This is a genomic window from Sphingomonas sp. P2_B6, from assembly GCF_056404755.1.
In genome coordinates this window covers 109,967-218,360 of the sequence record NZ_JBFUDK010000003.1, presented here as the reverse complement: position 1 = coordinate 218,360, position 108,394 = coordinate 109,967, and the positions used below count along the sequence as shown (strand labels likewise).

Here is a 108,394-nt window from a genome sequence, read left to right as displayed (position 1 = left end):
TCCCATGACTCCGAGTCGGCCGATGGGTAGAACAATATGAGAACAAACCGCCCGTGTCGAGTCACCCTTGCGCCCACCGATCGCGCGCGCCACCTTGTCGGCATGTGCAACCGCGCCCGCCTCGATCACGATCCAGAAACCCTCCGGGAGCGCTTCGGCGCGAAGTGGCTGGCCCCGCGGCCCTTGGAAAACACGTTCGACTGGAAGGACCTGGCGCCCAACAAGCGCGCCTATGTCGTGCGCGAGGATGAACGCGGCCGCGGCATCGACCTGATGCCTTGGGACGTGCTGCGCGGGCAGGCAAGCTGGGCGATGACCAACGTACGGGACCTCGACAAGCCGCAATGGCGGGCCTTGGCGTCCGATCCTGCGAACCGATGCCTCGTGCCGCTCACCGAGTTCTGCGAGTGGACGAAAGACAAGATCGACCTCGGCGACGGCAAGCCGCCGCTCAAGGGCGAAATGTGGTTCCAGGCGGCCGATCAGCATATCTTCGCCGTCGCCGGCTTCTGGCAGCGCACGATCAAGGGCAACGGCTTTGCGATGATGACGTGCGATCCGAACGAGTTGGTCGCGCCGATCCACCCGAAATCCATGGTTACGATTCTGCGCAACGCCGATTGGGATCGCTGGATGACCTGCGACTATGCCGGCGTCGTGGAGCTGCAGCGCCCCTATCCGGCCCGGAAGATGACGGTGCGCGGGCCTGAGTTCCCGACCCGCATGCCTGCGGCCGAGGAAGCGGTCACCGGCGACGCGCCCGACCCGGCACCTTGACGTTCAACGCCACATGCTCGCTCACGTCGCTCAACCCCTCTGGACCAATGGCACGACCCATTCCGGCAGCGGCGGTGGGTTGGGGCGCCTGTCGCGGCCCTCTCCGGTCCCCCAGTCCCGCTTAACCAGCAGCGCCGGCCTTTCCTTACAGGTCCGGCAAATCAGGCGCTCGGCGGCAATGTGCAGCGTCACCTTGAGGCCCATCTGATAGATCAGGCTCTCGGGCGTGAAAACAACGACGCGCGAGCATTTGCAGCGTGTCGCGATTTCGAGGTGGTGACCGACCAGCTGGGCTAGCGGGCGGTTCTCCGGGGCGTTCGGATCGGCTGCGACTCGGGGTGACATCGGCGGAACATTGCCGGAACATCGGCGGGGTGCAATACGTGGCGCGCGTCTCACGCGCTCGCCGCGATCGAGCGCGCGGCACCCTCGGAATGCACGACGCGCGGGTCGCGCGTAACGCCATAGACGTAATATTCGCCGTCGATCAGCCAGCACTCGACGCCACGGCCCAGGGTGAAAATCAGCCGCATATCACGCCTCCCCAATCGAGCCGTCGCACTCGCGGACCGGACAGCCGAGGCCGTCCGGGTGCGCGTCGAGCTGCGACCGGGTGGTGCGGAACGAGAAGCCGCAGCAGTCGCAAACGCACTTGAGCATGCGGGTGGTCTGCTTCGGCTTGCCGGAGTGGAACTCGGTCAGCGGAGCGCCCGGCATCGGCCCCAGCTCAGCGAGGATCGGGAGGGCCCATTCCCGCCAGCGTGCGCCGGCAACGGTGGCGGTCATCTTGCCTTCAAGGCCGAGGGCGACGGCGCAGCGTTTAAACGCCCCGCCATGCTTGGCAGCGAGGCCGACAGCGGCATGCACGGCCTCATGGGTCAGCACGTCGGCAACGCGGGTATCGGCGTTCAGCGACGGCCGCAGGAAGATCTCGAAATGACCGTCGCCTGACGAGGTGGTGCCCCAGCACTCGCCGATGGCCCGGCCGCGCATCCCGGCGGACGGGAAGCCGATCGAGGCCCGGACCTTCTTCGGGAGCGGGTAGCCGACCCGCTCGAAGTGGGGGCGGGCGGCGTCGAGAAAGGCGTTCAACCATTCTTCGCGGGTGGCGTAGCGGCTGCTGGTCTGGGTCTTAGTGAGCATCGGTCGTTCCTCATTTCCGTTGCTCATTGTGTAGAGCATCGCTCAACACTCTGCAACAAGAAAATGTAGAGCGGCGCTCAACTATTTTCCTTGACCCGCACCTCCATATCTGTAGAGTGATGCTCAACAGCAACGGAGGCAATCAGATGGAAATCACTTCGGTTCGGGATCGTCGGGTCAAGGCTCTGGTGGAGGATCAGGAACTGACGTCGGTCGCAGGCCTGACGGCCATCGAAGTTCGCAAGATCGCGGAAATGCTGACCGCCATCCGCGTGATGACTGACCCGGTCCAGCTGCACGTTGTTCCCCAGTGGCGCGCCCATGAATTGAAGGGCGCCCGCAAGGGGACGTGGAGCCTGACCGTCACCCGGAATTACCGCCTGACCTTCTTCGTCGATATCAAGGAGCAGACGGTGTCGGTGCTGGATTACGAGGACTACCACTGAGGGGCCTAGCGCCCCTCAACTTTTTGTTGAGTGTCGCTCAACTTTATGTTGCCATGTGTAGAGCGGCGCTCTATATCTGCTAGGGTAGAGGAGTGCTCCCATGACTAAGCGCGATACGAGCCAATACAAGATTACCGATCCGGTCGAGATGCTCGTTCGGACTCAGCCGCCGATCGACAAGCATCCGGGCATCTTCATCAAGGAAACGCTGCTGCCCGCCTACGGGCTGAGCGTCTCCGAAGCGGCCCGCCGCCTCGGCGTCGATCGCGCCGGGTTCCATGTGACCTTGAGCGGGAAATACGATGTGAGCCGCGATCTGGCGTACAAGCTGGGGGCGCTGATGCGCGACGAGGTCGCCGACTTCCTGATCGCGTACCAGACCGCCTATGACAAACAGCGGGAGGCCGAAAAGCGCGAGGCATACAAAAAATGGATTCCGCGTGCCGAACCAGTCGCCGCCGATGGCTGACACCATGATTGAACGCATCGCCCGCGTCCTGTGCGCTCGCGAGGGGCGCGACCCGGACGAGGTCTGTATCGGCGAGGGCGCCGCCACCGGCCGGACATGGACCCGCTGGCAGGCCTTCGCGACCGAGGCCGACGATGTCCTCGCGGCGATGCGCGAGCCGACGTTCGAAATGATCGCCGCCTGTGGCGACCTGATCGGCTCGCAACAGGAGCACTGGAAGCGCTCGATCGACGCGGCGCGGGCTGGCGCCTGATCTGCGACGGACAAAAAAATAGCGTCCGGAGCCAAGCCCCGGACGCCATCACCGTTCATCGTCGCCTGTGAACCAGTCAGGGCGCGGCTGAGAGCACGATAGGCGGGCAGGCGTCGGCAAGTGCCAGCGTCGTGTTGGCCGTGTCGATCGCAGCCTGGCGTGCGACAGGATCCTTGATCGACGCAGCCGCGCGGATCGCGGTCTCGGCCGAAGCGCGCACGCTGATCTGGTGCGAGCACACATAGTCGGAGATCTGGCGATCGGTCGCGCATCCGGACAGGAGTGCGACAGCCGCGAGAATGGGAAGCACGAAAAGAGCGCTCATATAACGTTTCCTTTATGGGGCGGTTGCCGCGAGGGCGCGCGGCACGCTTCCGGCTAGGCCGGAACTATTTGGCCTCGTCGTCGCCGATCGGCGGGCTGGCCTCGGCCTGCCGGCGCACGAGATCCGCATTTTGCGTTGCCAGCTCGCCTCCACTCTTCGTTGCCTGGAATGCCCAGCCGACCGGGCCATTGAGCCACGCCGTGATGATCAGCGCCGTGGCGATCGTCTTGAAGAAGTCGTCGCGTAGCAGCGACCGATCCGCCCACATCATGAGCAGGATGATCAGGACGAGGGCGAAGCACGCGAGGCTGATCCAGCCGCGACCATCAGGCTTGGCGATGCTCAGACGGATGACGATAGGAAGCTTCATGCGTAATATCCCCAGTTGATCGGCGTGCCGGCCGCGCCGGGCTGATGCCCGCGCATGCCCCGTGCGCGAGGGTCGAAGCTGACGTGAACGACCTTTCGCCCGCTCTCCAGGATGAGCTGGTCAATCTTCAACTTGCGGGCCTTCATCGCCGCGGCGATCGTCCGCGCGAGATCCTCGGCCGTCATGCCGTCGACCACGATATCGGCGGCGAAACCCATTGGGTGCGCCGAGGTGGGCGTTCCCCCGACCCGTCGGTTGACCTCGGGGTTCCGGTACGCCGAATTGACGTGCACCGGCTTTTTGACGAGGGCGCGGACCGCTTCCAACCCGGGGGCCAGATAAACCCTCATGTTCGTCAGGTGGACTGCGATCGGCGTGTTCGGGATACCGAGCTTCCGGGCCGTGTCCGACACGGTCAGCTCCTCGAGCGTGAAGTTGGGCGAGAGGTTCATTGTGGTTCCTTTCCGTCATCGCTGCGGAGCTTGCTGGCCGACGTCGGGGCATCCATGCCCAGCATCGCCCGGCCGAGCGTCGATGCCTGCGAATCGAGCCTCCGTTTCAGGCCGGTGATTTCATCCTCGAGCCCGCGGACTTCGGCGCGGAGCTGGTCGGTCTCGCGCTGGCAGGCGTGCCGATATTCGGTGTGGCGCTCTTCCTGGTCGGCCAGATCACCGCGCAGCTTGCGGTTCTCGACCTGAAGGCTCTCCACCTGTTTCGCGTATCCCTCGCGCCGCGCGAGGCGATCGTCCGCGCTGAGCTTGCGCGTCTCTCTCCACTCTCGAAGTAGCCAGCCGCCGAACATCATCACGCCGGTCCACGTCCCCGCGCCTGTGATCGTAAGGCCGTTGATGCCGAACAGGTTGCCCGGTGCTGGCGGTGCCGCCGCCGTGAGGAGGAGCAGCGCGGCGGCGGCAATTGCGATGCGCGCGCGATCACGGCCGGCAGCGCCGGAGAAGCTGGACAGGTTTATCAAGGCTGGGCTCCCGGTGTTCTGGGGATTGCTGGAGATCGATCGACGCGCCTACGGCGCGCTGTCCCCCGTCACCGCCTCGACCAGCGCGGCCGCGATCTCCGGAGGCAGGCTCAACGCCGCCGGCACATCCGGCGCGGGCGCCTGGCCGGCGTCGACCAGCTGCGTCTCGAACGTCGTCGCGCGCAGCGACTGGTTGCCCGCCGCCGTGCTGGCGATGATCGCTGCCTGGCGCAGCTGCGCATTCTCCTCGGACAGGGCGATGACCTGCGCGGCGAGCTGGTCGATCGCGGCGCCCGCGCTCTCCAGTGCCATCTCGGCGAGGCTCAGTGTCTCTTCGGTGGTCAGTTCCTCGGGCATCGCGATATCCTCAGGCAAGGGTGAGCAGGTCGTTGGCGGTCATCTGGGTGAGGATGATCCGGGGATTGTCGCCGCCGAACATCACGTCGGCCGGATAGCCCTGGATCACCATCTTCGCGGCGTGGCTGTTGAGGGTGGCGGTCGTGCTGGCGATCGTTGCGTTGAACGTCGCGTCGAACAGCTCGCGTCGCCGCGCCTGCACTGCCCAGTCGTGATAGTCCGTCCAGATCGCGCCGAACCCGAAGCCGCCGATCAACGTCCCGACGCCGGTCCGGTTGAGCCCGCGCGGCTCCTGCGTCGTCAGGAACAGGGGCGACATGTCGGAAAAGGGCACCGTCCCCGCCACATGCGTATAGGCCGAGCCGGTGCCCGAAAAGCTGAGCGGCGTGTCATTGAAGTAGCCAACAATCGTTCCGTTGGTCTGGTCATAGGCGCCACAGACCCATGTCCACTGCCCTTGAACAAGTGCGGTACCACCGAACGCTACGGCCTTGCTGGTCGCGTTGAGCACAAGCTGGTTGGCCGCGTCATTGGCGGTCATCTTCAACAGCCCGCCGGCGCTGATCTGGATGGTCATCTTTGCCTGAGAGCCGGTCTTCCCGACCGTCCAGCTGGCGAGATACGGCGCCGATGCGAGGTTATCGACCTTGACCCAGAAGGCGAACGACAGGACGTCGCTGTCCGGCACGCCGTGATCTTCCATGCCGTACATCGAGAAGCCGGTCGCACCGATGTTCATCTTGACCGGCGTCGTCTGGGTCGACGGACGTCCGATATAGATGTCCACCGCCTCGATCCGCGAGAAGCCGTTCGCCGCCGTCAGCTTGACGTAGAGCGTATAGATCAGCGGCGCGAGCGCCCCGGTGTTGGACCGGTAGATGTTGCCGCTCGGGTCGATCGTGAAGACGCCGTCCCAATTGCCGGCGACGATCGCCGCCCTGATCGCGGTGCCGCGCATGCCGAGGGTGCCGACCAGGCCGCCAGCGGCGATGTCCAGCGCTGCCCGGAATTTATAGCCGGGCGGCGTGAACGGGGCGCCCGTCCCTTCCACGGCATGCGCCCAGTCGCGGCCCAGCTCGGCGATGTCGCCATAGCCCGATTGCGAGGGATGCTTGGGATCGGCAGTGAGCGTGCTGCCGGCGCCATTCGCGCCGTGATGGCGATACCAGGTGCGGTTGACGCTGTCCCACACGATTCGCCCGTCGTCATAGGTCAGAATACCGGTCGGCGCTCCGGCATTGGTGAGCGGAGGGGCATTGTTCTGGATCACGTCAGACACGGCGTTCGAGCCGAACCGGGTGAGCGGTCGCTGGCGCAGCACGCGAGTCTGGTACAGGTCCGGGCCGTTCCGCGTGCCGCCCTTGGTGATCATGTAACGGCGATAGTCGATGACGTCGGCGCCGAAGGCGGCCCGCATCTCGCGGGCATAATATTCGGCGTCGGCCGCGTAGCGCGAGCCTTCGGCGCCGGCCACGTCGACCGGGCCGGGGAGAAAGATCGCGCATTTGGCGCCGCCCGTCTGAAGCGCCTTGATCGCCGTGACATTGGCCTTTGTCGTGACGGTCGCCCACTGCCGATCATTGAGCACGCCCAGATCGTTCAGGCCGGTGAAGAGGAACAGGTTCTGCCCCTTCACCGTCGCGGACGCGGCGCCGTATGTCGTCAGCGTCTGGGCACTGGTGGTGCCGCCGACGCCCGAATTGACGATCGTTCCGCCCGAGGTGACCATCGCGGTGAGCTGCGCCGGGAAGGACAGCGGCGAGCCGACGCCGAATGCGGTGCTGTCGCCGTAGCAATGGTAATTGGCCGACAGCACCAGGTTCGGGCGCGTGATCAGCGACTGCTCGCGGTCATAGGTGACGATGTCGAGATCGCGGCGCATCGGCGCGGCGAGAATGTTCGCCATCGCCGCGTATCCTTGCGCGAGCGCCGAGGCCGTCGTGGCGGTCACCTTGGCCTCGGTGGCGCCGGTCGCGCCGTCCGCCGCCACCGCTGCGGCATTGACCGTCTGGGTCTTGAGGTCGTTGACGACGGTCAGGGCACTGCCCAGGCCCGACGCCGAGGCTGCGGCGCTATTGACCATCGCCGCCATCTGGATGAGGTAATCTGCTGCTGTGGGCATATCCGATCCTTCAGGCGATGCGGGCGCGGACGAGCGGCGCGAAGTTGGCAGCAGCGCCGAGGGCGATCGCGCCTGGCGACGCGGGCAACGCGCCAAAAGCCTGCGCGGAGGTTTTGAACGTAAGGCTAAACATCGAACCGGCGGCCGAACCCATGTGTGCCATGGCGGGGAGCGCTGCCGCGCGGACGTTGAAGGCGTCGCTGCACAGGCACGCAAACCAGTAGGTTGTGCCCCTCGACATCGTAAGGCTGACCGCCGCATTCTTGATAGCAGCGGTCGACGCGTCGACCGGCGCGGCCGACGAGACAAGCAGGCTCGTCGGCACGCCGCCGCTGTCGGAATAAATTCCGAGCGACATCGCCGCTGCGGCAAGGCCTCCGACAACCTCGCACTCCAGCCGGTCGATCGTTACGTCGCGACATGGACGGAACGGAACGAAATAGACCTGGTTGGCGACGGCGGCGATCGTATTGAGGCCCCCGGCATTGATCACGGGCTGGACATAGTCGCCGCTCGCGACGGGAAAGGGGGCATGCACGCCGTGAAGGCCCGTCAGCACGCCGCCCGACAGCCGGAGCAGCCCGGCGAGCGTCAACTGCTCGATCGCGCCGTTGCCCGCCGTGGAACGTCCAAGCAGCACACCCGCCGCCGCCGTGAGCAGCGAGGCGCCGACATCGCCCGAATAACCCACCTGTGTAAGGGCGGTGTAGAACGGGGTCGTTGCCGTGCGCTGATAGACGATCAGGGCGCCGCCCTCGTTCGAGGTGAACAACTCGCCCGATGGGATCGCTGCAACGCCGGCCGCCCGCGTCGCATAATAGCGGCCCATCGAAATCAGCACCGCCGCCACGAACGCGACAATCTCCGCAGCCACCTCCGCAGACGCTGCGGCCAAGGTCGCCCCCGCCTCGGTCGCCCCGACGGCGGTATCCTGCGCTTGACCGATCGTCGTCAGGGCATCGGCAATTGCCGATCCGACCGTTCCGTCGACGCTGTCGCCCTGGGCCTTCGCATAGTCGCCCTGATTGTGCGCATAATCGCCTTCGGTATGGGCGTAGGTCGCAGCGCCTCCGATATAATCCGCCAGCGCCTCGGCAGTCGCCTCTGGGATAAGGCCCGCATCGAACGCCAGCTGGGCTGCCGAAAACCCCGGCGCGCCTTTCGCCGAGATGATCGTGCGGCGCGGAAATCGTTGGTCGAACAGGAAGCGGGTCGATGGCGCTGCGCTGTCGCCGGCCGCCGGCGTGACGTTCCCCGGCGACCGGTCGACGGCGAACTTACCCGCGATCCATATGTCGCGCCCGGAGCCGGTCAGTTCGGCGACCTCGTGTGCCAGGCGCAGCCGGTCTGCGCCCCAAAGGCTTTCCGTCTGTTCCCCATCGATCACGAAGCGCACGAAATGGCCGTCGCCATCGGTCAGGATATCGCCCGCGACGCTGACCAGTTGCTCGCGGTCCGTCGTCCGGTAGATGGTGAAGGCAAAGGACCGGCCCGACAGGTCGATCGTGCCGCCGGCGCCGTCGTCGAACGCCAGCTCGACGGTCACGGCCTCGCCCGCATAGCAGCGGCAGTCCCCGTTGACCGAGAAACGCGACGCAAGCGCGCTCATCGCCGAAACTCCAGCGTCATCAGCATAAACATTCTCCGGTGAGAGATTCTAGACGGGCAGGCCCCGCGCGATCCGACGCGCAACGATGCGCTGGACTTCCGCAGCGGCGGTTTCGGCGGCCCGGTCGATCACGACCTGGGCCAGTTCTTCCCTGGTGCAGCCGATGGCGTCGGCCTCGAGCTCGATCGCCGTCGGCAGGCCGAGGATCATGCGCGCCTCGATCAGCTTCACAGCGTGCGCGACTGCGCGGGCATAAGGACCGTGCGTCGAGATATGCTCCAGGTTGACGCGCTCCGCCGCCCGCTCCGCCGGTGTGACGAACGCCCCGCTCGCGAAATCCCAGTCTTCGTCGGGTCCTGGGAGCCGCGGTATCTCGACCCGGTTCGTGCCCCGCGCGCGGCCATTGCCGCGGTTGCTGTCAGAGCGATAGGTCGGCTCTTCCGCATGATATTCGGTGGTGCCATCTTGCATCTTCACTGCCCAGGGCATGCCTTGCTCCTAAGATGGCGTTGCGGTCGCCGAGCCGTACACCGCGTTGATTCCCTGCGATGATCCGGACGCGACGCCCTTGATCCTGACGCCAACCGTCGTCCCGGTGCCCAGGCCGGTGATCGACCTTGTCGCGCTGGTCGATCCCGGCACCGTGACGGCCCCCTTGGGCACCACGATCTGGTAATATTTCTGACCGCCTGTCTGGTAATCCGGTCCGCCGCTCGCGGTCGACCATGAGCTGCCGCCGTTCGTGGTGTATTCGACGAGCAGATCGAGGAACGTGTCGACCGGGTCCGTGGAACTCGGGTCGATGCTGCCCTGAGAGTTCTGGACGTTGAAGTTGACCGGGGCCGATACGTCCACCGTCCCGCCGGTGCCCGTCGTGACATCCGGGATCGTCGCGAGCAAAACATAGGACCCGCTGAGCCCGGGTGCCGCAAAGGAGTTGGTGCTGGCGGGCGGTCCCGCGCCCCCTCCACCGCCTCCGCCGCCTCCGCCCCCGGCCGGTGGCGGGGCATCATCGCGCAGGATCTTGAACACCTTGGTAAGCGGCACGCCGAAATAGTCGGTAAGCACGGTCACGGTAGTTTCGCCGGGCAGCGGCTGAGAGGCGATCTCGAACGTGCCGGGGAAGGGATCGCCCGTGCTGTCGATCGTGATCGTCACCCCGCCTGTCGCGGAAATGGAATAGGTCGTCAGGTCGCTGACATCGGTCGCGCCGAGCAGTCGCGCGATGCTGCCCTGCCGCGGCAACTGGCCCGCATCGATCGTGCCGGCATTGCTGGCGGTCACATGCACGTCGGGCGCATCGCCAAGCGCGTGCTGATTGAGCGAGGTGATATCGGAGATCGGCTCCCATGCCACGCCGCCCCACCGGAGCACGGCGCCGGTGACCGGATTTGTCCAAAGATCGTCGATGGCGTTGGCGACGGGCGCCGTGGTCGAGGTGAACAGGGTGATGCTGCCGCTGCTCAGGAATCTCCAATAGGTGCTGCCGATCACCGGATCATTGCCGGCGGTCGGCGTCGGCCAGATATAAAGCCAGCGCGACTTGTCGGGCATCTCGACGATATTGCCGTCGCGATAGGTCAGGGTGTCGTCATAGGGGCCGAGCTCGACAATCGGCGCGGTGTACGCGATGTCGCTGAAGCTATGCACCGCCCAGGTGCGCTCGGCGCCGATCGCCAGCTTCCGGAACGGCGCGGCAACACCGATCTGCTCGACCTTGCTGACCATCGGCAGGCTGGTGCCGTCGGCCGCCAACGTGACCGAGGGAGAAGACGGCGCGTCGATCGGCACCACGAACAGTTTGCCGAGCCAGGAGACGCCGGCGACGGCGTTGACGCTCGCCGCCAGCCCCTGGATCAACTGCCGCGCCGTCGTCTGCTGGTCGAGATAGAGCGACAGGTTGTAGGGCCGCGAGATGTCGAGCGCGTCGAGCGAAGCGTCGTCGATCTTGCCGGCGCCGCCCGACAGCAGCGCCAGGCGCCGGATGATCTCCCCGGGCTTCCTGATCCAGCCGTCGGCGGTGCCGTCGTCGCCTTCCATCAGGAAACTGACCAGGCCGTAGGGCGGCGCGCCGAACCGCGCCATGCCGACTGCCTTCGCGGTCGCCCAGCTGCCGGCCGGGATGGTCGCCGCGACCAGTGCCGCATAGCTCGGATAATCGGCGACCGCCGCGGAAAACCGCACCAGCTTGTCCAGCGCCACGTTGATCGCGTGAACGCTGCCATAGCCCGAGACCTGATACACCGAATTGACGCTGTCGATCAGCTTGCCCGGCACATAGCGCGGCGCGCCGATTGCGAGCGGCTTGGGCTGGCCCTTCAGGTCGGCGCCGCCCTCGGCGCCGGTGGTGCCGGCATAGAGGGTGAGCAGCGCGGTATCGAGCCACTTGTCGTCGACGCCGAACGGCGTGTCGGCCTCGCCTTCGGCAATCTTCGGCTGCTCGGTCACCCGGCCGTCCAGCCGCAGCGTCCACGCGCCGCCCGGCGCGTCGGGCCCACCAGTCCAAAGCTGCAGGCGGGCGTCGGCCATCGAATAGCGGCCGATATTGGGCCATGGCTCGGTGCGCAGCGACAGGTTCGATGTCGGCGCCGATATCTGCGCCTCGAAACTCCCGTCGAACAGGTCGTATCGCAGCGTCGGCAGCTTCGCCAGCGCGGGCCACCAGGTCTGGCCGCCGACATGGCAGACGGCGGGGTCGTCGGCGCTGCCGGCGCGGAGCGTGACCGCAGCGGCGGCGACAGGGTCCCACGCGTCGATCTGGCACCGCACCGCCATCAGAAGTTGCTCACGATATTCGCCTTCGACTCCCAGGCGGCGGCGTTGCGCCAGACCATCGAGAGGTCGCCGACCAATGGGCCGAAATACATGCGGTTCTGGCGCTGCGCGTCGGCCGCAGGGTCGGTGACGAGCGCGACCATCTCGGTATTGCCGATCTGCTCGAGCAAGGGCTTCACCGCCGCTTCGACTTCGTCCTTGCGGATGTTGGAGAAGGTGAGGCCGACAGTGCGCAGCTTCTTGCCGCGATTCCTGATCAGGACGGCGCGGCGGGAGAAATCGAGCGAGCCCAGATCGCGGACACCGAAGGCGGCGCCGAAGCTGAAGTTGCGCTCCAGCACGAGGCGCTGGCCGATGACGATCCTGCTCACCGTCAGGTCGAACTGCGCTGCGCCCTGCCAGAACAGCCGGTAATAGCGCGCGGCGGGCAGCGAGCCGGGATAGCTCCACAGGCCACAGCCCGGGCGGCCCTGGCCGAAGATGCTCCCGGCATAGAGCGGCGCCGTGGGGCTGAACGTCACGCCGGTACTGAAACTGGGGTCGTTGCTTCCCGCGACGAAGAACACGGCGGTTGAGGAGATGTTCGTGGGAAGGCCGAATACGGCGATCGTGTCGATCGTGACGGCCGCCCCCATGTCGAACCCGAGATAGTGCGAATAGGGACCGCTCCCGCCCATCGTGCCGCCCGCAGCGCCCCAGATGACCCCGGCGTAATCGTTGAGGACGTAAGACTTGTCGCCAATGCTGGTGGCGCCCGCGTCGGTCGCAACAGCAGCCATCGGGTTGATGATCCACGCATTTGCCATCGATCACCCGAACAGTTCGTAAGTGGTGGTGCCGTCGTCGAGGTTCAGCTCCAGGCGCGCTGTGAGGCATGCGAGGTTGGCGCTCTGCTCGGCGTCGACCAATTGGGCCTGCGGCGTACCGGCCGAGAGGTCGGGCCACACCTCGTCCATGGCGGTCGCCGTGAACCGCCGCCGCTCGGTGCCGATCAGCGCGCCGCGCGCGTTGATGACCGTCTGCGCATCGGCGACGCTGTCGAAATAGCCGACGGCTGGCGTCGTGGAGCCGTCGCGCGAGCTCGGGTAGCGCGCGGCGATCGTCGCGTCCGACCAGGTCGCTTTCACGCTGTCGCGGATGGCGGGGCCGATATCGGCGGGATCGGCGGGCATCAGCCGGTCTTCAACACGAAGCCGCGGTCGCTGCTGTACCCGATATCGTTCGCGATACGCGCGTTCATCACGTCGACCAGGCGCTGCAAAAGGTCGTTGGTCTGGGCGCCGATCTCGGCCGTCGCCTGCGTGTTCGCGGCGGTCTGTGCCGCGCTCGCCGCGGTAGCCTTGGCGAAGGGGCTTTCGACCGGCGTCCCGATCGGGGCGATGTTGTCGAATGCGGCGATGGCCTTGTTGGTGGCCGCCTGGACCGTATCGAGGACCTCGAAATATTTGGAGGTCGATCCGTACATCTGCCGCTCGACGTCGAGATAGGACTGCGCGGCTTCCTGATATTTGCTCTGGTCGATCGCCTGGCCGGCGCCGATCTGCTCGAGGAACGGCTTCAGCGCGGCGAAGGCGGTCGATTCCTGATCGCGCAGCGAATAGGGCGAATTGCTGCCCAGCATCAGCGATTTCTGGAAGTCCTTCAGCGTCTGCGTCGCCGAGGTCGTGCTGTTCTTCGTCTGCGCGAGCTGGAGGTTGTACAACTGCTCGGCCTGGGCGAGCTGCTCGGCCGTGGCGCCGCCCTCCTCCATCGCGTCCTTGATATGCTGGAACTTCATGTTGAGGGCGTCGATCGCCGCGCCCACCGGGTCGTAATATTCCTTCAGCGATTTGGGCACGCTCTCGATCAGCAGCGCCTTGTTGATCGCCGACTGCAGATCCTGGCCGGATGCGAGGATGTTCTGGCTGGCCTTGCTGATCCCGGTTACCACCGCGTGCGAGATCGAATAGCGCACGGCATATTCGATCGCGGCCTGCTGATCGCCGCCGAAATCCTTCAGCACGTCCGGCCCGAAATTGTTGGAATGCAGCGGCTTCGTCGTCGCGGTCAGCGCGACGCGATATTTGTCGTTCCACGTGCCCAGCGTCAGCGCCGGCAGGCCCTTGATCGTCGCGCCGAGCTGATCGGCGATCGTGTTGATGCCCGACGATACGGACGACGCGACGCCCGTTGCGGCCTGGATGGCGTCGCCGCCCTTGCCGGCGCCCTGACCGCCCGATACGTCTCCCCATTGGTTGAGGGAGATCGACGCGTTCGACCAGTTCGGCTTGTTGAACAGGCCGCCGACCAGCGAGCCAAGGACGCCGCCGGCGATGGCGCCGAGCGGACCTGCCGCCCCGCCCAGCGTTTTCAGGAGGCCAGTCGCGCTCTTGCCGATCGTATCGCCGAGCTTGCTCCCGAGCTTATCGCCCAGAATGCCGCCGATGCCGGATGCGAGCTTGTTGTCCTTGCTGCCGGAGATCGACGAGAAGACGGACCCGCCGAGTTGGCCGAAGCTGGCCCCCTGCAGCACCTTGCCGAGGTTGTCGCCGAGGGCCTTTGTCAGCTGCGGGGGAAGGCCCAGCAACTTGCCCGCACTCTCGGCGATGCGCCCGCCGGCATAGTCGAACAGGTTGGCAGCAGAGAGCATCTTCTGCGCTGCCGTGTCCGCGAGCCGTCGGCCGGTCACCGTCACCTCGTCAGCATAGGCAACGGGCACGGACGATGTCACAGCATTACCACGCTTCAGCGCTTCGATTAGCTGCGGGGGCGACATGCCGTTGTCGTTCGCGGCGCTGGGCGACAAGGACGCTGTGGCGCTGCGGACCATCTTCGCGAAATCGCCGAGGGCGAGACCGGAGTCCGACACCGCCTCTTTCAGGGCGACGCCGGCGCCCTTGGCCTGGTCCTGCAGGATTTCCGCCGGCGTTTTGCGACCGGTCACCTCGCGCACATATTTTTCGATATCGCGATTGAGCCCGCCGAAGATCTGCTCGGAAAGGATGCTGGTTTGCAGGTGGTTGAAATCGGCGACTAAGCTCGATGCCAGATTGCCGATAGCCGACGCTGGCCGAGTTTGCAGATCGTTCAGGAACGCGTTGAAGCTCTGCTGCATCTCGCCGACGGTGCCGACATACATGCCGATGATCCGGCGCTGATCCTCGAGCGCAATCGAGATCGCTTCCTGTTTTGTGGCGAGCTGGAGGACGGTCGCGAGACGTCGTTCGTCTAGCGGCCCCATTTGCTGGGTCAGGCGAATCGCTGCCTGCAAGGCAGTTGCCTCTGCCGTGCGTCCGTCGAGGATGAGCCGCTGGACAAGCAGGCCCTGTTGCTGCGTTTCGATGAACTGCCGATACGGCTCGTCCATGCCCTCACGGATGCGATCGCGGACCTTGGTGATAGTGGCAAGCAGCTGCTCGACCTCGGGGGTAAGTTTCCGCTTGCTGAGGACGCCGTAGAGGTTGTCGAGCTTCAGCGTGGCGATATTCGCCTTTTCGATCAGCGTCGGCGCGCGCTCCCACTGAGCGTTCATCTCAGCGAGTTGCACCGCGGCGCTGTTATCCGCCTGGGTATAGTCCTTGGGCTTCGGCCCCTTCTTGGGCTTCGGGTCCTTGTGATAAGGCTTGAGATCGCCGGGGATGGGCCCACCGTTGAGCACATCGAGCACCTGCTGATTGGCGATCTGGTCCTGACGGTTGGTCGCGAGCGCCAGCAGGGCGAGCTTCACGTCGGTGACGTTCTTTTTCGCGACGGAACCGGACGCCGCCAGCTTGTCGACGGCCTTTACGGCGTCGTCCACCGCTGTCGCGAAGGTCTTCGGGCTGGCGTTCGGGTTGTTGGCGATCGTCGCGAAGTCCGCCAGGACCTGGCGCAACGGCGCGGTGGCGGCGGCGGCGCGCTGCGCTTCGGCGGCGCCGGCTTCCACCTCGCCGAACCCGCCATAGAGCGCGCCGAGACCCGTCGCGCCGGGCGCGCCAAGCTTGGCGAGCGCCTCGGTGTTCTTTTTCGCCTCCTTCTGCGCGTTGAGAATGCCGACCTGTGCCTGAAGCCTGATCATCTGGATCAGAACCTCATTCTGGGTCTTCATCTTGCCGGTGGTGAGGTCGATCACCTTGCCGAGCAGCGACTGCGCATTGCCAAAGGAGTCTGCGGCGGTGGCGGCCTGCGTGAGACGCTTCGCCGATTCGGCGGCGGCGGTGCTGCTTTCCCAGAGCTTCGACACCAGCGGACCGAAGGCGAGCAGCGCTGCCGTTGCCGCGAGGCCCCACGGCCCGATCAATACGCGCGCGACCGCGCCGGCCTTGCCCTCGACATTCGCGAACGCGCCCGCCGCCTGCCCGCCCTGGATCGCCAGGACCTGGAAGACATTCGCGCCCATAGATAGCTGGGTAAACGTATCCTGGGCCTGGTAGGACAGTCCCTGCATCGCGAAGCGCATCGCGTTCGCGTTGCCGGTGGCGCCCTTGGTCGCGTCTGTATGGTCGATGGTCGCCGTCGTGGTGCGGGCAAGATTGGACTGCACATGGCCGAGCACATCGGCGCGCTCGCGCAGCGCGTCGGCTTCCAGATCGTGCGCCCGCGCCGCCAGCATCGCGGCGTCCGCCTCCCGGAGCAGGGCCTCGGTATCGCCCTTGCCCGCAGCGGCGGTGGCGAGCAGCGCCTGTTGCAATTCCCGCGCGGCAATCGCGTTCTGTTCGAACGCCACGGCGCGGCTATTCAGCGCCGTGATCTCGGGTCCGAGGTTGAGCGCACCGCCTTCCGTGCGGGGTACGATCAGCGCGGTTTGCGCGAGCTTCTGCACCTCGGCCATGTTGGCCGAAAAGGACTGGCGCAGCTCTCGGCCCGCCTTGTCCAGCTTGCCGGTGAAATCGGCAATAGCTCGGCCGCCCTCGGACGAGAACTGCGACGCTTCGAGCTTGAGGCGCGCGACAATATCCATTGTGACACCTCCCAAGTTCGGAAAATTTGCGTTAGGAAAGCCACCCTCCAGGGGAGGGAAGAATGAAATTACTTATCGTCTTAGTGGCGGCCGTTTCCGGAGCACTCGCCGGTCAGGAGGCGATGACGTTCCATCGCGTGTCGGGAACGAACTGGGCCACATGGGCAGGCAAGGATGCGATGACTGACCGACCCAACGCGGAAGCGCGCCTGTGGTCCAATGACCGTTCGGTTCAGATGTCTTTTCAATGCGACAATTCGGGCGATCAGCCGCAATTTAGTGCCGGATTTTTGGTGCGATATGACGTGGGCGACAGTCTTTCGCGTGTCTCGCTGCGATATGATGGCGGCGCGCCGGAAAGCTCACTCTGGCAGGCCAGGAATGACTTGGTGCGGTCGCTAACGCCCGAAGATCTCGCAAAAAAGGTCGTTTGGGCTAAGTCGATAGTTGTCCGCATTGAAGACCATCAACTCCAGCCTCACGACGCCACGTTCAATTCGGTCGGCGGGGCAGATGCTCTGAAGACCGTCTCGGAAACTTGCAGCCGAGGCTAATATTACCTCGACGCGCCGACCCTCGCTGCCGCGGCGCGGTAGGCGCCCGGCAATTCCTGGACAGCGGCTGCGACGAGTGGCTCGACAGCCACGGCGTTTCGAAACCGGACCATTGGGAGAAGCACGAAGATCGGAATCACTACGTCGGCCTGTGGGTTGGGCCCGCCGCGCCCTTTCGCAGCCCGGCCTCGAGAACCGCCTGTGAGCGGGCGATAGGCGCCAGACCTGCCGTTGGTGGTGCCGATCGCAGCCAAGAGGCTCGGCTTGCCCTGGCGATAGATGAAAACCAACTTCTGTCCGTTCGCCCGTTCCCACTCGCCTGGTGTCAGGTCGCGGCGCCGGCCGCGCGAGCCCGCCGACGGCAGCGGGATCGCGAGATATTGCCCACCCTTGCCCCTGATCTGGCCGGGCTGGGTCCAGAACGTCATAGCGCCCTTGGTGCGGGTGCCACCGTTCAGGAAAACCGTCCCTACCGGGTCGCGCGCTGGGCCGGATTTAGGGAATACGGACGACGTCCACGCGCGCCAGAGGCGCCCGGGCACTGCACGCTGCGTCGCCGCCTCGAGCGAGCGTTCGAGACGCTTTGTCGTCGTCCCTACCGCTTCGGTGCCGGCCGCCAGATAGGCCCGGACGAGCAGGTCCATATCCTTTTCCAGCTTGGCACCATCGAGTGTGATGTCGACACCATCGGTCATGGCTTGGGGGCCTCCAGGCCATCAATGAAGGCGAAAGCGTCGAGGAGCGCGGCGGGCTGTTCCCCGGGACTGCCTGGGCATGGCAGCGGCTGCCCCCCCATAGGCGAGGCGAAGCGGCGACAGGTGAAATACAGGTCAACCACCGGCCAGACCCATGCCGGCAATGCTAGCCGCGGGTTTTCTTCCCAGATGGCTTTGCCGATCTGCCACCCGCCTTCGATGTAACGCCCGAACCGGAAGTCGCCCGGCCGTCGTCGGACTGCGACGGCTGCGGCAAGTTTCCCTCCGTACGCTCGGTCACATACTGGAGCGAATAGGCCTCGTTGCCCGCCGCGCTCATGTCGAGCGGCGCTAGGCCGGCTAGCGCGGCCTCGGTCACTAGGCCATCGTGTCCGCGCGCGAATACGGCGACCTGACCCTCGTTGTTCCGGCAATTTTCCCACCCGACACAATAGCGGCGAAGGGCGACGATCGGCACCATTTGCCGGCGCCGCTCCATCTGGGCGATCAGCTCGCGGAACGGCGGCCAATGTTCGGCGAGGGCACTCTGCACGCCAAGCAGCTGCTTGGTCTCTGCCTCGTCGAACTCGACATCCTCGTCGCCCTGACTCTCGATCAGCGCCAGCAGTCCGTCGAGTTCGGGGTCACCGGGAATCAGCGCTTGGACACCCTCACGCATCGCCTGCTTGAGTTCAAACCCCTGAACGGTGTGGGCACGATAGTAGCCTGAAAGCTCGGCCTCCATCATGCCACGCTCGATGACGCCCGCAGCACGCAGTTTAAACACGGGCAGGATTTCGGCCACCTGGCGCGCCTGCTCGGCCTTCAGGGCGGCCGCGTCGAACGCCGCCTGATCCTTTGTCTTTTCTAGCTGCTTGCGCAGCCGGGCCATTTTCTCCTCGTAGCGGGCCGGCGCAGCTGCGGCGATGTCGGGGTACCAAGGCGGCGTATAGGGCACGGACACCGTCGTGCTGGTGAGGACCGAGGTCATGGTGCGCTCCGATCAGGCGAAACAGAGAACGGCGTCGCCGTCGCGGTTGGAATTATCCTTACCCGGCGACAAGGCCTGATAGACGGTGGTCTCGGCGCGCAGCTTGCTCCGCATCGCCGGGGTGACCATGAGGGGCTGCGCGAGCGGCAGCAGCAGCGACCAGCTATTGCCGGCCACCGCGCCGAACTGAAGCGCCGCGGTATACTGCGAAAACGCCGCGATATCGGCGAGCACGTTGCGGGTAGCGACGTGCGTCGCGAGCGGATCGACCTCGAGCTGATGGCGGCGACCGGCGATCTGTCCGCCGCCGAAGCCGATGGGCGTATTCGGATCCTGCGGGGTCTCGATCTGGCCGCCGTTCTTCAGCGACCACTTGCTGATAGGCAGGCCGCGGCGCGCGATCTGCGCTGCCGGCGCCGTCCCGGTGCCCTGGACGAGCAGCGGCGCAGAGTGCGACGGATAGACGCCGTTGGTCGGTACCGCGACGTCGGTCTTGCTGACGAACACGCCGGTGAAGCTGAACGCACCGAAGCCAGGCCGCGCGGTGTCGCCGTCGAGGTCGAGCGTGCCGCGGCAATCCATCCACTGATAGAGGACGCCATCCTCGTACCAGAAGATGGTCGCGCAAGGGTGCATCGTCGCGCGCGAAGCTGCGTCCGGCGGCGTCGTGGGCGCATAGGTCCAGTTCGCCGGAATCGCTCCGGTGTTGCTGGCGGAGAGCGGCGACCCGTAGAGATCGGTCAGCGTGGCGACCTTGCCAGCGGTGTAGTCGGAGATCAGTGGGCGGCGCCCCGTTGCCGGCGCGCCGGTCAGCACAAGCGGCATGCCGCGGTAAACCTGCGCGGTCGCCGCGCCGCCGGCGCCGAGCGTGCCCGAGGTGGTCGTGCCGGCAGCGAGCGCCGCTGCGGCGACCGCCGCCTGAAAGACGCCGAGCCAGCCGCACGACGAAAGGGCCGCGTGGAGCGGGGGCTTCACGCTGGCGGTGTACGTCACGCCCGGGCCCGCGCCCTTGATGCGGCTGCGGAAGCTGATGGTCGCCGGCTGGCCGACGACGAGCGGGGCGCCGGCGGCGAAAGAACCGTTCGCCTCGTCCGTGTCCTCGCTGGTGTACGGGCCGTTATACGTCATGCTGTCGGTTTCGCAGGGGACGATATCCGTTACGGCCGACGGGCTCGCGATGGTGCCTTCGGCGGACTGCAGCGCGATCAGCAGCAGCCCGTTCCCCGGGCGGATGACGGGATCGGTCATTGATTATCTCCTTGGGGGACTAGGCCGGCAGCGCCGGGTTGGTGCGGTTGGTGACGAACTGAATGAGGAAATCCTGCGAGAACATGAGCCGCTCGACGCTGGCGAACGGCGCGGGCGTGAACTGGGTATCGCCAGGCTCGATCAGCTCGACGACGCCGCCGAGCGTCTCGTCCTCCATGATCGCGCGGACGGTCTCGGCGTGGAGCGCGTTGCGCTCGGCGCGGGCTTCGCGCCCGTCGCCGCGCTCGATCGTGCCTTCGACGCGCAGGATCATCTCGCGGCGCTGAAGGCCGGCCTCGCGCTCGAGCAATCGGTTAGAGCCCTGAAAAATCGCCAGATTGGGGAAGGTGTCCGGCTCACCCGACGGCTCGATATCGACCATGTCGATACCGCCGATCGTCAGCAGTGCCGCCTCGACGCCATCGTCGATCATGTCGAGGACGGTCGTCATGCCTCGCCCCCGTCAGATACGTCGAGGTGCCATTTGCCGATATCGTCGCGGCGGGTGGCCATCTTGACCTCCCACTTGCGCCCGGCATGGACGAAGAAATCCCGGTTGCTCGCGTCGCCCGGAAGGTCCGATTGCTCGATTTCCCAGGTGACGCGGCGAAGGTTGCGGCCCTGCGAATTATATTCGTCGGCCTGCTCGTCGATCTTGATGCCGGAGAAGGTGAACTCGCCGAGCTTCGCCGAGCTATATTCCAGCTGCTGCGGATCGGTGAATGCCGCCGTGATGACGGGGCCCGCCATCGCGGCGGCATCGGCCCAGGACATCAGTCTGCAGGCTTCAGATCGGCCGCGTCGATGCGCTCGCCGACCGGGCCGCCTGCGCCTTCCGCGAGCATCTCACCCGGCTTGAGCGTGCGCGGCTTGATCTTTGGCGGCGCGGTCTTCGCGCGGGTCGACTTCGGCTTCTTCGGCTTGTCGGCCGCTGCCTTGGCGTGATGCCCGACGGCGCCGTGACTGTCGACGATCTCGCGCGCGCGATCGGCGGTGATGACGCCTGCCTTCGCCTCGTCGCCGACGACCAGGTCGTTACCGGAATCGACGAACAGGCCCAGATTGTCGCTCGCGGCGCGATGGAGGGTAATGCTCTTGAGGGTCATAGCGACCTCCTGAAAAGGGAACGGACGGCCGAGACGCAACAGGGCCGCCCGCTCAGTTTCACGCTGGGCGGGAGGGTTACGCGACCCAGCGCAGCTTGACGGCGACCGTGGCGTCGCCCGACTGGGCGGCCTTCTGAAACACGCCGATCTGGGTGTTGCTCGCGGAGACGTTCGTCACCAGGCGCGCAGTATTGTCCCAATAGGCCTTCGTCTTGCGGGTGATTGCGACCGCGGCCTTGGGAAGCGTCCAGACGCCGCTGGTGACGCCAACCACCGAGGCGCCGCTAAGCGCGTCGTTGGAGGCGACGGCGAACTCGACGCCATCGAGGAAACCTTGACCGCTGGTCAGGTTGTACGGGGCGACCATGTCACTGTCATTGACGCCCGGGGCGAGATAATTCTTCATGGCGGTGGCTCCTTATTCCGCCGCGCGGTGAGCGCGGATTGCGGCGATCATGTCCGGGGCGGCCTTGGCATCGCCAAGGTCGACACCCTCTTCGGCGGCGATCTTCTTCAGTTCGGCCGGCTTCTTCCCGTCGAGATCCTCCTCGGCGTCCTGGTCATCGACCAGTTCGGCCGCCTTCTCCTCGATGAGGGTGTCGGCGACGGCGTCGGGTACGGGGATTGCGCCCTCGGCCGGCTGGCGAACGACCCCGTCGATGACGCGGGGCACGATCAGCTGAATGCTCTTCATGTGGTTTCTCCTGCTGCGCAGGGGGCGGCACCGCCGCCCCCGCTAGGGCGATCAGTTGCCGGGATTCTTGTAGAAGCCGCGGTAGTCGATGACGGCCCCGCCGACGTCGAGACGCGCTTTGTTCTCGACGCCGTCGACGTCGAAACCGACCCGCGTATCGGTGAACAGCTCTTCCTGACCGAGCAGATGCGCCAGTACGATCGTGTCGAACGCGTCGGGCGATGCCGCGAGGAACCACTGATTGCCGGTGATGCGCGGCTCGACGATCAGCTGCAGGTTGCCCGGGTACGGGTTGACGTTGCTGGTCTGGGTCGCGGCCACTGCAGTCAGGAACTGCTGCGCCTCGACCTTCTTGGCCGCGCCGACGATCAGGAACTCGGGGCGAATCGTGAGGTAGCCGCCCTCCGCACTCGTCTGCATCAGCATGGACTGTTCGCCGGCCGCGACCGCCGCGACGGTGATCGCCGTGCCGGCGCCGGCAAGGTTCCCGTGGCTGGCGTGGAACAGCGTAATGCCGTCCGCCATCACAGGATTGGCGAGCAGCAGACCCCAGACGAGATCGCTCTCAAGATCCGCCGCCTTGCGCCCGAACTGAGTCGGGATGCGCCCGAACAAGCCCTGATCGTCATTGACGATCGCTTGGCGCGTGATCGCGATGATGCGGCCATAGGTGGTGAGCTTGTAGAACATGCCGGTGTCGGTCAGCGCCCCGCGCTGGAACTCGCCGTTCTCCGGCACGACCAACAGCGCCGGCGCGTCGCCGATGCCGATGATGTTCGCCGGCTTGAAATCCGGCAGCGTGTCGGTCGAGATCAGCGACCGGAACGTCTGCGGTGCCGCCGTGAACGCCGCCCGGACGCGCTTATTCGACGCGGTGGAGAGCGCATTGGCGAAATCGCTCGTCGTCATGGCGCCGTAGCGCAAGCCGAGGGCGGCGCCGGCCACTTCAAGGCGTCCCGCCGGCACGTTGATGCCGGTACGCTGCAGATAGTCGCGCGCCTGTTCCATCAGGGTCAGGCCGCGGAACTCGCGAGCAGCGGCGAGGCGCTGGGCGATGATCTGGCGGTCATCGATCGCCACGCCCTGTTCGTCGGTGAGCGTGGCGCCGGGATTCGACCGCAGGGTAACGGCATCTTCCAGCGCCTGGCGATAGCCCTCCGATTCCGTACCGCTGGCGCCCGCGCGAGCGTCGACGTTGCGCGGCTGGGCACCGATGAGACGTTCGTTCACGCGGCCGAGCAGGTCGGCCTCGCTGAGCGGCGTGGTCTCGTTGGCGCGGATCAGCTCGGCCGCGAACTCGTTGCCGAGGGCGGTCGACCGGCCGCACATATCGAGTATCCGCGAGGCGGTGACACCGGCCGCGCGCTGCTCGGGCGGGGTCGGCGCAGGCGCAGGCGTAGCCGCCTGGCGGGGCGCTGCGCCGTTCGGTTCGGTGCGGGTGGTGCCGTCCGGCTCGACAACAACGGTCGTGCCGGCGGCGGGAGCGGCAGCGCCGCGGTTGGCGTTGGGATGGGCGACACCGCCGCCCGGAGCGTTCCGGTTCATTTCTTCTTCCTCTTCGGTGGTGCCGTGATGCGAAGTTCCATTTGCGGACCGAACCACGGCGTTCGGGTCAGCGGGAACGGGGACGAAACTGGCTTCGAGAAGCTCCCAGGCGACGGCGCGCCAGGTTTCGATATCGTTGGAGTCGGTGGCGGTGATCGTCCACTTGGTGACGCGGTATCCGACCGAGATTGCCCGGATTTCGCGGCGCGCGACGCGACCCTCGATCTCCTGGCCGGCTGCCGTCTGGTCGAACTGGACGACGCCGATAAGCTCACCGCCCTCGACCCGCGCGCTGATGATGCGCCCGATCTGGGCGGCCAACTCATATTGATTGTGCGTGTCGAGGCAGGGGCAGACCCCGCCCAGCACCCGCCCGAGATCGATCGCGGTTTCGCTGATCTCGAGTTCTTCGACGAAATAATAGCGCTGCACCGCGGCGCCGGTGGACAGCACGACCTCGACGGTATGATTCTCAGCATCGTAGCTATCCGGCGCGATGCTCATCGCGCGGGTACCGCGACCGCCCGATTGCGGCTGACGCCGCTCCATCGGATCGGGCGCCGGACGATCACCGGGAGTGTTCCGGGTCATGATACCCGGCAGCGGACCGTCGATCATGCGAGCGTGCGGCGGCTTGCGCTTCTTCGGTACCGTGCCGTCGGCAGTGAGCAGAACGGAGGCGCGCTCCGGGTCCTCCGCAGTGTCCTGCGGAGCCAGTTGAGGCTTCTTCATGAGGGGCTCCTATTGGGCCGCAGGCGCGGCAACGGGGGCGGCGAACTGGGTGGGCGGTGCGTCGCCGGCAAAGACCAGCTCATCCACCTTGTTCTGATCGCGATCGGCCTTGATGTCGGCGCGCAGCTGATCAGGATCGTATCCCCGCGCCGTGACGAGGTTCGGACGGCTTTCGAGCCCTGCCGACATTTCAAGAATGTCCGCCTCGGCATCGCCCTTGCGATCGATGCTCTGGAACGGCGGAGGCGACCAGTTCAGTTCATAGACACGGTTCGGCATGAGACCCGCGAGGAAGGCCTCGGCCTGAAATCGGTCGGCGATCTTGTCGAGCGCGATCGGGATGATCGTGTTGTACTGGATCATGCCGGTGGCACGTTCGAACTGCAGGTTCCCCGCCTTGTAGCTGGAGAAATTGACGTGCGAGAGGTCGCCGAAATGCTCGTACGTGATGCCGGCCCCGGCCGCGGCGGAGAGAAGCGCCAGGTGCAGGATGTCTGCGAGCCCGCCTGAGGCTTTCGGATCGCCGAATTTCACGCTTTCGCCCGGCGCCAGGCGGTTGATCATGCCCGGCGTCAGCCCCTCCGACTGAATCCCGACCGGGCTGCTTTCGGCATCGCCCATGAGCTGGCCGAACGGCCGGCCGTCATCGTCGACGCCTTGGGTAATGAACGCTGCGAAGCACGCCTCGATGTTCTTGCGGACTAGCTCGGCCTCGACCCCTTCGTCGATATCTCCGAGCCGCTTGATGATCGTGTTGAACACGCTGTCGCCGTGCCGCTGGCCGATATACTCCTGATGGAACAGGTGGACGACGTCCGCAGCGACGAACCGGACCGTCTTGTAAGACATCCAGCGCTGACCCGGCCGGCCCTCGTAAAAGTGATAGGCGACGACGCGGCGCCCGTCATATTCGACGCCGTTGACGACGTCCCGCCCCTCAAACGAGGTGATGCTGGTCGCAAGCATGCCGCCATCGAGCAATTGCAGGCGCAGCGGGACGGTTTCGCCCGCATCGGCGAGCGGGATCGTCCGCATGACGATGAACGATTCGCCTTCGCGAAACATCGTCCGGACTGCTAGTTCCTGGATTGCATAGAAGCCGAGGCGGCCATTCCAATCGCAGACCTTCAGCCATTTGGCCCAGAGCTTCCGGAACGTGGCCGGGGCCTTTTTCGGAGCCCCGGTGATCCCCCATCCGACCGTGTTGTTGACCAGGATCGCCAGCGCTCGCCGAGCGAACGGGTCGGCGGCGACCATGTTGAGGACTCGGCGCCGATCCACAATGCGCGCGGGTCGCGCATCGTTCGGGTCACCCGTGTTCCGATCCCAGTCAGCCGGCTTGGCCGCGTAGCGCTTCGACTGCGCCATGACATTCAAGGCGCGACGGGCGGCGGCGCGCTTCATGCCCCAAACCGGCGAGAAGCTCTCGATGGCGCGATCAAGGACGCTCATCAGCGAACGACCCGGCCGATGGTTGTCCGGAGCGGCGGCGTGACCTTTGCGGCGCCGGCGGCGACCTCGCCTTTCATTTCACGACGAAGCGCCAGCATGTCGGCGACCGTCTGATATTCGACCTTGCGTCCATCGGCATAGGTGACGGCCTTCACGCCGGCGGTGATTGCCGCGCTGAGGGCGTCGAGGTCGGTCTGTGTCCAGGCCATCAGCGGGTGATCACTTCCGGTGCCGGAACGTTGATCTGTCGGCGCCCAGCGCGGGCAAGAACCATGTCCTGCGCCGAATGAATGGCGTGGCGAAACTCGCTGATGTCATCCGCATGCTCAATCGGGAGGGCCAGGAACGCATTCCACGCCTCGCTGAGAAAATTCACCACATCGATTTCTGCGGAGGTGATCATGAAGGGGTCGCGATATCCAGCCATCAGCGTCCTCGTCGGTTGAGCCAGCCTGGCGCCACCTTCGGAGCCGCGCGAGGCGGCGTCGGGGGCGCCTTTTTCGGCGGCGGTTTCTTCGGTTTGGCGGCGGCCTTCTTGACCGGCGGCGCCTGCAATTTGGTCAGCTGCGCCCACTGATTGTCGGACCAGCGATCGACACCGATCGAGATCGCGATTGCGCGGGCATAGACGGCGTTATCCAGCGCCTCGTTACGATCGCGCAGCTTCTGCCACTCGCGCCGAACCCGGCCGTTGCGCTGCTTGATCATCGCCATTTGCTCGGCGCAGAGCTGCTTGACCCATTCGTCCGACGTGCCGTCGGGCAGGTAAATGAAGCCGTCCGGATATTCCTCGCCGTCGACCGGCTTCGGCAATTGGAGCTGACCGTAAAGCTCGAGCTTCAGCATCGATGTGCCGACCGTCCAGAGCCGAACCCCTTTCAGGATCTTCCGCCCGCCGATCGTGACATCCTGCCAGGTCGGCCCGGCGATCGGCTGCATGGCGTCGAGCGCCTCGCGGCCTTTCAGCGCCATCACGAATCCGGTTCGGCGGCGGGCCCAAGCGTAGATCGGCATGGTGTTGACACCGTCGCCGGAGTCGATGCCGACGCGCGCGAGGCGCATTTCCCGGCCGTCCGCGCTGGTCCAAGACCGCTCTACTTCGCGGTCCATTTTCTCCCAGGTCTTCTTGTCCGCGATCGAGCCTTCGACGTCGATGTGCTCGACGAAAGCCCGCCGACGCTTCGAGCCGAACGCCCAAATGTCCATTTCGAGACGGCCTTCGCCGGCGCGCTGCGCGTCGATCGAGCCGACCAGTACCCCGGCCCATGCCGGCGGCGTGCCGAGAGCCATGGCCTTCTCCCGGCGCTCGTAGAGGCGCTCCCATTCGGGCGCCTCGCCCTTCTCCTGCCAGGCCTCACCGAGCACCTGATTGACGAAAGTTCGCAACAGGTTCGGGTCCTTGCGGACCTCCATGAACTCGCGCGCGATTTCCAGCCAGGCGGCGCCCGGGTGCTGACTGTAGGCGGCCCAGATATGGAAGGAACGGTGGCGGGGAAACGCGCCCGGATTGTGCGCGCGCCATTCGCCGTTTTCATCCATCCAAGGCTTTTCGGCCTCGTCGATCTCGCATCCGTTTTCGCACTGATACCAAGCCCGCGTCGGGTCCTTGGTGGGCGACCACCGAATGCCTGCCCCGGTGCCGTCGCCGAAAACCAGCGTCTGCATGTGCCCGCATCCGGGGCAAGGGACGTAACGGTACTCCTGGCTCCCCTGCTCGAACAGGTTGTCGATTCGGCTGAAGCCTTTGACCTTGGGCGTCGAGCCAGCCCCGCTGAACCGTCGCAGCGATGTCAGGTTACGTTTAAACGCCAGCCTGGCCGGGTCACCCTCTTCCTTGGTGGCCCATGGGTACCCGTCGCACTCCTCGAGCCACACGTCGTCCGAGGTGACGCGCCGAAACTCCTTCGGGCTGTTCGCGCCCTTGATCTGAATCCAGCCGCCTTTGTAGCGCTTCGCCCGAATCTGGTTATCGGCATGCCGCGGCTTGAAGATGGCAACGTCGCGGACGACCTTCCATTGCAGGATGGGGTCGAGATCGTCCCGGCTGAACTTTTCGGCGTCGTCGATCGTCGGCTGATAGATCAGCGTTCGCCGGGGATCGTGCTTGATGCAATATGCGACGCGGCACTGCATGATCGTCGACCAGCCGATTCGGCTGCTCTTCCGACAGGTTACCTGAGCCGTCTCCGGCGAAACGGTCGCATCTGCCATGTCCGCCTGGAACGGAAACGGCCGGATGCGCATGCCGGTGTCGTCGCGGGCGTGATCGCGCATGAACTGCGACAGCGGCGGCTTGATGCGCGGCTTGAATATCGACAGCCATTCGCGAACTGCGGCGACAATTTCCTCGCCGCCCGCGATCATCAATTCCGGCAAGGGCCGGCGAGCTGGCGCCCTACTCTTCTTCGGGGGGCTCTTCCTCATTAAAGCCCCCGCCTCTCGCCTCCTCGACCCGGGCCACACTCAGCTCTTCAAGGGCGTCGTTGATCGCGGCCTCGATCCGATCGCGAAGCTTGTGGTCGCCCTTGGCGACAATCAGCCCGACCTGCTGCAGCCGGCCAACCGCGAGCGCGATAACGCTGACGACGGCGCCGCTCATGTCCGGCAGGGAAGCCAGCTCCTTGCGTCGCTCGGCGTTGTCCATGGCCTTCGAGTCGGCCTGTTCCTTCTTGAGCCGAGCGCTTTCGGCATCGAGGTCGAGCGCATCCTGCGCCCCATCAATCCCGTATTTTTCGGCCGCCCAGGCTTCGAGGTTTTCCATCAGCGAAGCGCCGTCGGCCGGGAGCGTCCCTTTCGCGCGCAGCTCGCCGATCCAGCGGCTGGAAACGCCGAGAACGGCTGCGATCTGCGTCCGGGTCGGCTCTTCGAGGTTGATCTCCATTACTTCCCCCCGGAGACCCCTAAAGTTCCTACCCAAAAGCCAGAAAAATGGCCGTTTTCGGCCGTTTCTGCTGCCTTGAGGGAGGAAGAACTATGCAAAAACCTCGTGGCTAGACCGAAGTTGCGCCTTTGGCCCCCGCATACGGTCTGGGCCAGGAAGGACCCAAAGGGTGGGGTGCGGTCGTTGCCGGTCGACACCGTCAATACCTTGCCGCTAAGCTGGGGAGGCTCGTGCGCTCAAAGTGCCGTGCGTTGCAAAGAGGCTGTAAATGTCGATCCTTACTTCCGACTGTCCGCACTGTCGTTTCAACGCGATGACCTTTGACGTGATTGGAGCGTCTGTGCCAGCGAAGGCATTTGATGGAGGCCGCCCATTCGCAGCTATCTCCGCAACCTGCAGAAACTGCGGCTTGCCAATCGCATTGCGGTATTGGGCAGCGCACACGAATAGTGCGCGAGAACTGAATAATGGGATCGACGCACTGCTTCGGTCGAAGGCCTCGTTTAGCGTTCCGTGGCTCGCACTAGGAGAGACATGGCCGCAGCGTGAACCGGCAGCAATCCCGGCCGACCTACCCCCCGAAGTTGAGCGGGCGTTCCTTCAGGCCGAGACAAATTTCGCTGCTCCCGGTTGCGAGGAAGCCGCAGCAATGATGTATCGGCGCGCTCTGGAGGTCGGTCTGAAGGTGGCGTATCCAGCGATGTCAGGCACCCTCGCTGCGCGCATTAGGAAGCTGGTGACCGATAACCACCTACCTGCACCGATTGGGGAGTGGCTGGATCAGGTACGTTTAATCGGGAACGATGGGGCCCACGAACTTGACGGCGTGACGCGCGAGGACCTTGAAGCGGAGCGAGGGTTCGTCGACACGGCCTTGCGCTATATCTTCACTCTCCCTGCGGAGATTGCTCGGCGTCGCGGTCTCCCAGTTCAGGTTGCTTAATGCGGTCTTGCGATTTCCCATGCCTTCGGACTTCGCCGGAAGCGGGTGCTTCTGCGTTGGGGGTGAGGGCAGTAAGGCCATGTGGCCAGCCGGTCCTACTCACCGCGGGTCGCTCAGGCGACGGTTGCCATGTCGGCGTGCCGATTAGATAACGCGGGCTCAGGGAGAAGCCAAGAGTCGATCTTGACCCGCATAGTGCCGCCGAAGCTGACCAGGGCGAACCGCCCATGGCTCTCCTCGATGACGCCGGTCATGCCCGAAAAGCAGCCTCCGTCCATGGTGACGGCTTGCCCGATCGAGAAGCTGCGCCGCTGGGTCTTCATCACCTTGAGCTTCTCCCGATCCTCGGCTGCGCGCAGGCCGCTGATCTCGGCATCGGACACCAACGGCACGCGCCCGCCATGGCTGAACACCGAGAAGCCAGGGTGCGGGCTGACGGGCAGCAAGCGAACCCGCGACAGCTCGCCGATGTGGCATGCCTTCGCGAAGACGAACGTTGGGGCGATCGGCATTTCGCGCTCGACCACCACCTTGCTGCGGGAGCGGCGCCGGCTGGTCATGTGCGTGGGCGTCCAGACCTTGAAACCTGCCTCGGTCAGCGAGCGGGCGAGCGGGATGGTCCGGGCACCGGTGGTGCGCAGAATACACCAGCGATCACCCGCTGCCTCACCGCCTGAGATACCCTGCCGCCTCATCACTAAAACCCTTCATTCCAAGCGGAACATAATAGAAACAGGCCGCAAACGCTAACCGGGGGTCAGGGCGGCAACCCTCGACCGGAGAATGCCCGCCTGCTCCCGCTGCTGCGCGGCATCCTCAGGGCGGCCCATCTTGTCGAAAAGCTCCGCGGTCCGGTCGAAGCGGGCGGCTCGTTCCTCGTCGCTCAGGTCGCCCTTGCCCGGCGCTACGGGGGCGAAGCTCACCCCGGCCCTGACCGCCCGGGCCACCGCCGTGCACTCCCGCATCAGCCAGTTGTGCCAGGTCTTGGCCCAATCGCGCTTGGCGCCGATCGCCCGCCCTTCCGCCGCCCAGTGGTTGCGGAACCCTTCGGCGGTGACCTCGTAGGCTCCCGCCGGCCAACCGTGGATCATCGCCTGAACGGTCTGGGGCAGGTCGGCGATGGCGGGCGGTTGCCAGTCCGGGGCAAGCCGCGACGATGCCGAGCGAGCCGTCGCCCGCCGCTTTGCTCGTTTCCCAATTTGCTCATTCCCGCCCTGTTCGGCCCCCGCCGGGGGCATCGAAGCGTCAGCTTCGATGGGGGTAAGGGGGGGATTAATTCTTTTAGGGGTCTGGGGATTTTTCTTATCAAGGGGGGCGCTGTCACTGGTGACGTTCGGTGACGTTTGTGCGTCACTACCGTCACATGTGACGCTTTGTGACGATGTGTGACGCTCGCGATAGGCCCGCATGCGTAGGGCGCCTTTCGACGGGCCCGCCGGGGCGACCACCGGAACAGGTGCATTCGCCTCCATCTCGGCGATCGCCTGCACCAATGCGTCGCCCGTCACGCCAGCGGCGAGCAGGTGCTTCACGGCGGTGGCGATGATGCTCACGCCGCCTCTCTCAAAATATACCCTTCAAGGTCGCGCTGCACGAACGCCTGATCGACGCAGCGAAGGCAGTCCTCGAACATACCGGGCCCTGAGCCGTCGAAACCATCGACGCCGGCGATATCGCACAAGCGTGCGCGCTTCGCCGAATTGACCCGGCCGACGTGGCAGATGGTCCGGTGTGCGTGTGCGAGCGCCGCCCACGACTTCATGGTCTGCAGCTTCCAGTCGGTGTCGCCGCCGACAAAAATCCCGAGACGCTTGGAGACGAGCCGCTTTACCCGTCGGAACATTGCCCCAGCTTCCATCCCGTTCTGAACGGCCAGCATGAAGCGGATTCCGCGCAAGCCACGACGGCGGCGCAACCGCTTAAGCCAGCGCATAGACAGATCGAGGGAGGCTTTTCCGCCCATCACGATATCGGGAAGCACGATCCAATCGGGCGGGTTTCCGGCGCGAGCCTGCGTCTCGATGAAGCGAATGAACCGGAAGAACAGTTCTTCATGGAACGGCGTGCCGCGCTGGAAACAGGTCCAGGCGCCGTTATCGGCGGCCCACCGGAATCCCTCCGTGCGCCAGACGCCCGCGGCCGAAACGAGCAAACGCCACCGCGCCTTACGCAGCGCATTGAGATTGCGCCGCGTGCCGGTCCGGACGGTGTACGGGATCATGCCCACCACTCCGCCGCGATGCCCTCAGGATCGCGCACCAGCCTGACGCGGTCGCAGCCGTCCAGTTCTTCACAGATCGCCCGGGCTAGTGCCTCGCCGGACCAGAATTCATCCGGGATCTGCTTTTCGTGCCAGCGCACGAGAACGCCCCGCAGACGCGATTGCAGTCGCTCGGCGTCATCGCCCGCCGGCCAACGCGCCCAAACGGTCCAAGTATGGCCGTGGAAATAGCCGTTCCGCCGGCGATGCGATGCGCTAAAATAGGCCCTGACATCGGTGAAAGCGCCGCTCATGCTGCCAGCCTGAATTCAGGCGCCAACCCGAGGATATGGCGCCCCCACTGGTCGGCGCAGGCCGCCGACATACCTGGGAAGAAACGAGCGCGCTCCGCCGCGCGGTTGGCGCCCGGCGACATGCGATGCACGCGCGACCACCGCTTGTGTTCGTCTGAGCCTTTCGGCGGTAGGGCGAGCTTGTTGGTCGGGTGCAGCTTCGGCAGGCGGCGCAGATACCATCCGGTCGCCTTGAACTCGGGGTCGCCGAACCAGTGCGGCTGCACGATCTGCGCCGCCGGCTCATAGTTCACGATCCGCTCGCGGGCGTATCGATGCATGACGGGGTTCTCGGCCGCCACGAATTCGGCGTCGGCGTTCCACACCTCGGAGAACAGGCCGGCGCCCTCGTCCAACTCGATCCACATTTCTTCGATGGTGCGGCCCGGCGGCGGGACGTGCAGCCACCGGACGCCGCTGTTGCAGAGCCGCGTGCAGGGAGGGTGCGCCACGAAGATCAGGCACCACCGGCCGCTGTTGAGCTGGTCGCGGATGTCGCCGCGGATATGGCGATTGCTGCCGGCGCGATCGGGCTTGATATCGCACGACCACGCATCGAACCCGCGCGCGATGAAAGCATCGCGCACGGTCCCGGTTTCCTCGCAGCCGATCAGGACAGGGACGTTGGCGGCGCCGGGGAGGATCAAGCCGCACCTCGCACTGTCGAGGCCTTCACTAGCGCGTCGCGCTCGACCCTGTTGTGCAGCCGCGACGCCGCCGCGAGGCGGGCAATCCGCTGCCGCTCAGCACGACCAGCGCGACGCTCCGCCAGCGCGCGGGCCAGCTGCAGCGAGAGCCGCCATCGCTCCACGCGGGCGACGAGAAGCCGCCAGGCGCTCACCGGGGCATGCCAGTCGTCAGCGCGGCCAAGCGGGAGCGCATGGTGGCAATCTCGGCCGTCATGGTCGCCTGGTGCTCTCGGTTGAGCGTTTCGAGCGAATTCAGGTCGGCGCGCAGCGCGGCGATTGCCGGCGGCTCCTTGATCTCCCCAAAGCCGGCCCGACGATATTCGATGACGACCTCGACCGAGAGGCCGGTGACCGTCGCGATGCGCTGGTCGTTCCAATCGACGTCATAGGCGCCGCTGTCGGTGTCGAAGTGATCCGACAGCAGGCGGATCATGTTGGTCTGCGCCTTCATGGCGGCCTGCGAGGGTTTCGCCGTCACGGGCTTCTCCTGTTTGCTGGATTGGATGCAGCCAGGGCAGCGGTGCGGGTCGAGGGACCAGCCGGCCTGGATGAACTTCTTGTCGATCTGCTCGGGCGGCATCAGCTGCACGAGGTTGCGGTCCCCGACGTTTCCGCAGCCCGAGCAGGTCAAATGCGCGACCATCGACACGCCACCGACGCCGGGGCGGGTCGTGAGTGACCTGCCCCGGACGCCGTTGCGATAATAATGGCCGTCGCGCCTCACGCTTCGGGCGCGCCGTAGAAGACGGTGGCTGGGGTCTCGTCGTCGACCCGCTGCACCGCCTCGCTGAACGCGTGATCAAACGAGAGGTCGCAGCGGTACAGGTCGTACCAGAACTTCACGCCCTCGCCGGTCTTCCGGTACCGCAGGCGCGCGCCGATGCGATAGAACGCGCCCTTGCTGAAGATCGGAATGGAGATGAAGAACACCCGCGGGACCTTCACCGCGCCCCCGCTCCGCCCGCGCGTCTCATGGTCGACCGAGAAGCTGATCTTGCCTTCGCCGGAGGCGAGGTTCGTCGTCTCCTCGACGTTGGCCGTCTCATAGACCTTCAGGCCAGTCGCCAGTTCGACGAGGGTAGCGAAGTCCGCGATGCTGTCGACGCCACCGTTCGAATTCACGAAGCGCTCGACATGTTCCGGGAATGCGTCGCCGGCGTTGGCAATGTCGCCGATACGATCCTCGAGAAAGAGCGAGAAGTCGGCCATCGACATCACGACGCCGTTGCTCTTCAGCCAGGCTTTCCACTCGTCGGACAGCGGGAAGTTGAAGGTCGTGCGGTGCTTGCCGTGGCGATACTCGCCGTGTTTGCCCTCGGCATCGGCCCGGTGATAGTCGAGCACCGCCGTCAATTTGGGTGCGCTCTTGTTGTCGTCGGCAAACACTGCCGTATCGCTGTCACCGAACCGAACGACGTGGCTGATGAAGCTGTCGAGCGAGGTCAGGGCCGCCGTGCCACGACGGAACCGGGGATTGTCGCGGACGGCGTCGAAGAAAGTGGCCGGCAGCGGCTCGATCGAACCGCCGTCGATCTTCGCCAGCACCGTGAGCCCCGATTCCGGGTCGCTGACCGGCGTTAAGGTCGGCTTCACGGTCTCTTCGATGAATTCACGGGTCTGCTTGAAGAGATCGCCGACACCTTCGGCGGTGGTGAGGCAGGCAGCGCTCAGCGCGGTCCCGGTCACCAGCTCGTTATTATCGTCCATTGTCAGTCCTCCTGTTGAGAATCAGACCGACCGCACGTCGCGGCCGGCGTCGGAGACCACACGGGCCCCGAAGAACACGCCCTGGTCGGGGCGATTGCGGGAAAGGCGGCCGTCATCGTCCGAGAACAGCAGCGTGCCGGGCTGGTCGGGCGTCGGGGCCGTGACCTTCAGCGTCGGCGTGACGACGTGGGCGCCGTTCATCATCTTGATTTCGAGCTTGATCGTGATCGAGCCCTTGGCGGCGCCCTTGGCGTTATCCGCGTGCTCGTCGATCTTGCGGACCAGCTCGCGCAGCTCGGCGGACGCGTCCAGGTCGAACTGGCCGTCGTTCAGCAGGCGGATGGTATCGGCCAGCGTCGCGGCAGGCGGTGGCAGGCGCGCCCCGTCCGCCGCCCGGGTCGAGAGGATCTCGCCGGTGCTGGGGTCAAATTCTTCGTCGGGCATATTGGTCTCCATCGGCGCTGGGTGAAGGGTGGAGGCGGGCGCCGGCCGGCCTCCGGAAAGGGTGGCAAGGCGGGCCGTCATGCGGCCTCCATTCCGTCGAGCAGGCCGCCGCGGTCGCCGTCGATGCGGCGCCGAGCGAGGGCGGCGTATTCAGGGTTCAGCTCGATCCCGATGCAGTTGCGCTGCAGGCGGTCGGCTACGAGGCCGGTCGTGCCGGCGCCGAAAAAGGGATCGAGGACAACCCCACCCGCCGGGCAACCCGCCAACAGGCATGGGACAACAAGGGCGGGCGGGAACGTCGCGAAATGCGCGTCGGAAAACGAGGCTGTGGCGATCTGCCAAACCTCGATCGGCACGAGCGGGGACAGGTCCGGCTCGTAATTGCGGAGAAGACGAGTGCTGCGAAGCTCGCCGGCATCGTCGATCGCGACTTGCTTCCCGCCGACAGCCTTCATCGGGCCGTTCGTTTTAGCGCCGGCGTTCGCCCGATCTGAACCGGCCTGGGCTTCGACGTTCTGCGCCAGGCGCGCTACCGACGCATCGGCGACCGGCATCTTCACGGCGTCATCGTCGTAATAGGACTTCGCTGATTTCGTGAGCAGCCACACCTTTTCGTGCGCGCTCGAAGGGCGATATCGACCCGACGAGTCCGGCATCGGATTGGGCTTTCCCCAGACGATCTCGCTCCGGACCCACCAGCCGGCATCCTGCAGCGCGATGGCCAGCCGGTTCGGGATCATGCACAGGTCCTTCGGCTTCAACATGCCGATGCCGACCACGCGCGGACCCGACTGCGCGCCAAGGTTGCCCATGTTCTGGGTCTTCCCTGCGCGCGGCGTCTTCTCGTAGTCGCGATCAAGGTGGCCGTAGATCGCGCCCGCCGGAGCATTGCCCCCGCCCCGGCGCTTCGTCCCGTTCAGCGGCGTCGTTGGGTCGCCTGGGACGGCACCGTAGATCGGCCCCACCGTGGAAAACGGCTTATCGCGGAATGTCCTGTCGTCGTTGCCCGCCGCCTTAGTGGCTTCCGCGCTGCGCCCGTTGGGCTTCGTGGCGTAGCAGTCGCCATAATTGATCCAGCAGGTGCCCTCGGGCTTGAGGACACGGCGCACATGCTCGAACACCTCGACCATGACGGCCAGGTGTTCTCCGAGAGTCGGCTCCATGCCGATCTGCCCATCGACGCCGTAGTCGCGCAGGCCCCAGTAAGGCGGCGAGGTAACGCAGCAGTCCACCGACTCGTCGGGCAGCGCAGCCAGCTGCTCGCGCACGTCGCCGATGAGGATCGACACCGTCACGCCGCGCACCGCTTCCAGGCATGCTCATCCCAGCCCAGCCGCTCGGCGCGCTCGATGATCTCGGCATCGGTCAGGACGAAGCTGCCCCGCCGCCAGAAGGCGCCTTCCTTGTCGGGCCCACCCTTCGCGTCGCAGCGATAGACAAAGCTGATGCGCTGCAGGAATTCGGCGGCCCGGCCGGCGCGGCTCATGTCGCGCTTGCTTTCGATGCGGACCGGCGAGCTGTTCCCGGCGAACCCGCGCGGCGACGGCTTGAAGGTCACCCCGACCTCTTCGGCCCAGCGCCGGACCAGCACGACACCGCGGCCATAGGTCGCTGCTGCCTGCGACGCGGTCAGCCCGCGCACGCGCTGGGCGAAATCGGCGGGAACGGGCGTCGCCTTGAAAGCGCCGTCGGTACCGGGAACGCCGCATTCCTTGCGCCAGCGGGCAATATACCCGAGCCCGCAATTGTAATGCTTGGCGAGCTGCGGCTTCGACATGGTGGGCGAGAGGGCCGCGAAGTCCTCCGGCATAGAACGGAAGCGAGAGGCCGGCTTCGGAGGCTCGGTGCTTTCTGCCGGGCCGGGACGCCCCACCGCAGGGATAGCGGGCAGGCGGACGTCCTGCCGGCACCGCATGCGATCGACTTGGCCGGAGACGGCGCTGCGCGTGGTCTGCATCGCCTGGGCGACTTCGGTGAAGGTCTTCCCCTCCCGGATCAGCGAGCAGAGCTGCTCGACACGCTCGTCGCACCACCGGGCGGTTTTCCCACCCGGCGCGGACAAGCCGATAGCGCCCGGCGAAACGGCCATCGCCGCTCCGCCGTCTGTCATGACGTTCATGTGCACTCACTCCTTGCCGGCCGCGCCGGCGGCTAAATCCTCATCCGTTCACCGCGCGCAGCGAGGACGGCGCGCGAATCCTGTCGATTTCTGCGATCCACCCATCCAGCAGCAGGCGGACCGCACGAATGTCGGCCTCCATCGCCAGCAGCTCAGGATGGGTCTTGGCGGCGCCGCCGGGGCTGTCCGGGCTCTCTGCCGAAGCGACCTGCGCGAGCAGGGCGGCGATCGGCTGGGTGCCGCGGTCGCTGTCGCAGACGGCATCCTTGGGAACGAGGCGGCGACCATAGGCGGCGGCGACATCGTCGAGCGCCGTCGGGCAGGCTGCCAGGGCATCCCACAGACGCTTGGGGCTGGTCGATGCCCCGGCCATCACGTTGCCGAGCTGTTTCGGGCTCAGGTCCATGACGAATGCGAGGCCCTTCGGTCCGACGCGCTGCTGCGCGCGGGCGAGCCCGGCGACCATGTGGCCGTGGAACTCGACTTCCGAAACCGGCATCGTTTCGGGAACGACACTTCCAACAGTCATGCTGTACCTGCTTGGTTATGAAGAGAGATCATCACGCCGCCGCCTGTTCAGCGATCAGGACCAAGTCCTCCGGGGTGACGACGCCCTTGGTCGCCTCCGAAATCTTCACCGCGAGGGGAAGCGAAGGCTGGCGCTGGCGATACGCAATCTTGCGGATCGTGTTGCGGGGCTCTTCGATCCGGTCCGCGAATTCGTGGACCTTCTCGCCGGTGGCGTTCAGATGATCGAGCAAATGCATTTGGGATATGTGCCCCGACAGGGCACACAAGGCAAGCACAAATTGTGCCCCACTGGGGTTCTTTCGTCGGTTGCCCTGTCAGGGCACATGGAAAGGGTGCTGCCGAACAACATCGCCCATTATCGAAAGCTGCGCGGATTCTCCCAGGAGAAGCTGGCCGCCGATATCGGCACGACTCGGAATATGCTGACGAAGATCGAGAGCGGGAAGCGGGCGCTCACCAGCAGCTGGATCGAGAAGATAAGCGACGTGCTGAACGTCGCGCCCTATCTGCTGATTGCGCCGACCCAGATCTTGCCTACTGAAGCTGAGCTGGCCCAAATGCTCGGCGCCGCGCAACAGACGCTGCCAGCGGGTCTTCCGTATTCCGAGTGGCCAAGAGCTGTTGCTGCAGGTCTGCACACGCGGCTTCTGACGCTCGTAGGTGATCGCGCCAGTGTCGATAATTTGGATGGCTGATCGGCACGCGCTCCCGGCGTAGCCGCTCCACTTCTCTCTGCCACCACGCCAGGCGCTCGGGCATGATCGCGCATTCGAGAAGACATGTGCGGCAGCCCACGTCGCACGCCGGTTCCAGCATTAACACCGCTGCTCCCACGACTCGGCGACTCCAATGTTCTCGTTACGTTCTTCATCGAAGGAAAAATCCTACAGCGCAAGCGAGAAGTTATGTGCCCCGCTAGGGCATAAATAGAATTTGACAATGTGCCCCGCTAGGGCACATATGAACCTCGCTACCTGACCTGCCGCCGACCCGGCACGCGAGACGGTGAGAGGAGACGTGTTCGTGTTGCACCAGAAAATCACCGACGACCCTGACCTCGCCCAGGCGATCGAAGATCTGCGCCCGGTGTTCGCCGAGCTGCGTCAGGCGAAGCGCGAAATGCGCAAGGCGAAAGATAAGATCAGCAGCAACGCCTATCAGTCGCTCGCGGCGCATGCCGCCGATCAGCGCTCGATCATCGCCACCCGCGCGCGGAAGCTGGCGATCGAGCCCGAGGCTCTTTCGGTGATCCTGTCGACCGAGGCGCAAATCCGGATGCGGGTTAGACGCGCGCCGTCCCGCCGACAGATGGAAAAGGAACTGCGCGCGGAGCGCGGTTATGCCGCCAGTCGCCTCTCCGGCGCGCGCGCTGACATGGAGCGCCTGCAAGCCGAGCTGGCTTCAGCGGAACGGCACTCCGCCGCGGCGGACGCGGCGGTCCTGCTCTACACCGGGTTCCCCAACTGATGGGCGCGGGCGATTTCATCCGCAAAGCGCTTCAGACCGGCCGCCGCGTTGCACCGTCGGCGCCCGACACATGGCACGGCACCGCCGCGCCCGGGTCGCGCTGGACCTATCAGCAGCACGCCGTCCTGAAGGCTGAGGGCATCCCTCCCGAGCTGGTGAAGACCGCCACCGTCGGCGTCCAGGTTCAGAACAAGCTTAATTGGGCGATGCCGACGCAGACCCGCCCCGTCCTGTGTCCGCGCCTCGCGATCACGCGCAACGGCCGGCGGGCTCTCATCATCACGCCTGCGGGCGATAAGCTGTGGAAGGACATCGTATGACCCTTTTCCGGTCAACGCCGGCGATCGGCCAACCCGTGCGCCAGTGCGACGCCGAGGCTATCCGGCTCGAAGAGCTTCGGGCGCGTTGGCAAAGGGTGGGCGAGCTGATCGCCATTTGGTCGACCCCCGGCGCTGTCGGGCTGGGCTTCGGCTTGCTCGCCATGATGGCCGTGCGCGTGGTGTTTCGATGATCCGCCCCGCCGCCCAGTTCACGGCCGAAGAGCTTCAGGTCGACGAGGACGCCGAGCGCGAGGCGAAGGCGGTCGAATGGGGCTCAATGGTTCGGGTCGCGGAATGCGCCGGAGCCTTGTTCGCCCTTCTGTTTCTCACGGCCATCATTCTCGCCCTCGGCGGGCCGCGCTGATTATGAGCATCGCCGACAAGGCCGCGCATGTTCGCGCCGAACTGGCCGCCGCGGCGCCGACCAAGCACCACTGCCACTGGCCCGGGTGCGACGCGACGGTGCCGCCCGCCGCCTGGGGATGCCGCAAGCATTGGTACAAGCTGCCACTCGCGCTCCGTAACAAGATCTGGGCCGCCTATCGGCCCGGGCAGGAGGAGACGAAGACGCCGAGCCGGCGCTACGTCGAGGTCGCGCGCGAGGTGCAGGACTGGATTGCGGCGAACCATCCACCTGAGGCGAAGCTGCTATGACGCGGTCGTCATTCCGGTGTTCAAAGGGCGCGCGTCAGCTAACCCCGCGGTCGGCAGCCGAGCGCCTGGAAGACTTCGGGCAAGTCCTCGCGCCGATTGGGGCTGTAGAGCATCGCGTGCTCGATCTTCGCGCAATGCGATCGAACAGCTCTGGCGCGCATCGCGGCTGCTCCGCTGAATTGCAGCAGTGTCGCAACGCTAGCGATAAAGACTACGGCCCCAAGAAAATACGATCGCCGGCCGAAATTGGGGTGCCAAAACGAGGTATACATCACTGCGATACCCAATCCCAAGAAGGCGCCCGCGGCAAACAACCATTCGGCGTCCATAAACGGCACCAAGGGTTGAGCGCACGCCCAGCTAACGATCGCAAAGGCCGCTGCCGCGGTCGCCACGAGCTTATGATGCTCCGCCTGGATCATATCGAACCTCCCCCTTCAATCTTCGGGACAGTCCTAGGGGCGCTCGAGTTCAGCGTCGAGGGCATCGCGGTCTATCGGGCCCGCTCGGAGGGCGCCGGCGGTGAATGATCGGTCCGCCCTTGCCCAGGTCCGCAATCCGCTGCTCGCGCTGCCCGCAGCAGTAGCATTGCGCACCATGCCCGAAAGCGCGCTCCTGGCCCCACTGCTGCTCGAAATGCAACAGGACGCCCGCCAGCGCGCCGAGAAGAGCTGGCGGACGCACAAAGCCCCGATGGCGCTCTATTGGAAGGCTGTCGGGGTTTACGCGGGGCACCTCGCCCGCGTTCTGCGGCGGTCGGTCTCGACGATGTCCGAGCCGGACGGCCCCGCCGAGCATATCTATTTTCGCGCCGAGGAAACCCGCGCGGGCTGGGCGGTCTATTACGATCCGAAGCCCAAGCCGCTCGGCGATGGCCGCACCAGCTACGGCCTGCGCATTCCGATCCTCGTCGCGCATGAATGCGTCGCCAAGCCGGAGGACGTCGTTGCGCGCGCCGTCGCCATTTTCAACAAGCACTGGGATGAAGCATGAGCGAGCTCAAGAATCGCTGCGGCAACTGTATGGAGCCGCACCGCGCCCACCGGCCCCGCCGGGAAGCGGCGCCCACCTGCCCGAACTTCAAGGGTGTATATCGCGAGGCGACCGAGGAAGAGCTGAAAGACGGCTATGCCGCGGCGTTCCCCGACGGGCCGAAGCCGATCGCGACCTTCAGGGCCGACAATCCCGAGGATGTCGCGCGTTTGAAGGCCATCATCGGCCGGGAGGCCTTGGAGAGCACCTTCGGACCCGGCGGCGGAGGTATGCCCGCCTTCGTCGCGGCGATGGAACGCGCGGGGGAGGCGCAGCGCCATGACTGACAGCAAGATCGAATGGACTGACCGGAGCGATTGGAACCCGGTGCGCGGCTGCACGCGCGTGTCGCCGGGCTGCGGTGGCCCCGGTCCTCATGGCGGCTGCTATGCCGAGGTGATCGCGGCGCGCTTCTCAGACCCTGGCCAGGCCTTCCACGGCTTCGCGACGCGGGGCCCCGCGCGTTGGACCGGCCGTGTCGAGCTGATGCATGACAGGCTGACCCTGCCGCTGGGATGGCGCGCGCCAGCGATGATCTTCGCCAACTCGACGAGCGATTTCTTCCACAAGGAATTGGCCCGGTATGAAGTCGCGCAGATTTTCGGTGTGGCAATCGCGGCGCACCATCTGCGCGGGCACGTCACCCAGATCCTGACGAAGCGGCCGGATCGGATGCGTGAGCTGCTGCTCGACCCGGAATTCTGGGAAGTCGCCAACGCCGCCGTCGAGTCTCATATCATGGCGCGCGTCGATCCCCTGAACCGCCGTTCTGACGATGCGCGTGCCACCTGTGACACATACGGCCCCAATAAGCCGCCGCCGGGCATCTGGCTCGGCGTGTCGGTGGAGGACCAGCCCCGCGCGGACGAGCGCCGGGAGGCCTTCCGGGCCGTGCCGGCAACCATCAAATTCGTCAGCTACGAACCGGCGCTTGGTCCCGTCGACTGGGCAGGCTGGGAATTCGTGCACCAGATCATTTCAGGGGGCGAGAGCGGGCCGCGCGCCAGGCCGAGCCACCCGGACTGGCACCGTGGCGCGCGTGACTTCGGCGCGGCGCACCGCATCGCCTATCTGTTTAAACAGTGGGGCGAATGGGAACCGGCGCTCGATCGGGAGCGTGATGACCCGGACTGGCGCGAGGATTACACCCGCGCCTATGCCGATGCTGGCAGGACGCGCTGGTTGAATCTCGCTGGCGGCTGCGGCTTCCATGGCGAGCGTTTCCACGTGATGCGGCGGGTCGGCAAAAAAGCCGCGGGCCGCCTGCTCGACGGCGCCGAGCATAACGGGTTCCCGTCATGAGCCCGGCTCAGAAGCGCTGTCTCGATATCGTCGCCGGCTGGATCGAGGCTCACGGCGTCGCGCCCACCTATCGCGAGATCGCCGCCACGATGGGCGGCAATGCGCAGGGGCGCGCGCACGACCTGGTCGCGGCGCTGGTCGCCCAGGGCGAGCTTGTCCGCACCGCCGCGCGCAACCGCAACCTGCGGATGCCCACCGTCGACCTGACGCGCGTGCCGCTCGACGAGCTGCTCGCCGAAATTGAGAGAAGGAGTAAAGCCGATGGGTAGGCTGGCACCGGGCGATGTGGTGTTCGCCGCCGCGCCGTTGACGTTCAACCGTCTCGCCGCGCTGGCCTATACCGGCATCAGCGAGAAGTTGTTCAACCAGCTCGAGGCCGCCGGTTCGCTGTCCGGTCGCAGGATCGGCCGCAATGGTCAGGTCGTCTATCTGCGCGAGCAGCTCGACACCGTCACGACCCGCCTCTTCGGTGCCGGCGCGACCGACATCGACGACGAATTCGAGGGCCTCGGTGGCTAAGGTCGTCCTGCCCCGATATCTGCGCCCCAAGCGGCGCGCTGATGGCCTGACCGGCTATTTCTGGGAGCGCCCGAGCTGGGCGAGGCCGCCGGCCGAGCGCTACGGCCGCTTGTGCCCGGTCGACTCCGAAGCGCTGGGCACGGACCTGGCCGCCGCGATCGGCAAGGCTGAGCTGCTCAACACCATGCTCGACGAATGGCGCCTCGGCGCCGAGGCGAGGCCCGCCACCGGCACGGTCAAATGGCTGATGGGCTGGTACCGCGGGCTCGATCGATTCAAGAACCTCGGGTTCAAGAGCCGCCGCGACTATCGCGCTGCCATGGAGACCCTCGTTTCCTTCCCGCTCAAGTCGACGCTGCTCGGCGATCGTCGCATCGCGGAGATCGAGGCCGCCCACGTCGACGCGATCTACGTCGCGCTGCAGAAGCGGGGAGGGAAGCGCACCGCCGCCTATGCGATGCAGGTCGGCCGCCGCGTGTGGAACGAGGCGATTCGGCACAAGAAAGCGAAAGACCCGAACCCCTTCGCGCGGATGGGCATCAAGACCGGCAGCGAGAAGGGCAACCGCCCGACGACGCGCGACGAATACGACCTTTTCCGGGAGACAGCGCGCGGCATGGGCATTCAGTCCATGGCGGCCGCCGCCGCGCTCAGCTTCGAGCTGGTCCGCCGCGTGACCGACGTGTTCGGCTATGTGTTCGAAGGCAAAGAGGACGAGGCCCCCGGCATCTTCTGGGAGGATTATCAGCCGGGCGTGTCGATCGCGCTGCGCCAGGGCAAGACCGGCGACCGGCAGGTTATCCCGCTGCGCGGCGAATCGGTCGACGGCCAACCGGGCCCGCTGCTCTATCCCGCGCTCGAGGAGGAGCTGGCGCGGCTCCCGCCGGCGACCGGGCACATGGTCATCAACGAAGAGACCGGCCACCGCTACAGCGAGGACCAGGCGCAGCGGGTTTTCCGCAAGATCCACAAGGCCGCCGGCCTGCCCAAGGGAATGACCCTCACCGGGTTTCGGCATGGCGGCGCGACCGAGCTCGGCGACGCCGGAATTTATGACATCCGGCCCGTCTCCGGCCACCGGACGCTTCAGCAGACGACGACCTATAACAAGGCGAATGAGGCGAAAGCCCGAGTCGCTGGCGAAAAACGGCAGGCTCATGTAAGAAAGAACAAAGCATGATTGTCGGAATGCTGTCGGAATGCCGTGTCGGAACGGCTGACGTCCAACGGACGCGCAGGGCGCAAAAACCCTAGGTTTTCCGCCGCGTTCTGGTGGTGGGCCCGTCGGGATTCGAACCCGAGACCTACAGATTAAAAGTCCGTTGCTCTACCAACTGAGCTACGGGCCCCGACCAGGGACGCGCGTTACGAGCGGCGCGGGCGGCGGTCAACCGCGCGTGCGCGTGTCGCGAGCTGACGCACCGTCAGCCCGGTTGCCGGATCGCGCCAGGCGGGGACCAAAGCGGCGAGCGGATCGAGCACGAAGCGGCGCTGGCGAAAGGCGCGGTGCGGCACCGTCAGCGCGGCACCGGACCAGACGCCGCCCGACCACAGGACGATGTCGAGATCGATCACCCGGGCGCCCCAGCGGCGGCCCGGGCGGCGGCCGAACGCGCGTTCGATGTCTTTCAGCCGGGCAAGCAGTTCTGGCGGCGATTCGGGCGAATCCAGGATCAGCGCGGCATTGGCGAAGCGGCGCGACGAGGGGCCGAGTGGGGGCGTGGCGAAGAAGCGCGACACCGCGGTGACCGGCCCGAGCGCGGTGATCGCGGCGCGCAGTTCCGCCTCGGGCGGGCCGTGGCGGCCCGGGCGGTTCGATCCGATCGCGATGGCATATCTTGTTATCGGCACGCGGACGTGCGTAGCGCCCTATGATGTTCGCCCCAAGCCCGATCCCCGATACCGAGCCCTCGCACGATTGCCCGCTCTGCCCGCGCCTCGCGGCGTATCGCGAGACGGTCCGGGCCGAGCAGCCCGACTGGTGGAATGCGCCTGTACCGGCCTGGGGCGATCCCGGGGCGTGGCTGGTGATCGTCGGGCTCGCGCCGGGCAAGCAGGGTGCGAACCGTACCGGGCGGCCCTTTACCGGGGACGGATCGGGGGCGCTGCTGTTCGGGGCGCTCGCCAGATATGGGCTCGCCAGCGGCGATTATGAGGGCACGCCCGAGGATTCGCTGAAGCTGAACGGCGCGATGATCCTGAACGCGGTCAAATGCCTGCCGCCGCAGAACAAGCCGGTGCCCGAGGAAATCCGCACCTGCCGGCATTTCCTGGAAGGCCAGGTCGCGGCCTTGCCCAAGGCGCGCGTCTTCGTGGCGCTGGGGCAGGTCGCGCATCAGTCGGCCGTGAAGATCCTGGGGGGCAAGCTGCCGAAATGCCGCTTCGCGCATCTCGCCGAGCACCGCGTGCCCGACGGGCGACTGCTGATCGATAGCTATCATTGCTCGCGCTACAATCAGAATACCGGCCGGCTGACCGACGAGATGTTCGACGCCGTGTTCGCCCGGGCGCTGGAGCTGAAGCCGGCCTGAGTCGACCCTCCATTTTCGCCGTTCGTTTCGAGCGAAGTCGAGAAACCTGCTCCCTCGTCGACCGGTGTCTCGACTTCGCTCGACACGAACGGAAAGAAGCGGACTCGTTTCGGTGGAAATCTAGATCGCCAGCACCAGCACCGCGACGACCAGGGTGACGATGCCGAGCAGGAAGGTCCGGTCGGCCCACCCCTCCCAGCGATCGAGCTCGAGCGGGGAGCGGATCGACAGATAGGACAAGCCGCAGCTCACACTGAAGCAGACTGCGCTGAGCCAGGCGACTTCGTCGGCGAGCGATTTCTGCGCCTGGTTGGTGATGTGCAGGCCGGCGATGATGAGCAGGGTGATGCCCAGCAGGTTCGACGCGGCGTTCAGGATGTGCGTGGTCTTCTGCATGGGCGCGGCCATGGACGCTCCAATGTGAACTCAGCCGAAACGGCGTGGATTGCGGGTGAAATCGCGCCTTTCCATGATAGGATGGATAATCATCGAGGAGAGTCGCCATGCGTATCGTTGCGATCCTTGCCCTGCCGGTCATGATGGCCGCCGCGCCGGCGCCTGACCCGGCTCCGGAGTCGGGCGGCGTCAAGCCCGTCTGCCAGAACAGCGCTGTCCAGAAGGTCGAGCAGCGCAAAGTGCCGGTCCGCCCGCACAAGCTGACGGCCGAGCCGCCCGCGAAGCAGGTGCTGACCGTGCTTCGGACGGTGGATGGCTGTTCGCAGCCGGTGGTGATCCGCGAGGACGTGGGCGAGGCGCCTCGACCGTAAGATCCGTCATGCTGAACTTGTTTCAGCATCCATGCGCGAACATCTGAGCCACGGGCGACACCCCTGTGGCGAATGGCCGCGTATGGACCCTGAAACAAGTTCAGGGTGACGACCGAAAGCCCGCCCCTAGATATCCTGCGTCAGCCGCCCGTACAGTTCTGGCCGGCGATCGCGGAAGAAGCCGAAGGCGGCGCGGTGGCGCTTGATGCGGTCGAGGTCGAGCGTCGCGACCAGCACGCCGGTGTCCTCCGCGCCGAACTCCGCGATCAGGTCGCCGCGCTCGTCGGTGATGAAGCTGTGGCCGTAGAAATGCTGGCCATGTTCAGTGCCGATGCGGTTGGCGGCGACCACCGGCACGACGTTCGACACGGCATGGCCGACCATCGCGCGGCGCCATAGCCGGCTGGTGTCGAGATCGGCGTCGTGCGGCTCGCTGCCGATTGCGGTCGGGTAGAACAGGACTTCCGCGCCCATCAGCATCATCGCGCGTGCGGTCTCGGGATACCATTGGTCCCAGCACACCCCGACGCCGAGCGTCGCGGACGGGCCGGGCCAGACCTTGAAGCCGGTATTGCCGGGTCGGAAATAGAATTTCTCTTCATAGCCCGGGCCGTCGGGGATGTGGCTCTTGCGGTAGACGCCCATCAGCCCGCCATCGGGGCCGACCATCGCCAGGCTGTTGTAATGGTGCGGCCCGTCCGCCTCGAAGAAGCTGGTCGGGATGGTCACGCCCAGCTCGGCCGCGAGGCTTTGCATGGCGAGCACTGCCTTGTGCTCGCCGACCGGCCTGGCATTGGCGAACAGGCCCTCGTCCTCGACCCGGCAGAAATATTCGCCCTCGAACAGCTCGGGCGGCAGGATGACCTGCGCGCCCTTCGCCGCGGCCTCGCGGACCAGCTCGGAGACACGGGCGATATTCGCGTCGATATCGCTCGAAAAGGCGAGCTGGAGTGCGGCAACGGTGATGTCGGTCATGCGGGGCCTTTAGAGCATTTTTCGAATGAGGTTGATCCACCCTCTCCGTTCGCCCTGAGCTTGTCGAAGGGCTGCTCTTTCTTCTGGGGAAGAGAAGAGCAAGGCTTCGACAAGCTCAGCCCGAACGGGGAGGGATGATTCCAGCGAGCCGAGGTCGGCTTTAGCGCGTTTCGCGCGGCAAGTTTAGGCCGGAATCTGCTGGCTGATGCAGTGGAAGCTGCCCCCGCCGGTGAGAATCGCGTCCGCCCGCAGGCCGACGACATGCCGGTCGGGGAACAGCGCCTGGATCGCCGCCACGGCCAGCGCATCGTTCGCCGCGCCATATTGCGGGACGACCACGGCGGCGTTGCCGATATAGAAGTTCATATAGCTGGCCGGAATGATCTCCTCGTCGCGCAGCACGCGGCCGGGCGAGGGCAGGCGCACGATCTCGACATCGTGGCGTGCCGCGTCGCGCGCCGCATGCTGATAGACCAGCCAGTTGGGGTCGTCCTCGGCGGGCTCGGGAAGGGCGAGCCGGCCCGGCGCGACGAAGCGCGCGAGATTGTCGACATGGCCGTCGGTATGGTCGTGCAGCAACCCGTCGCCGAGCCAGATCACCCGGGAATAGCCGAGATCCGCGGCAAGCCGTGCCTCGATCTCGGCTCGGGACAGATCGGGGTTGCGGTTCGGGTTGAGCAGGCATTGCGCGGTGGTGACGACCAGCCCGGTGCCGTCGCCGTCGATCGCGCCGCCTTCGAGGATCCAGTCGCAGCGGTCGGTCGGAATCCGGCGCTCCGCGGCGAGGCGCAGGCCGATATCGTCGTCGCCGGGCAGGTCGTATTTGCCGCCCCAGCCGTTGAAACGGAAATCGCGCGCACGACCGTCGCCGGTGACGATCGCGGCGGTGTCGCGCAGCCAGATGTCGCCGAACGGCTCGACCACCACCTGCGCCGCGTCGCCGGCCAGCGCCCGGGCGGCATCGGCCGCTTCCTCATCGGCGGCGACGAGCAGCACGCGCTCGCCCTTGCCCTCGGCATGGACGGCGCGCGCAAAGGCGGCGACTTCCTCGCGCGCGGGTTCGAGATCGTCCTCCCACAGATCGGGATGGCTCGGAAAACCGATCCAGACGGCCTTGTGCGGCGCCCATTCGGCGGGTGGGGTAAGGGTGTTCACTTTGCCTCCGCGCGACTCTTGTCCCGAACCGCGCGGAATTCGGCGGTCGGATACCAGTTAGGCCATGATGCGCCGTCCGCAAGGGTGCGGCCCATGGTGTAATAGAGCTTCACGTCCTGCAGCGCGGCGCCCCAGTCCCAGGCGGGGTCATATTCGTCCTGCGGCTTGTGATAGCGGTTGGTGTTGTAATCGTCCGCTGCGGCCTTGCCCGCCGCGGGTCCGCCGATGACCAGATCCTCGCCCGCGCTGCCGTCGAGCATCGGCACGCCGAGCTTGGCGAAGCTGAAATGGTCGGACCGATAATAATAGCCGCGCTCGGGCGAGGGTTCGGGCGCGATGCGCCGGCCCTGCGCCGCGACCATCGGCCTGACCATGTCCTCCAGCTCCGACTTGCCCGCGCCGGTGATGACGAAGTCCTTCGCCTCAGGGTAGATCTTCAGCGCGTCCATATTGACCCCGCCGACCGTCTTGCCGAGCGGATAGACCGGGTTTTCGGCATAGAATTTCGAGCCGAGCAGGCCCGATTCCTCAGCGGTGACGGCGAGGAACACCTGGGAGCGCTTGGCGGGACCGGCCTTGCTGTTGGCCTCCGCCATGGCGACCAGCGCCGCGACGCCCGAGGCATTGTCGACCGCGCCGTTGCAGATGTCGTCGCCCTTGACCGCGTCGCAGCGGCCGAGATGATCCCAATGCGCCGAATAGAGCACGACCTCGTCGGGCCGCGCGGTGCCGGGCAGGATACCGATGACGTTTTTCGATGCCTGGCGGCGGATCGTGTTGGCGAAGCTGACATTCGCCTTCACGCCGAGCGGGACGGCCCTGAAGCCCTTGACCTTCGCGGCGGCGGAGAGGGCGGCGAAATCCTTGCCGGCGCTGGCGAACAGTGCCTCGGCCGCGGGCTTCTGGATCCAGCCGATTGCTTTCGACTGGTCCATATGGTCGCCGGGCGTATCCTGCTGGAGTTGGGGTCCGGTCCAGCTCGACTGGACGACGCCCCAGCCATAAGCGGCGGGCTCGGTATCGTGGACGATGATCGCGGCGGCGGCGCCCTGGCGCGCGGCTTCCTCGAACTTGTAGGTCCAGCGGCCATAATAGGTCATGGCGCGACCGCCGAAATCGCCGTCGAGCGTCATGGTCTGCCAGTCGGGATCGTTGACCAGGATGACGACCGTCTTCCCCTTCACGTCGAGCCCGGCATAGTCGTTCCAGCCGCGCTCCGGCGCGTTGATGCCGTAGCCGACGAACACGACCTCGCTGTCCTTCACCTCGGCCCTGGGCACGACCTGATAGGTCGCGATGACCATGTCGGTGCGATAGGCGAGGCTGACCGGCGTCTTGCCCCCGGTGAAGCTGAGCGGCGAGACGTTCTGGCCGGTAATCTCGACCAGCGGCACGTCCTGGAACCAGCTGCCCTTGTTAGCGGGCTTAAGGCCCGCCGCCTTGAAGCGCTCGACGATATAGGCGGTGGTCTTGTCTTCGGCCGGTGTGGCGGGCGCGCGACCCTCGAAATCGTCGGACGACAGCGTCTTGGTCACGTCCTTCAGCGTCTGTAGCGGGATTTCGGGCGAATCGGGCGCCGCGGCAGTGAGGATGAAGGCGGCGGACAGCAGGAAAAGGGCGCGCATCTTGGTTCCTTGCAGGCCTTGGGACGGGCGGCGTTCTGGCAGCGCGCCGGGGCCGGCGCAAGCGGGGCGGAATGGAACCGAAATGGAGGGAATCCGTGTTTGCTTGAGCCTGCGGCCTGGCTATTGTTTCGATAACATCTTGAATTCGGGGGCGGCATTGAAAAAGTGGATATTGGCGGGGGCGATGGCCTCCGCGTCGGTCGTGCAGCCGGCGGCCGCCGCAAGCGATGCGGCGATGAAGTTCGGCGCGCGGGACTCCATCGAAAGCATCAGCCTTTCGCCGGACGGTACCATGATTGCAATGATCCAGCCCGGCCCGGGCCGATCTGCTCTGTTGTACGTCGTCAATCTGGTCGGCACGCCGCAAATGAAGCCGATCCTGGCTTCCAAGGGCGATCCCGAACGTTTGATGTGGTGCGCGTGGCCGAGCAATACGCGGCTGATCTGCAATTTCTTCGTCATCGAGAAGGTGAGCGGCAAGCCCATGCCGTATACCAGACTGGTGACGCTGAAGCCCGACGGGTCCGATATGAAGCCGTTGAGTGCGCGCGGCACCTCTAATTCGCTGGGCGTCGCGTTGGGCGGCGGGGGCATCGTCGACTGGCTCGGCGACGACAGCGGCGCCGTGTTAATGTCGCGAAACTTCGTGCCGGAGCAGACCGTGGGCACGATCATGGCGAGTTCAAAGCAGGGGTATGGGGTCGAGCGGGTCGATACCACCAGCCTCGCGCGCAAGACGGTGGAACAGCCGAAGAGCAGCGCGTTCGACTATATATCCGACGGGCACGGCATTGTTCGCGTGATGGGCATCCAGCCGGAAACCAGTACCGGTTATGATGGCAAAAGACTCGTCTACACATATCGAAAGAAAGGCAGCCGGGACTGGCTGCCGCTCGGGACCTCGGAGATAACGAGTTCCGGTACGACAGGCTTCACGCCTTACGCCGTCGATCCCGATCTCGACGTGGTCTACGGCGCCGCGAATGAGACTGGGCGCACCGCCATCTACAAGATCGCGCTGGATGGCAGCCTGAAACGCGAATTGGTCTATGAGCGGCCCGATGTCGATGTCGATCAGCTCGTACAAATCGGTCGTCAGCACCGCGTCGTCGGTATTTCCTACAGCGACGAGAAGCCGAGGACGGCGTTCTTCGATCCCGCTCTGAAGGCTCTTTCGGCATCGCTGTCCAAGGCCCTCCCCGGCAAGCCATTGATCAGCTTCGTCGATGCGAGCGCGGACGAGAAGAAGCTGCTGTTGTGGGCGGGAAGCGATTCCGACCCGGGTCGCTTCTACCTGTTCGACAAGACGACGAAAGGTTTGACGGAGATCATGGCCGTCCGCCCGCAACTAGCAAAGACGCCACTTGCCGAGATGAAGGCGGTGAAGTTCCCCGCGGCGGACGGGACGATGATTCCCGCATATCTTACGCTCCCGCCCGGAAGCGATGGCAAGAACCTTCCTGCGATCGTGATGCCGCACGGCGGTCCCGAAGCGCGTGATGAATGGGCATTTTCCTGGTTGCCGCAGTTTTTTGCCAATCGCGGCTATGCAGTGCTGCAACCCAATTATCGCGGCTCGACCGGCTATGGCGATGCCTGGATGAAGGAGAATGCAATCAGGTCGTGGAAAACCGCGATTGGAGACGTCGATGACGGCGGCCGATGGTTGCTGAAGGAAGGAATTGCCGCTGCCGACAAGATCGCGATCGTTGGCTGGTCCTATGGCGGGTACGCTGCGTTACAATCGGGCGTGCTTGACCCGGGCCTGTTCAAGGCGATTGCGGCCGTTGCTCCCGTGACCGATTTCACTGTCATGCTGGAACGCAGCAAGGACTATTCCGACTACAAGCTGACTCAGCTTCGGTTCGGTTCCGGGCCGCATCTCGTCCAGGGCTCGCCCGCGCGAAACGCGGATCGTATCAAAGTGCCGGTTCTGATGTTCCACGGCGACCTGGATCTGAACGTCCCGATCGAGCAGTCGCGACTGATGGAGTCGCGGTTGAAAAACGCGGGCGCCAACGTCCAGCTCGTCGAATATGATGGCCTCGATCACCAACTCGTCGACGACAAGGTGCGCGCTGAGATGCTCGACAAGATCGACATTTTCCTGCGCGCCAATCTTCATCTTTGAACGCGTTGACGGGCATGGTTCGGTCGCCTTCAGCCTATGAGGAACGGAGGAAAGGCGCCCGATCATGCCTTCGATTTTTCGAAGCCGGATTGGGCGCCCACAAAGATTCGGACGTTGCCGGCGCTTGTCTGATGAAATTCTGACGGAACGAAAAAGGGCGGCCCCTTGCGGGACCGCCCTTTGTCTTTTGCCGGAAGACCGATCGATCAGCGCGAGTAGAACTCGACGACCAGGTTCGGCTCCATCTTCACCGGATAGGGCACTTCGTCCAGCGTCGGCACGCGGGTGAAGGTCACCTTGGCGGTGCCRTCCGGCGCGACATAATCGGGGATGTCGCGCTCGGCGAGGCTCTGCGCTTCCATCACCAGCGCCATTTCCTGCGCCTTGGAACCCAGCGTGATCTCCATGCCCGGGAACACGCGGCGCGACGCAATGTTGCACTTCACGCCGTTGACCTTGATGTGGCCGTGGCTGACCAGCTGGCGCGCGGCGAACACGGTCGGCGCGAACTTGGCGCGGTACACGATCATGTCGAGGCGCTGCTCGAGCAGGCCGATCAGGTTCTGGCCGGTATCGCCCTTCATGCGGGCGGCCTCATGGTAGCATGCCCGGAACTGCTTCTCGGTCACATCGCCATARTRRCCCTTSAGCTTCTGCTTGGCGCGCAGCTGSAKGCCGAARTCGGAAASCTTGCCCTTGCGGCGCTGGCCGTGCTGGCCGGGGCCGTATTCGCGCTTGTTCACCGGGGACTTCGGACGACCCCAGATGTTCTCGCCCATACGGCGATCGAGCTTGTACTTGGCGCTGGAGCGCTTCGACATGTATATTACCTTTGCAAGTGCCAACAACAAGACCGGCACCCGAAGGCGCCGATCGATATCCGGTCATCGCTCTGCCCTATGATTCGAGAATCGAGGATTCGAGAATCAGGCAGGGCCGCCGCTTCACCGGAGTGCGGGGCCTTTTGCGAAGGGGCGGCCTCTTGCAGAAAGAGTCGCCGCGGTCAACCTTATAACGCCCGCGTCAAAGCGGGCCGGTGCCCATGCCGACACGACGATCGGTGAACCTGCGCGCCGCATCGGCATTCGCCTCGTCGATGCTCTTCCATTCCGCCTTGGTGTGGCACTGGCGCTTGCCGCCGAGGATCGAGCCGGTGGTTTCGGTGCGGCGGCAGATCTTCTTGTCGGGATCGGCGGGCTTGTCGTCCTTGGCGAATGCCGGAGTGGACGAGAGCATGAGACAGCTTAGCGCCAGGGTGGCAAAGAGACGCATGGTAGATTTTCCTCAGGAGACACAATCGAGTCGCAATTCGCCGCAGTGCAGCGTTGCCGGAGAGGTAGCTTTAACTAGGCTTACTCGCAAGACCCCAGAAAATGGCGATTTAGTGACAGAATAGTTGGTTCCAGAACGGCCATTTAGTGAGCGGCGCTGCAGCGCTGGACACCTGTCCCAGTGGCGTTATCAGGCCATATGACCGAGACGATCCTGCCAGGCGCCGATTGTTCCAATATGGTCGAGGTGCGCGCCGGCGTCGACCAGGTCGACCTTGAGCTGATCGCCCTGTTCGCGCGCCGTTTCGCCTATATGGACGCGGCGGCCCGCATCAAGACCGAACGCGGCGCGGTGCGCGACGAGGCCCGCAAGGCGCGGGTGATCGCCAACGCCCGCGCTGCGGCCGAAGCGGCGGGCCTGCCCGGCACCGTGATCGCCGATCTGTGGGACCGGCTGGTCGAGGCCTCGATCGCGTATGAGATGGCGGCGTTCGACCGACGGAAAGATTAGCTGGAAGGTCGCGGGGGCCAGAATCCGCCCTGACGCCATGGCGGGTTCGGCGGGGCCTCCGGATCGGGCAGGGCGAAGTTGAGATAGCCGAAATAGGAGGCGATCAGCCGCCCGTCGCGCGGCACCACCGCCGTCCGTCCATGCAGGAAGCGCGTATTGTCCAGCATCAGGATATCGCCGCGCCGCCATGCCACCGCCGCGGTAATCTCCTCGCCCATGTCGCGGACGAGATGAGTCCAGGCGGGCGGGACGAGCGTGCCGTCGTCGAACAGCGGAAAATCCCAGCGGTCGATGCTGTAGCGCGCGAACAGCAGGAAATTGCCAAAGGCCAGTCGATCGGTGAACATCGGCTTGTGCAGGAAGGGGCGGCTGAAGCTGCGCCGGATCTGGTCGCCGTCTAGCCGGAACGTGAAGGGGCAGCGCGCGGGCGGATTGGCCAGTTGCGCATTGGATGGTTCCGTCGTGCCGAACCAGGTGATCAGCTCGTCCTGTGTCGTATGTCGCGTGTAGCGCAGGCGCCGCGCGGCCATCTCTGCGCGCAGCGCAGACGGCAGCCGCTCGACCAGCGCACTACCGTCGCAGACCGTCGTCGCCCCCATCCGCCGCGGCGGGTGGAGGCAGGCGAAGAAACACACGTCCGGCTTCCACGGCTCGCGCGACAATTCGGGGTGGAGCGGGAACGCCGCGGTGCCCAGGCTGACTGACTGGATATTGCGCGCATCGTCGAGCAATTGCCGGCCGCGGCTTTCGTTGAAGACCGAGCCAGAGCAGAACTGCGCGGTGAAACGACCAAAAACGTCGAGGTCAGTGGTGAAGCCGCGCAGCAGCAGCGCGCCATGATGCTTGTAGGCTTGGATGATCGTGTCGGTCGGAATCTCGAGCGGGCTCTTCTCGCCCTTGGCCCGGATGGTGAGATAAGGGGTGGCCGCATCGGGCGGAATCAGGTCGGCCATCGGCGGGCGTCGCGCTCTTGTTGGGGCGATGAACATGTCCGGCATAATCGCAATCGGCGGTCCGGCATAGCCGGTGCGCTGCCCTGCGTTCAGGATTGGCGCGGCGCCTTCGATCGCTTCGCGCCGGCAAGGGCCGACAACACGCCGCGCATCGTCCGCACTTCCTGGCTCGACCAGCCTGGTTTGGTCAGCAGGGTGCGCAGCGTCCGCTTCGTCACTGGCGTGCGATCGGGCGGATAGAAGAAATGCGCTGCCTCCAGCATGGCGTCGAGTTGCAGGATCATGCCCTCCAGCTCCTCATGCTCTGCCGGTTCGGGCATTTCGGTCTCGGGCGGGGAGGCGAGCGCGATGCCCTTCGACCATTCATAAGCGACGAGGATCACTGCCTGGGCAAGGTTGAGCGACCCGAACTCGGCATTGATCGGCACGGTGATGATCGTGCGGGCAAGCGCGACGTCGTCGCTTTCGAGCCCCGACCGCTCCGGCCCGAACAGGATGGCGGTGCGCGCGGTGGAGGCATGGATCGCCGTCGCGGCTTCGTCCGGGGTGACGACGGGCTTGGTCACCCCGCGCTTGCGCACGGTGGTGGCATAGACATGAGCGCAATCGGCGACGGCATCGGCGACACTGTCGAACACCTGCGCCTGTTCGAGCACCACATCGGCGCCCGACGCGGCCGGGCCGGCCGAGGGATTGGGCCAGCCGTCGCGCGGGGAGACGAGGCGCATCTCGGTCAGCCCGAAATTGAGCATCGCGCGCGCCGCCTTGCCGATATTCTCGCCGAGCTGTGGGCGGACAAGGACGATGACGGGGGGCGGGGCGAGCGATGGAAGGGGCATCTCCTCCCCGTTCGTCCTGAGTAGGGGCTGAGCTTGTCGAAGACCCGTATCGAAGGACTTGCGCGCGAGGACCCGAATGGCCTCCCAATCTCCCGCGATCAACGCCTCCTTCTTGGCACGCGTCCAGCCTTTGATCTGGCGTTCGGCTTCGAGTGCCTCAAGGCGGGAGGGAAAATCCTGCGACCAGGCGAGAGACACCGGACGCCGATTCTGGGTATAGCCCTCGACTTCGCCGCGATCATGCTGCCCCAGGCGCTGCTCGAGATGGTCGGTATGGCCGGCATAATAGCTGCCGTCGGAGCAGCGCAGGATATAGGCGTAGAAGCTCAAAACCTGTCCTTCGATACGCGTCTTCGACTTCGCTCAGCCGCTACTCAGGACGAACGGTGGTGAGAAGGCAAGCCTTCAACCCAACTCACCCCTTGCCCACCTCGTTCACATTGCCGGCGAATTCCTCGAAGTCCCTGGCCTCGCGGAAATCCTTGTAGACGCTGGCGAAGCGGATGTACGCGACCGAATCCAGGCCCTTCAGCCCCTCCATTACCATCTCGCCGATGCGTTTCGAGGGCACCTCGTTCTCGCCCTGGGTCTCGAGCTGGCGCTGGATGCCGGAGACCAGCTTCTCCAGGCGCACCGCATCGATCGGGCGCTTGCGTGCAGCGATCGAGACCGAGCGGAGCAGCTTCTCACGGTCGAACGGCTCGCGCTTGTCCTCGCTCTTGATGACATAGAGCTCGCGCAGCTGGATGCGCTCGAAGGTGGTGAACCGCGCGGCGCAGCCCTCGCACTGGCGGCGCCGGCGGATCGCGGCGCCGTCTTCGGTCGGACGGCTATCCTTTACCTGGCTGTCTTCATGGCCGCAGAACGGACACCTCAAATCACACGCCTTCCGGATAGATCGGGAAGCGCGCGCACAAGGCCAGCACGCGCTCGCGCACCGCCGCTTCGACCTGGGCGTCGCCCTGCTCGCCATTCTTGCGCAGGCCATCGAGCACATCGGCGACCATGTTGCCGATCTCGCGGAACTCGGCGGGGCCAAAGCCGCGCGTGGTGCCCGCGGGCGAGCCGACGCGGATGCCGCTGGTCTTGGTCGGCGGCAGCGGATCGTTGGGGATGCCGTTCTTGTTGCAGGTGATGCCGGCCCGCTCCAGCGCTTCGTCGGCATCCTTGCCGGTCACGCCCAGGGGGGTGAGGTCGATCAGCGCGAGATGCGTGTCGGTGCCGCCCGAGACGACCTCGGCACCGCGCTCCTTGAGCGTGGCCGCGAGGATCTTGGCGTTCTCGACGACCGCGGCGATGTAGCTCTTGTATTCGGGCTGGAGCGCCTCGCCGAACGCGACCGCCTTGGCGGCGATGACATGCATCAGCGGGCCGCCCTGAAGCCCCGGGAACACCGCCGAGTTGATCTTCTTGGCGATCGCTTCGTCATTGGTCAGCACCATGCCGCCGCGCGGCCCGCGCAGGGTCTTGTGCGTGGTGGTGGTCACGACATGCGCATGCTCCAGCGGCGAGGGATGCAGGCCGCCTGCGACGATGCCCGCGAAATGCGCCATGTCGACCATGAAGATCGCGCCGACCTCGTCAGCGATGGCGCGGAACTTCGCGAAATCGATCTGGCGCGGATAGGCGGAGCCCCCCGCGATGATCAGCTTCGGCTTGTGCTCGCGCGCCAGCGCCGCGACCTGGTCGAAATCGATCAGGTGGGTGACCGGATCGACGCCGTAGGCGACCGCGTTGAACCATTTGCCCGACATCGCTGCCTTGGCGCCGTGCGTCAGATGCCCGCCCGCGTCGAGGCTGAGGCCCATGATCGTCTCGCCCGGCTTGACCAGCGCCAGCATCACCGCGCCGTTCGCCTGCGCGCCCGAATGCGGCTGGACGTTGGCGAAGCCGCAATCGAACAGCTTCTTGGCGCGCTCGATCGCCAGCGTCTCGACTTCGTCCGAAGGTTCGCAGCCCTGATAATAGCGCTTGCCCGGATAACCCTCGGCGTATTTGTTGGTGAACACCGAGCCCTGCGCCTGCAGTACTGCCTTGGAGACGATGTTCTCCGAGGCGATCAGCTCGATCTGGGTCTGCTCGCGCTTCAGCTCATGCTGCACGCCGCCGAACACCGCCGGATCCGCCTCGGCGAGGCCGCGGGTGAAGAAGCCGTCCGGCTGGACATCATTGAGGCTGCGGGGATTGGTGCTCATGCGGGTTCCTTCGCGAAGCTGGGGGCGCCGAGCATCTCGACGCGCGGGGTGTGGCGGCCACCGGCGAATTCGGTGGCCAGGAAAGCGGTGATACAGGCCTTGGCCATGTCCTCGCCCGTCAGCCGGGCGCCCATGGCGAGGATGTTGGCGTCGTTATGTTCGCGGCAGAGCGCCGCCGACAGCGGTTCGCCGACCAGCGCGCAGCGGGCGCCGGGATGGCGGTTGACCGCGATCGAGATGCCGATGCCCGAACCGCACAGCGCAATGCCGCGCTCGGCCTTGCCCGCAGCGACATACCCGGCAAGCGCAAAGCCATAATCGGGATAGTCGACGCGCGCGTCAGAATGCGGTCCGAGATCGGCGACCTCATGACCCTGTTCCCCAAGCCACGCGACCAGCATGTCCTTCAGCGCGAAGGCGGCATGATCGGATGCTATGGCGATGCGCATGAACGACGCGCTCCTTCTCGGCGAAAGCGGATGCGGCGGCCTTTACGCAAAGCGCGGGGCGAACGCTACCCGCTAGCCGATGCTTTATCGCCGGACGCGCAGCCAGCCCCGGTCGCGGGCCGTGGCGGCGAAGCTGGCGCTGACCGGAATCTCGGCGCCATCGGCGAGCAGCAACACCCAGCGCCGCCCGTCGCGCCGCGCGCCGGCGATGCCGTTTGCCGCGACCCAGGCACCGCGGTGCACCTGCGCCCCGTCATAATCCGCGACTTCGGCCAGCGCGTCGCCGAAGCGATGCAGGACGAGCAAACTGCGGCCGCCCGCAAGGTGCAGGCGGCAATAATGATCCTCCGCCTCGATCGCATGGAGCGCTGAAGGATCGGTCAGCCCGGCGCGATCGAGCAACCCGTCGGGCAGCACGGCCGACGGGGTGGCGACCAGAGGGGCCGGGGGCGGATTCATTCGCCGACTGATCCCGGCGATGAGCAGGACGAGGAAGATCGCCCCGCTGATCGCCAGCGCCTCGGACCAGGTGCGCGCGGGATCGGCGGCATAGTCTACGCCGAACAGGCGCAGCGCCAGCGAGATTTCGATCGGCAGCGGCAGGTTGAGGATGATCGTGCCGATCGCGGCGGCGCGGGACCAGTCGGCGGTGCGGTGGACCAGCAGGGCGAACCAGAGCTGCCATTTCAGCACGTTCCACCCGAGCAGCACCGTCCAGAAGGCGATGCGGGTGCCGAGCGGCATCTCCCCGGTGCCGAACGCGCCGACCACGACCATCAAGATGCCCCCCGCCAGGCCGGCAATGGGCAGAACCGGGAAACCCGGCAGGGCCATGGCGCGATTCGCGAAGTTTCGGGCGTGCTTCGCGAAGCCGGCGTTGCGGGGCGCGGTCGGCAGACGGAAAGCGGGGCGGGCGCTCGGCATGGCGCAAGGCTGCCATCCCGGCCGGGCCTACGCAATCGAAGAAGGAGCATGGCGTGACGAGACAATTCTGGGTGCGCGCCGCGGCGCTGGTGCTGGCGGCAACCCCTCTCACCGGCGCGGCGGCGCAGGCGGTCGATCCGGCCACGATCGAGGCGCAACGCGCCGCGATCGCTAGACTGAGCTGGATGGATGGCACCTGGCGCGGCCCCGCCGTGACGCAGGGCCCTGGCGGCGAGCACCGGGTGACCCAGACCGAGCGGATCGGCAATTTCCTGGGCGGCACGATCAAGGTGATCGAGGGCAAGGGTTTCAATCCCGACGGCTCGATAGGCTTCAACGCGTTCGCGGTGATCTCCTATGATCCGGCGACCAGCGCCTATACCTTCCGCTCCTATGCGCAGGGACGCGCCGGGACCTTCTCGATCGTGCCGGCGGCCGGTGAGGGTGTGCGGGGTTATGTCTGGGAAATCCCGGCAGGCCCGGCGACGATCAAATATACCGCCACGCTGGAGAACGGGAAATGGCATGAGGTGGGCGACCGAATCATGCCAGGCCAGCCGCCGCAGCGCTTCTTCGACATGCAGCTGACCCGGGTGGGCAACACCGACTGGCCGGTCGCCGGCGGCATGACCGAGAAATAACGACTGGCGGGTATGCGCGGGATTGCCGTGCATACCCGCCGGGGCTGGAGCACGTCGACCAAGGTCGAAGTGCTCCCGTTTTTTTTGGTTGTCGCGTTTTCCGAGCCGCGGGCTGTTCCAGCCAGCTCGAAAACGCTCTAGCGTCCCGATCGTGACGGATTCGCCCCAAGCCGCCCTGCAACAGGCCAGTGACGCGCGCCTGAAACTGGTCGAGGCGCTGGTCCGGACGGGGCATGAGGACCGTGCGGCCTTTCGCGATCTCTATGCGCTCACCTCCGCGAAGCTTTTCGGCATCTGCTACCGTATCTGCGGCGAAAGGCAGGCGGCCGAAGATGTGTTGCACGACGTGTATCTGACGATCTGGAAGCGGGCGGGCGCCTATGAGCCGCACCGCGCGAGCCCGATCACGTGGCTTGCGACGATCGCGCGCAACCGGGCGATCGACTGGCGTCGTGCGCAGGGCGTGCGGCGAGCGACTCCGATCGAGGATGCGCCGCCGATCCTCGACGAGGCGCCGCTTGTCAGCGACACGCTGGTCGCCGACGAAGAAGCGCACCGCCTTCACGGCTGCCTCGAAGCGCTTGAGGATCGCCAGCGCGGCGCGATCCGCACCGCCTTTTTCGACGGCGTCACCTATGCCGAACTGGCCGAGCGCGAATCCGTGCCGCTGGGCACGATGAAGAGCTGGGTCCGCCGCGGCCTCGCCAAGCTCCGGGAATGCCTCGAGCGATGAGCGACGATATCGATCTGGATACGCCGGACGTGGAGGCGGCCGAGCTGGCACTGGGCATCCTCGACGGCGAGGAACGCGCTGTCGCGCTGCGCCGCGTGCTCGCCGAGCCCGGCTTCGCGCAGCAGGTCGAGCGGTGGCGCCACTATCTCGCGCCATTATTCGATCTCTGGCCGGCGATGACGGCGCCCGCCGGCGTGCTCGAGCGAGTCGAATGGACGATCGACGGCCCTGCGGCGATGGACGTGCCGACGCCGCCCAATCGCCGCTTCTTCTGGCCGGCGGCGGCTGGCATTTCGAGCGTCGCGGCGGCGGCGCTGCTGCTGTTCATCGTGCTGCGGCCGATCGACTACACGCCGCGCCCGGCACCGACTCAAGCCGCCGTGCCCGCGACCATGCTCGTCGCCTCGATTGCGCCGGTCGAAAAGGGTGCGCCGGTGACGGCGGTCTATGATCCGGCGAGCGGTGCGCTGCGGCTGACCGCCGCCGCCCTGGCCGATGCGCGCCGCAGTGCGGAGTTATGGGTGATCGGCGGCGACGGCGTGCCGCATTCGCTCGGCCTGTTGCGCCCGAGCGGCGCATCGAGCCTTGCGGTCGACCAGGCCAACCGCGCGCGCCTGGCGGCGGGCGCGACGCTTGCCGTCTCGCTCGAACCGGTGGGCGGCTCGCCGACCGGGCTGCCGACCGGCCCGGTCGTCGCGACGGGCGCGCTTTCGCCAGTCTGAGTTCCGGCCCGCGGAAATAAATTTTCGCCGTCGTGCGTCCGACCGGACTCGACGGGCGTATTAGCTCCGTCTTTCCTTCCCAAGCGAAAGGCGAGTAACCCGGGCGCCGCCATTCCCCCTCCTTTGCGGCGCCATGCGTACGGACCTGCCGGCCCCCCTTTCGCCGGCAGGTCCATTACGGCGCGGGCACGAACGTGGCCGATGGCGGCTTCCCCGAAATCAATCGTTCACGGGCAATGCGGGCCGGTAGCGGAGAGTTGGTTTCAAGCGCGGTCAGCGTTGCTTCTTGGCCGTGGTCGCGGTGAAATCCGGGTCCTTCTTCGCCACCCAATCGACGAATTTGCGCACATTGGGGTTGGCCAGCAGAGCCTCCACATCCATCCCGTGGCGCTGCAGTTCGGCATTGGTGAAATTGGCGATCAGCGTCTGCTGGCAAATCGGGTGCATCGGCACGACGTCACGCCCACCCCGGCTCTTTGGCACGGGATGGTGCCAGACGATGGTCTTGCCGGTCGGCCTGCCGCAGAGCCAGCAGACTACGACTTCCGCCGGAGCTTCCTCCTCGCGGTGCAGGTCTCCATAGGGATCTTTTCTGGAATGCCTGCGGGTCATGCGTCGATCTGAATGCCTGAAGATGCGCTGCTCGCCTATAGCGATGCGGTTGGCAAGCTATCTGATCGGGACGCCTGAACCTCAACCGCCGGCAAAAGGCGCGAGAGCCCGCCGCTCCGCCACCTCAACCCATCCTGACACCCTATCATTTTAGTCGCGGGGCCGTCATGGAAGCGTCATCGGATTGTCCTAGCGGGGCGTGGGCCCCGCTTGCCACAGGTCCGCGAGGAGAGTTTGTCATGGCTGTCGCCGATCGATCGCCCGCCGCTTCCAAAAACAAGGCCGTGCGCGCCGCCGTGCACCGGCACGATCATCTGTCCAAGCAGGGCCTGCTCGAACGCGCCTTCACTTTCGCGTTTCGCGGCCTTGTCTATGCGCAGATCTGGGAAGATCCGGCGGTCGATATGGAGGCGCTGGCGATCACGCCCGACAGCCATGTCGTCACCATCGCGTCGGGCGGCTGCAACGTGCTCTCCTATCTCACCGCCAACCCGCGGGCGATCACTGCGGTCGATCTCAACACCGCGCATATCGCGCTGAACAAGCTGAAGCTCGTCGCCGCCCGGCAGCTGCCGGATTACGAGGCGTTCCATCGCTTCTTCGGCAACGCCAACAGCCGCGCCAACATCCAGGCCTATCGCGCTCATGTGCGCCCGCATCTCGACGAGACGACGCGGCGCTATTGGGAAGGGCGCGACATGATCGGCCGCCGCCGCATCGGCGGCTTCGCCCGCGGTGTGTACAAGCGCGGGCTGCTCGGCAATTTCATCAGCGTCGCGCATATCCTGGCGCGGCTGAACGGACTCAATCCGAAGGTGTTGCTCAAGGCCAATTCGATCGAGGAACAGCGCGAGATCTTCGACCGCGAATTCGCGCCGATGTTCGACAAGGGCTTTATCCGCTGGCTGACCGATCAGCCCGCCTCGCTGTTCGGCCTGGGCATCCCGCCGGCGCAGTACGAAGCGCTGGCCGGCGACGAGAAGATGGCGACGGTGCTGCGCGAGCGGCTCGAAAAGCTCGCTTGCGATTTCGACCTGAAGGACAATTATTTCGCCTGGCAGGCGTTCAACCGCGGCTATGGCGATGGCCCATCGGCGCCGCTGCCGCCCTATCTGCAGCGCGAGCATTACGAAGAGATCGTCGAGCGCGTCGACCGGATCGAGGTGCGCCACGTCAACTTCACCGATTATCTGCGCGGCCGCGAGGACGCCTCGCTCGACCGCTATATCCTGCTCGACGCACAGGACTGGATGACCGACGAGCAGCTGACCGAGCTGTGGACCGAGATCACGCGGACGGCGAAACCCGGCGCGCGTGTGCTGTTTCGCACTGCGGGCAACCCGACGATCCTGCCCGGGCGCGTGCCCGATGCAGTGCTGGACCGCTGGGATTACCGCGCCGAGGAATCGCTCGATTACACGAAGCGCGACCGGTCCTCGATCTATGGCGGCGTGCACCTGTACGTGCTGGGCTGAGCATGGATGCAGGCCATGCGGGGCACATGGATGCGATCTACCGGACGCAGCGCCATTTCTACGACCTGACCCGCAAATATTACCTGCTCGGCCGCGACCGGCTGATCCGCGACCTCGCGCCCCCGCCGGGCGGCAGCGTGATCGAGATCGGCTGCGGCACCGGGCGCAACCTGATCGTCGCGGCCAGGGCCTGGCCGAACGCACGCTACTACGGCATCGATATTTCCGAGGCGATGCTGGAGACCGCGCGCGCAAATGTCGCGAAGGCCGGGCTGGCCGACCGGATCGCCTTCGCGCAGGGCGACGCGACCGCGTTCGACGCGCAGGCGCTGTTCGGCGTCGCGCAGTTCGACCGGGTGTTCCAGAGCTATACCCTGTCGATGATCCCGGACTGGCTCGGCGCGATCCGCGAAGGCGCGGCCAAGCTGGCGCCGGGCGGGCGGCTCGACATCGTCGATTTCGGCCAGCAGGAGGGCCTGCCCCGCGCCTTTCACCGGCTGTTGCTCGCATGGCTCGCCCGGTTCGACGTGTCGCCGCGCGCGACCCTGCGCGGCGCGGTGGAGGAAATTGCCACCGCGCAAGGTCTCCATGCCGCCTTCCGCCCGCTCTATCGCGGCTATGCCTGGTCGGCGCGGCTGAGCCGGGCCTAGCGCAAAACTGGGTGTCTGGAATTACCTCTCCCGTTCCGCCCGGACTTGACCCGGGGGTTGCCGAGCCCTGTCATTCTTTCCCCGGGAAGAAAGAGCGGCCCTTCGACAAGCTCAGGGCGAACGGACGGGAGGATAACGCGACCTGGAAATCTCTCTGGCGCGGTCCCGACGGTCAGCGCCGGAAATCGACGATCGCCGGTGTCTTGGTCGTCGCCGGATCCTGGTACAGCCCGGCACGCGGCACGCGGCTGACCTCGCAGGCGCCGGCGGCGCAGTTCAGCACCCGCGCCAGTTGCGCGGCGATCGCCTCGGTCGCGCAGGCACCCGCCTCGTCGACCACCAGCAATTGCAGCGTGTCGCGACCTCGCGCGTCGAACCGCAACTGCAGCTGGAAGCCGTCGGCCGCGCTGACCAGCGGCGCGATCAGGTCCAGGTCGAAGGTCATCTCGGCGAACTGGAAGGATCGGCTGTCGCGCCCGCGCAGCTCGAGGAAGCGCTCGCCGTCGCGTTCGACCAGCCGGCCGACATCGCCGACGCGGTAGCGGAACACCGGAAAGCGAGTCCGAAAGCCGTTGGTGACGGCGAGCGGGCCGAAGCCGTCTTCGTCCGGCGCCAGAATTTCCACCACCAGACCCGGCAGGATCCGGAACAGGCCGGGATGGCGGCTGGCGTCGCACCATGCCCAGATGCCGGTCTCCGCACCGCCATAGAGCGACCAGATCTGTTCCGTGCCGAAGGTCGCGCGCAACAGCGCCAGGGTCGTGTCGCGCAGCGGCTCGCCAGCATAGAGAAGCTGCGGAATCGGCAGCGTCTCGCCTGCATCGGTCAGGAAATGCGCGAACAGGATGAGCTTCGACGGCGTGCCGAGCAGATGCGTCGGCCGGAAACGCCGCGCGATCGACAGCATGTCCTCGTACCGCGCATGCGCGCTCATCGGCAGGGTCGTCGCGTCGCAGCGTTCGAGCAGGTCGTCGAGGATCGCGGCGGTACGGTACAGGTCCGAATAGCCGAAGATGTTGAGCGCGACCGTCCTGGCGTCGAACACGCCGTGCGTCGTCAGGCATGCCGACAGCGCCTGTCGCTGAGCGAGATTCTCGGCGATGTCGACCGGGAAGATCAGCGGCCGCTGCGTGCTGCCGCCGGAGCGCACCAGATAGACGCCGCGCGGCTCGTCGCCCGGCGCGAAGTCGCTCAGTTGCTCCAGCAGCACCTTCTTGTCGGTGGCGGGGGCGTCGCGCCAGTCGGATAAGCCGCTGAAATGCGCGCGGTAGAAGCCATGCTCGCGTGCGCGGCGGAAACAATCGCGCATCAGCGTCGCGTCGTCGGGCGGGGTCATGCTGCGCTCATGTTCATCTGCAGCAGCAGATCCTCGTGATGCACGAGGAACAGCGCCTTCTGGTCGTCGGGCAGGGTCGACAGGGCATGGGCCAGCCAGCGATCGGCCAGCATGCGCGCGACCGCGCGGTCATGCGGGTCGCCGCTGTCCCGGTACCGGTGCACGATCGGCGGCACCTCGAGCGTGCGCCAGTCGCGATGCGCGCGGTGCGACAGGCTCTCGCCGGAAATGCGGAACCGGATCAGCGGCGCGGCGAACAGCCCGACCCGGCCGCCGCCCGCCACGATCGACCGGGCGACGCGGTACCACAGGTCGATCCCTTCGTTCAGCCGCGCCGCCGGATGATAGCGATGCGCCCCGATCGCGTCGCGGCGCACGACCACGTTGCTCGCCCGGCCCATGAGGAAATCGGGATTCGCGGCGGCGCGCAGCGGGTCGGCGAGCAGCAGAACGTCGCCCGCCAGCGGGGTGATCTCGCCGGCCAGGGCATTTATCTCCGGAAACACCTCGCCCGGCGGATCGCTGGCATAGCCGAGCACCATCATCGCCAGCGCATGGTCGCGCATCGCCTCGCGCATCCGGCGCAGCGCATCGGGGCGCAGGGCGTCGTCCGCATCCAGGCAGAGGATCAGGTCGGTGTCGGCACGGTCGAGGCCGGTGTTGCGCGCCGCGCCGGGCCCGCCGTTGCGCGGGCGCCGGACCAGCGCCACCCGTGCCGGGCGCAGCGCGTCGGCATGATCGGCGAGCGCCTGTTCCGCGGCTTCGGTGCTGCCGTCGGTGCTGGCGTCGTCGACCAGGATCAGTTGGTCGGGCGGCATGTCCTGCTGCGCCAGCGACGCGATCGCCTCGCCGATAAAGGCGCGCTTGTCGAACAGCGGAATGATGACGGACAGCGTCGTCACGGCGCGATCAGCGGGACATAGATGTGGCCGCGCCGGCCATGGACGTTGATGATCTTCTCGTCGGATCCGCGAAACACGCCGGCGCCATAGCTGGTGTCGTCGCGGCACAATTGCATGCCGACCAGGTGAATTGGCGCAGCTTCGCCGGGCGCGGCGAATGCCCGTTGCGGAAGATAGAGCTGGTACATGTCCTCCGCCCATCCCGCGCGCACCCGCGCGCGCCACGCAGCCTCGCCGCATTCACTCCGCACCAGCGCGTCGATGCCGCGGCCGCCGCTGCTGCGCTTCGCGATCATGTCCTGGTCGCGCGCGAGCAGCGCGTCGCAGCCGGCCTGGTCGGCGATCGTCCATGACGGGATCAGGAAGGATCGGAGCGCCGCATTGTCCTCCGCGGTCAGCAGGTCGCGCATGATCGTGTCGTCCCACAGCACGGCCAGCGTGCGCTTGTCATGGACCAGGATCAGGGTGCGGACATCGTTGAAATAGGCGCCGCTGTCGATCAGGTGCCGCAGCGCCTCCGGCGGGATCAGCGGCACTTCGCTGCGATCCATTTCCAGGATGCAGTGATCGGCTGGGGCGCCGGCGGCGAGGAGGCGGCCGTCCTGCACGGCCAGCATGGCCGGATGCGCCTGGACGAACGCGATGCCGCGATCGCGCAGCGCCTGGGCGAGCAGGAAGATCTCGGTGCCCGCCTCGCGCGCATGCACCATCGCGACGGTCTCGCCCGGGCGATAGGCGGCGCACAGATCGTCGAGGAACCGGCCCTGCCCGGCCTGCACCGCAAGCCCCGCGCGCGCGACGTGCGGCGCATAGCTTTCGCCGGCGCGCAGGCTGAGCATCCAGCCGTTGAGCGGATAACGCGCGCCGATCTCGCAAAGACGTGGGCCGCCTGCCAGGTCGTAGACGAAATCGGGGCGATAGAAGCCGGTCCGGTACGGCCGCCCATGCGCCAGGCGCAGGATCGCCTCGAGCGCTTCCGGCAGGGCATAGACCGCGCGAATGCGGGGATCGTCGGCATAATGCGTCACGATCGCGCGCAGCGCGCGGTCGAGCAGCTGGTTCAGGTCGCGCAGCCGCTCGAGATAGGCAGCGGTGCAGATCACCGGAGCGGGGGCGAGTTGCGCGACCGCCACCACCGGCGGGTCGCCGAGCGCCGCGGCGAGCGCCGGCCGCGGATCGGGGGTGAAGTCGCAGTCCGCAATCCACAGCATCGGCGCGTCCGCGTCGCGCGCGGCGATGGTCAATGCACGGGCTCGAGTTCGGCCATGGCCTCCCGGCAGACATGATCGAGCACGGCCGCCTTCTTCTCGAGATAGGTGCCGACGATCTCGTCGAGCGAATAGTCGCTGATATCGGCGTCCATCGCGTCGCCATAATGCCGGATCGCATCGAGCGCGTGGAAGAAATGATTCCGTTCGGTCGGCCCGCAATGCACGCTGATCCAGTCGAGCGTCCGGCGGCATTCGGATGATGGGACGCCATAATCCTCGCGTAGCCAGCGCGTGAACAGCGGGAGGATGAACTCGACCTCGCCATGCGTGTAGATCTCGTGGGCGAGCGTGGTCAGCAGCGACACGATCAGGTCGGGGCTGCGCAGCGCCGCCTGGTCCTTCCACGCCTTGAAGTCGATCGCGGAAGGATGAAGATAGCGCCGCAACAACCATTTGTCGTCGCCGACGATGTCCGTCGCCATCCTGTAGTACATTTCGGAATGCAGGACCTTGTGGGTGACCGCCAGATCTTCGTCGATGATCCGGTCAAGGCTGGTCATCGCGCGCAGCAGCGCCTTCGTGTCGGGAACGTCCTTGTTACGGTGCAGGAGCAGGGTGAGACGGTTGCCGATCCCCGCCGTCGTCATCGCGCTGTTATTGGTCTGCGCCCAGCTCTGGAAGAAATGGCGCAGCGTTTCCGGGTCTTGCCGCCGTGCGGTCAGGGACCGGAACGCCGTCTCGATCCTGCCGAAATGATGTCTGTGGCGCGAAAATGATCCGATCAATTCATTCTTCAGATGCGAGTCCGGCATAGACGCCAGGACAGGCATGATGATGTCGTGAAGAGAGATCAAGTTCAGCGACCTTTTGACGATCTTTTAAGATTTGCACGCTACACTTGCCCGTAATCTCACGACCCGGGTCTAATCGCCGGATTGAGTGCCCKGACGGTGTTCGCCCGTCAAGCGGGCCGGACAGCATTTGCCGGCGTTTTGGTTCTATTTCCCGTCCCCTCGATTCAACCGTCCGGAGCGCCTCGACCAGGCGCATCGCCCGGTCAGGCGCAGGCACGCGCGGTCCTGGCACACACCCTATTCCCCGACTATTCCCGGAGCAGTGCGTCGCCCTCCGTCTCCGGGACGCCGCCGGTGCGCGCCGAGACCGTCACCGTCGTCGCCAGGTCCATCGTCACATTGCCGAGCGTGCGGAAGATGTCGGGGATGGTCTCGACCGCGACCAGCAGACCGAGCGGGGCGACCGGCACGCCCATCGCGATGCAGATCGGCGCGATCGAGGTGACGAAGCTAATCTGGCCGGGCAGGCTGACGGCGCCCATGGTGGTGATCGCGGCGACGGCGACGCCGGCGGCGAGCTGCGCCGGCCCGAGCGGCACGCCGAACCAGTAAGCGACATAGATCGCGACCGCGAGGTTCATCGGCGGGCCGGTCACCCGGAAGATGGCGACCGCGAGCGGCAGGACCACGCCCGACGTCGCGACGGGTACGCCCAGCCCCTCGGCGCCGCGCAGCATCGCGGGCAGCGAGGCAAGCGAGGATTGCGTGCTGATCGCCACTGCCTGGGCCGGGCCGGTCGCGCGGGCAAAGCGGGCAAGGCCGATCCGCCCGCCGATCGCGCCGATCGGGTAAGCCGTCATCCACACCAGGATGCCGATCCCCGAGACGATCACGACATAATGAAGCAGCGCGCCGAACGCCGCCGTGCCGGCCTTCGCGCCGACGACATAGGCCAAAGCGAGCACGCCGATCGGGGCGAGCCATAGGATCCAGCCGATGATGATCAGCATCACGTCCGCGACTGCCTGGAAGAATTTCGTCAGCAGCTCGCGCGGCTCGACCGGCAGGCGGGTAAGCGCGAAGGCGAACACCATGGTGAAGACGATCAGCGGCAGGAAGGCATTGGTGGCGGCGGCGGTGACGGGATTGGTCGGCACGATCGAAACGATGAAGTCGGCAAAGGGTGGCACCGCGCCGACCGGCGCCGTCGCGCCGAGCGCAGCGCGCAGCGCTGTTGCCGCCTCGGTCGGCAGCGGAAACCAGCCCAGCAGCAACGGGGTGACGATCGCCGCGAAGGCGGAGAAAAACCACAACAGCCCGATGAACAGGCCGAGCGCGCGGCCGGCGACCTGCCCGGCACGCGCCGCCGCGGCGGTCGCCGCGACGCCGGTGATGAGCAGCGACACGACCAGCGGCACGATCGTCATCTGCAGCGCATTGAGCCAGGCAGTGCCGATCGGCTGCGCGACGATCAGGCCGCTTTCGGCCGAGCCCGGCGACCAGGTCGCGAGACCGATGCCGATGGCCAGCCCCAGAACCAGGGCCAGGAGAATGCGGGTTGCTTGCGACATGCTCGCCCTTCGACTTATCCGGCGCTATCACGCCGCTTCACTGAATTGGGCTGCATAGCTGAACGGACGCGCTGGCATGGCAAGAAAATATTTCGGCACCGATGGGATTCGCGGGGCAACCAACCTCTCCCCGATGACGGCAGCGATGGCGATGAAGGTCGGTATGGCGGCCGGCGCGCATTTCGTGCGTGGCGAGCACAAGCATCGCGTCGTGATCGGCAAGGACACCCGGCTGTCGGGCTATATGCTGGAGAATGCGATGGTCGCGGGCTTCACCAGCGTGGGCATGGACGTGGTGCTGGTCGGCCCGATGCCGACGCCCGCGGTCGCGATGCTCACTCAGTCGATGCGCGCCGATCTCGGCGTGATGATCTCGGCCAGCCACAATCCCTATGCCGATAACGGCATCAAGCTGTTCGGGCCGGACGGCTACAAGCTGTCCGACGCCGACGAGCTGGCGATCGAGGCGCTGATCGACGGCGAGGTGCCACTGGCGGCCTCGCCCGATATCGGCCGGGCGCGCCGCGTCGAGGATGCGCGCGGGCGCTACATCCATTTCGCCAAATCGACCTTTCCCGGGCATCTCCGGCTCGACGGGCTGAAGATCGTGGTCGATTGCGCCAATGGCGCCGCCTATCAGGTCGCGCCCGCCGCGCTGTGGGAACTGGGCGCCGAAGTGATCGCGATCGGCACCTCACCCAATGGCAAGAACATCAATGACGGGGTCGGCTCGACCGCGCCGCAGGTGCTGTGCGAGACGGTGGTGGCTTCCGGCGCGGCGATCGGCATCGCGCTCGACGGCGATGCCGACCGGCTGATCGTCGTCGACGAGCAGGGCCATGTCGTCGACGGCGACCAGCTGATGGCGACGATCGCTAGCGGCTGGGCGCGGCGCGGGCAGTTGGCCAATGGCGGGCTGGTCGCGACGGTGATGTCGAACCTGGGGCTGGAACGGCATCTCGCGACTCAGGGCATCAAGCTGATCCGGACCAAGGTCGGCGATCGCTATGTGCTCGAGGCGATGCGTGCCCAGGGCTATAATGTCGGCGGCGAACAGTCCGGCCACATCATCCTGTCCGATTACGCCACCACCGGCGACGGGCTGGTCGCGGCGTTGCAGATCCTCGCCGAGCTGGTCGAGACCGGCCTGCCCGCCAGCGAGCTGCTCCATCGTTTCGAGCCGCTGCCCCAGCTGCTCAAGAATGTGCGCTTCAAAGGCGGCAGGCCGCTCGAAGCGGATGCGGTGAAGGCCGTGATCGCCGAGGCCGAGGCCGAGCTGGAGGGCAGGGGCCGGCTGGTGATCCGCCCCTCCGGCACCGAGCCGGTGATCCGGGTGATGGCCGAGGGCGACGACCCCGCCCAGGTCGAACGCGTGGTCGACCGGATCTGCGACGCGGTACGCGTGGCGGCTGCGTAGCAAATCCCCCTCCCGCTTGCGGGAGGGGAGAAGAAGACGGAACTGACCCATGCTTGAAATGCGCCCCGATTGCGAACGCTGCGGCACTGACCTCCCCGCCGACGAAGCGGGTGCGTTCATCTGCTCGTTCGAATGCACTTTCTGCGCCCCCTGCGCCGAGGCAATGGACGATCGCTGCCCCAATTGCGGCGGCGAGCTGATGGACCGGCCGGCGCGGGTGGACGATGCGCTGCTGCGCTATCCGGCTTCCATCGAGCGGAAGTTCAAGGGGCGGGCGTGACGTAAAGTCCCCCTCCCGCTTGCGGGAGGGGCTAGGGGAGGGCATGTCTTCCCGGAATGACGTTTAGACAGGCCCTCCCCCGACCCCTCCCGCAAAGCGGGAGGGGGGAAGAATGACCCCGCGCATCCTCATCATCGCCGGCTCCGATTCGGGCGGCGGCGCGGGCATCCAGGCCGATATCAAGACCGTCACCATGCTCGGCGGCCATGCGATGACCGCGATCACGGCGATCACGGCGCAGAACACGCTGGGTGTGCAGGGCGTGCACCCGATCCCGACCGAGATGGTGATCGCCCAGATCGATGCGGTCGTGTCCGACATCGGCGTGGATGCCGTGAAGATCGGCATGATCGGATCGGCCGACACTGCCAATGCGGTGGCGGACCGGCTGGAAGCGATGTCGGCCGTCCCGATCGTGTTCGATCCGGTCATGGTCGCGACCAGCGGCGCGACGTTGGCGGACGATGCGACGATCGCCGCCTTCGCGCGGCTAATGCGAGTCGCCACGCTGACCACGCCTAATCTGCCCGAGCTCGACGCGCTGGGTGGCGAGGCGACGGTTCGCGCGCGTACGGGCGCGCTGCTGGTGAAGGGCGGGCATGGCGACGGCGCGGAAGTGACAGACCGGCTGCTCCTCGCCGATGGCGGAGAGATTCGCTGGGCCGATCCGCGCATCGAGACACGGCACAGCCATGGCACCGGCTGTACCCTGGCGAGCGCCATCGCGACCGGGCTTGGGCGTGGCCTGACCCTGGCCGATTCCGTCGCGCGAGCGCGCGTGTTCGTTCGTCTTGCCCTGCGAGAGGCGCCCGGCTTCGGTGGCGGGCACGGCCCGATGGGGCATCAGGCAGTCCGGCTCGACAGCGATCTCGGCGCGGCGATGCTCAACCAGATCACCCTGCCACTCACCGATTATGAGGCGAGTGCCGGTTTTTACCGGCTGCTCGGCCTGCGCCAGATCGTCGCGTCGGCGCCGCGCTATGCCCGGTTCGAAAGCACGGGCGGCGCCACGCTGTCGATCGAGACGGCGGAGGAGATCGCGGGCAAGCCGGTGGTGTTCCTCGAATGCGGCGATCTGGACGCGCTGGTCGTGCGCCTGCGCGAGGCCGGGGTCGCCGTATCGGATCCGGTGCTGGAGAGCTGGGGCTGGCGCGAGGCACGGCTCGCCGATCCCGCGGGCAATGCGCTCTGCCTCTATCAGGCTGGCGAGAATCGGCGTTTTCCGGCATGGCGCCTGTCGTGACGCGGCCATCGCTCAAGCATGAAAAGCTCTGCCTCGCGCCCGTCGCCGGCGTCGACGAGGCCGGGCGCGGGCCGCTTGCCGGGCCGGTGGTCGCAGCGGCGGTAATCCTGCCGGCCAGGGGCGTCCCGCGCGGGATCGATGATTCGAAGAAACTCAGTGCCGCGGAGCGCCAGCGGCTGCACGACCGGCTGCGTGACTGCGCGACAGTCGGTGTCGGTATCGTCGAGGCGGACGAGATCGACCGGCTCAACATCTATTGGGCAACGATGAAGGCGATGACCTTGGCGGTCGAGGCGCTCGGCCTGTTGCCGGCGCATGTGCTGGTCGACGGCAACCGTCTGCCGCGCTGGACGCATCAGGCGACCGCGATCGTGTCGGGCGATGCGATCTCGCTGTCGATCGCCGCGGCATCGATCATCGCCAAGCACACCCGCGACACGATCATGATCGCCCATGCCGAATCGCACCCGCATTATGGATGGCATTCGAACAAGGGCTATGCCTGCCGCGCGCACCTCGATGCGCTGCGCGCGCATGGCCCGTCGCCCCTGCACCGGCGCAGCTTCGCGCCGGTCGCCCAAGCCTGGCTCGATTTCTAGGCCAAATCTCGGTTCGTGAGTCTTTTTGGCCACACACCATGGATTGAGTCCCTGTGGATAACTCGACTCAACATCTGGGCAGCTTCCTAAAATGTTCCGGTTTGTTAAGAATTTGGCAAGCGTTCCCGTTAACTAAACTCTGCTTGACCCGAGTCCGTACATCCGCAGGGATGCACCGCTCTTCAATGGGGGTAGCTGGTAATGGGTGTGATCGAGAAGGTTAGGGCGCGCGCGACGGCGCCAGTGGCGGACACGCTGCCGGGTGCCGAGCTGCCGCTCGACAGCATCATCATGCAGGATTGCATCACCGCGATGCGGGCGCTGCCGGCCAAGTCGGTCGACCTGATCTTCGCGGATCCGCCCTATAACCTCCAGCTCGGCGGTGATCTCAGCCGGCCCGACGGCAGCCATGTCGACGCGGTGACCGACGACTGGGACAAGTTCGATTCGCTCGCCATCTACGACAAGTTCACCCGCGCCTGGCTGACCGAGGCGAAGCGCATCCTGAAGGACAATGGCGCGATCTGGGTGATCGGCAGCTATCACAACATCTTCAAGGTCGGCAGCGCGATCCAGGACCTGGGCTATTGGATCCTCAACGACATCGTGTGGCGCAAGGCCAATCCGATGCCGAACTTCAAGGGCACCCGCTTCACCAACGCGCATGAGACGCTGATCTGGGCATCGATGGGCGAGAAGGCGCGCTACACCTTCAACTATCGCAGCATGAAGACCTTGAACGACGAGCTGCAGATGCGCAGCGACTGGGAATTCCCGATCTGCGGCGGCCAGGAACGGCTGAAGCGCGACGGCGTGAAGGTGCACCCGACGCAGAAGCCCGAGGCACTGATCTATCGCATCCTGCTCGCCTGCACCAAGCCGGGCGACGTGGTGCTCGATCCGTTCTTCGGCACCGGCACCACGGGTGCGGTCGCCAAGCGGCTCGGGCGGCGCTGGATCGGCATAGAGCGCGAGGCGGGCTATTGCGCCGCGGCGCTGGAGCGGATCGAGGCGGCGCTGCCGCTCGACGAATCCGCGCTGGTGACGATGCAGTCGCCCAAATCCGCGCCGCGCGTGGCGTTCGGCACGATCGTCGAGAACGGCATGCTGGTGGCGGGCACCGTGCTGACCGACAGCAAGCGCCGCTTCCGCGTGACCGTGCGCGCCGATGGCTCAGTGATGAGCGGCGATATCACGGGCTCGATCCACAAGCTCGGCTCGACCCTGCAGAATGCACCGGCCTGCAATGGCTGGACCTTCTGGCACTACGAGACGCCTGAGGGCCTCAAGCCGATCGACGCGCTGCGGCAGGAATATCTGCTGGCGACTCAGCCTTAACCAGACGTCACCCCGGACTTGTTCCGGGGTCCATCGTGCCGCAGGAGCCCAACGCGCAAGATGTGCGGAACGATGGATGCCGGAACAAGTCCGGCATGACGAAAGAGGATCGATGACCAGGCTCCACCTCCGCCCCGTCCAGTTCGTCGACACGCCCATAGGCCGGGACGGCGAGGTCGCGCGGCTGGCGGGCGGGATGACGTGGTTCTCCGCTTATGAAGTAATCGAGGGCGGCAAGCGCCGCACCGTGCCGATCGCCGCCTTCGAGAGCGACCTGGGCGGGAACGAGCGGGCGGCCGGGCTGCATGCCGCGATCACCGCGCCCCGCCCGGCGCTGACCCTTGGTGAGCGCGTGCTGCGGTTCGACCAGCCGACGGTTGCCGCCATCCTCAACGTGACGCCCGACAGCTTCTCCGACAGCGGCAAGCTGACTGACCCGGCCGCGGCAGCCGAGGCCGGCTTCGACCTTTCGGTCAAGGGCGCGACGCTGATCGACATCGGGGGCGAATCCACCCGGCCCGGCGCGCCTCTGGTATGGGAAGGCGATGAAGTGAAACGCGTCGTGCCCGTCATCGAGCGGCTGGCGAAGAGCGGCGCGCTGATCTCGGTCGACACGCGCAAGGCGGTGGTGATGGAGGCGGCGCTGGCCGCTGGCGCGGCGATCGTCAACGACGTGTCGGCCTTGCTGTGGGACGACCGCGCGCTGGACGTGGTCGTGCGGACTGGCTGTCCGGTGATCCTGATGCATTCGCCCGACCCCAAAAAGGGCCCGCATGGCGGCGAAGGCTATGGCGACGTGCTGACCGACGTGTTCGACTGGCTCGAGGCGCGCGTCGCAGCAGTGGCGGCGGCGGGGGTCGATCGGGCGAAGATCATGATCGATCCCGGCATCGGCTTCGGCAAGTCGCTGCAGGACAATCTGGCGCTGCTCAACGGGCTCGCGCTGTTCCACGGCCTTGGCTGCCCGATCATGCTCGGCGCCAGCCGCAAGCGAATGATCGGGGCGCTGTCCAACGAGGCGCCGGCCGACCAGCGGCTGGGCGGGTCGATCGCGCTGGCATTGAAGGGCATCGAGTCGGGCATGCAATTGCTCCGCGTCCACGACGTGGCGGAAACGGTACAGGCGCTGCGCGTATGGCGCGGGCTGAAGGACGCGGCGCTGGTCGCAGCGCGCTAGGCGGGCAAATCCACCACGGCCGCCGGATCATGGGCGCGCCTGTAGCCCCAGTCGGTCTTCACCGTCGCGCCGCCCTTTGCCACCGATTCCAGGATCGCGGTCATCAGCCGAACGTCCTGCAGGCCTTCCTCGCCCGGGGTGACCAGAGGCACCTTGCCGCGCACGACATCGGCCATCCAGTCCATCTCGCGTTCGAACTGGTCGATCTCGGTGATCTTCGGCGCCCCCTGCGCGGCCGGCACGCCGATCAGGCTGAGCTTGTTGCCGCCATAGAAGCAGCCCGGATCGGCCACCAGCCGGCCATTCTCGCAGAACACCTGATAGGCCATGGTCCCGGCGCAGGAGAAGGAGGTGGTGCCGTTGGCGATCGTGCCCGAGGGGAAGCGGAACTGCCAGGAGACGACATCCTCGACGGTCCTGAAGCGCGGATCGGTGCGGTCGGTCTTCGCCCAGGCGCGGACCTCGACTGGTTCCTCGTTGAGCAGATAGCGCGACGCGTTGATGCCATAGACGCCCATATCGGCCAGCGCGCCGCCGCCCGACATCTTCATGTCGAGCCGCCAGGCGTCGGACGGATCCGACAGGGTCGATTGGCGGCCCATATCGGTGGTGACGATGCGCGGCTTGCCGAGCGAGCCCGAGCGGAGCCGGCGCATCGCGGCCAGATTCAGCGGCTCGTAATGGCAGCGATAAGCGATCATCAGCTTGCGGTCGGCGGCTTTCGCGGCGGCGATCATCGCCTCGCAATCGGCGACACTGGTCGCCATCGGCTTTTCGCACAGCACATGCTTGCCGGCTTTCAGGGCTCGAATGGTGTATTCGGCGTGCATCGAATTGGGCAGGACGATGTAGACGACCTGGATGCGCGGGTCCTTCGCCATGCGATCGTAATCAGTGTAGTTGTAGATCGCATCGGTGGGCAGTCCGTTCTCCGCCGCGATGCGCCTGGCCTTGGCGGGATCGCCGCTGACGACGGCGACCAGCTTGGCGCTCTTCGCCGTCTTCAGGCCGGGGATGATCTGGCCGAGGGCGAGCTTGCCCAGGCCGACGACCGCGAAGCCGATCTTGTCCCCGTCAGCCAGCGCCGGCCTGTCCCGGGATTGAGGAAGCGGGTTGCCGCCGGGCCTGGCGACCGCCGCTCCCGCGACGGCGACGGATGCACCCGCAAGGCCGAGCTCGATCAGGGTGCGGCGCGACATCTCGTTCGACATTCGGATCTCCCCGGCTTCACGCGGCGACACGTCGCGGGCCGTGGAGAATCCTATAGCATATCGAGGGCGGGGGTGACGAGATGATAGCGGTAACGGCTCTTTCAGGCGACGTTGTCGATGCCGAGCTCGCTGAGCTTGCGATAGAGCGTGGACCGCCCGATCCCGAGCCGGCGGGCAGCCTCGGTCATGCGGCCGCGATAATGGCCGATGGCGAGACGGATCACATCCCCTTCGATGTCCTCCAGCGCGCGCAGATTGCCGTCGGGGTGAAAGAGGGTGATCCCGCCGCTGGGCGCCAACGGCGAAGGCCCGGCCGGGCCATGACGCCGCGAGCCAAGCGCGGTGATCTCCGGGAAATCGAGCCGGGTAAGGGCATCGCCATCACACAGCATGGCGGCGCGGAACAGCGCGTTCTGGAGCTGGCGGACATTGCCCGGCCAGTCATAGCTCCCGAGCAGGGCCAGCGCATCCTCGGTGATGCCGAGTTCGCGCAGGCCGGGCTGCTCGGCGATTCGCGCGAGGAAGTGGCGGGTCAGCGCCGGGATATCGCCGGCGCGCTCCCGCAGTGGCGGGATCGTCACATGGACGATGTTGAGGCGGTAATAGAGATCCTCGCGAAAGCGATCGGCCTCCACCGCCCCGATCAGCCGCTGGTTGGTCGCGGCGATGATCCTGACATCGATTTCGCGGACATGGCGCGCGCCGATCGGCTGAATCTCGCCCGATTGCAGCACGCGCAGCAATTTGACCTGGGCGTCGAACGGCATCTCGCCGACCTCGTCGAGGAACAGCGTGCCGCCGTCCGCTTCCTGGAAACGGCCGATCCTGCGGTCGAACGCGCCGGCAAACGCGCCTTTTTCATGCCCGAACAGTTCGGACTCGATCAGGTTGGCGGGGATCGAACTGCAATTGACCGAGATCATCGGCTTCCTGCCGCGCGGGGAGGCGGCATGGATCGCCTCGGCCACCATTTCCTTGCCCACGCCGCTTTCGCCCTCGATCAGCACCGGGACCCGGGCGCGGGCTGCCTTGGCGGCGACGGCAAGGGCCGCGCGAAAATCGGGGGCGGAACCGACGATCTCGTCAAAGGCGAGCGTGGCGCGGACTTTTTCCGTCAGCGGGCGCAACTCGCCCGCTGCCCTTGGGGCGACCGCCGCGTCGAGTGCGCAGAGCAGCCGTTCCGGGGCGAGCGGTTTCACGAGGAAGTCGCTCGCGCCGGCGCGCATCGCCGCGACGGCATGCGCCACCGAGCCGTTGGCGGTCAGCATCAGGAGCGGCAGTGCCGGGCGGCGCCGGCGAATTTCGGCGATCAGCGATGTCGCGTCGGCGTCCGGCGACCAGTGATCGAGCAGGATGGCGTCGAGCGCCACATCGTCCTGCCCGTCGAGCATGGCGATCGCCATCTCGCCTTCATCGGCGAAGATCGCGCGCCATCCCCGTCGCGCGGCGAGCGCCGCGACGAGACGGCGCTGCGCCGGTTCGTCGTCGATCAGCATCAACAGCCGCTGCCGGTTGCGCGTCATCCCGCCCGTTCCAATGTCCCCGGATCGAGCGGTAACCATAGAGCGCAGGTGTAAAGGGCGCCTTAACCGTCTCAAGGCGGGACTTGAGGGACGGCGCGGCGCCCGCTAAGCAGCCTGCACAAGTTTACAGGCAGGGGACGACCGATGGCCGGAGACGGCGAGATCAAGGTTCACGAAGCGACCTATCACAAGGTGATCGGGATGCTGAAATGGGGCGCCGTTGGCTGTTTCCTGATCGCCTTTCTGGTGATCTGGCTGATCTCCGGCAAGTAGCGCCGGGTGAAGATCGCGGTCCTCAAGGAGCAGGCCGCAGGGGAAAGCCGCGTTTCCGCGACCCCCGAAACGGTCAGGAAATTCATTGCGCTCGGCGCCGCGATGGCGGTCGAATCGGGTGCCGGCGAGGCTGCGTCCTATGCCGATGCGGATTATGCCGTGGCGGGCGCGACGGTCGGGTCGCGTGCCGACACGCTGAAGGATGCCGATATCGTGTTCGGCGTTCAGGGCCCCGATCCGGCGAGCCTGAGCGGCGCGGCGCCCGCCGCCTGGATCGTCGCGAGCCTCAACCCGTTCGGTGAGCGCGCCCGGGTCGATGCCTATGCGGCGGGCGGCTATGAAGCGCTGGCGATGGAATTCATGCCGCGGATCACGCGGGCGCAGTCGATGGATATCCTGTCCTCGCAATCGAACCTGGCCGGCTACAAGTCAGTGCTCGATGCGGCGGCCGAATATGGCCGGGCCTTTCCGATGATGATGACCGCGGCGGGCACGGTCTCCGCCGCGCGCGTGTTCGTGATGGGCGTCGGCGTCGCCGGCCTCCAGGCGATCGCCACCGCGCGGCGCCTCGGCGCGCAGGTCTCGGCGACCGATGTGCGCTCGGCGACGAAGGAGCAGATCCAGTCGCTCGGCGCGAAACCGATCTTCGTCGAGAATGTCGTCGGTATCGAAGGCGAGGGATCGGGCGGCTATGCCGGCGAGATGTCGCCCGAATATCAGGCGGCGCAGGCCGAGCTGGTCTCGGGCCATATCGCCAAGCAGGACATCGTCATCACCACCGCGCTGATTCCCGGACGTCCGGCCCCGCGCCTCATCTCGGCGGCGCAGGTCGCGTCGATGAAACCGGGCAGCGTGATCGTCGACCTCGCAGTCGAGCAGGGCGGCAATGTCGAGGGCGCGGTCGCGGGCGAGGTCGTGACCGTTTCGGGCGTGAAGATCGTCGGGCACCGCAACGTGGCGGGCCGCTTGGCGGCGGATGCCTCGGCGCTCTTCTCGCGCAACCTGTTCAACTTCCTCAGCGCCTTCTGGGACAAGGAAGCGGGCAAGCCGGTGCTCGACGCGGAGATCGGCGACGCGATCCGGCTGACCAGGGACGGCAAGGTCGTGAACACTCGGCTGCTGGCATGACGTTCTCCCGTGCCGGGGAGGATCAGGAGTAGAAAATGGACTTCATCTCGATCCTGTCGATCTTCGTCATGGCCTGTTTCGTGGGCTATTATGTCGTCTGGTCGGTCACGCCAGCGCTGCACACGCCGCTGATGGCGGTGACCAATGCGATTTCCTCGGTGATCATCGTCGGCGCGCTGATCGCCAGTTCGGCGGCGGCGGGCGGGTCGGCCTCGTCGAAATGGCTGGGGCTGCTCGCGGTGGTGTTCGCCAGCGTGAACATCTTTGGCGGCTTCGCCGTCACCGAGCGGATGCTCGCCATGTACAAGAAGAAGGACAAGCCCGCGGCGAAGTGAGCGGCGTGAGGGTTTTGGGGGTTTAGCACATGCACGAAGCAGCACCGGTCAATCCCTGGGTAGCGCTGGCGTACCTGATTTCGGGCGTCTGCTTCATCCTGGCGCTGCGCGGCCTGTCGTCGCCCGCCAGCTCTCGGCGCGGCAATCGCTACGGCATGATCGGCATGGCGCTCGCCGTGGGCACCACGCTCTTCACGCATGAGATCGCGTCGCTGCCGGAAATCCTGATCGCGATCGCGATCGGCGCCGCGATCGGCGTGGTCACCGCGCGGAAGATCGCGATGACCGACATGCCGCAGCTCGTCGCCGCCTTCCACTCGCTGGTCGGCATGGCGGCGGTGCTGGTCGGTGTCGCGGCGTTCCTCAATCCCGAAGCGTTCGGGATCATGGGTGCCGACGGCGAGATATTGACGGTCAGCCGGATCGAGATGGGCCTTGGCGTCGCGATCGGCGCGATCACCTTCTCGGGTTCGGTCATCGCTTTCCTAAAGCTCAACGGGAACATGGGCGGCAAGCCGATCATGTTGCCCGGCCGCCATGTCATCAACCTTGGCGTGCTGGCGGGCATCCTCGGGCTGATCGCGTATTTCACTCAGGATCAGAGCCCCTGGATCTTCTGGACGGTCACGCTGCTCAGCTTCGCGATCGGCTTCCTGCTGATCATCCCGATCGGCGGGGCGGACATGCCGGTCGTGGTGTCGATGCTCAACAGCTATTCGGGCTGGGCGGCGGCGGCGATGGGCTTCACCTTGCACAACACGGCGATGATCATCACCGGCGCGCTGGTCGGGTCGTCGGGCGCGATCCTCAGCTACATCATGTGCCGCGCGATGAATCGCAGCTTCATCAGCGTGATCGCGGGCGGCTTTGGCGGCGACAGCGCGGCCAGCGGTGCCGCGGCGGCGACGGATCGGCCGTGGAAGCGCGGATCGGCCGAGGACGCGGCCTTCCTGATGCAGCAGGCCGAACAGGTCATCATCGTGCCCGGTTACGGCATGGCGGTGGCCCAGGCGCAGCATGCGCTGCGCGAGATGGCCGACAAGCTCAAGGAGCATGGCGTCCGCGTGAAATACGCGATCCACCCCGTGGCGGGGCGCATGCCCGGCCATATGAACGTGCTGCTCGCCGAAGCGAATGTGCCCTATGACGAAGTGTTTGAGCTGGAGGACATCAACAGCGAGTTTGCCCAGACGGATGTCGCCTTCGTGATCGGCGCCAATGACGTGACCAATCCGGGGGCGAAGACCGACAAGACCTCGCCGATCTATGGCATGCCCGTTCTCGACGTGGAAAAGGCCAAGACCGTGTTGTTCGTGAAGCGCAGCATGGGCGGTGTCGGCTATGCCGGCGTCGACAATGATGTTTTCTATATGGACAACACGATGATGCTGCTGGCCGATGCGAAGAAGATGGTCGAGGAGATCGTGAAGTCCCTGGATTGAGCTCGGCGCCTGATACTGGTCCAATCCGGCACATTGCCTGGTCGCTCCGCTTGACCATCGATTGCATCCATTTCGGTCGAAGTGCAGCGGCGATGCAGTCGCCTATTGAGCCATTTCGGGACTCATGCCTCCAATATGGATGTACTCATGACTAACCCATTCTTCATAAGTGGGTATTTCTGCCGCATTCCGGGCCGAGGGGGCGACCGGACCGTATGACGGTGGGGGCAATGACAGATTCGGCGACGGAGGCGACCTACGCCACGACCGTCCCCGCGTTGATCGTTGCTGACGACGACGGGGCAGCACTGGCCGCGCTGGACGCGGTCACGCTTGCCGGTGGTCGCCCGCTCGGCCGGGTCGGCTGGGCGCAAGCCGCAGAGCGCCTCCTTCAGCACAGCACGCTGGGCCTGCTGGTCGTCGAAGCCGAGGATGTTCCCGATGCCACGATTGATGTCGTTCTGCCGCACCTCGATGCCCTTGCACGCGCCGTCGACGCGCGCGTCGTTGTCTCGTTCGCCCGCCATCAGCTCGATCTGGTCACGGCCCATTTGCTCGGCGGCCATGTCGACCTGCTCTGCGCGCCGTCGGTTGCCGACCGGGTCGCAACCTATGCGGTCGCACTGATGCCGCGCACTGGCCGGCTCAACGATTCGCGGCGCGACGCCGACTCGGCGCGCTTGCGGCGGCTGAACAGGGAGATTGCCCGGATCGCCGAGATCATCGCGCGCCTGAATCACGAGGATGAAGGTAATGCGATAGATGGTGGAGCGGGTCTGAAGGGCCGTCCGGCCGAGCGCGATGCGGCGCCCGACCATGAACCATCGCCAGTCACATCGCGCGACGTGCGCGAGGTGATCCGAGCGCGGCGGCTGCGCGAGCAGTTCTTCGATCGCGGTCTGTTCGAGGATCCCGCCTGGGACATGTTGCTCGACCTGTTCGTGGCGGATCTGGAACGGACACGGGTTTCGGTATCGAGCCTGTGCATTGCCGCTGCTGTCGCACCCACCACCGCGCTGCGCTGGATCGCGAAGATGACCGAGGCGGGTGTGTTCGAGCGCCATGCCGATCCCTTCGACAAGCGCCGCGCCTTCATCGCGCTGTCGCCCGGCGCGCGTGACGGGATGCGCGACTATTTCGCGGCGATGAAGCGGGCCGGCCCGATTACCTGACCATCATGCCTTACTTCAGCAGTGCGCCCGATGCGGTTCTACTCAACACGGGTAGCGAATCCTGCCGCTAGTGCTTCTCAATAGATCCAGGTTGCCGACAGACGAGTAGCGTTGTGCTAAGCTGTTGGCAGGAGAAGATGATTCGTGAGGCGCCCGATCCAGGAGGGGGATGAGGTATGCGCTTTTTGCAGCTGTTTCGGTGTTTGGTGGGGAAGCACCATCGCAACCGTCGGCGAGTTAAATTTGACGGCGAGAATTATCGCACCGTTTGTATCGGATGTGGTGCGCCCATGATCAAGGCTCACCACGGTTGGGAATTGGCGCGCGCCGAGTAGCTGGCGCGTTTTTCAACGATCGCGTGCATCTTTTTACGCGCTTGATGCGTACAGCGCCTCATGGAACCTCGTCTTATCGTCGCTTACATCATTATTTCTGTCCTCGCGCTCGGTGTAGCGATTGTGGCTCGGCGCGGCTACCGAGCGCACCGGCGCCGTTGGTATGGAGAATGAGCCGCGACCTTCTGGGGCGGTGATACCCGGTCTCGCCTGGGCATCCGCGATCAGAAAATAACGCGGGTTTACGCGAACCACGTTCCCGACTATCTCGCCACCGCGCGAGAAGTGCTGCCGCAGCCTTCCCAGCGTCTCGCGAGAGCGAGGGCGATTAGCTCAGTTGGTAGAGCGTCTCGTTTACACCGAGAATGTCGGCGGTTCGAGCCCGTCATCGCCCACCACCCTTTCCATCGGCACCGGCCTGCGCAGCAAGGTCGGCTGGCGAACAGGAGGCAGTCATCATGAGCACGTCCGACGACCGGCTGAACAAGCTGCTGGAAAACTTTATGGGGCATGTGATTTCGCTCGATGGCGTGCGCATGGCGCACCGCCATGTCATCGCGGAACTGCTCGCCCGCCTGCCGGACAGTGATTTCGTCGATGAATTGATTGCCGGTGCCGATGCGAACGAAGCAGAGCCAGGCGAGATGCGGCGCATGGCCGCCTATCGGGCCGAACTCGACGCGCTGGTCGAGGAAGCCCGCGCCACACGCGAGCAACGCGGCGAAAGCTAAGCGCTCAGAGCGATCTCAGTAGCCGTACCGCCCGGGCGATCCAGGGCGGATCTGCGACCACTTGCTGGCGCGTGCCGGCGCCCAGTGGCAGGATCTGAAGCTTGCCCTCCTCGCGGCCGATCAGGCGACCAAACAGGAAGCGGCCGGCCGGGCGCGGCACCAGGACATCGCGGTTGAGCGCGCGGACATAGGCGTCCGGTGCCAATGTCTCGCACCATAGCTCGTCGCCGGCGCGATAGTCGCCGATGCCGGCGGCGATCTCGACCGCGATCAGGCCGGGCGCGGGCAAGGGCGGCGCGACCGTAGCCGGGCGTCTGGGGGCATTCGCGCCGCCCGCGTCGAGTATCGCCGCCACGGCGATCTCGGCGCGCTCGGGCAACCTGACCAGGTCGGCCGCGGTGACGCCCAGCGCATCGGCGATGCGGTTGAGCCAGCCGACCGATACGGTGCGCGTGCCGGTCTCGAGCCGCCCGATGGTCTGCGCGGTGGTAGGCGGTGCGCAGCGCCGGGCGACATCGTCGAGCGTCAGCCCCTTGGCCCTGCGGACTTCGCGGATCGCGGTGATCATACCCCTCTCCTAACCATATCGGTTTCCCCTATCTCTCAAATGCGCCAGCGCGGCAAGGTTGCGGCATTTCGTGCCGGATTGGGCATCAACGGGGCTGGCGTCCGAGCCTTTGCGCCATCATGATGCGTGCCGCGCCGGTGGGGCGGCGCGAGGGAGGCCGGGGATGCCCGTGAAGCGTGAGATGATGGTACGGCGCGACGATCTGAGCCAGACTGCGATCAACGAGACGTTGGTGTCGGAGCCGAAGGACGGCGAGATCCTGCTCGAGATCGAGGCCTTTGCGGTCACCGCGAACAACGTGACCTATGCCGTGGTGGGCGATCAGCTCGCTTACTGGAATTTCTTCCCGGCGCCCGAAAGCTGGGGCATCGTGCCCGTCTGGGGCCATGCGCGCGTGACCACGTCGCGCCACCCGGACATCGCGGTCGGCGAGCGGGTCTATGGCTATCTGCCGATGGCCTCGCATCTGATCGCGCAGCCGGGCAAGGTCGCAGTTGACGGATTCCGCGACATGGCGGCGCACCGCCAGCCGATGAGCCCGATCTACAATCAGTATCGCCGGCTCGCCGCCGACCCGGCGCACGATCCCGCGCGTGAGGAGGCGCGCATGTTGTTCGCGCCGCTGTTCACCACCAGCTTCCTCATCGGCGACCAGCTGCGGCGTGCCGACTGGCATGGTGCGGGCACGCTGATCGTGACCAGCGCGTCGAGCAAGACGGCGATGGCCGCGGCGCATGTCGCGCGGGCCGACAGCCCGGGCGTGCGGCGGATCGGGCTGACCGGGGCGTCCAATGTCGCCTTCGTCGAAGGGACCGGCTTGTATGACGAGGTCATCGCCTATGACGCGCTCGACGAGCTGGCGGTGACGGGCAGCGCAGTGCTGGTCGATTTCGCCGGCAATGGCGCGCTGCTCCAGGCGCTCTACGAACAACTGCCCGGCCAGCTCGCCTATGTGCTGCGCGTCGGGGTGACGCATCATGACGAGCGCGGCGACACCAGGGAGCTACCCGGGCCGGCGCCCGTGTGGTTCTTCGCGCCGGATGCCGCGACCGCGCTGATCGGCGAGATCGGGCCGGATGCCTTCAACGCCGCGCTGGCCGAGCGCTGGGCCGGCTTCGTCGCCGAGGCGGAGGGCTGGGTGAGCGTCGAGAACGGCGCCGGCGCCGAGGCACTGCAGCGGGTGTGGCGCGACCAGCTGGCCGGCCGCGCCCCGCCGCAAAAGGGTTATGTGCTGAGACTCTGAACCGCGACGAAGCGGCGATAGGCCCAGCTGATCGCGATCAGCGCGATGCCGAGCCCGAGGAAGGAGAGGATCCGTAATATCCCCTCCAGGATCGCCGCGTCGATCAGGAACACCTTGAAGGTCACCAGGAACAACAGGCCGAGGCCGGCGACGCGCAGGTCGCCCAGCCCCTGGCGGATGCCATGGGTGAGCCAGACCAGCGCCAGCCCGAGGAAAGCGGCGGAATAGAGCCAGTTCTCGGTCCGGCCGATCGGGCCGGTAAGGATATCGCCATGCGTCGCCTGGCGCACCGTCGCCGCGACGGCGACGATGACTGCGGCAAGCATTGCCACGCGCCACCAGCGATCGGCACGCCGCGGCCAGAGCCAGGCGGCGACCAGGGTCGCATCGAGCGTTGCCAGGTTGAGCAGCGGGATCGAGCCGACCGATTGCGGCACGAGCACCGGGCACAGGATCGCCAGGTCGAACCAGACGAATCGGGCGAGCGCGATAGCCAGCAGGCCGGTTGCGATATTTCGCCGATAGCGCGCGGCGAGCCAGGCGGCGGCGAAGAAGAGCTGGGTGATCGCCACGCGCTCGAGGAAGCCGAGCGCTTCCAATCGATCGAGATCGGCGATCGCAAGCGGCGCCTTGGCGAGCGTGTAGATGGTGATGGCGGCGATGCCCGCCAGCACCGCGACGGCGCGGTTTCGCCATGGGCCGGGCAGGCCGGGCGTTCGCAGCAGGGCGATGCCGATCAGGCCGCCGGACAGAGTCAGCTCGCGCAGGATCCTCGGCAGCGACGGCAGATAGAGATAGGTCAGCCGGCTTCCGCCGACCGATCCGACGGCCATCCAGAGAAGCGCGCCGATCAGCGGGATGGCGCTGGCCAGGGTGGCGAGTCCCGCAGCGACGGCCCAGCGGCGCGGGGYGGGGCGCCAGAGGATCAGCGCGCCGGTCGCGGCGGCGAGGCCTGGCGTGTGCCAGGGGGCCGGCAGCAGCGCCGGGATGAAGCCGAGCGCCAGCGCGAGCGCGATCCAGCCAAGCGCGATGCGTATCCGTCCGGGCAGGAGCAGCCAGGCAGTCGCCGCGACGAGGCATGCCGGCAGCAGGCCGATCGCGACGAGGTCGGGCAACGCCGGCATGGGATCGGTCAGCAGGACGCTGGACAGATAGTGGGCGAACCGGTCGAGCTCGATCATCATCGCCGCGCCCGTCACCAGCAACGGTGCCGGTGCGAGATAGGTGAGCGACAGGTCGCGCGTTCGCCGCGACCAGGCGGCGATCGCCACGCCGATGACGAGCCAGACGGGCCAACGCCATGGTTCGGCGATCACCTCAGCCACTGCCAGCCCAGCGAGCAGCGCGGCGACGGCCGTGCCGCCGGTCAGTCCGATCGAGGGTGTCAGCGTCTCGCGCGCTGTGTCGCGCCACCGCCAGGCGAGCGAGGCCCCAGCCAGTGCGGTCAGGCTCAACAGGCCCGCCCAGACGGCGGGCGGGAGCAGCTGGTGGGCGAGGGCGAGCGTCAGCAGCACTGGCCCGGCGGTCGCGCCGAGCGCGATGCCGGCCCAGAGCGTGCCGCGCCGGGCGAGCAGGTGGCCGGGAATGCCGAAGAGCAGGGCGACGGCAATTGCCGCCAGCGGGGCATGAGACAGTTCGTGTGCGTCGAGCGCGATGCCGAGCAGGGCGAGCACCAGTACCAGTGCCGCAGCAGGCCCGGGCACCAGCGCTTCGTCGCGCCAGCCGAGCCAGAGCGCGGCGGCGCTCAGCAGCAGATACAGCCCCCAGGCAAGCGGCCCGAAATCGAGCGCGGGCGCGAGGATCAGCAACTGGACGAGACCCGCGACCAGCGGGAGCAAACGCAGCCATGACCGCGTCGTGCCGGTGCGCGGCAGCGCCAGGGTCGCGGCGATCGCCAGCAGCACGACGAAGCCGCCGACTCCGGCGAGCTCGCGCCCGGTGACCATGGCGATCAGGATATTGACCCAGGCGAAGCCGCCGCCGCACGCCGCGACCGCGAGCCACACCCAGCCGCGCCGGATCGCGAGCCCGAACAGCGCAGCGACGAGCAGGCCGAGATAGATCAGCAGCGGCCCGATATTGCCCGGATCGAAGCTGGATACGAGCGGTGCCGCGAAGCCGCCGATCAGCGCCATGATCGCCGTCGGCGGGCCGTGGCGCAGCGCAAGGCCGAGACCGGCCGCCGTGACTACCACCATGATCGCAAAGGCCGGGGCGGCGCCGAGCAGATGATAGAGCTGTGCTGCGATGTAGAGCGTGCCGTACAGGCTCGCGATGCCTGCGCCGGCGAGCACCTGACCGACCCGCTTGTCGTCGCGCGTGGCGGGCAGCCGGCGGGCAACCTCGCTGGCGGCGACCAGCAGCAGCCCGAACAGTCCGGCGATAATCGTCCGCGCCGTCGGCCCGAGCAGCCCGTTCTCGATCGAATAACGCACCAGGAAGAAAGCGGAGAGGACCAAAGCCGCGCCGCCGACCCAGATCGGCAGCTTGGCGCCGACGATGTTCTCGAACCCGATCCGCACGGTTTCGCGCGTGGGAGGTCGGCGGGTTTCGGCCGGGGCCTCGACTGGTTCAGGCGCGACCGGCTCGGGCGGTATCGGCGGTTCCGGCACGATTGCGGGCGGTGGCGGCGCGGCGGCGGCCTGCGCTCGCTCCATGGCATCGGCTTGCTGAGGCTCGGTCGGTTCGGCGTGGTGAGTCACCCCGCGGGCACCGAGGCGGATCAGCCGGTCCTCCAGCTCGACGACATGATGCTCGAGCCGCCGTAGTCGCGTGACGAGCCGCTCCAGCACGACCCCGAGCGCGACGATGGCGATGAACAAGATGACCGTCACGCGCGACTCCCCCGCTTCGCAGCCATGGCGATGTGCCACAGTGTCCGCCGCGTGTCTCGTCTCGCGGCCCGAGGATTGGTTGCAACATGCAACTGATATGCTAGGGTGTTCCCAACAAGAAAAACGGACCGGGAAAGGGAGCTCAGCGATGATCGTCTATGGATCGAGCATGTCGCCGTTCGTGCGCAAGGTACTCGCTTTCGGGATCGAGAAGGGCATCCCGCTGGAATTGTCGCCTGCCGGCATGGGGCGAGGCGGCCCGGCGTTCGAGGAATGCAGCCCGTTCGGCAAGATGCCCGGCTTTCGCGATCCCGGTGCCGATAACGGCCGGGATTTCTGCATCTCGGATTCGACCGCGATCATCACCTATCTCGAGGCGAAGTTCCCCGAGCCGAACATGATTCCGACCGACCCGATCGCACGGGCGCGGACGATTTGGTTCGAGGAATTCACGGACACGATCATGTTCGCGATGGCCGGCAAGGTGTTCTTCAACCGCTTCGTGGCGCCCAAGGTGCTGAAGCAGCCCGGCGACGATGCCCTGGCCGATGCGGCGGTGGAAATCGAATTGCCGCCGTTGCTCGACTATCTGGAGACTCAGGTCACCGCGAGCGGTTATCTGGTCGAGGATCGCATCACCCTGGCGGATATCGCCGTGGCGAGCCCGTTCGTGAATCTGGGCCATGTCGGCTGCCCGATCGACGTGGCGCGCTGGCCGAAGACGGCGGCCTATGTGCGCGGCATCGTGGCCCGGCCGAGCTTCGCGCCGATCGTGGCGGCGGAACAGGCGTTCATCGCGCGAGTAGCCTGATCAGGCTGGCCGGAAACGCCCCCACCAGCGCCGCGCGGCGACGATCGCCCAGACGCCTTCGACGAGCCCGAACGGCCAGGCGCCCTGCAGGAATCCGTACGCCGAGCCGAGCAGGCAGAACAGGGCGAAACCGAGCCCCCACCAATGTGATCGCGCGTCGAACGCATAGCAGATCAGCATGCCGGTGACGGCGAAGAGCCCGAACGCAGTGAGCAGATCCATCGCCGTCCTCCTGTCGCTAGCGCGGTTCGATCATCGCCCCGCATCGGCCGCGGCGATGGTGGAGCATCGCCGCGATTTCGGCTAGGACGCCGCCCATGAACTTCGACTTCATCAAATGCCATGGTTCGGGCAATGATTTCCCGCTGATCGACGCGCGCGAGATCGACCTCGACGACGCGGTCTGGGCCGGTGTCGCGCGCGCGCTGGCGGATCGGCGCGGGCCGGTCGGCGGCGACGGGCTGTTGCTGCTGACGCCGGGCGACAAGATCCACGCCTTCGGCATGCGTATGTTCAATTCGGACGGCAGCGAAGCGGAAACCTGCCTCAACGGGCTGCGCTGCGTCGCCCGGCTCGGGTTCGAGCGGCAGGGCATCGACCGCGCCTTGGTGCGCCTCAAGACCAGCGCGGCCGAGGCGGCGCGCGATGCCGACATCGCGCCGGGCGTGATGACGATCCGCGAGACGGCAGGCCCCGCCGATCTCGACGTGACGCGCTGGCCGCTCGGGATCGACGCGCATGAGATCGTGCAGCAGCCGATCGCCCTGTTGCCGACGACCCGCAGCTTCACGGCGGTGGCGATGCCCAACCCGCATCTGGTGAGCTTCGTCGACTCGGTGGACGAGGCCGAACTGGTCGCGGTAGGGGAGGTGTGCGAGGCGGCGCCCGACTGGCTGCCGAACCGGGCCAATGTCTCCTATGTCGAGATGCGGCCGACCGGTCTGTTCGTGCGCACCTTCGAACGCGGGGTCGGCCTGACCGACAGCTGCGGCAGCGCCATGGCGGCCTCGACCTTCGCTGCCTGCCTGACCGGCCGGGCCGAGTTCGGCGCCGAGTTGACCGTGTTCAACCGCGGCGGGCTGGTCCGCGCCCAGGCGGAGAGCGACGGCATGGTCCGCCTGTCGGGCAATGCGACCTTCGAATGGGAAGGATCGGCCGAGGTCGACTGGGAGCGCGGGCTGGCGGGCGACCTGATCGTCGCGCGGCATTTCGACGCCGAGATCGCTGCCTGGGCCGGGGTGGTCGAAGCGATCGGCTAGCATTCGGCCCCTCCCGCCTTCTATTTCACGCGGATTTTTCTTCACCTGCTATGCCGATAGCAGGTGGAGAACAGGTGCCCGACAGGAGCGCCAGCGGGATCGGATCTTTTCCAGCCGACCGCCCGCGATGCTGGCAGCGCACCGAGGATGTTGAATCGACGTTGCAGCATTCTTGCCAGCTGTTTTCGTCGGAAACCTGTACCTAAGCCGACAAGCATGTTCAGCAACCATGCTCGAACTGGGGCGTATTCCTCCTCATCGCCCGATACATGGGCATGAGAGGAGTTGTCATGAAGATCACCACCATGCTTGCCGCCGCTGGCATCGCCGTTGCGTCGATGGGCGTCAGCACGAGCGCCATGGCGCAGAACTGGGGCCATGACCGGGACGGTTATCGCGACGGGTACCGCGACCGCGATGGCTATCGCGACCGTGGCGGGTACCGTGATCGGGACCGGAATCACGATCGCGGCCGTCACTATGGCTATGACCGCCGCCATTATGGCTGGGATCGCCACCGCAGCCATTGCCGGACGATCTGGCGCTATGGCCACCGGGTCCGCGTCTGCCGCTGATCAGCGACGCATGAGGGGCGGCGACCATGGTCGCCGCCCTTTATTGTCGCGTCGCCGGGTTGCAACCTTGCAACGTTAGGCCATGTCGCTCGTTCTGCACACGTAACATCATCCGGAGAGCATCAATGAGTCGCTTCACCAAGATCGTCGTCATCGCGGCCACCAGCTGCCTGGCGATCGCAACGCCGAGCTTCGCGCAGACCGCGCAGGACGATGCCCGTTTCCGGCAGGCGCAGCAGCGGTTCCAGAACGAGCTGCAGATATTCCAGCAGGAATTCGACCGCTACCAGCAGGCATCGCGCAACCGCGGTGGCTATGGCGGACCGGGCGGCGGCTATGATCGCGGCCCGGGCGGCCCCGGCGGCTATTATAACGACGATCGGGTCGAGAGCGACTACGAGCCGTCGCGCTATTATCGCGACGGGCCGACCTATCGCGAGCGCGTGCTGAGCGCCGACGAGCGCGTTTATCGCGGCAATGACGGGCGTTATTATTGCAAGCGCAACGACGGCACGACTGGCCTGATCGTTGGCGCCGTCGGCGGCGGCATCCTGGGCAATGTGATCGACGGCGGACACTCGCGCGGCGTCGGCACGATTCTTGGCGCGATCGTCGGCGGCGTCGCCGGCAAGTCGATCGACCAGAACAACCAGCAGGTGAAGTGCCGCTGATCCGCTGCTGGGTGCCGCCGCGCGCGGCCCCCTCGCTCTGAAATGCCTTAACCGGATCGGCGCTGGATTCGACAGAATTCCGTGCCGGTCCGGTTCGCTTCTATTGTGCCTAGATGAACCGCGGGATCGGCCGCGGATGCGGCGTCATGCGATCCGACAGGTCGAAATCGACTTCGTCGACATAGCACCAGCCCCAGCCTTCGGGCGGGTCATAGCCTTCGATGATCGGATGTCGGGTCGCGTGGAAATGCGCGGTGGCGTGGCGGTTGGGCGAATCGTCGCAACAGCCGACATGGCCGCACGTGCGGCACAGGCGCAGATGGACCCACCAGTCACCCGTCTTGAGACACTCCTCGCACCCGTCCGCGCTCGGCGCGACGTCGCGGATGCCGTCCAGATGCGTACATGACTCGCTCATGCCGATACGGTAGCGCAATTGTCGCCGCCGCCAACCCTGTACGGCCAACCCTGTAAGGAAGTGCGGCACATCAGGACGAAAGAGCGGCAATGGTTCCCCGGATATTGATCGATACGACGCAGGTCCCGGGCGGCGGTGAGCTGCGGCTGTTCCGGCGCGGCGATGAATTCTCGATCATGCTCGGCGCGAACGAGCTGATGAACAATCGCGTTTCGGGCTCCGAAGAAGCCCTCGCGACGCTGGTGTGCGGGAGGCTGGTTGCCGTGAAGGCGCCGCGGCTACTGATCGGCGGTCTCGGCATGGGCTTCACCCTGGGCGCAGCGCTCGGCCGGGTCGGGCCGGACGCGTCGGTCACCGTGGCGGAGCTGGTGCCGGCGGTGGTCGCCTGGGCGCGCGGGCCGATGGCGTCGATCTTCGAGGGGAGCCTCGATGATCCGCGCGTGACCATCGCCGAAGAGGACGTCGCAGCGCTCATTACCGCGGCGCCGGGGGCCTGGGATGCGATCCTGCTTGATGTCGACAACGGGCCTGACGGGCTGACCCGGCACGGCAACAACCGGCTCTACAGCGCGACCGGCCTCGACGCGGCGCGATCGGCGCTTCGACCGGGCGGGATCCTTGCGGTGTGGTCGGCGGCGCCCGACGCGAAATTCGTCCGGCGCCTGGAGACGGCCGGGTTCGCGGTCGATGAGGTCGTCGTCAAGGCGCGGGGCGCACGGGGCGCTCGGCACCTCATCTGGCTGGCGAAAAGGCCCTGACGATTGCTGGCGCCCGGCACGCGCGCCTCGGCACATCTCGTCCCTGCACGATAGTCCGATCGAATATAGAGCCACGCCAGCCGGCCGCTCCGGAACAATATGGGGATAACTGTTACTCACGCGGAACATAATGGCTTGGAAGGCCTGCGGGGCTGGCATAGGCTTACGGCGAGAGGAGAGAGACCATGGCGACCGGAACGGTAAAGTGGTTCAACGACGCAAAGGGTTTCGGCTTCCTGACCCCGGACGATGGCGGCGAGGATTTGTTCGTCCATTTCTCCGGCATCAACATGCCGGGCTTCAAGACACTCGCGGAAGGGCAGCGGGTGTCGTTCGACGTGATCGAAGGGCCCAAGGGCAGGCAGGCGGCGAATATCCAGGCAGTCGACGCGGGGTGAGGCGTCGCGGCCGCCGGGGCAGGCCATTGGCGCCCCCCGGGTTTAAGCAGACATCGCGCCGATAATCCGCCCGATCGGCGGTTTCGCCGCAGCGGCGGCGAACTATAGCCAAAACGGGCTTAATATCCTTCGCAGGCGCAGCATCGGCGCCGCTCGGACACGGGCCGATCCTGGGCCGCTCTCGCGTGGAGACCTGGCCGGCGCGCGCCGGCCAGGCAGGGTGCATCTGCGTCGTTTGTGGGCCGCACGGGCGTGACCGCCCGGTCCGACGCTCCTTTTTCGGAGAGCCGCAGATCATCGAGATCGGCAAAAAAACCGCCAAAGCTGTTGCGCTTCGGCAACAGCCCCCGGAATTTGTTCGCTTGCGCGGAAACCTTCCTTTGGGTAGGGAGTTTGCGCTGTCCGAGTGACAACGAAGAAAGGGGATTTTTATGCGGAAGCTTGCCGTTGCTATGGCGCTTGCCTCCACCGCTCTCGCCACACCTGCCCTGGCCCGCGATGATTCGTGGTATGTGGGTGTCGAAGGTGGTGCGCTGCTCGTCGAAGATATGCATTTTGATATCGGCGCGCTTTCCGACGCAGCGACTGTCGACCATCATTATGGTTATGATGTCGACGGCGTGATCGGTTATGATTTCGGCGCGTTCCGCGTTGAAACCGAAGTCGGCTACAAGAGCTCGACCGTCGACGCCTATTCGTCGACGACGACCACCCCGATCCGGAACGCCGCCGGCGTGCCGATCAATGCTCCGGCGGGCACTTATGACTATGCCGGTGGCCGCACGACCGCCCTCAGCTTCATGCTGAACGGCCTGCTCGACTTCGGCGACGATGACGGCATCCAGGGCTTTGTCGGCGGCGGTGTCGGTGTCGCTCGTGTCAAGACCCGCATCGGTCTGAACACGTTCAGCAACTTCATCGACGATTCGGACACGGTCTTCGCATGGCAGGGTATCGCCGGTCTGCGCGCTCCGCTGACCAGCCATCTCGATGCGACGTTCAAATATCGTTTCTTCAACGCCGACAATGTCAAGCTGGTGGACGTTTCGGGCCGTGCGATCGATACCCGCTATCGTTCGCACAGCATCCTGGGTGGCCTGACCTACAACTTCGGCGCTCCGCCGCCGCCCCCGCCGCCCCCGCCGCCCCCGCCGCCTCCCCCGCCGCCGCCTCCGCCGGAGCCGGTTCCGGTCGTGGCGCCGCCGGTCTGCTCGCCTGGCCCGTTCATCGTGTTCTTCGAATGGGACAAGTCGGACATCACGCCGGACGCGTCGTCGATCCTCGACAACGCCGTCACCCAGTATCAGAACTGCGGCAATGCGCAGGTCATGCTGGCCGGCCACGCCGACCGCTCGGGTTCGCCCGCATACAATGTGGGTCTCTCGCAGCGTCGTGCGGACTCGGTGAAGTCGTATCTGTCCGCACACTCGATCCCCGAGGGTGTGATCTCGACGGAAGCGTTCGGCGAAAGCCGCCCGCGCGTCGCGACTGCCGACGGAGTCCGCGAGGTTCAGAACCGCCGCGTGGAAGTCACCTACGGACCTGGTTCGGGCAACTAAGCCCGGCCTTCAGTTCGGAAGAATCGAGAGGGAGATCGGCTTGCCGGTCTCCCTTTTCGTTTGCGCCCGACATGTCGTAGCGGCGATGCCGATCCGACATGGGCCATGGCCCGCCGGCAGGGCTGGCAATCACTTCCTGTTCCGCTAGAGGAAAGCGGTCCGGGTGGCGGCGCCACCACATATCAAACAGGGTATCAGGCATGCGGATTACGATGATCGGTTCGGGCTATGTTGGCCTGGTATCGGGCGCCTGTTTTTCGGATTTCGGCCATGAGGTGATCTGCGTCGACAAGGACGCCAGCAAGATCGCCGCGCTCGAGGCCGGCAAGATGCCGATCTTCGAACCTGGCCTGGACACGCTCGTGGCGACCAATGTCGCTGCCGGCCGGTTGAGCTTCACCACCGACCTCAAATCAGCCGTCTCCGGTGCCGACGCCGTGTTCATCGCGGTGGGCACGCCGTCGCGGCGTGGCGACGGCCACGCAGACCTGACCTACGTCTTCGAGGCCTCGCGCGAGATCGCCGCGGCGATCGACGGGCCGATCGTGGTCGTCACCAAGTCGACCGTGCCGGTCGGCACCGGCGACAAGGTCGAGGAGATCATGAAGGAGGTCGCCGGCGATTATGAGATCGCCGTCGTCTCCAACCCCGAATTCCTGCGCGAGGGCGCCGCCATCGGCGACTTCAAGCGCCCCGACCGCATTGTCGTCGGGACCGAGGATGCGCGTGCGCAACAAGTGATGCGGGACATCTATCGTCCGCTCTACCTCAACGAGAGCCCGATCCTGTTCACCGGGCGCCGCACGTCCGAGCTGATCAAATATGCGGCGAACGCGTTCCTCGCGACCAAGATCACGTTCATCAACGAGATCGCCGATCTCTGCGAGGCGGTCGGGGCGAATGTGCAGGACGTGTCGCGCGGCATCGGGCTCGACAACCGCATCGGTTCCAAATTCCTCCATGCCGGCCCGGGCTATGGCGGCTCGTGCTTCCCCAAGGACACGCTGGCGCTGCTCAAGACGTCCGAGGATTACGAGACGCCGATCCGGATCGTCGAGGCAGTGGTGCAGGTCAATGACAACCGCAAACGGGCGATGGGCCGCAAGGTAATCAAGGCGCTGGGCGGCGATGGCAAAGGCAAGACGGTCGCGATCCTCGGCCTGACCTTCAAGCCGAACACCGACGACATGCGGGACGCACCCAGCCTGGCGATCGTACAGAGCCTGCTCGATGCTGGTGCGACCGTGCGGGCACACGACCCCGAAGGCATGGAGGTCGCGAAGAAGATGATGCCGAGCGCCACCTATTGCAGCGATGCCTATGAGGCGGCCAAAGGCGCCGACGCCGTCGTGATCGTAACCGAATGGGATACCTACCGCGCGCTCGATCTTGGCCGGCTCGCCGGTGTGATGAACGGCAAGGTGATGGTCGACCTGCGCAATGTCTATCGCGCGCGCGAGGTCGAGAAGGCCGGTTTCGCGTACAGCTCGATCGGGCGTTGAGAATCAGGCTGTGAGGGCTGCCTGAAGCCAGGGTGGCGTGATCGCGTCACCCAGCGCCTCGACCCGGCGCAGTTCCACCATCAGCCCCAGATCGGGATAGGTGACGCGCGTACGGTCGCCCGGCTCGGCGATCGGCGCGACCACCAGCCGACGATTGACCTTGGCGCGGTGGTGCATGCGCGCGGTATTCTCCTGGCCGACATAACAGCCCTTGGTGAAGCTGACGCCGTTCAGTTCGCGCGCATTGGCTTCGAGCCAGAGCGTCTTGTCCGAGCCCAGTTCCTCGACGCCCTCGGTGACTCCCAGCGACAGGCGGTGCGCTTTCCACCCGGTGGTCGCTTCGCCCGCGTCGCCGAGCCAGCGGCGGCCGAGGTCGGAAAGGCGGGGATCGGGCACGCCGCGATCTCCACCGACCGACCAGTGAACCGCGCCGGCGATCCGCTCGATCGTGATCGCGCGGCGCAGACGGTAGATCGTCAGGCGCCGGGCCAGGGCGTCGGCAGCCTCCGCTTCGCAATCGATCAGGATCGCGTCGCCATCCGCCCAGAGCAGGAAATCGAACAGCGCCTTGCCCTGCGGCGTCAACAGGCCCGCCCAGCGCGGCGCCGAGGCGTCGAGCGTCGCCACGTCCTGCGTGATCAGGCCCTGCAGGAAACCGCGGACATCCTCGCCGGCGATCCGGATCAGCGCGCGATCGGTAAGCATCGTGGCATGCGGGGTGGTTTCGCTCATGGCGAACAGGTAGGAGGTCGGCCGGGCAAGCGGAAGAGCCGGAGGCGATCGTGACAGCAACCTATGACCTGAAGCTGACGGGCGGCACCGTCCACACGCCCGCTGGCCCGATCCGGGCCGATATCGGCGTGCGCGGCGGGCGGATCGTCGCGATCGGCGGTATGGGTGATGCCGGGGAGACGATCGAGTGTACCGGCCTCGATATCCTGCCCGGCGTGATCGACACCCAGGTCCATTTCCGCGAGCCGGGGCTGGTCCATAAGGAGGATCTGGAGAGCGGCAGCCGCGCCGCGGTGCTCGGCGGAGTGACCGCGGTGTTCGAGATGCCCAACACCAAGCCCAATACCGACAGTGCCGAGGCGATCCAGGACAAGCTGACTCGCGCGCATCACCGCATGTGGTGCGACCATGCCTTTTATGTCGGCGCGACCAACCAGAATGCCGCGGCCTTGGCCGAGCTCGAACGGCTGCCCGGCACGGCGGGCGTGAAGATCTTCATGGGCGCCTCGACCGGCGACCTGCTGGTGGCGGAGGATTCGTCGCTCGCCGACGTGCTGGCGTCGGGCCACCGGCGGGTCGCGATCCATGCCGAGGACGAAGCGCGGATGAACGCGCGCGCCGGGGAGCGCGTGCCGGGCGATCCTTCTTCGCACCCGGTGTGGCGCGACGACGAGAGCGCGCTGCTGGCGACGAAGCGCATCCTCAAGCTGGCGCGCGACGCGGGGCGCCGCATCCATGTGCTGCACGTGACGACGCCGGCCGAGCTCGAATTGCTCGGCCAGCACAAGGATATCGCTACCTGCGAGGTGACGCCGCAGCACCTGACCCTGGCCGGCGAGGAAGCCTATCCGCGGCTGGGCACCCTGGCGCAGATGAACCCGCCGATCCGTTCGGGCGCGCACCGCGACGGGCTGTGGCACTGGCTGCAACAGGGTGTGCCCGACATTCTCGGCTCGGACCATGCGCCGCACACGCTGGAAGAGAAGGGCAAGCCCTATCCCGACAGCCCGAGCGGCATGCCGGGCGTCCAGACCATGCTGCCGCTGATGCTCAACCATGTGGCGGAAGGCCGCACCACGCTCGCCCGGGTGATCGACCTGACCAGCGCCGGGCCGCAGCGCGTGTTCGGCATCATCGGCAAGGGGCGGATCGCGATCGGCTACGACGCCGATTTCASCATCGTCGACCTCAAGGCGCGCTGGACGATCGAGCAAAGCTGGCTCGCCTCGCGCAGCGGCTGGTCGCCCTTCACCGGCATGACGCTGACCGGCAAGCCGATCGGCACGATCGTGCGCGGCCGGCGCGTGATGTGGGACGGTTCGCTCGCCGATGCGGCGCTCGGCGAGCCAATCCGGTTCGAGGCAGTCGAGTTCGGCTGACACGAATGGAGCCGCCGGACGCGTTGCCGCGTTGAGAAAGCCGGAAAGCCGCTCGACGAGGAGAAGCATCATGGTGGACGAACCGATCAGTCCCGGCGACATGGCGCCAGAAGGCGCGCCGGGGACCGGGGAGACCATCTGCCAGCAATGCGGCGGAACCGGTGAGTTCGAGGGGCGGGAGTGCCCGACTTGCCACGGCACCGGCAAGGTGATCGAAGGGGTCGGCGGCGGCTGACGGCATCGCTCCCGCCGGCCGCCTCATCGTCTCAGAAGGGTAGCCATTTCGATGTGTGGCTGAACTTCATGTACCCGACATTCACGCCTTGCCGCCAGCCGACGCCGAGGCGGATCGGGATCAGCACGATGTCGCCGCGCCGCAAATAGGTCGCGGCGAATCCGCCGACGAAATAGAGCCGGCCCTCGCCGGCCGGGAAGCGGCGATAGAGCTCCTCCGAATCATGGAGATTATAGACCAGCACGAACACCTTGTTGGCGTCGCCGCCCAGATCGAAACCCACTGACGGGCCGGTCCAATAGACCGGCATCTGCCCCTCGATCTTGTGGAACATCGTACCGCTGCCATAACGCAGCCCGACGACCACCGCGCCCGAAGCCTCGCGGCCGGAGATATAGGCGTTGGGCTCGCCCTGCTCCTTGAGCGTCCGCTCCAGGATGCCGGCCAGGCCCGACGCACCCTTGCCGAAGGTGCCTTCGGCGGCGATCAGCAGCTCCTCCCGCTTGAAGGTCGTGCCCCGCGCGGCGTCCGCATTGGCATCGGTCAGCGCCGTATTGGCCCCGGCCGGCGCGGACTGAGCGCGATCACCGCTGGCCGGCATGTTAGGGTTGCTCGGATCATAAGGCGGATATTGCTGCGATCCCGATGCAGCGGGCGCGTCGCGATAGGCCGGCTGGCTGTCGGCCGGCACCGCGGTATCCGGCTCGGCGGGCGGCGGCGGGGTCTGCCCACGCTGCAGATCGCTGTCGATCGCCTGGTTGGGATCGATCGTCCGCACCTGGGCCAGTGACGGCGCGGGGCCGATACCGATGGCGGTTGCCACCAGCAACAGGATTAGAAGGGCCTTGCGCATCGTTATACTCCCCCGGCGCTCAATGGATCAGTGTTGCCCCTGCGCGGCTTGACCCACAATGAACCGCGCGACGACCCGAGTCGAATTCGCGCCGGACGGCATGTTGCAAGGCCGGTTGATCGAAGCCACACCCCTCGCTATAGCCGCGCTTCGCCGCCAAGCCGGAGACGTGGGTGAGTGGCTGAAACCAGCGGTTTGCTAAACCGCCGTACGGGGTTTACTCGTACCGAGGGTTCGAATCCCTCCGTCTCCGCCAGGGGTGATCCCGGCCTTCGCCCCAAGATCGCCCGCCGCCGGCGTCTTGTGTTGGTGAGATGACCGCGAAGTTCGGCTCTTTATTCCCCGTTCTTTCCAATTTCGCGGCAGACCGTCCGTAGCGACTCGCCAACGGCGCGGATTTCGCTGATATATCCGGCATCTCGACACCTTCTCAGTCGCAACAGGGCATCATGAAGCGTTTTCTCGACTTGCCCTATATTAGGCGACCGCTGACGACCGCGCTGGGCGCGAGTCTCGCGATCAATCTTCTGACCCTGGTGTCGCCGCTCTATTTGACTCAGCTCTACGACCGGGTGATCCCGTCGCGCAGCGGCGTCACGCTGATCGCGATCACCGGCATTACGCTGGTCGCGGTGGGGCTGACCGCCCTGTTCGAGATGCTGCGCGGGCTGGTGTTCGCGCGGGCCGGCGCCGCGCTCTATGCCGAGATGGAGGCCGATGTGCTGGCGGTGTCGCGCAAGGCCGCGCTGGCCGGAGCGCCGGGGCGCCGGGCGCGGGCGTTCGAGGATCTGGAGCAGGTTCGTGGTTTCGTCACCGGGCCGATCCCGGCGGCGCTGATCGACCTGCTGTTCGTGCCGCTGTTCGTGATCGTGCTGTTCATCGTCCATGTCACGATCGGCCTGCTCAGCCTGGCCTGCGCGGCGGCGCTGATGATCGCCGCCTGGTTCAGCCGTCGTGCCATGGCCCGCACCGCCGACGAGATGGTGACGCGCCAGCGCCAGGCGAGCGACGTGCTCGAGGCGCATCTCGATTCGGCCGAAAGCGCGACTGCGATGGGCTATGCCGGTCGCGCCGAGGGGCGCGCGGCCGAGCTCAACCGGCTGGCGCTGACCGCGCAGATCACCGCGACCGTCTCGACCAGCGGGGTCGCCTCGGTGGTGCGGGGCATCCGTTCGGCCAGCCAGACGCTGATCCTCGGCCTCGCGACCTGGCTCGCGGTCCAGGGTTCGGTCAGCATGGGCTCGATCATTGCCTGTTCGATCGTCTTCTCCAGGGCGCTGGGCCCGGTCGACCAGATCCTCGCCTCGTGGCGCCAGGTGTTCACGGTGCGCAGCGCCTGGGCCCGCCTGACCGCGCTGGGCGACCAGTCGGCCCCGCCGGTCACGCTGAGGCTGCCGGCGCCGACGGGCGTGGTGACGTTCGAGAATGTGATCGCGACCGCGCCGGCCGGCACGGTGCCGATCCTCAAGGGCATTTCCTTCGCGCTCGCGGCCGGCGAATCGGTAGGCATTATCGGCCCCTCCGGTTCGGGCAAGTCGACGCTTGCCCGGCTGATGGTCGGCGCCTGGCCGGTCAGCCGCGGGTCGGTGCGGATCGACGGGGCCGATATCAGCCAATATGATCCCGAGGATCTCGGACGCCATATCGGTTATCTGCCGCAGAATGTGACGCTGCTGCCGGGCACCGTCGCGGACAATATCGGGCGCCTGACCGAGCGCGACGACAAGGCGATCGTCGCGGCGGCGCGGGCGGCGAACGCACACGACATGATCCTGGGCCTGCCCAAGGGCTATGACACGCCGGTCGCGGCGGCGGGTTTCGGCCTGTCCGGCGGCCAGCGCCAGCGCATCGGCCTGGCGCGTGCGCTCTACGGCGATCCCATGCTGGTCGTCCTCGACGAGCCGGAGACCGGGCTGGATGGCGAGGGCGAGGCAGCGCTCAAGGCAGCGATCGCCGAAGTGCGCCGGCGCGGCGCGACGCTGGCGGTGATCGCGCATCGCCCGGCGTTGGTGCACGGCCTGGACAAGATCCTGGTGCTCAAGGCCGGCGCCATCGCCCGGTTCGGTGCGGCCAGCGAGTTACTGCCCCAGCTCTTGCCCAATGTCGGTGTGGGAGCGCGGGCATGAACGCGATGACCCCGGTGCCGCGCACGGCCGAGGAGCGCGAGGCGCTCGCCAACGCCCTCACGCGGCCGATCGCGCCGGTGATCCGGCGGCTGGCGATAGGGCTGGGGGTGGTCGTCACGGTGATCGTCCTGTGGGGTACGCTGGTGCCGATCATGAGCGGCGTCGTGGCGCAGGGGCGGGTCGCGGTCGAAAGCAAACGCAAGACCGTGCAGCATCTCGACGGCGGCATCGTCCACTATATCGCGGTGCGCGACGGCACGCGCGTCAGGGCCGGCCAGCTGCTGATCCAGCTCAATGACGGCGATGCCGGGCTGCAGGTGCAGGTGCTCCAGGCGCGCGCCGATTCGCTGCGGGCCGAACAGGCGGCACGCGAGGCGGAACTGGCCGGGCGCGACAGCATCGCCTTTCCGCCCGATCTCCTCGCCCGCTCCTCCTCGCCCTCGGTGCAGGCGGCGATCGCGACGCAGCGCGCCGCCTTCGCCGCGCGCAAGGCCGGCCGCGGCGGGCAGGAGACGGAGATCGACCAGAAGCTCGTCCAGTTCGGCCAGGACGTGCATAGCTCGACCGCGCAGTCGACCGCCGGTGGCGAGCAGCTCGCGCTGCTCGAACGCGAGATTCGCGACACCAGCGCGCTGGTCGAAAAGGGTTATGCGACCCGCCCCAGGCTGCTCGCGCTTCAGCGTGCCGCGGCGCAGTTGCGCGGGGAACAGCGCTCGATGAACGCGCAGGCGGAACGTGCCCGCGCCCAGATCGCCGAAGCGCGCATCGCGCGACGCCAGGTCGGGCGCGAGGGCGGGGTGACCGCCGCCGAGGCGCTGCGATCGGTCCAGTCCGAGCTGGTCGAGGTGACCGAGAAGCTCTCCAACGCGCGCGAGGTGCTGGCGCGCAAGCGGATCGTCGCGCCGGTGGACGGCACGGTGGTCGGCCTGGCGGTGACGACCATCGGCGGCGTCGTGCGCCCGGGCGAACCGCTGCTCGATATCGTGCCGTCATCGCCCCGGATGGTGGTCGAGGCGCAGCTGACCCCGGCGCATGCCGATGACGTCCGGCCCGGGCAGCCGTCCTTCGTGCGGCTCGAGGCGGGCGGGTCGCGCACGGCGCCGGTGGTCGAAGGCGTGGTGCGCACGGTGTCGGCGGACGCGCTGACCGATCAGCGCACCGGCGAGCGCTATTTCACCATGATCGTCGAGATCACCCCGTCGGCGCATGTGCCCGCGTCACTGGTCAAGCCGGGCCTGCCGGCATCGGTGCTGGTCCGCACGGGCGAGCGGACCCTGTTCGGCTATCTGCTCGAGCCGATCAATCGCGTGACGTTCGAGGCGATGCGGGAATGACCGCCTGATCGCCCGAAGGCGGTGCGAGGCTCCGCAATATGGGCTCGAACGCCGGCGCGACGAAGAGCGCGCCGCGCTCGCTCAGATGATTGCCGTCGAAATAGAGCGGGTAGCCCGCATCGGTGATCCTGCACGTCCGCGGGCCGCACAACAGGCGGGACGGATCGATCACGCCGATCAGCCCGCGCCGTTCGAGATCCGATGCAATGGTGCGGAAGGCGGCATCGCGGCGCAGATGCTCCGTGCGGGACGGTTCGATCCGGTGCATCACCCCCAGCAGCTGTGCCTTGGCCAGGCGCCGGGGTTCGGCGAGCGGCGCGTCGGGTACGTCCTGCACCACCTGCACCGCAATGCCGAGCGCGCGCAATTGCCGTATGCCCTGCTCGAAGGCATGCGCGTCGCCGCCCGGCTCTTCCGGATCGGGGTGCAGGCCGCCGCCATAGACGCTCCAGTGCGCCGCCAGCAGCACCATCCGCGGCCGCTCCTCGGCGAGGAAGCGCATCACCGCCGCGTTGCGCGCGATGCAGTCGCGTTTCTTTGTCGGGCTGAACATCCACTGGTTCGCCTTTTCCTCGTTCGCCCGGACCGGCAACAGCGGCGGGCAGCCGAGCGAGGTGAGGTCGTATCCCGCCACGCGATGGCGGCGGGCGAGCATGTCGAGTGCGGGCAGGTAGACGGCCGCATGGGAATCGCCCCACAAGATGAAGCTGGGGCGTCTTGCCGCACCGCCGATGCGGCAGCGCGTCTCGTTGCGGATCGTATCGACCGGCTGGCCCGCACATCCATAGTCGGGCTCCGGCCCGCGCTCGTTCAGCCGCTGAACCGCTGCATCGAAGCGCCATGGCAAGCCGTTCAGAAAATAGATGCCGGCACCATAGAGCGCGAGCAAGCCGCTCGCGCCGAGCGCGCTCAGGAACAGCGTGCGCCGCGACAGCAGCAGCCGGGGCTTGCGAAAGGGCAGCTCGATATAGCGCCAGGACAGCCAGGCCAGGGGAAAGGCCAGCAGCACCATCGCCAGCCGGACAAAGCGGTACGGCCCGAGCAGATAATAATTGCCGAACACGATCAACGGCCAGTGCCAGAGATAGAGCGAATAGGAGATCAGCCCGATCGCGACGAGCGGCCTGGCGCCCAGCACCCGCGCCACGCGCGAGCCCTGCGCCTGGGTGCCGTGGAGGATCGCGGCGGCGGCCAGTACCGGCTCGACCGCGTTTACGCCCGGAAAGGCGGATCGTTCGGACAAGGTCCAGATCGCATGGCCGATCGCGACCAGGCCGAGCAGCGCGATCATGTCGCCCAGCCATCGCCGGCGCGGCGCGGGCAACAGCCCGGCGGCGAGCAGTGCGCCGGCGATGAACTCCCAGGCGCGCGACAGCGGCGAATAAAAGGCCGCACCGGGATCGGCCTGCACTGCCCAGACGCCATAGGCGAAGGAAACCAGCCCGCCCGCGAGCAGCGCGCTGCGCAGCGCAAAGGCCTGGCGCCGCACCAGCAGGAGCAGTGCCGGGAACAGGATGTAGAATTGCTCCTCCACCGCCAGCGACCAGGTATGGAGCAGCGGCGTCGCTTCGGTGGTCAGGCTGAAATAGCCTTGCCACCCCCAGAACAGCAGGTTCGATCCGAACAGCGCGATCGCTGCCAGGCTCTGGCCGAAGTCGCGGAAATCCGCCGGCAGCAGGATCCAGCCCGCCAGCCCCGAGGCCATGAGCATCGCGAGGAGCGCCGGCAGGATACGTCGCACCCGCCGTTCGTAGAACCCGATCAGGGTGAAGGTGCCGCCCGCACTTTCGCGCAGGATCAGCTGCGTGATGAGATAGCCCGAGATGACGAGGAAGATATCGACCCCGACGAACCCGCCGGGGAAGCCGCGGATGCGCGCATGGAACAGCACCACCGCCAGCACCGCGATCGCCCGCAGCCCGTCGATCTCGCGCCGGTAGGTCGAAATCTGCTCCGTACCCGTCAGCTATCCGCTCCCCTCGATCCGCCAGCACGGCAAATCGAGGGGCGAGTCAAGCCGCGGGTCAGGCCATCATGTTGCGGCCGCGGGCGATGCTCGCGCTGTGGCCGATGCTGCCTTTGGCCGACGGCGTCCTGATCGTGTCGACCATGATCCAGTCGTTGGTCACCCGGTCGGGCGTGATCGTCATCGCCATATAGCCGCGCCGGCTGGTGTCGCACCATTTCAGCTCGGGATTGGCCTCGACCAGCGCCGCCGCGAGAATTTTCGGATCGACGCCCAACCCGGCTTCGTAACCCGGCGACGTCACGGCATGGCCAGCGAACTCGACGCCGGCGGGCTTGCCGTCCCGCGCCAGATCATACGCCCAGGCATTATGGCTGTCGCCCGAGATGACGACGAGGTTTGCCCCCAGCGCTTGCGACGATGCCAGGAACCGGCGGCGTGCCGCGGGATAGCCACCCCAATTATCGAAGTTGAACGGCAGGCCGGCTTTCGCTGCGGCGATGCCGGCAGCGACATAGGCACGGGCCCCGGCGCTCGCATCCGGCGCCAGCCAGCCGCCAGCGGCGAGCGGCATCACCGTTTCGCCCATGATCGTGCCGAAGCCGACCACCTGCCAGCGCTGCCCGGCGCGGACCGAGGCGCGCATCGCATGGGCGAGCCAGTCCTCCTGCTGTGATCCCATCATGGTCGCGGCGGCGTCCTGCCAGGCGCCGTCACGAAATGCCTTCAGTGCGGCCATCGGATCGGCCTGTTTGAACAGCGGGCCAATATCGGGCTGCTCGGTCCGCGCGAGCAGCCGGGTCTCGGTACGGAACAGAGTCGCGAGCGTGCCGATGTCATAGGCCTTCCACGGCTCGTCGGAGACCGGCATCCATTCGCGAAACACCTGGATCGAGGCGGCGCGCCGGGCGTTCCAGTCGCCCTCGTCGGCCTGGTGATTCTCCGCGCCGCCCTCCCAGCTGTCGTTGGCGGATTCATGGTCGTCCCATTGCACGATCATCGGGACGAGGCTGTGCAGCTTTTGCAGGTCCGGATCGGCGCGGTAGCTGGCGTAGCGCAGCCGGTAATCGGCGAGATGGATCATCTCGGTCACGGGCTCGATCCGGCGGCCAGGGACAGTCTCCTTCGCCGTGGGATAGGTGCCGACCGGATATTCGTAGAGATAGTCGCCGAGATGCACCGCGAGATCGATGTCGTTCCGTGCCGCGGCATGGGCATAGGCGTTGAAATAGCCGAAGGGCAGGTTGGAGCAGGAGAAGATCGCCGCGCGGAAGCTGCCGACGGCGCCCTCGGGCAGGGTCTTGGTCCGGCCGGTGGGCGAGACGCTGCCATCGGGCGCGATGAAGCGGAAATGATAGGCACGGCCCGATGCCAGCCCGCCCACGGTGATCTTCGCCGTATGGTCGCGCCAGGGCCCCGTGATCTGCACGCCGCCCGCGACGATCTTCGCGAAATCGGCGGTTTCGGAGAGCTCGACCTTCAGCTCGACCGCGTCGCCATGGGCGGGGACATAGCGCGTCCACAGCAGGATCGAATCGGCCATCGGCTCGCCGCTGGCGACCGAATGGGTGAAGCCGCGTCCCCCGGCGACGCTCGGCACCTGGGCGAAGCCGGGAATGGCGAAGGCGCCAAGCCCCAGCGAACCGGTCAGCATGAACGAGCGGCGATCGATCCGGTGGTACATGGTCGTTTCCTTCTACCTGAACCTCGCCCTTGCCCTTGCTTGATGGCGGCTCCGTGACAGCCGGCGGCATCGCTTCTAAGGGCCGGGAACGATGTTGCGACTTTTCACTCTGGCCGCCGACCGGCTGACGACGCCGATGGCGCCCGGCCGGCGATGGCCGATCATCCTGCTGGTCGCGATCCTCGCCCGCGCGATCACCTTCGGCAATCCGATCATCCATGTCGACGAGGAATTCTATTTCGTCGCGGCCCAGGCCTGGACTCACGGTGCCCTGCCTTATGTCGATGTGTGGGACAGGAAACCGATCGGGCTGTTCCTGATCTATCTGCCGGCGGCGGCGCTCGGCATGCCGCTCGGTACCTGGGCCTATCAGGCGATGGCGCTGGCCAGCCTGGTCGCGACCGCCCTGCTGATCGCGCGCCTGGCCGATCGCGCCGGCTGGCACAGGGGTGCGCTGGCCGGTGCGCTCGCTTATGTCCTGTGGGTCGATTTCGTCGACGGACAGGGCGGCCAGTCCCCGATCTTCTACAATCTGCTGATCATCGCGGCCGCCGCGCTGATTGCCCCCCGTCCAGTGGAAAGCTCGCCCCGCCTGCGCGGCGTCGCGGCGATGGCGCTGGTCGGGCTCGCGCTCCAGGTCAAATATTCAGTGGTGTTCGAAGGCATGTTCTTCGGCCTGTGGCTGTTGTGGTGCGCATGGCGGGCCGGGCAGCGCTGGACGATCCTGCCCTATGGCGCAGGGCTGGTCGTGATGGCGCTGCTGCCGACCCTGCTGTCCTGGCTGGCCTTTGCCGCGATCGGCGCAAGCGACGCGTGGTTCTTCGCCAACGTCACGTCGATCCTCGGTCGCCGGCCCGATCCGGTGTTCGAACAGATCGGGAATCTTGCCCAGATCCTGCTGATCACCTCACCCCTGATCGCCGCGGCGATCCTTGCCGTCCGGTCGGGCGGCGTAACGTCGCCGGAAACGCGCGCGGTCCGCCTCTGGCTATTCGCCTGGGCAAGTTCGGCGGCGTTCGGCCTGCTCGTCTTCGGGTCCTGGTTCAACCATTATGCCTTGCCGCTGATGCCGCCGCTGGCCGTCTGTGCCGCGGGTTTTTTTGGCGATCACGTCACCGGGCGGCGCGTCGCGCTGCCGGTGCTGCTGATCGCCCTGGTCGGAGGCCAGGCGACGCTGATCACCACACGGTACACGCGCGGCACGCCGGCGCAGTTCCACGCGATCGTCGATGCGATCGGCCACGCGCCGGGTTGCCTCTATGTCTATTCGGGCGACGCCGCGCTCTACCCGGCGACGGGCCGCTGCGCGCTGACTCGCTATCTTTTCCCGAGCCATCTCGGGCGCGCGCGCGAAACCGGGGCGATCGGGGTGGATCAGCGCGCCGAGATCGTGCGCATCCTGGCGATGAAGCCAGCCATCATCGTCCTGCGGCCCGCCTATCGCGGCGAACGTGCCGACACGCGCGCGCTGGTGATGGAGGAGGTGCAAAAGGCTTATCGCCTGCGGGCGGCCAGGCCGCTCGGTAACCAGACGATCCAGATCTTCGAGCGACTCTAGGCGGCGGTGCCGCTCTGGCGGCCTTCGCGCCGCGCCGCG

123 protein-coding genes and 3 tRNA genes (1 of these 126 only partly in view) are annotated in these 108,394 nt (G+C 66.4%); 55 read left to right on the top strand and 71 right to left on the bottom strand.

What is annotated here, in order from left to right; translation table 11 throughout:
• Positions 1–102: 102 nt before the first annotated feature.
• A complete protein-coding gene (locus tag AC1DX5_RS05690; RefSeq protein WP_478014511.1) occupies positions 103–777 on the top strand; it encodes an SOS response-associated peptidase in 675 nt (224 codons plus the stop codon).
• A gap of 395 nt (positions 778–1,172) precedes the next feature.
• On the opposite strand, the gene AC1DX5_RS05685 is transcribed toward AC1DX5_RS05690, so the two are convergent.
• Both AC1DX5_RS05685 and AC1DX5_RS05680 read right to left on the bottom strand, forming a co-directional pair.
• Positions 1,173–1,310 carry a hypothetical protein gene (locus tag AC1DX5_RS05685; RefSeq protein WP_478014510.1) on the bottom strand — a complete coding sequence of 46 codons (138 nt, stop codon included), beginning with the start codon at positions 1,308–1,310 and terminating at the stop codon, positions 1,173–1,175.
• Position 1,311: 1 nt separating this feature from the next.
• Positions 1,312–1,920, bottom strand: a complete 609-nt coding sequence (locus AC1DX5_RS05680) for a transcription elongation protein SprT (protein WP_478014509.1) — start codon at positions 1,918–1,920, stop codon at positions 1,312–1,314.
• Between the two features lie 146 nt (positions 1,921–2,066).
• Between AC1DX5_RS05680 and AC1DX5_RS05675 the strand changes: the two genes are divergently transcribed.
• From AC1DX5_RS05675 to AC1DX5_RS05665, 3 genes are all read left to right on the top strand, one after another.
• Positions 2,067–2,366 carry a type II toxin-antitoxin system RelE/ParE family toxin gene (locus AC1DX5_RS05675; protein WP_478014508.1) on the top strand — a complete coding sequence of 100 codons (300 nt, stop codon included), beginning with the start codon at positions 2,067–2,069 and terminating at the stop codon, positions 2,364–2,366.
• Positions 2,367–2,466: 100 nt separating this feature from the next.
• On the top strand, positions 2,467–2,835 hold the full coding sequence (locus AC1DX5_RS05670; protein ID WP_478014507.1) for a helix-turn-helix transcriptional regulator: 369 nt from the start codon (positions 2,467–2,469) through the stop codon (positions 2,833–2,835).
• Between the two features lie 4 nt (positions 2,836–2,839).
• Positions 2,840–3,088 carry a hypothetical protein gene (locus AC1DX5_RS05665; protein ID WP_477044482.1) on the top strand — a complete coding sequence of 83 codons (249 nt, stop codon included), beginning with the start codon at positions 2,840–2,842 and terminating at the stop codon, positions 3,086–3,088.
• Between the two features lie 76 nt (positions 3,089–3,164).
• On the opposite strand, the gene AC1DX5_RS05660 is transcribed toward AC1DX5_RS05665, so the two are convergent.
• From AC1DX5_RS05660 to AC1DX5_RS05605, 12 genes are all read right to left on the bottom strand, one after another.
• The gene (locus tag AC1DX5_RS05660) at positions 3,165–3,413 is read right to left on the bottom strand and encodes a hypothetical protein (RefSeq protein ID WP_478014506.1); all 249 of its coding nucleotides are present in this window, start codon (positions 3,411–3,413) and stop codon (positions 3,165–3,167) included.
• A gap of 64 nt (positions 3,414–3,477) precedes the next feature.
• The gene (locus AC1DX5_RS05655) at positions 3,478–3,783 is read right to left on the bottom strand and encodes a hypothetical protein (protein WP_478014505.1); all 306 of its coding nucleotides are present in this window, start codon (positions 3,781–3,783) and stop codon (positions 3,478–3,480) included.
• The gene (locus AC1DX5_RS05650) at positions 3,780–4,235 is read right to left on the bottom strand and encodes a D-Ala-D-Ala carboxypeptidase family metallohydrolase (RefSeq protein ID WP_478014504.1); all 456 of its coding nucleotides are present in this window, start codon (positions 4,233–4,235) and stop codon (positions 3,780–3,782) included. The genes AC1DX5_RS05655 and AC1DX5_RS05650 overlap by 4 nt, the downstream gene beginning before the upstream one ends.
• The gene (locus AC1DX5_RS05645; RefSeq protein WP_478014503.1) at positions 4,232–4,756 is read right to left on the bottom strand and encodes a hypothetical protein; all 525 of its coding nucleotides are present in this window, start codon (positions 4,754–4,756) and stop codon (positions 4,232–4,234) included. Before AC1DX5_RS05645 ends, AC1DX5_RS05650 begins: the two co-directional genes overlap by 4 nt.
• 48 nt (positions 4,757–4,804) lie before the next feature.
• Entirely contained in the window at positions 4,805–5,113 is a 309-nt protein-coding gene (locus AC1DX5_RS05640; protein ID WP_478014502.1) for a hypothetical protein, read from the bottom strand.
• 10 nt (positions 5,114–5,123) lie between these two features.
• Entirely contained in the window at positions 5,124–7,235 is a 2,112-nt protein-coding gene (locus tag AC1DX5_RS05635) for an SGNH/GDSL hydrolase family protein (RefSeq protein WP_478014501.1), read from the bottom strand.
• A 10-nt stretch (positions 7,236–7,245) separates the two neighbouring features.
• The gene (locus AC1DX5_RS05630) at positions 7,246–8,844 is read right to left on the bottom strand and encodes a hypothetical protein (protein ID WP_478014500.1); all 1,599 of its coding nucleotides are present in this window, start codon (positions 8,842–8,844) and stop codon (positions 7,246–7,248) included.
• A gap of 48 nt (positions 8,845–8,892) precedes the next feature.
• A complete protein-coding gene (locus AC1DX5_RS05625) occupies positions 8,893–9,333 on the bottom strand; it encodes a hypothetical protein (RefSeq protein ID WP_478014499.1) in 441 nt (146 codons plus the stop codon).
• 9 nt (positions 9,334–9,342) lie between these two features.
• Positions 9,343–11,619 (bottom strand): hypothetical protein, encoded by a 2,277-nt coding sequence (locus tag AC1DX5_RS05620; protein WP_478014498.1) that lies wholly within the window; start codon positions 11,617–11,619, stop codon positions 9,343–9,345.
• Positions 11,619–12,425, bottom strand: a complete 807-nt coding sequence (locus tag AC1DX5_RS05615; protein ID WP_478014497.1) for a hypothetical protein — start codon at positions 12,423–12,425, stop codon at positions 11,619–11,621. The genes AC1DX5_RS05620 and AC1DX5_RS05615 overlap by 1 nt, the downstream gene beginning before the upstream one ends.
• Positions 12,426–12,428: 3 nt before the next feature.
• On the bottom strand, positions 12,429–12,791 hold the full coding sequence (locus AC1DX5_RS05610) for a hypothetical protein (RefSeq protein ID WP_478014496.1): 363 nt from the start codon (positions 12,789–12,791) through the stop codon (positions 12,429–12,431).
• On the bottom strand, positions 12,791–16,537 hold the full coding sequence (locus AC1DX5_RS05605; protein ID WP_478014495.1) for a phage tail length tape measure family protein: 3,747 nt from the start codon (positions 16,535–16,537) through the stop codon (positions 12,791–12,793). The genes AC1DX5_RS05610 and AC1DX5_RS05605 overlap by 1 nt, the downstream gene beginning before the upstream one ends.
• A gap of 62 nt (positions 16,538–16,599) precedes the next feature.
• Here AC1DX5_RS05605 and AC1DX5_RS05600 point away from each other — a divergent pair, with 62 nt between their 5' ends.
• Positions 16,600–17,091, top strand: a complete 492-nt coding sequence (locus tag AC1DX5_RS05600) for a hypothetical protein (protein WP_478014494.1) — start codon at positions 16,600–16,602, stop codon at positions 17,089–17,091.
• Positions 17,092–17,093: 2 nt separating this feature from the next.
• Here AC1DX5_RS05600 and AC1DX5_RS05595 read toward each other — a convergent pair whose 3' ends face one another.
• The 14 genes from AC1DX5_RS05595 to AC1DX5_RS05530 form a co-directional block, all read right to left on the bottom strand.
• Positions 17,094–17,786 (bottom strand): DUF6441 family protein, encoded by a 693-nt coding sequence (locus AC1DX5_RS05595; RefSeq protein ID WP_478014493.1) that lies wholly within the window; start codon positions 17,784–17,786, stop codon positions 17,094–17,096.
• Positions 17,787–17,952: 166 nt separating this feature from the next.
• On the bottom strand, positions 17,953–18,777 hold the full coding sequence (locus tag AC1DX5_RS05590) for a hypothetical protein (RefSeq protein ID WP_478014492.1): 825 nt from the start codon (positions 18,775–18,777) through the stop codon (positions 17,953–17,955).
• Between the two features lie 12 nt (positions 18,778–18,789).
• Positions 18,790–20,025, bottom strand: a complete 1,236-nt coding sequence (locus tag AC1DX5_RS05585) for a hypothetical protein (protein ID WP_478014491.1) — start codon at positions 20,023–20,025, stop codon at positions 18,790–18,792.
• 19 nt (positions 20,026–20,044) lie between these two features.
• Positions 20,045–20,476, bottom strand: coding sequence for a hypothetical protein (locus AC1DX5_RS05580; protein WP_478014490.1), 432 nt, complete (start codon positions 20,474–20,476; stop codon positions 20,045–20,047).
• Positions 20,473–20,799, bottom strand: a complete 327-nt coding sequence (locus AC1DX5_RS05575; RefSeq protein ID WP_478014489.1) for a hypothetical protein — start codon at positions 20,797–20,799, stop codon at positions 20,473–20,475. Before AC1DX5_RS05575 ends, AC1DX5_RS05580 begins: the two co-directional genes overlap by 4 nt.
• Positions 20,799–21,131, bottom strand: coding sequence for a hypothetical protein (locus tag AC1DX5_RS05570; protein ID WP_478014488.1), 333 nt, complete (start codon positions 21,129–21,131; stop codon positions 20,799–20,801). Before AC1DX5_RS05570 ends, AC1DX5_RS05575 begins: the two co-directional genes overlap by 1 nt.
• A gap of 76 nt (positions 21,132–21,207) precedes the next feature.
• Positions 21,208–21,537, bottom strand: coding sequence for a DUF2190 family protein (locus AC1DX5_RS05565; RefSeq protein ID WP_477044577.1), 330 nt, complete (start codon positions 21,535–21,537; stop codon positions 21,208–21,210).
• Positions 21,538–21,549: 12 nt separating this feature from the next.
• Positions 21,550–21,825 carry a hypothetical protein gene (locus AC1DX5_RS05560; protein ID WP_478014487.1) on the bottom strand — a complete coding sequence of 92 codons (276 nt, stop codon included), beginning with the start codon at positions 21,823–21,825 and terminating at the stop codon, positions 21,550–21,552.
• A 51-nt stretch (positions 21,826–21,876) separates the two neighbouring features.
• Positions 21,877–24,102 (bottom strand): prohead protease/major capsid protein fusion protein, encoded by a 2,226-nt coding sequence (locus AC1DX5_RS05555; protein WP_478014486.1) that lies wholly within the window; start codon positions 24,100–24,102, stop codon positions 21,877–21,879.
• Between the two features lie 9 nt (positions 24,103–24,111).
• Positions 24,112–25,554 (bottom strand): phage portal protein, encoded by a 1,443-nt coding sequence (locus AC1DX5_RS05550; RefSeq protein ID WP_478014485.1) that lies wholly within the window; start codon positions 25,552–25,554, stop codon positions 24,112–24,114.
• Complete coding sequence (locus tag AC1DX5_RS05545; RefSeq protein ID WP_478014484.1) at positions 25,554–25,763, bottom strand: phage head-tail joining protein; 210 nt, start codon at positions 25,761–25,763, stop codon at positions 25,554–25,556. Before AC1DX5_RS05545 ends, AC1DX5_RS05550 begins: the two co-directional genes overlap by 1 nt.
• Entirely contained in the window at positions 25,763–25,981 is a 219-nt protein-coding gene (locus tag AC1DX5_RS05540; RefSeq protein WP_478014483.1) for a hypothetical protein, read from the bottom strand. Before AC1DX5_RS05540 ends, AC1DX5_RS05545 begins: the two co-directional genes overlap by 1 nt.
• A complete protein-coding gene (locus AC1DX5_RS05535) occupies positions 25,981–27,918 on the bottom strand; it encodes a phage terminase large subunit family protein (RefSeq protein WP_478014482.1) in 1,938 nt (645 codons plus the stop codon). The genes AC1DX5_RS05540 and AC1DX5_RS05535 overlap by 1 nt, the downstream gene beginning before the upstream one ends.
• A gap of 31 nt (positions 27,919–27,949) precedes the next feature.
• Positions 27,950–28,435 carry a terminase gene (locus AC1DX5_RS05530; RefSeq protein ID WP_478014481.1) on the bottom strand — a complete coding sequence of 162 codons (486 nt, stop codon included), beginning with the start codon at positions 28,433–28,435 and terminating at the stop codon, positions 27,950–27,952.
• A gap of 268 nt (positions 28,436–28,703) precedes the next feature.
• Between AC1DX5_RS05530 and AC1DX5_RS05525 the strand changes: the two genes are divergently transcribed.
• On the top strand, positions 28,704–29,378 hold the full coding sequence (locus AC1DX5_RS05525) for a DUF4145 domain-containing protein (RefSeq protein WP_478014480.1): 675 nt from the start codon (positions 28,704–28,706) through the stop codon (positions 29,376–29,378).
• A 113-nt stretch (positions 29,379–29,491) separates the two neighbouring features.
• Here the strand turns inward: AC1DX5_RS05525 and nusG are convergent, their stop codons facing one another.
• The 11 genes from nusG to AC1DX5_RS05470 all read right to left on the bottom strand — a co-directional run bounded on the left by nusG (position 29,492) and on the right by AC1DX5_RS05470 (position 37,419).
• Positions 29,492–30,073 carry a transcription termination/antitermination protein NusG gene (gene nusG / locus AC1DX5_RS05520; RefSeq protein WP_478014479.1) on the bottom strand — a complete coding sequence of 194 codons (582 nt, stop codon included), beginning with the start codon at positions 30,071–30,073 and terminating at the stop codon, positions 29,492–29,494.
• A gap of 51 nt (positions 30,074–30,124) precedes the next feature.
• Positions 30,125–30,931, bottom strand: coding sequence for a hypothetical protein (locus AC1DX5_RS05515; RefSeq protein ID WP_478014478.1), 807 nt, complete (start codon positions 30,929–30,931; stop codon positions 30,125–30,127).
• Positions 30,928–31,599 (bottom strand): hypothetical protein, encoded by a 672-nt coding sequence (locus AC1DX5_RS05510; RefSeq protein ID WP_478014477.1) that lies wholly within the window; start codon positions 31,597–31,599, stop codon positions 30,928–30,930. The genes AC1DX5_RS05515 and AC1DX5_RS05510 overlap by 4 nt, the downstream gene beginning before the upstream one ends.
• Positions 31,596–31,892, bottom strand: a complete 297-nt coding sequence (locus AC1DX5_RS05505) for a hypothetical protein (RefSeq protein WP_478014476.1) — start codon at positions 31,890–31,892, stop codon at positions 31,596–31,598. The genes AC1DX5_RS05510 and AC1DX5_RS05505 overlap by 4 nt, the downstream gene beginning before the upstream one ends.
• On the bottom strand, positions 31,889–32,578 hold the full coding sequence (locus AC1DX5_RS05500; RefSeq protein WP_478014475.1) for a hypothetical protein: 690 nt from the start codon (positions 32,576–32,578) through the stop codon (positions 31,889–31,891). Before AC1DX5_RS05500 ends, AC1DX5_RS05505 begins: the two co-directional genes overlap by 4 nt.
• 190 nt (positions 32,579–32,768) lie before the next feature.
• The gene (locus AC1DX5_RS05495) at positions 32,769–33,263 is read right to left on the bottom strand and encodes a hypothetical protein (protein ID WP_478014474.1); all 495 of its coding nucleotides are present in this window, start codon (positions 33,261–33,263) and stop codon (positions 32,769–32,771) included.
• Positions 33,264–33,340: 77 nt separating this feature from the next.
• Entirely contained in the window at positions 33,341–34,327 is a 987-nt protein-coding gene (locus tag AC1DX5_RS05490) for a DUF2303 family protein (RefSeq protein WP_478014473.1), read from the bottom strand.
• 21 nt (positions 34,328–34,348) lie between these two features.
• Entirely contained in the window at positions 34,349–34,852 is a 504-nt protein-coding gene (locus AC1DX5_RS05485) for a hypothetical protein (protein WP_478014472.1), read from the bottom strand.
• Positions 34,849–36,066, bottom strand: a complete 1,218-nt coding sequence (locus tag AC1DX5_RS05480) for a DNA-methyltransferase (protein WP_478014471.1) — start codon at positions 36,064–36,066, stop codon at positions 34,849–34,851. The genes AC1DX5_RS05485 and AC1DX5_RS05480 overlap by 4 nt, the downstream gene beginning before the upstream one ends.
• Entirely contained in the window at positions 36,063–36,890 is an 828-nt protein-coding gene (locus AC1DX5_RS05475; protein WP_478014470.1) for a GcrA family cell cycle regulator, read from the bottom strand. Before AC1DX5_RS05475 ends, AC1DX5_RS05480 begins: the two co-directional genes overlap by 4 nt.
• A 40-nt stretch (positions 36,891–36,930) precedes the next feature.
• Positions 36,931–37,419 carry a hypothetical protein gene (locus tag AC1DX5_RS05470; protein ID WP_478014469.1) on the bottom strand — a complete coding sequence of 163 codons (489 nt, stop codon included), beginning with the start codon at positions 37,417–37,419 and terminating at the stop codon, positions 36,931–36,933.
• On the opposite strand from AC1DX5_RS05470, the gene AC1DX5_RS05465 reads away from it, so the two are divergent.
• From AC1DX5_RS05465 to AC1DX5_RS05440, 6 genes are all read left to right on the top strand, one after another.
• A complete protein-coding gene (locus AC1DX5_RS05465) occupies positions 37,418–38,116 on the top strand; it encodes a helix-turn-helix domain-containing protein (RefSeq protein WP_478014468.1) in 699 nt (232 codons plus the stop codon). The genes AC1DX5_RS05470 and AC1DX5_RS05465 overlap by 2 nt on opposite strands.
• A 322-nt stretch (positions 38,117–38,438) precedes the next feature.
• Positions 38,439–38,888: a hypothetical protein gene (locus AC1DX5_RS05460; protein WP_478014467.1), complete on the top strand. Its 450-nt coding sequence runs from the start codon at positions 38,439–38,441 to the stop codon at positions 38,886–38,888.
• Complete coding sequence (locus tag AC1DX5_RS05455) at positions 38,888–39,208, top strand: hypothetical protein (protein WP_477044461.1); 321 nt, start codon at positions 38,888–38,890, stop codon at positions 39,206–39,208. The genes AC1DX5_RS05460 and AC1DX5_RS05455 overlap by 1 nt, the downstream gene beginning before the upstream one ends.
• A complete protein-coding gene (locus tag AC1DX5_RS05450; protein WP_477044460.1) occupies positions 39,205–39,399 on the top strand; it encodes a hypothetical protein in 195 nt (64 codons plus the stop codon). The genes AC1DX5_RS05455 and AC1DX5_RS05450 overlap by 4 nt, the downstream gene beginning before the upstream one ends.
• Complete coding sequence (locus tag AC1DX5_RS05445; protein WP_477044459.1) at positions 39,396–39,572, top strand: hypothetical protein; 177 nt, start codon at positions 39,396–39,398, stop codon at positions 39,570–39,572. The genes AC1DX5_RS05450 and AC1DX5_RS05445 overlap by 4 nt, the downstream gene beginning before the upstream one ends.
• Before the next feature lie 2 nt (positions 39,573–39,574).
• A complete protein-coding gene (locus tag AC1DX5_RS05440; RefSeq protein WP_478014466.1) occupies positions 39,575–39,862 on the top strand; it encodes a hypothetical protein in 288 nt (95 codons plus the stop codon).
• A gap of 38 nt (positions 39,863–39,900) precedes the next feature.
• Here AC1DX5_RS05440 and AC1DX5_RS05435 read toward each other — a convergent pair whose 3' ends face one another.
• A complete protein-coding gene (locus AC1DX5_RS05435) occupies positions 39,901–40,284 on the bottom strand; it encodes a hypothetical protein (protein WP_478014465.1) in 384 nt (127 codons plus the stop codon).
• Positions 40,285–40,384: 100 nt separating this feature from the next.
• Between AC1DX5_RS05435 and AC1DX5_RS05430 the strand changes: the two genes are divergently transcribed.
• From AC1DX5_RS05430 to AC1DX5_RS05405, 6 genes are read left to right on the top strand one after another with little or no spacing between them, the layout of a single operon-like run.
• Positions 40,385–40,855: a hypothetical protein gene (locus AC1DX5_RS05430; RefSeq protein ID WP_478014464.1), complete on the top strand. Its 471-nt coding sequence runs from the start codon at positions 40,385–40,387 to the stop codon at positions 40,853–40,855.
• Positions 40,852–41,181 (top strand): hypothetical protein, encoded by a 330-nt coding sequence (locus AC1DX5_RS05425; RefSeq protein WP_478014463.1) that lies wholly within the window; start codon positions 40,852–40,854, stop codon positions 41,179–41,181. Before AC1DX5_RS05430 ends, AC1DX5_RS05425 begins: the two co-directional genes overlap by 4 nt.
• Positions 41,174–42,196, top strand: coding sequence for a DUF5131 family protein (locus AC1DX5_RS05420; RefSeq protein ID WP_478014462.1), 1,023 nt, complete (start codon positions 41,174–41,176; stop codon positions 42,194–42,196). Before AC1DX5_RS05425 ends, AC1DX5_RS05420 begins: the two co-directional genes overlap by 8 nt.
• Positions 42,193–42,465, top strand: coding sequence for a LexA family protein (locus tag AC1DX5_RS05415; RefSeq protein ID WP_478014461.1), 273 nt, complete (start codon positions 42,193–42,195; stop codon positions 42,463–42,465). Before AC1DX5_RS05420 ends, AC1DX5_RS05415 begins: the two co-directional genes overlap by 4 nt.
• Positions 42,458–42,715, top strand: coding sequence for a hypothetical protein (locus AC1DX5_RS05410; protein WP_478014460.1), 258 nt, complete (start codon positions 42,458–42,460; stop codon positions 42,713–42,715). The genes AC1DX5_RS05415 and AC1DX5_RS05410 overlap by 8 nt, the downstream gene beginning before the upstream one ends.
• Positions 42,708–43,895 (top strand): tyrosine-type recombinase/integrase, encoded by a 1,188-nt coding sequence (locus AC1DX5_RS05405; protein WP_478014459.1) that lies wholly within the window; start codon positions 42,708–42,710, stop codon positions 43,893–43,895. Before AC1DX5_RS05410 ends, AC1DX5_RS05405 begins: the two co-directional genes overlap by 8 nt.
• Positions 43,896–43,988: 93 nt before the next feature.
• On the opposite strand, the gene AC1DX5_RS05400 is transcribed toward AC1DX5_RS05405, so the two are convergent.
• Together AC1DX5_RS05400 and folK are read right to left on the bottom strand one after the other, a co-directional pair.
• Positions 43,989–44,064 (bottom strand) — tRNA-Lys (locus tag AC1DX5_RS05400).
• Between the two features lie 16 nt (positions 44,065–44,080).
• Complete coding sequence (gene folK, locus AC1DX5_RS05395) at positions 44,081–44,566, bottom strand: 2-amino-4-hydroxy-6-hydroxymethyldihydropteridine diphosphokinase (protein WP_478014458.1); 486 nt, start codon at positions 44,564–44,566, stop codon at positions 44,081–44,083.
• 20 nt (positions 44,567–44,586) lie between these two features.
• Here folK and AC1DX5_RS05390 point away from each other — a divergent pair, with 20 nt between their 5' ends.
• On the top strand, positions 44,587–45,246 hold the full coding sequence (locus AC1DX5_RS05390; RefSeq protein ID WP_478014457.1) for a uracil-DNA glycosylase: 660 nt from the start codon (positions 44,587–44,589) through the stop codon (positions 45,244–45,246).
• Positions 45,247–45,366: 120 nt separating this feature from the next.
• Here the strand turns inward: AC1DX5_RS05390 and AC1DX5_RS05385 are convergent, their stop codons facing one another.
• Positions 45,367–45,654 (bottom strand): hypothetical protein, encoded by a 288-nt coding sequence (locus AC1DX5_RS05385; protein ID WP_478014456.1) that lies wholly within the window; start codon positions 45,652–45,654, stop codon positions 45,367–45,369.
• A 95-nt stretch (positions 45,655–45,749) separates the two neighbouring features.
• Here AC1DX5_RS05385 and AC1DX5_RS05380 point away from each other — a divergent pair, with 95 nt between their 5' ends.
• On the top strand, positions 45,750–46,013 hold the full coding sequence (locus AC1DX5_RS05380; protein ID WP_465170941.1) for a hypothetical protein: 264 nt from the start codon (positions 45,750–45,752) through the stop codon (positions 46,011–46,013).
• Between the two features lie 126 nt (positions 46,014–46,139).
• Here the strand turns inward: AC1DX5_RS05380 and aguB are convergent, their stop codons facing one another.
• The 3 genes from aguB to AC1DX5_RS05365 form a co-directional block, all read right to left on the bottom strand.
• Entirely contained in the window at positions 46,140–46,988 is an 849-nt protein-coding gene (gene aguB, locus AC1DX5_RS05375) for an N-carbamoylputrescine amidase (protein WP_478014455.1), read from the bottom strand.
• 183 nt (positions 46,989–47,171) lie between these two features.
• Positions 47,172–48,143, bottom strand: coding sequence for an agmatine deiminase family protein (locus tag AC1DX5_RS05370; RefSeq protein ID WP_465175067.1), 972 nt, complete (start codon positions 48,141–48,143; stop codon positions 47,172–47,174).
• A complete protein-coding gene (locus AC1DX5_RS05365) occupies positions 48,140–49,768 on the bottom strand; it encodes a M28 family peptidase (RefSeq protein ID WP_478014454.1) in 1,629 nt (542 codons plus the stop codon). The genes AC1DX5_RS05370 and AC1DX5_RS05365 overlap by 4 nt, the downstream gene beginning before the upstream one ends.
• An 82-nt stretch (positions 49,769–49,850) precedes the next feature.
• Here AC1DX5_RS05365 and AC1DX5_RS05360 point away from each other — a divergent pair, with 82 nt between their 5' ends.
• Positions 49,851–51,899 carry a S9 family peptidase gene (locus AC1DX5_RS05360; RefSeq protein ID WP_478014453.1) on the top strand — a complete coding sequence of 683 codons (2,049 nt, stop codon included), beginning with the start codon at positions 49,851–49,853 and terminating at the stop codon, positions 51,897–51,899.
• Between the two features lie 206 nt (positions 51,900–52,105).
• On the opposite strand, the gene rpsD is transcribed toward AC1DX5_RS05360, so the two are convergent.
• Together rpsD and AC1DX5_RS05350 are read right to left on the bottom strand one after the other, a co-directional pair.
• Positions 52,106–52,720 (bottom strand): 30S ribosomal protein S4, encoded by a 615-nt coding sequence (gene rpsD / locus AC1DX5_RS05355; RefSeq protein WP_478014452.1) that lies wholly within the window; start codon positions 52,718–52,720, stop codon positions 52,106–52,108.
• A gap of 202 nt (positions 52,721–52,922) precedes the next feature.
• A complete protein-coding gene (locus AC1DX5_RS05350) occupies positions 52,923–53,171 on the bottom strand; it encodes a hypothetical protein (RefSeq protein ID WP_465170936.1) in 249 nt (82 codons plus the stop codon).
• Positions 53,172–53,369: 198 nt separating this feature from the next.
• On the opposite strand from AC1DX5_RS05350, the gene AC1DX5_RS05345 reads away from it, so the two are divergent.
• Positions 53,370–53,681, top strand: a complete 312-nt coding sequence (locus AC1DX5_RS05345; RefSeq protein WP_478014451.1) for a chorismate mutase — start codon at positions 53,370–53,372, stop codon at positions 53,679–53,681.
• Here the strand turns inward: AC1DX5_RS05345 and AC1DX5_RS05340 are convergent.
• From AC1DX5_RS05340 to AC1DX5_RS05315, 6 genes are all read right to left on the bottom strand, one after another.
• Entirely contained in the window at positions 53,678–54,634 is a 957-nt protein-coding gene (locus AC1DX5_RS05340) for a TauD/TfdA family dioxygenase (protein ID WP_465175063.1), read from the bottom strand. The two genes, AC1DX5_RS05345 and AC1DX5_RS05340, sit on opposite strands and share 4 nt — an antisense overlap.
• 89 nt (positions 54,635–54,723) lie before the next feature.
• Positions 54,724–55,803 (bottom strand): TrmH family RNA methyltransferase, encoded by a 1,080-nt coding sequence (locus AC1DX5_RS05335; RefSeq protein ID WP_478014450.1) that lies wholly within the window; start codon positions 55,801–55,803, stop codon positions 54,724–54,726.
• A gap of 85 nt (positions 55,804–55,888) precedes the next feature.
• Positions 55,889–56,350, bottom strand: a complete 462-nt coding sequence (nrdR, locus tag AC1DX5_RS05330; protein WP_465170932.1) for a transcriptional regulator NrdR — start codon at positions 56,348–56,350, stop codon at positions 55,889–55,891.
• A 1-nt stretch (position 56,351) separates the two neighbouring features.
• A complete protein-coding gene (glyA, locus tag AC1DX5_RS05325) occupies positions 56,352–57,668 on the bottom strand; it encodes a serine hydroxymethyltransferase (RefSeq protein ID WP_465170931.1) in 1,317 nt (438 codons plus the stop codon).
• Entirely contained in the window at positions 57,665–58,117 is a 453-nt protein-coding gene (rpiB, locus tag AC1DX5_RS05320; RefSeq protein WP_478014449.1) for a ribose 5-phosphate isomerase B, read from the bottom strand. The genes glyA and rpiB overlap by 4 nt, the downstream gene beginning before the upstream one ends.
• A gap of 84 nt (positions 58,118–58,201) precedes the next feature.
• On the bottom strand, positions 58,202–59,041 hold the full coding sequence (locus AC1DX5_RS05315) for a LytTR family DNA-binding domain-containing protein (protein ID WP_478014448.1): 840 nt from the start codon (positions 59,039–59,041) through the stop codon (positions 58,202–58,204).
• Between the two features lie 53 nt (positions 59,042–59,094).
• On the opposite strand from AC1DX5_RS05315, the gene AC1DX5_RS05310 reads away from it, so the two are divergent.
• The 3 genes from AC1DX5_RS05310 to AC1DX5_RS05300 all read left to right on the top strand — a co-directional run bounded on the left by AC1DX5_RS05310 (position 59,095) and on the right by AC1DX5_RS05300 (position 61,137).
• Positions 59,095–59,682, top strand: a complete 588-nt coding sequence (locus AC1DX5_RS05310) for a DUF1579 domain-containing protein (protein ID WP_478014447.1) — start codon at positions 59,095–59,097, stop codon at positions 59,680–59,682.
• Positions 59,683–59,833: 151 nt separating this feature from the next.
• Positions 59,834–60,415, top strand: coding sequence for a sigma-70 family RNA polymerase sigma factor (locus AC1DX5_RS05305; protein ID WP_465170927.1), 582 nt, complete (start codon positions 59,834–59,836; stop codon positions 60,413–60,415).
• On the top strand, positions 60,412–61,137 hold the full coding sequence (locus AC1DX5_RS05300; RefSeq protein ID WP_465170926.1) for an anti-sigma factor: 726 nt from the start codon (positions 60,412–60,414) through the stop codon (positions 61,135–61,137). The genes AC1DX5_RS05305 and AC1DX5_RS05300 overlap by 4 nt, the downstream gene beginning before the upstream one ends.
• A 273-nt stretch (positions 61,138–61,410) precedes the next feature.
• Here the strand turns inward: AC1DX5_RS05300 and AC1DX5_RS05295 are convergent, their stop codons facing one another.
• A complete protein-coding gene (locus tag AC1DX5_RS05295; protein WP_478014446.1) occupies positions 61,411–61,749 on the bottom strand; it encodes a hypothetical protein in 339 nt (112 codons plus the stop codon).
• A gap of 239 nt (positions 61,750–61,988) precedes the next feature.
• Here AC1DX5_RS05295 and AC1DX5_RS05290 point away from each other — a divergent pair, with 239 nt between their 5' ends.
• Positions 61,989–63,224, top strand: coding sequence for a BtaA family protein (locus AC1DX5_RS05290; protein WP_478014445.1), 1,236 nt, complete (start codon positions 61,989–61,991; stop codon positions 63,222–63,224).
• A gap of 26 nt (positions 63,225–63,250) precedes the next feature.
• Positions 63,251–63,874 (top strand): class I SAM-dependent methyltransferase, encoded by a 624-nt coding sequence (locus AC1DX5_RS05285; RefSeq protein ID WP_478014444.1) that lies wholly within the window; start codon positions 63,251–63,253, stop codon positions 63,872–63,874.
• 172 nt (positions 63,875–64,046) lie between these two features.
• Here the strand turns inward: AC1DX5_RS05285 and AC1DX5_RS05280 are convergent, their stop codons facing one another.
• From AC1DX5_RS05280 to AC1DX5_RS05260, 5 genes are all read right to left on the bottom strand, one after another.
• Positions 64,047–65,210, bottom strand: a complete 1,164-nt coding sequence (locus tag AC1DX5_RS05280) for a phenylacetate--CoA ligase family protein (protein WP_478014443.1) — start codon at positions 65,208–65,210, stop codon at positions 64,047–64,049.
• The gene (locus AC1DX5_RS05275; protein WP_478014442.1) at positions 65,207–66,112 is read right to left on the bottom strand and encodes a glycosyltransferase family 2 protein; all 906 of its coding nucleotides are present in this window, start codon (positions 66,110–66,112) and stop codon (positions 65,207–65,209) included. The genes AC1DX5_RS05280 and AC1DX5_RS05275 overlap by 4 nt, the downstream gene beginning before the upstream one ends.
• Positions 66,109–67,356: a hypothetical protein gene (locus AC1DX5_RS05270; RefSeq protein ID WP_478014441.1), complete on the bottom strand. Its 1,248-nt coding sequence runs from the start codon at positions 67,354–67,356 to the stop codon at positions 66,109–66,111. Before AC1DX5_RS05270 ends, AC1DX5_RS05275 begins: the two co-directional genes overlap by 4 nt.
• Positions 67,353–68,108, bottom strand: a complete 756-nt coding sequence (locus AC1DX5_RS05265; RefSeq protein WP_478014440.1) for a hypothetical protein — start codon at positions 68,106–68,108, stop codon at positions 67,353–67,355. Before AC1DX5_RS05265 ends, AC1DX5_RS05270 begins: the two co-directional genes overlap by 4 nt.
• Before the next feature lie 317 nt (positions 68,109–68,425).
• Positions 68,426–69,688 carry a dicarboxylate/amino acid:cation symporter gene (locus tag AC1DX5_RS05260; RefSeq protein ID WP_478014439.1) on the bottom strand — a complete coding sequence of 421 codons (1,263 nt, stop codon included), beginning with the start codon at positions 69,686–69,688 and terminating at the stop codon, positions 68,426–68,428.
• 76 nt (positions 69,689–69,764) lie between these two features.
• Between AC1DX5_RS05260 and glmM the strand changes: the two genes are divergently transcribed.
• The 6 genes from glmM to folP all read left to right on the top strand — a co-directional run bounded on the left by glmM (position 69,765) and on the right by folP (position 75,742).
• Positions 69,765–71,105 (top strand): phosphoglucosamine mutase, encoded by a 1,341-nt coding sequence (gene glmM, locus AC1DX5_RS05255; RefSeq protein ID WP_478014438.1) that lies wholly within the window; start codon positions 69,765–69,767, stop codon positions 71,103–71,105.
• Positions 71,106–71,154: 49 nt separating this feature from the next.
• Positions 71,155–71,385, top strand: a complete 231-nt coding sequence (locus tag AC1DX5_RS05250; protein ID WP_478014437.1) for a DUF1272 domain-containing protein — start codon at positions 71,155–71,157, stop codon at positions 71,383–71,385.
• Between the two features lie 112 nt (positions 71,386–71,497).
• The gene (gene thiD, locus AC1DX5_RS05245; protein WP_478014436.1) at positions 71,498–72,628 is read left to right on the top strand and encodes a bifunctional hydroxymethylpyrimidine kinase/phosphomethylpyrimidine kinase; all 1,131 of its coding nucleotides are present in this window, start codon (positions 71,498–71,500) and stop codon (positions 72,626–72,628) included.
• Positions 72,613–73,227, top strand: coding sequence for a ribonuclease HII (locus AC1DX5_RS05240; RefSeq protein ID WP_478014435.1), 615 nt, complete (start codon positions 72,613–72,615; stop codon positions 73,225–73,227). The genes thiD and AC1DX5_RS05240 overlap by 16 nt, the downstream gene beginning before the upstream one ends.
• Before the next feature lie 201 nt (positions 73,228–73,428).
• Positions 73,429–74,565 (top strand): DNA methyltransferase, encoded by a 1,137-nt coding sequence (locus AC1DX5_RS05235; protein ID WP_465170913.1) that lies wholly within the window; start codon positions 73,429–73,431, stop codon positions 74,563–74,565.
• Between the two features lie 112 nt (positions 74,566–74,677).
• Positions 74,678–75,742 carry a dihydropteroate synthase gene (folP, locus tag AC1DX5_RS05230; protein ID WP_465170912.1) on the top strand — a complete coding sequence of 355 codons (1,065 nt, stop codon included), beginning with the start codon at positions 74,678–74,680 and terminating at the stop codon, positions 75,740–75,742.
• Here folP and AC1DX5_RS05225 read toward each other — a convergent pair.
• Both AC1DX5_RS05225 and AC1DX5_RS05220 read right to left on the bottom strand, forming a co-directional pair.
• Positions 75,739–76,953: a Gfo/Idh/MocA family protein gene (locus AC1DX5_RS05225; RefSeq protein ID WP_478014434.1), complete on the bottom strand. Its 1,215-nt coding sequence runs from the start codon at positions 76,951–76,953 to the stop codon at positions 75,739–75,741. The two genes, folP and AC1DX5_RS05225, sit on opposite strands and share 4 nt — an antisense overlap.
• Positions 76,954–77,054: 101 nt before the next feature.
• Complete coding sequence (locus AC1DX5_RS05220; RefSeq protein ID WP_478014433.1) at positions 77,055–78,476, bottom strand: sigma-54-dependent transcriptional regulator; 1,422 nt, start codon at positions 78,474–78,476, stop codon at positions 77,055–77,057.
• 144 nt (positions 78,477–78,620) lie between these two features.
• Between AC1DX5_RS05220 and AC1DX5_RS05215 the strand changes: the two genes are divergently transcribed.
• From AC1DX5_RS05215 to AC1DX5_RS05185, 7 genes are all read left to right on the top strand, one after another.
• A complete protein-coding gene (locus AC1DX5_RS05215; RefSeq protein ID WP_465170909.1) occupies positions 78,621–78,749 on the top strand; it encodes an aa3-type cytochrome c oxidase subunit IV in 129 nt (42 codons plus the stop codon).
• Between the two features lie 6 nt (positions 78,750–78,755).
• Positions 78,756–79,877, top strand: a complete 1,122-nt coding sequence (locus AC1DX5_RS05210; RefSeq protein WP_478014432.1) for an NAD(P) transhydrogenase subunit alpha — start codon at positions 78,756–78,758, stop codon at positions 79,875–79,877.
• Positions 79,878–79,912: 35 nt separating this feature from the next.
• On the top strand, positions 79,913–80,212 hold the full coding sequence (locus tag AC1DX5_RS05205; protein WP_465170906.1) for an NAD(P) transhydrogenase subunit alpha part 2: 300 nt from the start codon (positions 79,913–79,915) through the stop codon (positions 80,210–80,212).
• 29 nt (positions 80,213–80,241) lie between these two features.
• Positions 80,242–81,654: an NAD(P)(+) transhydrogenase (Re/Si-specific) subunit beta gene (locus AC1DX5_RS05200; protein ID WP_478014431.1), complete on the top strand. Its 1,413-nt coding sequence runs from the start codon at positions 80,242–80,244 to the stop codon at positions 81,652–81,654.
• A gap of 230 nt (positions 81,655–81,884) precedes the next feature.
• Positions 81,885–82,826: a hypothetical protein gene (locus AC1DX5_RS05195; RefSeq protein ID WP_478014430.1), complete on the top strand. Its 942-nt coding sequence runs from the start codon at positions 81,885–81,887 to the stop codon at positions 82,824–82,826.
• Positions 82,827–83,483: 657 nt separating this feature from the next.
• Positions 83,484–83,559: transfer RNA gene (locus AC1DX5_RS05190), tRNA-Val, on the top strand.
• A 60-nt stretch (positions 83,560–83,619) separates the two neighbouring features.
• Positions 83,620–83,892, top strand: a complete 273-nt coding sequence (locus AC1DX5_RS05185) for a hypothetical protein (RefSeq protein ID WP_465170903.1) — start codon at positions 83,620–83,622, stop codon at positions 83,890–83,892.
• A 4-nt stretch (positions 83,893–83,896) separates the two neighbouring features.
• On the opposite strand, the gene AC1DX5_RS05180 is transcribed toward AC1DX5_RS05185, so the two are convergent.
• Positions 83,897–84,460 carry a helix-turn-helix domain-containing protein gene (locus AC1DX5_RS05180; RefSeq protein ID WP_478014429.1) on the bottom strand — a complete coding sequence of 188 codons (564 nt, stop codon included), beginning with the start codon at positions 84,458–84,460 and terminating at the stop codon, positions 83,897–83,899.
• Between the two features lie 163 nt (positions 84,461–84,623).
• On the opposite strand from AC1DX5_RS05180, the gene AC1DX5_RS05175 reads away from it, so the two are divergent.
• Entirely contained in the window at positions 84,624–85,703 is a 1,080-nt protein-coding gene (locus AC1DX5_RS05175) for a DUF2855 family protein (protein WP_478014428.1), read from the top strand.
• Here the strand turns inward: AC1DX5_RS05175 and AC1DX5_RS05170 are convergent.
• On the bottom strand, positions 85,685–88,537 hold the full coding sequence (locus AC1DX5_RS05170) for a DUF2339 domain-containing protein (RefSeq protein WP_478014427.1): 2,853 nt from the start codon (positions 88,535–88,537) through the stop codon (positions 85,685–85,687). The genes AC1DX5_RS05175 and AC1DX5_RS05170 overlap by 19 nt on opposite strands.
• A gap of 148 nt (positions 88,538–88,685) precedes the next feature.
• Here AC1DX5_RS05170 and AC1DX5_RS05165 point away from each other — a divergent pair, with 148 nt between their 5' ends.
• Positions 88,686–89,348, top strand: a complete 663-nt coding sequence (locus AC1DX5_RS05165; RefSeq protein ID WP_478014426.1) for a glutathione S-transferase family protein — start codon at positions 88,686–88,688, stop codon at positions 89,346–89,348.
• On the opposite strand, the gene AC1DX5_RS05160 is transcribed toward AC1DX5_RS05165, so the two are convergent.
• Positions 89,349–89,570, bottom strand: coding sequence for a hypothetical protein (locus AC1DX5_RS05160; protein WP_465170898.1), 222 nt, complete (start codon positions 89,568–89,570; stop codon positions 89,349–89,351).
• A 95-nt stretch (positions 89,571–89,665) separates the two neighbouring features.
• Here AC1DX5_RS05160 and dapF point away from each other — a divergent pair, with 95 nt between their 5' ends.
• From dapF to AC1DX5_RS05145, 3 genes are all read left to right on the top strand, one after another.
• Entirely contained in the window at positions 89,666–90,607 is a 942-nt protein-coding gene (dapF, locus tag AC1DX5_RS05155; protein ID WP_465170897.1) for a diaminopimelate epimerase, read from the top strand.
• Between the two features lie 290 nt (positions 90,608–90,897).
• Positions 90,898–91,182: a hypothetical protein gene (locus tag AC1DX5_RS05150; protein WP_465175049.1), complete on the top strand. Its 285-nt coding sequence runs from the start codon at positions 90,898–90,900 to the stop codon at positions 91,180–91,182.
• Positions 91,183–91,307: 125 nt separating this feature from the next.
• Positions 91,308–91,853 (top strand): glycine zipper 2TM domain-containing protein, encoded by a 546-nt coding sequence (locus AC1DX5_RS05145; RefSeq protein WP_465170895.1) that lies wholly within the window; start codon positions 91,308–91,310, stop codon positions 91,851–91,853.
• A gap of 109 nt (positions 91,854–91,962) precedes the next feature.
• Here AC1DX5_RS05145 and AC1DX5_RS05140 read toward each other — a convergent pair whose 3' ends face one another.
• Complete coding sequence (locus AC1DX5_RS05140) at positions 91,963–92,289, bottom strand: UBP-type zinc finger domain-containing protein (protein ID WP_478014425.1); 327 nt, start codon at positions 92,287–92,289, stop codon at positions 91,963–91,965.
• Between the two features lie 71 nt (positions 92,290–92,360).
• Here AC1DX5_RS05140 and AC1DX5_RS05135 point away from each other — a divergent pair, with 71 nt between their 5' ends.
• From AC1DX5_RS05135 to AC1DX5_RS05120, 4 genes are all read left to right on the top strand, one after another.
• Complete coding sequence (locus AC1DX5_RS05135) at positions 92,361–93,029, top strand: spermidine synthase (protein WP_465170893.1); 669 nt, start codon at positions 92,361–92,363, stop codon at positions 93,027–93,029.
• Between the two features lie 185 nt (positions 93,030–93,214).
• Complete coding sequence (locus AC1DX5_RS05130; protein ID WP_465170892.1) at positions 93,215–93,427, top strand: cold-shock protein; 213 nt, start codon at positions 93,215–93,217, stop codon at positions 93,425–93,427.
• Positions 93,428–93,858: 431 nt separating this feature from the next.
• Complete coding sequence (locus tag AC1DX5_RS05125) at positions 93,859–94,986, top strand: OmpA family protein (RefSeq protein WP_465170891.1); 1,128 nt, start codon at positions 93,859–93,861, stop codon at positions 94,984–94,986.
• Positions 94,987–95,186: 200 nt separating this feature from the next.
• Positions 95,187–96,488 carry a UDP-glucose dehydrogenase family protein gene (locus AC1DX5_RS05120; protein WP_465170890.1) on the top strand — a complete coding sequence of 434 codons (1,302 nt, stop codon included), beginning with the start codon at positions 95,187–95,189 and terminating at the stop codon, positions 96,486–96,488.
• Positions 96,489–96,491: 3 nt separating this feature from the next.
• Here the strand turns inward: AC1DX5_RS05120 and ygfZ are convergent, their stop codons facing one another.
• Positions 96,492–97,220, bottom strand: coding sequence for a CAF17-like 4Fe-4S cluster assembly/insertion protein YgfZ (gene ygfZ, locus AC1DX5_RS05115; RefSeq protein ID WP_478014424.1), 729 nt, complete (start codon positions 97,218–97,220; stop codon positions 96,492–96,494).
• A gap of 50 nt (positions 97,221–97,270) precedes the next feature.
• Between ygfZ and AC1DX5_RS05110 the strand changes: the two genes are divergently transcribed.
• Together AC1DX5_RS05110 and AC1DX5_RS05105 are read left to right on the top strand one after the other, a co-directional pair.
• Positions 97,271–98,599, top strand: coding sequence for a dihydroorotase (locus tag AC1DX5_RS05110; RefSeq protein ID WP_478014423.1), 1,329 nt, complete (start codon positions 97,271–97,273; stop codon positions 98,597–98,599).
• Between the two features lie 70 nt (positions 98,600–98,669).
• On the top strand, positions 98,670–98,834 hold the full coding sequence (locus tag AC1DX5_RS05105) for a hypothetical protein (protein WP_478014422.1): 165 nt from the start codon (positions 98,670–98,672) through the stop codon (positions 98,832–98,834).
• A gap of 31 nt (positions 98,835–98,865) precedes the next feature.
• Here the strand turns inward: AC1DX5_RS05105 and AC1DX5_RS05100 are convergent, their stop codons facing one another.
• Complete coding sequence (locus AC1DX5_RS05100; protein WP_478014421.1) at positions 98,866–99,687, bottom strand: DUF1134 domain-containing protein; 822 nt, start codon at positions 99,685–99,687, stop codon at positions 98,866–98,868.
• A 163-nt stretch (positions 99,688–99,850) separates the two neighbouring features.
• Between AC1DX5_RS05100 and AC1DX5_RS05095 the strand changes: the two genes are divergently transcribed.
• The 3 genes from AC1DX5_RS05095 to AC1DX5_RS05085 all read left to right on the top strand — a co-directional run bounded on the left by AC1DX5_RS05095 (position 99,851) and on the right by AC1DX5_RS05085 (position 103,147).
• Positions 99,851–99,943: transfer RNA gene (locus AC1DX5_RS05095), tRNA-Ser, on the top strand.
• Between the two features lie 193 nt (positions 99,944–100,136).
• A complete protein-coding gene (locus AC1DX5_RS05090; RefSeq protein WP_478014420.1) occupies positions 100,137–101,813 on the top strand; it encodes a type I secretion system permease/ATPase in 1,677 nt (558 codons plus the stop codon).
• Positions 101,810–103,147 carry an HlyD family type I secretion periplasmic adaptor subunit gene (locus AC1DX5_RS05085; RefSeq protein WP_478014419.1) on the top strand — a complete coding sequence of 446 codons (1,338 nt, stop codon included), beginning with the start codon at positions 101,810–101,812 and terminating at the stop codon, positions 103,145–103,147. The genes AC1DX5_RS05090 and AC1DX5_RS05085 overlap by 4 nt, the downstream gene beginning before the upstream one ends.
• Here AC1DX5_RS05085 and AC1DX5_RS05080 read toward each other — a convergent pair.
• Positions 103,113–105,065 (bottom strand): acyltransferase family protein, encoded by a 1,953-nt coding sequence (locus AC1DX5_RS05080; protein WP_478014617.1) that lies wholly within the window; start codon positions 105,063–105,065, stop codon positions 103,113–103,115. The genes AC1DX5_RS05085 and AC1DX5_RS05080 overlap by 35 nt on opposite strands.
• A 106-nt stretch (positions 105,066–105,171) precedes the next feature.
• Entirely contained in the window at positions 105,172–106,797 is a 1,626-nt protein-coding gene (locus tag AC1DX5_RS05075; RefSeq protein WP_465170884.1) for an alkaline phosphatase D family protein, read from the bottom strand.
• Positions 106,798–106,888: 91 nt separating this feature from the next.
• On the opposite strand from AC1DX5_RS05075, the gene AC1DX5_RS05070 reads away from it, so the two are divergent.
• A complete protein-coding gene (locus AC1DX5_RS05070) occupies positions 106,889–108,355 on the top strand; it encodes a hypothetical protein (RefSeq protein WP_478014418.1) in 1,467 nt (488 codons plus the stop codon).
• Here AC1DX5_RS05070 and AC1DX5_RS05065 read toward each other — a convergent pair.
• Positions 108,352–108,394, bottom strand: the 3' portion of a protein-coding gene (locus tag AC1DX5_RS05065; protein ID WP_465170882.1) for a glycosyltransferase. The gene runs 1,151 nt beyond the window's last position; 43 of the gene's 1,194 nt are visible here — the last part of the coding sequence; its start codon lies beyond the right edge, outside the window; the stop codon is at positions 108,352–108,354. The genes AC1DX5_RS05070 and AC1DX5_RS05065 overlap by 4 nt on opposite strands.

Coding starts and splice junctions, on each gene's coding strand:
- AC1DX5_RS05690 (WP_478014511.1), top strand. CDS start 103: ATGTGCAACCGCGCCCGCCTCGATCACGATCCAGAAACCCTCCGGGAG.
- AC1DX5_RS05685 (WP_478014510.1), bottom strand. CDS start 1,310: ATGCGGCTGATTTTCACCCTGGGCCGTGGCGTCGAGTGCTGGCTGATC.
- AC1DX5_RS05680 (WP_478014509.1), bottom strand. CDS start 1,920: ATGCTCACTAAGACCCAGACCAGCAGCCGCTACGCCACCCGCGAAGAA.
- AC1DX5_RS05675 (WP_478014508.1), top strand. CDS start 2,067: ATGGAAATCACTTCGGTTCGGGATCGTCGGGTCAAGGCTCTGGTGGAG.
- AC1DX5_RS05670 (WP_478014507.1), top strand. CDS start 2,467: ATGACTAAGCGCGATACGAGCCAATACAAGATTACCGATCCGGTCGAG.
- AC1DX5_RS05665 (WP_477044482.1), top strand. CDS start 2,840: ATGATTGAACGCATCGCCCGCGTCCTGTGCGCTCGCGAGGGGCGCGAC.
- AC1DX5_RS05660 (WP_478014506.1), bottom strand. CDS start 3,413: ATGAGCGCTCTTTTCGTGCTTCCCATTCTCGCGGCTGTCGCACTCCTG.
- AC1DX5_RS05655 (WP_478014505.1), bottom strand. CDS start 3,783: ATGAAGCTTCCTATCGTCATCCGTCTGAGCATCGCCAAGCCTGATGGT.
- AC1DX5_RS05650 (WP_478014504.1), bottom strand. CDS start 4,235: ATGAACCTCTCGCCCAACTTCACGCTCGAGGAGCTGACCGTGTCGGAC.
- AC1DX5_RS05640 (WP_478014502.1), bottom strand. CDS start 5,113: ATGCCCGAGGAACTGACCACCGAAGAGACACTGAGCCTCGCCGAGATG.
- AC1DX5_RS05635 (WP_478014501.1), bottom strand. CDS start 7,235: ATGCCCACAGCAGCAGATTACCTCATCCAGATGGCGGCGATGGTCAAT.
- AC1DX5_RS05630 (WP_478014500.1), bottom strand. CDS start 8,844: ATGAGCGCGCTTGCGTCGCGTTTCTCGGTCAACGGGGACTGCCGCTGC.
- AC1DX5_RS05625 (WP_478014499.1), bottom strand. CDS start 9,333: ATGCCCTGGGCAGTGAAGATGCAAGATGGCACCACCGAATATCATGCG.
- AC1DX5_RS05620 (WP_478014498.1), bottom strand. CDS start 11,619: ATGGCGGTGCGGTGCCAGATCGACGCGTGGGACCCTGTCGCCGCCGCT.
- AC1DX5_RS05615 (WP_478014497.1), bottom strand. CDS start 12,425: ATGGCAAATGCGTGGATCATCAACCCGATGGCTGCTGTTGCGACCGAC.
- AC1DX5_RS05610 (WP_478014496.1), bottom strand. CDS start 12,791: ATGCCCGCCGATCCCGCCGATATCGGCCCCGCCATCCGCGACAGCGTG.
- AC1DX5_RS05605 (WP_478014495.1), bottom strand. CDS start 16,537: ATGGATATTGTCGCGCGCCTCAAGCTCGAAGCGTCGCAGTTCTCGTCC.
- AC1DX5_RS05600 (WP_478014494.1), top strand. CDS start 16,600: ATGAAATTACTTATCGTCTTAGTGGCGGCCGTTTCCGGAGCACTCGCC.
- AC1DX5_RS05595 (WP_478014493.1), bottom strand. CDS start 17,786: ATGACCGATGGTGTCGACATCACACTCGATGGTGCCAAGCTGGAAAAG.
- AC1DX5_RS05590 (WP_478014492.1), bottom strand. CDS start 18,777: ATGACCTCGGTCCTCACCAGCACGACGGTGTCCGTGCCCTATACGCCG.
- AC1DX5_RS05585 (WP_478014491.1), bottom strand. CDS start 20,025: ATGACCGATCCCGTCATCCGCCCGGGGAACGGGCTGCTGCTGATCGCG.
- AC1DX5_RS05580 (WP_478014490.1), bottom strand. CDS start 20,476: ATGACGACCGTCCTCGACATGATCGACGATGGCGTCGAGGCGGCACTG.
- AC1DX5_RS05575 (WP_478014489.1), bottom strand. CDS start 20,799: ATGTCCTGGGCCGATGCCGCCGCGATGGCGGGCCCCGTCATCACGGCG.
- AC1DX5_RS05570 (WP_478014488.1), bottom strand. CDS start 21,131: ATGACCCTCAAGAGCATTACCCTCCATCGCGCCGCGAGCGACAATCTG.
- AC1DX5_RS05565 (WP_477044577.1), bottom strand. CDS start 21,537: ATGAAGAATTATCTCGCCCCGGGCGTCAATGACAGTGACATGGTCGCC.
- AC1DX5_RS05560 (WP_478014487.1), bottom strand. CDS start 21,825: ATGAAGAGCATTCAGCTGATCGTGCCCCGCGTCATCGACGGGGTCGTT.
- AC1DX5_RS05555 (WP_478014486.1), bottom strand. CDS start 24,102: ATGAAGAAGCCTCAACTGGCTCCGCAGGACACTGCGGAGGACCCGGAG.
- AC1DX5_RS05550 (WP_478014485.1), bottom strand. CDS start 25,554: ATGAGCGTCCTTGATCGCGCCATCGAGAGCTTCTCGCCGGTTTGGGGC.
- AC1DX5_RS05545 (WP_478014484.1), bottom strand. CDS start 25,763: ATGGCCTGGACACAGACCGACCTCGACGCCCTCAGCGCGGCAATCACC.
- AC1DX5_RS05540 (WP_478014483.1), bottom strand. CDS start 25,981: ATGGCTGGATATCGCGACCCCTTCATGATCACCTCCGCAGAAATCGAT.
- AC1DX5_RS05535 (WP_478014482.1), bottom strand. CDS start 27,918: ATGATCGCGGGCGGCGAGGAAATTGTCGCCGCAGTTCGCGAATGGCTG.
- AC1DX5_RS05530 (WP_478014481.1), bottom strand. CDS start 28,435: ATGGAGATCAACCTCGAAGAGCCGACCCGGACGCAGATCGCAGCCGTT.
- AC1DX5_RS05525 (WP_478014480.1), top strand. CDS start 28,704: ATGTCGATCCTTACTTCCGACTGTCCGCACTGTCGTTTCAACGCGATG.
- nusG (WP_478014479.1), bottom strand. CDS start 30,073: ATGAGGCGGCAGGGTATCTCAGGCGGTGAGGCAGCGGGTGATCGCTGG.
- AC1DX5_RS05510 (WP_478014477.1), bottom strand. CDS start 31,599: ATGATCCCGTACACCGTCCGGACCGGCACGCGGCGCAATCTCAATGCG.
- AC1DX5_RS05505 (WP_478014476.1), bottom strand. CDS start 31,892: ATGAGCGGCGCTTTCACCGATGTCAGGGCCTATTTTAGCGCATCGCAT.
- AC1DX5_RS05495 (WP_478014474.1), bottom strand. CDS start 33,263: ATGGTCGCGCATTTGACCTGCTCGGGCTGCGGAAACGTCGGGGACCGC.
- AC1DX5_RS05490 (WP_478014473.1), bottom strand. CDS start 34,327: ATGGACGATAATAACGAGCTGGTGACCGGGACCGCGCTGAGCGCTGCC.
- AC1DX5_RS05485 (WP_478014472.1), bottom strand. CDS start 34,852: ATGACGGCCCGCCTTGCCACCCTTTCCGGAGGCCGGCCGGCGCCCGCC.
- AC1DX5_RS05475 (WP_478014470.1), bottom strand. CDS start 36,890: ATGAACGTCATGACAGACGGCGGAGCGGCGATGGCCGTTTCGCCGGGC.
- AC1DX5_RS05465 (WP_478014468.1), top strand. CDS start 37,418: ATGCTGTACCTGCTTGGTTATGAAGAGAGATCATCACGCCGCCGCCTG.
- AC1DX5_RS05470 (WP_478014469.1), bottom strand. CDS start 37,419: ATGACTGTTGGAAGTGTCGTTCCCGAAACGATGCCGGTTTCGGAAGTC.
- AC1DX5_RS05455 (WP_477044461.1), top strand. CDS start 38,888: ATGGGCGCGGGCGATTTCATCCGCAAAGCGCTTCAGACCGGCCGCCGC.
- AC1DX5_RS05450 (WP_477044460.1), top strand. CDS start 39,205: ATGACCCTTTTCCGGTCAACGCCGGCGATCGGCCAACCCGTGCGCCAG.
- AC1DX5_RS05445 (WP_477044459.1), top strand. CDS start 39,396: ATGATCCGCCCCGCCGCCCAGTTCACGGCCGAAGAGCTTCAGGTCGAC.
- AC1DX5_RS05440 (WP_478014466.1), top strand. CDS start 39,575: ATGAGCATCGCCGACAAGGCCGCGCATGTTCGCGCCGAACTGGCCGCC.
- AC1DX5_RS05435 (WP_478014465.1), bottom strand. CDS start 40,284: ATGATCCAGGCGGAGCATCATAAGCTCGTGGCGACCGCGGCAGCGGCC.
- AC1DX5_RS05425 (WP_478014463.1), top strand. CDS start 40,852: ATGAGCGAGCTCAAGAATCGCTGCGGCAACTGTATGGAGCCGCACCGC.
- AC1DX5_RS05420 (WP_478014462.1), top strand. CDS start 41,174: ATGACTGACAGCAAGATCGAATGGACTGACCGGAGCGATTGGAACCCG.
- AC1DX5_RS05415 (WP_478014461.1), top strand. CDS start 42,193: ATGAGCCCGGCTCAGAAGCGCTGTCTCGATATCGTCGCCGGCTGGATC.
- AC1DX5_RS05410 (WP_478014460.1), top strand. CDS start 42,458: ATGGGTAGGCTGGCACCGGGCGATGTGGTGTTCGCCGCCGCGCCGTTG.
- AC1DX5_RS05390 (WP_478014457.1), top strand. CDS start 44,587: ATGATGTTCGCCCCAAGCCCGATCCCCGATACCGAGCCCTCGCACGAT.
- AC1DX5_RS05385 (WP_478014456.1), bottom strand. CDS start 45,654: ATGGCCGCGCCCATGCAGAAGACCACGCACATCCTGAACGCCGCGTCG.
- AC1DX5_RS05380 (WP_465170941.1), top strand. CDS start 45,750: ATGCGTATCGTTGCGATCCTTGCCCTGCCGGTCATGATGGCCGCCGCG.
- aguB (WP_478014455.1), bottom strand. CDS start 46,988: ATGACCGACATCACCGTTGCCGCACTCCAGCTCGCCTTTTCGAGCGAT.
- AC1DX5_RS05365 (WP_478014454.1), bottom strand. CDS start 49,768: ATGCGCGCCCTTTTCCTGCTGTCCGCCGCCTTCATCCTCACTGCCGCG.
- AC1DX5_RS05360 (WP_478014453.1), top strand. CDS start 49,851: ATGGAGGGAATCCGTGTTTGCTTGAGCCTGCGGCCTGGCTATTGTTTC.
- AC1DX5_RS05350 (WP_465170936.1), bottom strand. CDS start 53,171: ATGCGTCTCTTTGCCACCCTGGCGCTAAGCTGTCTCATGCTCTCGTCC.
- AC1DX5_RS05345 (WP_478014451.1), top strand. CDS start 53,370: ATGACCGAGACGATCCTGCCAGGCGCCGATTGTTCCAATATGGTCGAG.
- AC1DX5_RS05340 (WP_465175063.1), bottom strand. CDS start 54,634: ATGGCCGACCTGATTCCGCCCGATGCGGCCACCCCTTATCTCACCATC.
- glyA (WP_465170931.1), bottom strand. CDS start 57,668: ATGAGCACCAATCCCCGCAGCCTCAATGATGTCCAGCCGGACGGCTTC.
- rpiB (WP_478014449.1), bottom strand. CDS start 58,117: ATGCGCATCGCCATAGCATCCGATCATGCCGCCTTCGCGCTGAAGGAC.
- AC1DX5_RS05315 (WP_478014448.1), bottom strand. CDS start 59,041: ATGCCGAGCGCCCGCCCCGCTTTCCGTCTGCCGACCGCGCCCCGCAAC.
- AC1DX5_RS05300 (WP_465170926.1), top strand. CDS start 60,412: ATGAGCGACGATATCGATCTGGATACGCCGGACGTGGAGGCGGCCGAG.
- AC1DX5_RS05295 (WP_478014446.1), bottom strand. CDS start 61,749: ATGACCCGCAGGCATTCCAGAAAAGATCCCTATGGAGACCTGCACCGC.
- AC1DX5_RS05290 (WP_478014445.1), top strand. CDS start 61,989: ATGGCTGTCGCCGATCGATCGCCCGCCGCTTCCAAAAACAAGGCCGTG.
- AC1DX5_RS05285 (WP_478014444.1), top strand. CDS start 63,251: ATGGATGCGATCTACCGGACGCAGCGCCATTTCTACGACCTGACCCGC.
- AC1DX5_RS05280 (WP_478014443.1), bottom strand. CDS start 65,210: ATGACCCCGCCCGACGACGCGACGCTGATGCGCGATTGTTTCCGCCGC.
- AC1DX5_RS05260 (WP_478014439.1), bottom strand. CDS start 69,688: ATGTCGCAAGCAACCCGCATTCTCCTGGCCCTGGTTCTGGGGCTGGCC.
- glmM (WP_478014438.1), top strand. CDS start 69,765: ATGGCAAGAAAATATTTCGGCACCGATGGGATTCGCGGGGCAACCAAC.
- AC1DX5_RS05250 (WP_478014437.1), top strand. CDS start 71,155: ATGCTTGAAATGCGCCCCGATTGCGAACGCTGCGGCACTGACCTCCCC.
- thiD (WP_478014436.1), top strand. CDS start 71,498: ATGACCCCGCGCATCCTCATCATCGCCGGCTCCGATTCGGGCGGCGGC.
- AC1DX5_RS05240 (WP_478014435.1), top strand. CDS start 72,613: ATGGCGCCTGTCGTGACGCGGCCATCGCTCAAGCATGAAAAGCTCTGC.
- AC1DX5_RS05235 (WP_465170913.1), top strand. CDS start 73,429: ATGGGTGTGATCGAGAAGGTTAGGGCGCGCGCGACGGCGCCAGTGGCG.
- folP (WP_465170912.1), top strand. CDS start 74,678: ATGACCAGGCTCCACCTCCGCCCCGTCCAGTTCGTCGACACGCCCATA.
- AC1DX5_RS05225 (WP_478014434.1), bottom strand. CDS start 76,953: ATGTCGAACGAGATGTCGCGCCGCACCCTGATCGAGCTCGGCCTTGCG.
- AC1DX5_RS05220 (WP_478014433.1), bottom strand. CDS start 78,476: ATGACGCGCAACCGGCAGCGGCTGTTGATGCTGATCGACGACGAACCG.
- AC1DX5_RS05215 (WP_465170909.1), top strand. CDS start 78,621: ATGGCCGGAGACGGCGAGATCAAGGTTCACGAAGCGACCTATCACAAG.
- AC1DX5_RS05205 (WP_465170906.1), top strand. CDS start 79,913: ATGGACTTCATCTCGATCCTGTCGATCTTCGTCATGGCCTGTTTCGTG.
- AC1DX5_RS05200 (WP_478014431.1), top strand. CDS start 80,242: ATGCACGAAGCAGCACCGGTCAATCCCTGGGTAGCGCTGGCGTACCTG.
- AC1DX5_RS05195 (WP_478014430.1), top strand. CDS start 81,885: ATGACAGATTCGGCGACGGAGGCGACCTACGCCACGACCGTCCCCGCG.
- AC1DX5_RS05185 (WP_465170903.1), top strand. CDS start 83,620: ATGAGCACGTCCGACGACCGGCTGAACAAGCTGCTGGAAAACTTTATG.
- AC1DX5_RS05180 (WP_478014429.1), bottom strand. CDS start 84,460: ATGATCACCGCGATCCGCGAAGTCCGCAGGGCCAAGGGGCTGACGCTC.
- AC1DX5_RS05175 (WP_478014428.1), top strand. CDS start 84,624: ATGCCCGTGAAGCGTGAGATGATGGTACGGCGCGACGATCTGAGCCAG.
- AC1DX5_RS05165 (WP_478014426.1), top strand. CDS start 88,686: ATGATCGTCTATGGATCGAGCATGTCGCCGTTCGTGCGCAAGGTACTC.
- AC1DX5_RS05160 (WP_465170898.1), bottom strand. CDS start 89,570: ATGGATCTGCTCACTGCGTTCGGGCTCTTCGCCGTCACCGGCATGCTG.
- dapF (WP_465170897.1), top strand. CDS start 89,666: ATGAACTTCGACTTCATCAAATGCCATGGTTCGGGCAATGATTTCCCG.
- AC1DX5_RS05150 (WP_465175049.1), top strand. CDS start 90,898: ATGAAGATCACCACCATGCTTGCCGCCGCTGGCATCGCCGTTGCGTCG.
- AC1DX5_RS05145 (WP_465170895.1), top strand. CDS start 91,308: ATGAGTCGCTTCACCAAGATCGTCGTCATCGCGGCCACCAGCTGCCTG.
- AC1DX5_RS05135 (WP_465170893.1), top strand. CDS start 92,361: ATGGTTCCCCGGATATTGATCGATACGACGCAGGTCCCGGGCGGCGGT.
- AC1DX5_RS05130 (WP_465170892.1), top strand. CDS start 93,215: ATGGCGACCGGAACGGTAAAGTGGTTCAACGACGCAAAGGGTTTCGGC.
- AC1DX5_RS05125 (WP_465170891.1), top strand. CDS start 93,859: ATGCGGAAGCTTGCCGTTGCTATGGCGCTTGCCTCCACCGCTCTCGCC.
- AC1DX5_RS05120 (WP_465170890.1), top strand. CDS start 95,187: ATGCGGATTACGATGATCGGTTCGGGCTATGTTGGCCTGGTATCGGGC.
- ygfZ (WP_478014424.1), bottom strand. CDS start 97,220: ATGAGCGAAACCACCCCGCATGCCACGATGCTTACCGATCGCGCGCTG.
- AC1DX5_RS05105 (WP_478014422.1), top strand. CDS start 98,670: ATGGTGGACGAACCGATCAGTCCCGGCGACATGGCGCCAGAAGGCGCG.
- AC1DX5_RS05100 (WP_478014421.1), bottom strand. CDS start 99,687: ATGCGCAAGGCCCTTCTAATCCTGTTGCTGGTGGCAACCGCCATCGGT.
- AC1DX5_RS05090 (WP_478014420.1), top strand. CDS start 100,137: ATGAAGCGTTTTCTCGACTTGCCCTATATTAGGCGACCGCTGACGACC.
- AC1DX5_RS05085 (WP_478014419.1), top strand. CDS start 101,810: ATGAACGCGATGACCCCGGTGCCGCGCACGGCCGAGGAGCGCGAGGCG.
- AC1DX5_RS05075 (WP_465170884.1), bottom strand. CDS start 106,797: ATGTACCACCGGATCGATCGCCGCTCGTTCATGCTGACCGGTTCGCTG.
- AC1DX5_RS05070 (WP_478014418.1), top strand. CDS start 106,889: ATGTTGCGACTTTTCACTCTGGCCGCCGACCGGCTGACGACGCCGATG.